This window comes from Sphingobium sp. LSP13-1-1.1 (assembly GCF_040676415.1).
Classification (GTDB): domain Bacteria; phylum Pseudomonadota; class Alphaproteobacteria; order Sphingomonadales; family Sphingomonadaceae; genus Sphingobium.
The window spans coordinates 1-110845 of the sequence record NZ_JBEGHU010000089.1 but is presented as its reverse complement, the minus strand read 5'-3'; the positions used below and the strand labels follow the sequence as shown (position 1 = coordinate 110845).

Sequence of the window (110845 nt, the reverse complement as noted above, 5' to 3'; positions counted from 1 at the left end):
CGGCTCATGCCCCGAAAGCTCTCTGCCACGACCTTCGCCGCATAATGGTCCCCGTCGCCCGCAAGATCGGTGATCTCCACCTGCGCATCGGGGATGGCGGCGCGGATCATGTCGGCAATGTCATCGGCGGCCATCGGCATGGCGAAAGGTTCCTGACGCTTATTGGGCTTCGATGAACATGCGGCGGGCAATGACCTGCTGCTCGTCCAGCGCGGCGCGAACGCCCGCTTCGTCGATGTCGATGCCGGCCTGGGTCATGTCGCCCAGCAGCTTGCGTATAACATCCTCGTCGCCCGCCTCTTCGAAATCAGCCTGCACGACGGCCTTGGCATAGGCGTCCGTTTCTTCGGGCGTCAGGCCCATCTTCGCCGCCGCCCATTCGCCCAGCAGCCGGTTGCGCCGCGCCTGGATGCGGAACTGCATCTCCTGGTCATGCGCAAACATGTTTTCAAAGGCCTTTTCGCGGTCGTCGAAGGTAGTCATGCCTGTACCCTGTAAGAGGTGAAATGGATCATCGATCCGAAATAGGAAGATCGGGACGCTTACGCAACGGCGGGGACGAGCCAGGGGCGCGTGCCGGCGTCCTTTGCCTCGAATGCGCTGATGGTGTCCGCCTGTCCCAGCGTCAGCCCGATTTCGTCCAGACCGCCAAGCAGGCAGTGTTTGCGAAACGGGTCGATCTCGAACTGGAAGCGATCCTGGAACTGCGTCGTGACCGTCTGATGTTCCAGGTCGACATGGATGGGGTCGGTGCGGGCAACATCCATCAACCGGTCGATTGCCTCCTGCGGCAGGACCACCGTCAAAATGCCGTTCTTGAATGCGTTGCCGGAGAAAATATCGGAGAAGCTGGGCGCGATCACGACCTTGATGCCCAGGTCGGCGAGCGCCCAGGCGGCATGTTCGCGGCTGGACCCGCACCCGAAATTGTCGCCCGCGATCAGGATCGGGCTGCCCGCATATTCAGGATCATCGAAGACATTGCCCGGCTCCTTGCGCAACACCTCGAAAGCGCCCCTGCCCAGGCCCGCCCGCGAAATGGTCTTGAGCCAATGCGCCGGGATGACGATGTCGGTGTCGACATTCTTCATCCCGAACGGATAGGCCCGGCCGTCGACGATATTCAGCTTTTCCATCAATCCGCCTGTTTGCTCGCCGGGCGTGGCGTATCTTCCGCGCGTCCCAGGGTCGCCGCCATGGCAGCACTCGCCAGCGCGCCCAGCGCCAGCAGCCAGAATACCTTCTTCATGCGACCGCCTCTCCCCTTTTTTCACTCATCAGTTCGCGTACGTCCGTGAGATGTCCGGTGACGGCGGCGGCAGCGGCCATGACGGGCGAGACGAGATGCGTCCGCGACCCCGGCCCCTGCCGACCCATGAAATTGCGATTGCTGGTGGAGGCGCAGCGCTCCCCGGCCGGCACCTTGTCCGGGTTCATGCCCAGGCAAGCGGAGCAGCCCGGCTCCCGCCATTCGAACCCGGCCTCGGTGAAAATGCGGTCGAGACCTTCGGCCTCCGCCTGACGCTTGACCAGCCCGGAGCCGGGAACCACCATCGCATGCTTGATGCCGCTGGCGATGCGGCGTCCCTTGAGCAGGTCGGCTGCGGCGCGCAAATCCTCGATACGGCTGTTGGTGCAACTGCCGATGAAGACATGCTCGATCGCCACATCTTCCATCCGCTGTCCGGCAGAAAGGCCCATGTAATCAAGCGATTTCTGCGCGGCCGCCCGCTTGGACGCGTCCGCGAAACTCTCCGGATCGGGTACCACGCCAGTCACCGGCACAACATCCTCCGGGCTGGTGCCCCAGGTGACGTTCGGCACGATGTCGGCGGCATCGATGACGACGCTCTTGTCGAATACGGCGCCTTCATCGGTCGCCAGCGTCTTCCAATAGGCGACGGCAGCATCCCAGTCGGCACCTTTGGGTGCCAGCGGCCTGCCCTTCAGATAGGCAAAGGTCTTTTCATCGGGCGCGAACAGGCCGGACCGCGCGCCGGCCTCGATCGACATGTTGGCGACGGTCAGCCGTCCCTCGATCGACATGTCGCGGAACACCGATCCGCGATATTCCATGACATAGCCGGTGCCGCCGGCAGTGCCGATCCGCCCGCAAATAGCCAGCGCAACGTCCTTGGGCGTGACGCCATAGCCCAACTCGCCCTCGACGACGACTTCCATCGTCTTCGACTGCTTGAGCAGCAGCGTCTGGGTGGCCAGCACATGTTCCACCTCCGACGTGCCGATCCCGAAGGCCAGCGCGCCCAGCGCACCGTGCGAGCTGGTGTGGCTGTCACCGCAGACCAGAGTGGTGCCAGGCAGGGTGAAGCCCTGTTCCGGCCCGACGACATGGACGATGCCCTGTTCGGGATCCGCGTCGCCGATCAGGCGGACGCCGAATTCCGGCGCGTTCCGTTCCAGCGCCGCCAACTGCTGCGCGCTTTCCGGATCGGCAATGGGAATGCGGTGGCCCGCCGCGTCGCGTCGCGCTGTGGTGGGCAGATTGTGATCCGGCACCGCCAGCGTCAGGTCAGGCCGCCGCACCTTGCGACCGGCAAGCCGAAGCCCCTCGAACGCCTGGGGGCTCGTCACCTCATGCACGAGATGGCGATCGATATAGATCAGGCAGGTTCCATCGGGACGGCGTTCGACGACATGCGCGTCCCAAATCTTCTCGTAAAGGGTGCTGGGCTTGACCATAATGATTTCCCCTAGACCCAGACAGGGGAAGGGAAAAGGGTAAAAGCAGCCAATTTTTGCTGTTGTGGGAGATAATCGGCCGCACCTAGCGTCCAGCCCGGCTCTCGGCCAGTCGCAGCTCAGGCGGCGCGATGGTCCGCCACGATGCGCCCGGCCGCTCCAAGCTCCGCTTCATGGCTTTCCTCGCGCCATGTTTCGGCAAGCGCCGCGCTTTCCCATTCCCGCATGGCGGGCAGCGCCAGCATATGCCCGACCCAGCCCAGCGCCGTCTGGCCGATGTTGAGGCCATAGGTCCGCACCCGAAAAGCGACCGGCGCATAAAAGGCGTCGACGGCTGTAAAGGCGGGTCCGGCCAGGAATGGTCCGCCGAAACGGGACAGTCCTTCCTCCCACAATTCGGTCAGCCGGGCGATGTTGCGGTTCAGTGCGGGCGAAGGCAAATGCGGCTCCACTCGCACGCCGACATTCATCGGGCAATCATTGCGCAGGGTGGCGAAGCCGCCATGCATTTCCGCCACGGCCGATTGCGCCCAGGCCCTCGCCGCCTCCTGCCTTGGCCAGACCTCCGCATGCCTGTCCGCCAGGTAAAGGGTGATGCCCAGCGAATCCCACACCGTCCTGTCCCCATCGATCAGGACCGGCACCTGGCCCGTGGGAGAAAATTCACGGAAAGCGACGTAGTTTTCGGCAGCGGCAAAAGGCTCCATCCGGTCGCTGAAGGGAATGGCCAGCGCCTTCATCAGCACCCAGGGGCGCAGCGACCAGCTCGAATAATTCCGGTTGGCGGTGATGAGGGTGTAGGGCATCGGCTCCTCCGGTGAACGCGGAACCGCAATAGCCCCGCCCGCCCGAATGCGAAACCCGGAACCGGCGAGGGTTTCACAAGCTGGCCTTATAAAAAAACGACCCGGAGCACGAAGCTCCGGGTCGTCAAGTCCTTCCACCCTGATCGCGGGAACTGCACCCCCGCGACCCGGATCGTTCAGCAGCCTTCAGGGCCGCAAACTGATTCCCTCCGCAGCCTTTAGGCTGCAAACTGATTCATCGTGTTGTGGGTGCCGCCCGCCTTCAGCGCCGCTTCACCCGCGAAATATTCCTTATGGTCGTCGCCAATGTCCGAACCGGCCATGTTCTGGTGCTTGACGCAGGCGATACCCTGGCGGATTTCCTTGCGCTGGACGCCTTCGACATAGCCCAGCATTCCTGCCTCACCGAAATATTCCCTGGCAAGATTGTCGGTCGACAGAGCGGCAGTGTGATAGGTTGGCAGGGTGATGAGGTGATGGAAGATGCCGGCCCGCGCCGCCGCATCCCTCTGGAAGGTGCGGATCTTCTCATCAGCCTCACGGCCCAGCTCCGTCGCGTCATAATCGGCGCTCATCAGCTTCGCCCGATCATAGGCGCTGACATCCTTGTCCTGCGCGGTCCATGCGTCGAACACCTGCTGGCGGAAGTTCAGCGTCCAGTTGAACGACGGCGAGTTGTTGTAGACCAGCTTCGCATTCGGCACGACCTGGCGGATGCGGTCGACCATACCCGCGATCTGTTCGACATGCGGCTTTTCCGTCTCGATCCACAGCAGGTCCGCGCCGTTCTGGAGCGAGGTGATGCAGTCGAGGACGACGCGATCCTCTCCGGTGCCGGAGCGGAACTGGAACAGGTTGGACGGCAGCCGCTTCGGACGGAACAGCTTGCCGCCGCGGGCCAGGACGACATCGCCGCGCAGCGTGTTGATGTCCGTGACCTCCTCGACATCGAGGAAGCTGTTATACTGGTCGCCCAGGTCGCCATCTTCCTTGCTGTAGGCGATCTGCTTGGTGAGACCGGCGCCCAGCGAGTCGGTGCGGGCGACGATGATGCCGTCGTCGATCCCCAGCTCCAGGAAGGCGTAGCGGACCGCGCGGATCTTCGCGAGGAAGTCCTCATGCGGCACCGTGACCTTGCCGTCCTGGTGGCCGCACTGCTTTTCGTCCGAGACCTGGTTCTCGATCTGGATGCAGCATGCGCCCGCCTCGATGAACTTCCTGGCCAGCAGATAGGTCGCCTCGGCATTGCCGAAGCCGGCGTCTATGTCCGCGATGATCGGGACGATGTGGGTCTCGTAATTGTCGATGTCGTGGCTGATCTTCTGCGCCCTCACTTCGTCGCCGGCTTCGCGGGCGGCATCGAGGTCGCGGAACATCATGCCCAGTTCGCGGGCATCGGCCTGGCGCAGGAAGGTGTAGAGTTCCTCGATCAGCGCGGGGACGCTGGTTTTCTCATGCATCGACTGGTCGGGCAGCGGGCCGAATTCGCTGCGCAGCGCCGCGACCATCCAGCCGGAAAGATAGAGATATCTGCCCTTGGTCGTGCCGAAATGCTTCTTGATGCTGATCATCTTCTGCTGACCGATGAACCCGTGCCAGCAGCCAAGCGACTGGGTGTAGTTCGCCGGATCGGCATCATAGGCGGCCATGTCGCGGCGCATGATGCCGGCGGTGTAGCGGGCGATGTCGAGGCCGGTGTGGAAGCGGTTCTGGAGACGCATCCGGGCGACCGATTCGGCCGCGATGCCGTCCCAATGGCCCTGACCCCCGATGATGGTGCCTGCCTTCGTGATTTCCTGCTGATAGGTCATGACTGCTCGATCCCATGAATGTGGCGGTGAATTGATGGCGTTTTCCTAGAAGCGATTTTGCGGGTGCGGCAGGGGGCGCGAAGTTCAGTTGTAGAACTTTACAAGATTTGCGTGTAAAGTTGTAAGGTCTGTACAGGAGCGCTTCACCAATGGCCAAGGATCGTCCGGTTTACATGGGCCCGCGCCTGCGCAGGTTGCGGCGCGAGCTGGGCCTGACGCAGGCCGACATGGCCGAGGATCTGGAGATTTCCGCCAGCTATGTGGCCTTGCTGGAGCGTAACCAGCGGCCGCTGACCGCCGACATGCTGCTGCGCCTCGCCCGCACCTACAAGATGGACATGAGCGAGCTGGCGGGCGACGGCGGCGCGGAGCAGACGGCGCGGTTGCAGGCCGTATTGAAGGATCCGATGTTCGCGGACATCGACCTGCCGGTGCTGGCGACCGGGGATGTCGCGGTCAACTATCCTGGGATCACGGAGGCTTTGCTGCGGCTGCACACGGCCTATCGCGAGGAGCAACTGGCCCTGGCCGATCGAGGCCTGGAAGGCGGCATGGAGCGGGAAGAGGCGACGGAAGCGGCCGATCCGGTGGCCGAATCGCGACGCTTCCTGGGCGCGCGGCGGAACAGCTTTCCCCTGCTGGACGATGCGGGGGAAAAGCTGGCGCAGGAAATCGAGGCGGCGGGCAGCCTCTCGGCATGGCTGAAGGCGAAGCACAACCTGCGCGTCCGGCGGCTGCCGCCCGATGTCATGGCGGGGTCGATGCGGCGGCTGGACCGGCATCGCGACGCGGTGCTGCTGGACGACGCGCTGGACGGAGCGAGCACCCAGTTCCAACTGGCGCTGCAGGTCGCCTATCTGGAAATGCGCCGCGATTTCGACGCGCTGCTGAAGGACGGCCAGTTCGCCGGCGAAAGCGGGCGGCGGCTGACGCGACGGGCGCTCGCCAGCTATGGCGCGGCGGCGATCCTGATGCCCTATACCGCCTTTGCGCGGGCGGTGGAGGCGCGGCGTTATGATGTCGAGGCGTTGGCCCGGCAGTTCGGCACCAGCTTCGAACAGACGGCCCATCGCCTGACGACCTTGCAAAAGCCGGGTCAGGAACGCGTCCCCTTCTTCTTCCTGCGCGTCGATCATGCGGGCAATGTCAGCAAAAGGCTGGACGGCGCGGGCTTTCCCTTCGCCCGCCATGGCGGCTCCTGCCCGCTCTGGTCGGTGCACCACGCGTTCGAGCGTCCTCGCGAAGTGCTCACCCAATGGCTGGAACTGCCGGACGGGCAACGTTTCTTTTCGATCGCGCGCACGGTGACGGCGGGCGGCGGCGGCTGGGGCGCGCCGAAGATCGAGCGGGCGATCGCGCTATGCTGTGCGGCGGAGCACGCGCATCGGCTGATCTACGCCGCGGGCGAGGCCGCAGCCGAACCCACGCCGATCGGCGTCACCTGCCGCCTGTGCCATCGCAGCCAGTGCATGGCCCGATCCGCGCCGCCGATCGGGCGCGACATGCTGCCGGAGGATTTCCGGCGGACCCATGCGCCCTTCGGCTTCGCGGCAGGGTGAGGCGGGAGGAAATCAGCCCTCCAGAAGATCGAGATAGGCGACGACATCATTGTCGGTGGCCAGGAACAGGCCGTCCTGCACGTCCTCCGGCTGCTGCCCGGCTATGCGCATGGCTTCGTTCAGCGGGCCGTAGAATAGGGTCGTCGCCCCGCCCCCGCCATCGGCATCGCTGAGATGATAGAGTCGAACGGTGGCTGAACCATAGGTGCTGCGCATGGGGCGGTTATCGGCGCGGGCGCGCCCGCTTGCAAGCCCGGTGCAGGAGGGATCACGCCATCCTGCCCCCCCCATGCCGACGGCCGGCGGCCGGTTCCTTCAGCGCCGATCCGTCACCTTGATCCCGTTCGCCAGGCGGTTCGCGCCGATTTTCACTGCATCGTCGGTGAAATTGGCGACGAAGCTGCTGTTGCGCTGCAATCCGGGCACGAAGGAGGCGCTGTTGTTGGCGATGGAAAGGTTGCTGCTGTCCTGTTCCCGTCCCTCCGGCGCGACGGTGATGAAGGCGCTGTAATTGTCCTTGTCGCGGCCCTGCACCATCGCATTGCCGCTGATCGTGCCGCTGGCCCCGTTGGAGAGGTCGATCATATAGTTGGTGAGGCGCCCGCCGCTGTCGTCGAAGCTGTTGTCGGTGATGGTGACCCGCGGCGTGCGGGTTTTCAGATAATGGCCGCCATCGCCCTGGTCGAACCGGGAATGGGTGACCGACAGGCTGCCATAGCGCCCCGCATAAATGCCGTGAGCGCAGGCGAGGTCGCGGTCGCAGCGCCCCAGATGACGGAAGGTCGACCTGTCGATGCTGATCCTGTTGCCGGGCGCGTCGCCGGTCAAAATACCTTCCTCGCTGTTGCGGAACAGGCTGTTGGTGACGGTCAGGTCGCCGCTTTCCAGCCGGATGCCCGCCCCATTGCCGTCCGGGACGCGCAGATTCTGGAAGATGAGGCCGTCGATGCTGCTCGACCGGCCGCGCAGGACCAGGGCCGCCTTCTGTTCGCAGGCGACGCCGTCGAATATGGCGGTGCCGGGCTTCTGCGCGCGGATGGTGACGTCGCCGCCCTGCTGCACCGCGCATTGCGCATAGCTGCCCGGCGCCACCAGAACCGTGCCGCGGCCATCGCCGATCGCCCTGATCGCGTCGCCCAGTGACGCATAGCTTCGCCCGCTTTCCGCCACGGTGAAGGGCGAAGTGACGCCCTGGGCCAGCGCCGTGGCCGTGACGGCAGCGGAGATGAGCAGGATTATCGAGAAGAGGCGCATATCCGAGGATATAGAATGATGCGCGCGCCGGGCCAATGCGAAGTCATGGTTAACAAAATCCTGTACCGCTATGGGACAGGGGCAAACCTGGCTGCATCAGAGCGATTTCCAAGCGATCGGAACCGATCGCTGGTTAAGAAATCGCGGCAAACAAAGAAACCAGAGCGGCGATCTGGTTCAATCAGATCGAAACCCGCTCTAAGGCAGCGGCGGCAAAATCACGCCTGGCCGGAGCTGAAGCAGCGGGTCGCGTGATGGTGGTTGGCGCGGGCGCCGTTGCGGGTTAAGCCCTGTCTGTACATGTTGTCCCTCCTTCCTCACCGGCTTCTTGCCCGATCACCGCTTGGCGGGCTGGTCATGATGGCCATGATGTTGGGAAGCTGTTCGGACGAGGGCAGCGGTCCGGTGACGGTCAGCGTGATCGGCGACCCTGCGGATTTCGCCAAGCCGCTGGAAAATCTGCCCGATCCCGGATCGAAGCTGTTCCTGGAAACCACCGCGCAGGGGCTGGTGGCATTCGACGCCGACGGGGAAATATTGCCCGCCCTGGCCCAGCGCTGGATCGTCGAGGACGATGGCCGCAGCTACATCTTCCGCCTGCGCCGGGCGTTCTGGCCGGACGGGCGCAAGGTGCTGGCGAAGGATGTCGGACGGCTGCTGATGGCGCGGATAGAGGCGCTGCGGCGGCTGGACCCCGCCGGGCCGCTGGATGCGGTGAGGGACGTCGTCGCCATGACGGGCGAGGTGATCGAGATCAGGCTGGCCGCGCCGCGCCCCTATGTGCTGCAGATGCTGGCCCAGCCCCAGATGGCGATCCTGTCGCGGGAGGGCGGGACCGGCCCCTATCGTCGTGAGGAGCGGGATGGTGTCCACGCCGGGGCGCTGGTGCTGACCCCGGTGGAACGGGTCACGAATGAATCCGGCGATGAATTGCCCATACCCCCCTGGCAGACCCGGATCGTGCGGGCCGAACGCGCGGCGCTCGCCATCACCCGATTTCAGCAGGACAAGGCCGATCTGGTCCTGGGCGGCCGTTTTTCCGACCTGCCGCTGCTGGTGCCCGCCGGTGTCGACCGCGACGATGTGCGGATCGACCCGGTGCAGGGCTTGCTGGGGCTGGCGATGATGAAACGGGGCGGCGCCAACGGCAAACTGCTGGAGGACGACGGCGTGCGGCGGGCGATCAGCATGGCGATCGACCGCAGCCGCCTGCCGGTGCTGTTCCCCGTGGGCGGCTGGGCGACGACGGAGCAGATCGTGCCCGGTCAGTTCGACCTGCCCGGACCGCCGGCCGTGCCGGATTGGTCCGGCCTGTCGATGGAGGATCGCTGGGCGCAGGGACAGGCCATCATGAAACGATGGCGCAGCGATAATGGCGACCCCCCGACGCTGCGCGTGGCGCTGCCCGCCGGGCCGGGCTCCACCCTTCTCTTCGGCTTGGTGCGGCATGATCTGGGCATGATCGGGCTGGCGGTCGAGCGGGTCGACATGGCGGCCGATGCCGATCTGCGGCTGGTCGATGAAGTTGCCGCCTATGACAGCGCGATCTGGTATCTGGGCCGCATCGGCTGCGCGCGGAAGGTGCATTGTTCGGCAGAGGCGGAGGCGCAATTGCAGGCGGCAAGCCTTGCCAGCAGCCTGGACGAGCGCATGGCGCGGGTGGCGCAGGCGGAGGCGCTGATGCAGGCGCATAACGGCTTCATCGCCCTGGGCGCGCCGGTGCGCTGGTCGCTGGTGGCGCAGCGGCTGACCGGCTTCATGCCGTCCCCTCGCGCGCGGCACCCATTGAACCATCTGTTCAGGAGCACCAACTAGGACTTCAGGAAGCCGGATGCCTGGAGGACAGAGGATGGCGATTTCGCAGGAGCAGTTCGATCGGATCGTGCGCGACATGCCCGGATTCGGCCGTGATCCGGCGTCCGTGCGGCGGCGGATCGAAATGATGGAGGCGGTGCTGGAGGGGCTGTTCGTGCTGCCCGGCACCAACCGCAGGGTCGGGCTGGACAGCCTGGTCGGGCTGATCCCCGTGGTGGGCGATCTGGCGACGGCGGCGATGGGCGCATGGATCGTGTGGGAAGCCCGGAACCTGGGCATGTCGAAATGGCAGCTTACGCGCATGGCTGCCAATGTCGGCTTCGACACGGTGATCGGCGCCATTCCCTTCGCCGGGGATATTTTCGATTTCTTCTACAAATCCAACAGCAAGAACCTGCGGATCATCCGCAGGCATCTGGACCGGCATCATCCATCGACGGTGATCGTCGAAGGCTAATCCTTATGTACCTCGGCCTGGGGGTCGAGGTCGAGGATCAGGCCGGGGCGCCGCGCCGGAACGGGCGGAGTGCGCCGGGGATTGGGGATGTTCGGTCCGGGCGCGATGCGCAGCGCCGCCCGGTCGTCCGCCCCGCCCTGATGAGCCGGGCAGCGCGCGAATTCCAGCGTCCGGTCCAGGCACAGCCACAGCTCGTTCAGGCCATTGTCCCGCGTGATCGTGACGCGCATCATGTCGGCGCGCATCCCCTTGTTGGCGGCGGCGAAGGCCTGGGCGAACTGCGCGACCGTCAGCGTCTTGCGACGGGCAAGCGCGGCCATGTCGGGATAGCGGATCGACTGGTAGAGGGCGCGGGAGAGATTGAAATAGAGCTCCGGCTTCGTCGTCATGCAGGTGCCGTGCTTGGCCCATTCATGCTGGAGCAGCTGGGCGGACGGCGTGGAGCAGAGATTTTGCCGGATGACCGGGCGCGGCAGCAGATCGGTGGCGCGGCAATATTGCGGCCAGTCCTTGCCGATGCCGTCCGGCCAGAGACCGTGCAGGGTGAAGCCGAAACGGCCGTTGCGGCCGCCGCACTGAAAGGCGTCGTCGCTGCCCTTCGCGCCCTTGCAATATTGCGGCGACCAGGTGAGCGCCAGCGTGTAGCCGCCGATGGGCAGCAGGCGGCGCGGCTGGTCGGCATTCGGCAGGTCGGGGCGCGGCCGGGGCATCTGGGCGGGCAGGCTGCACTGCGCCGACTGCGCCAGGGCGCCGGCCGGGGCCGCGAGCAGGAGCAATGGCAGCACCAGCCGCAGCAAGGGCGCGAACTCAGGCAAAGGCGAAATCCAGTCCGATGTCGGCGGCCGGGGCCGACTGCGTCAGGCGGCCGACGCTGATATAGGTGACGCCGGTTTCCGCCCGGGCGCGGATGGTGTCGAGCGTGACGCCGCCCGACGCTTCGGTGGGGACGCGCCCGCCGACCAGCGTGACGGCCCCGCGCAGGGTGGGCGCGTCCATATTGTCGAGCAGGAGGTGCGTGGCGCCCGCCGCGAGCGCCGGTTCGATCTGGTCGACACGGTCGACCTCCACGATGATGCTGGCGATCCCGGCGGCGGCGGCGCGGCGGACTGCTTCCTCGACCGATCCGGCGACCGCGACATGATTGTCCTTGATCATCGCCGCATCCCAAAGGCCCATGCGGTGATTGGTGGCGCCGCCCATGCGCGTCGCATATTTTTCCAGCACGCGCAGGCCGGGAATGGTCTTGCGCGTGTCGAGCAGGGTCGCGCCCGTGCCCAGGATCGCGTCGACATAGGCGCGGGTCATCGTGGCGATGCCGGTCAGATGCTGCACGGTGTTGAGCGCGGACCGCTCGGCCGTGAGCATGGCGCGGGCCCGGCCGCGGATGCGCATGATGTCAGTGCCCGCCGCCACGCGGTCGCCGTCCTGCCGAAGCAGTTCGATCTCCGCATCGGGATCGAGCGCGCGGAAGAAGGCGGCGGCGATGGGCAGGCCGGCCAGCGTCACGGCATCGCGGCTGTCCATCACCCCGTCGAAGATCGCGTCGGCGGGGATCACCGCCTCGCTCGTGACGTCGCGGCCCTGCGGGCCAAGATCCTCCGCCAGGGTGGAGACGACGAAGGCGTCGAGATCGAAGCCGGGAAGGGAAAAGCCGATGCTCTCCCCCAGCCCTTTCGCGATCATGTCCATCAGCGCGCGCCCAGGTCGCCCTGCCCGACCGTCCCGCTTGCCATTTCCAGCATCCGGTCGAGGCTCTTCCTGGCGGCGAGGCGCAGCCCCTCCTCCATCTCGATCCGCGGCTGCAGGTCGCGCAGCGCGAGATAGAGTTTTTCCATCGTGTTGAGCGCCATATAGGGGCAGATGTTGCAGTTGCAGTTGCCGTCGGCGCCGGGCGCGCCGATGAAGGTCTTTTCCGGCACCGCCTTCTGCATCTGGTGGATGATATGCGGTTCGGTGGCGACGATCAGCGTGTCGCCGGGCATGGTCCTGGAGAATTCCAATATGCCGCTGGTCGACCCGATATAATCGGCATGGTCGACGATATGCGGCGGGCATTCCGGATGCGCCGCCACGGGCGCGCCGGGATGCTGGGCCTTCAGCTTCAGCAGTTCCGTCTCGCTGAACGCCTCATGCACGATGCAGACGCCCGGCCAGAGCAGCATGTCGCGGCCGAGCTTGCGCTTCAGATAGCCGCCCAGATGCTTGTCGGGGCCGAAGATGATCTTCTGCTCCCGTGGGATCTGCGCCAGGATCTTTTCCGCCGAAGAGGAGGTGACGATGATGTCGGAAAGCGCCTTCACCTCTGCCGAGCAGTTGATGTAGCTCAGGGCGATATGGTCGGGATGCGCCTCGCGGAACGCCTTGAACTGGGCGGGCGGGCAACTGTCCTCCAGGCTGCATCCCGCGTCCATGTCGGGCAGCACGACGATCTTTTCGGGCGAAAGGATCTTCGCCGTTTCCGCCATGAAGCGCACGCCGCAAAAGGCGATGACGTCCGCGTCCGTTTCCGCCGCCTTGCGCGAGAGTTCCAGGGAATCGCCCACGAAATCGGACAGGTCCTGGATTTCCGGCTTCTGATAATAATGGCCGAGGATGACGGCATTGCGTTCCTTGCGCAGCCGGTCGATCTCCGCGCGCAGGTCGATCCCTTGCGGGATTCCGGTGATGGCGTTCATGTCCCTACCCTGCTCCTTGAAGGGCCTTCATGCAGCGCCCCCTAACGGGCGTTGCGCCTGTTGGCCAGTACCTCGTTGATCGGCGTGGTCACGTCCCACCGTTCCCGGTCGCGGTTCGCGCGTTCCGGCGGAAAGGTCACGATCACCCGCGCATCGCCATAACCCAGCGCCCCCAGCGGTGCGCCGAGCAGCCTGCCGAGCGCGGCACGGCCATAATCGCGGGCCTGCGCCATGCGTTCGGGCGAGCGCGCCTCGCCTTGCGCGCGGGCCTGCGCATGGAGCGAGGTGCGGCGGCCGAGTTCCTCGCCCGCCTGCCGCGTCACGAACAGGCCGCTGGTTTCAACCAGCGTCCGGCGGCTTTCGTCGATATTGGGCCGCCCAGGCCTGACATCCGGCGCGTTGACGATGAGCGTCCGGCTGTTTGCGTTCCATTCCAGATCAGCGGCGTCGATGCCGCCCACGTCGATGAAATAATCGACCGAGAAGGGCATTTTCACCAGCTGATCGGACTTCAGCAGGCCGAAGCCGCGCACATCCTGCGCCGTGCTCTGGATCGTGCCGGACAGTTCCGACACCTTCAGGCTGGCGGCGCCGGCAAGCCGCCCGGCGATGATCCTGGTCACGGCCGAGCCGTCATCCTCCACGCTTACCACATAGTCGCGTTGATAGCGATGCCAGCCGACCAGCATGGCCCCGCCCATGGCGAGCAGGACCAGCGCGGCGAGGACCGGCAAGGCCAGGCGTTTCAGCGCAACTGCCATCGTCCGTCCGCCGTCGCGGCGGCGATGCCGCGCCCGTCAAGGTCGATGAGATGCGCCAGCACCGAACGGCCCGCCGCGCTGTGAAGGCGCGGGTCGACGCCCTTGTACATCTCCAGCACCATGGCGGGGACTTCCGACGCGCCGTTGCGTTCCAGGAAGCGCACTATCTGGCCCTCGCGCTGCTTGCGGTGGCCCATCATGCCGCGCACCAGCCGCTGCGGACTGTCGACCGGATCGCCATGGGCCGGATAATAGACGGCGTCGTCACGGTCGAGCAGCCGCTGCATCGACGCCATATAGGCCGTCATGTCCCCGTCGGGCGGCGACACCACGCTGGTCGACCAGCCCATCACATGGTCGCCGGTGAAAAGAGCGCCTTCCTCCGGCAGGGCGAAGCAGAGATGGTTGGAGGTATGACCCGGCGTGGCGACGGCCATGAGCGTCCAGCCCCTGCCGCCGACCCCCTGCCCATCGGCGAGCACGCGATCGGGCCGATAGGCGGCGTCGAAGGCGGCGTCGGCGCGGGGCCCGTCATCATCCATCGTCAGCGGCGCGCAGCCGATGACCGGGGCGCCGGTCAGCGCGCCGAGCGGCGCGGCGGCGGGACTGTGGTCACGATGGGTGTGGGTGCAGAGGATCGCCCTGACCGGGCGCCCGCCAATCGCATCGACCAGCGCCGCCAGATGCGCCGTATCATCGGGGCCGGGATCGATCACCGCCACATCCTCTGCACCCACGATATAGGTCTGCGTGCCGGTATAGGTGAAGGGCGAGGGATTGGGCGCCAGCACGCGCCCCACCAGCGGGGAAAGCCGCATCAGCGCGCCTGTCGGCAGGTCGGCCAGGTCGAAGGGAGTTGCCATGTCGATTTCCATGTGCCCATTTTGGGGTGGTTTTCAAGGGCGGTCCCCCGCCCTGGAGCGGGTTCGATCTGACTGAAATCAGATCGCCGCTCTAGATTTCCTGTTTTTCGCGATTTCTTAACCAGCGATCGGTTCCGATCGCTTGGAAATCGCTCTAATGTGGACACCATGGCGGCTTGCGACGATCTTTGCGAACAATGGCGGCGGCATCTGGCGCTCGACCGGCGGCGATCGGTGCATACGGTGCGCGCCTATGTGGCGACCGCCGAACGCCTGCTGGCCTTTCTGGAGGAGCATCGCGGCGAAGCGGTCACGGCGGCGATGCTGGCGGGTATCGGGCAGGCCGACCTGCGCGCTTTCCTGACAGTGCGGCGGATGGACGGCATCGGCAATGTCTCGGCCGCGCGGGAATTGTCGGCGGTGCGCGGTTTCCTGCGGTTCGTGGGCGGAGAGGATGCCCGCGTCCCGATGCTGAAGGGGCCGCGGGTGAAGCGCGGCCTGCCCCGCCCCATCTCGCCGGACGAGGCGGTGGCGCTGGCCGGGGACATTGCCGAAACCGCGCGGGAACCGTGGATCGGCGCGCGGGACTGGGCCGTGCTGCTGCTGCTCTATGGCGCGGGGCTGCGCATCGGGGAAGCGATGGGGCTGACCGGCGCTGTGATGCCGCTGGGAGAAACGCTGCGGGTCACGGGGAAGCGGGGGAAGACGCGGATCGTGCCGCTATTGCCGCAGGTGCGCGAGGCGATGGAGGCTTATGTGGCGCTCTGCCCCTTTGCGCAGGAGAAGGATGGGCCGCTCTTTCGCGGTGCGCGGGGCGGGCCGCTTTCGCCGGCGCTGATCCGTCGCGCCGTGCAGGGCGCGAGGGGCCGGCTGGGCCTGTCGGACCGGACCACGCCGCATGCATTGCGCCACAGCTTCGCGACGCATCTGCTGGGGCGCGGCGCGGATCTGCGGTCGTTGCAGGAATTGCTGGGCCATGCCAGCCTGTCCTCGACCCAGATCTATACGCAGGTGGATGCCGCGCACCTGCTGGACATCTACCGCAATGCCCACCCCCGGGCATGAGGCCGCCGCGCCGTGATGGAGACGCGAGTGCTCCTGCGACCTGGTCCCGGATCAGCCCCTGGGCTTCCAGGTCGCCAGCCGCCAGAGATAGAAGAAGACCGCCCCCGCCACGCAGGCCGTCGCCACTGGTCCCACATAGCGGTCGATGTCGCGGAAATTCTGACCCAATATGTAGCCCGCATAGGCAAGGATGATGTTCCAGATCAGCGCACCGCCGCTGGTCCACAGCAGGAAGCGGACATGCCCCATGCGGAACAGGCCCGCCGGCAGCGATATCATCGTGCGGAAGGCGGGCATGAAGCGGAAGACGAACACGACGATCTGCCCATATTTGCCGAAAATATGGTCGAGTGCCTCGACATCCTTCCATTCCAGCGTCGCCCAGCGGCCATAGCGGTCGACGATCGGCTTCAACCGGGCAAAGCCCAGGACATGGCCGACCAGATACCAGAAATAATTGCCGATGGTGGTGCCCACGGTGCCCGCGAAGAGCAGCCATTCCATCGCCATCCGGCCCTGGCCGACGCGGATGCCGCCGATGCCCATGATGAGTTCGGACGGGATCGGCGGGAAGATGTTTTCCAGCACCATCAGGGCGAATATGCCCCAATAGCCGCCCGCGTCGATCAGGCGGAGAACCCAGTCGGTCATGGTGCTGGACGATCGCTCAATCGGCGGCCCGCGCCGCCAGCCGGGCGTCGATGGCGTCCCAGATCATGCCGCCGGTGTCGGTGCCGTTGAAGGCGTCGATGGAAACGATGCCGGTGGGCGAGGTCACGTTGATTTCCGTCAGCCATTCGCCGCCGATCACGTCGATGCCGACGAACAGCAGGCCGCGCCGCTTGAGTTCCGGACCCAGCGCTTCGCAGATTTCCAGTTCCCGATCGGTCAGTTCCGTCTTCGCGGCCGAGCCGCCCACGGCGAGATTGGAGCGGATCTCGCCCGCGCCGGGAATGCGGTTGACCGCGCCCGCGACTTCGCCGTCGACCAGGACGATGCGCTTGTCGCCCTCCGCAACGCCGGGAATGAAGGCCTGGACCATGAAGGGTTCGACCCAGGAGGCGTTGAACAGTTCCACCAGCGCCGACAGATTCGCGCCGGACCGCCCGACATGGAAGACGGCGTTGCCCGCATTGCCGTAGAGCGGCTTCACCACCACCTCGCCATGCTGGGCGAGGAAGGACTTCACCTCCGCCAGGTCGCGGGTGATCATGGTCGGCGGCATGAAGCGGGCATAATCCAGAACGAACAGCTTTTCCGGCGCATTGCGGACGGCGCCGGGGTCGTTCACCACCAGCGTCTCCTGCTGCACCCGCTCCAGAAGGTGCGTGGCGGTGATGTAGCTGAGATCGAAGGGCGGATCCTGCCGCATCAGGACGACGTCGACGTCACGGCCAAGGTCCAGCATCTCCGGCTCCCCGAAGGCGAAATGATCGCCCTGCACCTTCTGCACCCGGACCGGGCGCGCCCGCGCCAGCACGCGGCCCTCGCGATAGGTGAGGTCGGGGGCGAGATAATGATAGAGCCGGTGCCCGCGCGCCTGCCCGGCCAGCATGATGTGGAAGGTCGAATCGCCGCCGATCCTGATCCCCTCCATCGGGTCCATCTGTACGGCGACGGTGAGCGGGTTGAGTGCGGTGGTCATCGACTTGTTTTCCTGCCGTTCGGGCTGAGCATGTCGAGGCCCGGCCCTTTTCCTGAAGAAACTTGAGGCCCCTCGACAAGCTCAGGGCGAACGGAACGGGAGGATCGGATTGCTCACCCCCCGTGCCAGACATTGGCCAGATGGCGCGGCGGACGGCCCGGCGCAAGGAGGATCACGTCGATTCGCATGTCGTCGCCCGGTTTGGCGAGGCCGTGGAACAGGATTTCCGCCGCCGCCGCCACTCGCGAAAGGCGCCGCTCATCTATGGCGAGGTCGAGATCGGCGCCGCGCGCGCGAGCCTTCACCTCGACAAAGGCCAGCATGGCGCCGCGCCGGGCGACCAGGTCCACCTCCCCCGCGGGCGTGCGCATGCGGCGGCCGACGATCTGCCAGCCCTTGAGGCGCAGCCACCAGCCGGCGATGCGTTCCGCCTGCCGCCCGCGCTTTTCGGCGGCCAGCCGGGCGCCCGAAGGCTGCGTCCTCACGCCTTGAGTTCCAGGGCGCGGTCGTAAAGCGCGCGGCGGTCCAGTCCGAGCTTCTTGGCGACCTCGCCTGCCGCCTTGGAAACTGGAAGCCGCTCCATCGCCTCCAGCAAGGCCGCGTCGGCATCCTCGGCGCTGGCGGGCGGTGCCTCGCCCGGCGGGCCGACGATCACGACGATCTCCCCCTTTGGCGGGGCGTCGGCATAGCGGGCGGAAAGTTCCGTGAGCGTGCCGGTCGCCGTCTCCTCGAACGCCTTGCTGATCTCTCGGGAGACGGCTGCGTCCCGGTCGCCCAGATGGGCGGCCATGGCGGCCAGGCTTTCCGACAGGCGCGGCCCGCTTTCATAGAAGACCAGCGTGGCGCGCAGGGCGGCGACTTCGTCCAGCGCGTCGCCGCGTGCCTTCTGCTTCGATGGCAGGAAACCCATGAACAGGAAACGGTCGGTCGGCAGGCCCGACAAGGTCAGTGCGGCAATGACGGCGCTGGGGCCGGGGAGCGTCGTGATCCGGCGGCCCGCCGCCCGCGCATCGCGCACCAGCTTGTAACCGGGATCCGAGATCAGCGGCGTTCCCGCGTCGGAGAGCAGCGCCACCGATTCGCGCGCCATCCGATCGACCAGGCGCGCGCGCACCGCTTCGGCGCTGTGGTCGTGATAGGGGACCATCGGCCGGTCGGACCCGGCATGGCGCAGCAGGCGTGCGCTGACCCGTGTATCTTCCACGGCGATCACATCGGCCCGGCGCAGGACTTCCGCGGCGCGGGGGGTAAGGTCTCCGAGGTTGCCGATCGGCCCCGCAACGATGTAAAGCCCCGGTTCAAGCCCAGAAGCAAGATCAACAATATCAGTTTCCATAAGGACGCCAGATGACAGAGACGGATGCCCCCCGGCAAGCGGACTTGTTCGCCGTGATGAAAGGGGTGGGGATGAAAAGGGCCTGGCGGATCATGTTCGCCACGGCCGCGCTGCTGGTCGCCGCCTGTCAGTCGATCGTGCCCAAGGGCCCCGGCCCCGCCCAGCCCGGCGGCCCGGCGCAGACCGGCCCCGACGTCACCGAGGGCCTGCCCACCGACACGCTGCGCCACCGCATCGCGCTGCTGGTGCCGATGAGCGGCCCCAATGCCGGTGTCGGCCAGTCGATCGCCAATGCGACCACTCTGGCGCTGCTGGACACAAAGGCGGACAAGGTTCGCATCACCACCTACGACACCGCCGCGGGCGCTGCGGCGGCGGTGAACAAGGCGCTGGCTGACGGCAACAGGCTGATCCTGGGACCCTTGCTGGCGGAGGATGCGCGGATCGTCGGTCCGCTCGCGGCGCGGGCCAATGTGCCGGTGATCAGCTTTTCCAACGACACCAGCGTCGCCGGGAACGGCGTCTATATCATGGGCTACAATCCCAATCAGTCGATCGAGCGGGTGGTCGACTTCGCCAAGGGCAAGGGCCTGTCGAAATTCGCCGCGCTGGTGCCCAAGGGAACCTATGGCGAGCGGTCGGGCACAGCGCTGCTGCGCGCGGTCGAGAGCGCGGGCGGGACGGTCGTGTCGATGCAGACCTTCGACCGCAGCCCCGCCTCCATCACGGCGGCGGTCAGGAAATTGCAGGCTTCGTCCAGCTATGACGCGCTGCTGATCGCGGACAGCGGGCGGGTGGCGATGCAGGTCGCGCCGATCGTGCGGAAGAATGGCGGCGCGACGGCGCGGCTGCTGGGCACCGAATTGTGGAACACCGACAGCGGCCTGGCGTCCAGCCCGGTGCTGCGCGGCGCATGGTTCGCCAGCGTGTCGGATGGCCTCTACCGGCAGCTCGCGACCAAATATCGCGCGCGCTACGGCAATGCGCCGTTCCGGCTGTCGGCGCTCGGCTATGATGCGGTGCTGCTGACCGTGCGGATCGCGCGCGACTGGAAGCCGGGAACGCCCTTCCCGGCGGCGCGGCTGCGCGATGCGGGGGGCTTTGCCGGGATCGACGGCGCGTTCCGCTTCGGCCGCGACGGCATTGCGGAGCGGGCGCTGGAAGTGTCCGAAATCGGTGCGGGAACCTTCACGGTGGTCGCGCCCGCACCCCGGACCTTTGGGGAATAGGGCACGCCCTGTTCCCGCCGTCGCGGGAACAGGCGGCGAATAGCAGTCAGGATCTGGTCCGCCCCGTCGGCAGGACCAGCGGCCAGTCGCCGTTCGTTTCTATGCGAGCGGAAATGCCATACACCCTGGCGAGATTCCCCTCCGTCAGCACGTCCAGCGGCGCGCCGTCGGCCACCGGCGACCCGCGCTCCATCAGCACGAGCCGATCACAATAGCGCGCCGCCATGCTGAGGTCGTGCAGCACGGCGACGACCAGCGACCCGGCCCGCGCCTCCGCCCGGAGCAGATCCATGACGTCGATCTGATGCCCCGGATCGAGCGCGGCCAGGGGTTCATCGGCAATCAGGGCAGGCGCGCCCACCGCCAGCGCGCGGGCCAGCAGCACGCGGGCGCGCTCGCCACCCGATAATTCGGTCGCCACCCTGCCTTTCAGATGCAGCACATCGGCCCGCGTCAAGGCGGCGTCGACATGCGCCTCATCCTGCGCGGAAAGGCGCGACAGCGGCCCCAGATGCGGCAATCGACCCAGCGCCACCAGCCGCTCCACCGCCAGCGGCCAGTGCAGCGTCTGTCCTTGCGGCAGATAGGCGATGCGCCGGGCGATCTCCCGCCGGCTGAGCCGCGCGCTGTCGTCGCCGTCGATCAGGACTGTCCCGCCCGACCGCCCGACCAGCCCCAGCAGCGCCCGGATCAGGGTGGATTTGCCAGCGCCATTGGGCCCGATGATGCCCACCAGCTCCCCCGGCTCCAGCAGGAGGTCGGCGCCGTTCACCGCCGGATGCCGGCCCAGCCTGACGGAAAGTCCCTGCGCGCGGATCGTCACCATAGCCGCCGCTCCCGCATCAGGTGCATCAGGAACACGGGAACGCCCAGCAACGCCGTCAGCACCCCCAGCTTGAGTTCGCTGCTGGTAGGGATCAGCCGCACGCCGATGTCCGCCAGCGTCAGCAGCACCGCGCCGCCCAGCATCGAGGGCAGCAGAATGGCGGAGGGCGAGCGGTCGGTCAGCGGTCGGACCAGATGCGGCACGATCAGGCCGACAAAGCCTATCGCCCCCGACACCGCCACGGCGCCGCCGACGCCTATGGCGACGCCCAGCATCAGGCGGATGCGCGCCCAGCGAAGATCGATGCCAAGCGCCTGCGCCCCATCCTCGCCCAGCGTCAGCGCGTCCAGCGTCCGCCCGTCGCCAAGCAGCAGCGCCGCGCCCATGGCGACGCAGGGCAGCGCGATCCAGACATGGCCATAGGCACGGTTTTCCAGGCTGCCCATCAGCCAGCTCATGATCTCCATCGCGGCGAAGGGGTTGGGCGACAGGTTGAGCGACAGGCTGATCCCCGCCCCCGCGAGCGTCGCGATGGCGATGCCGGCGAGGATGAGCGTGAGCGGACTTTCCGCCGGGCCGGCGAGCAGGAACAGCGCGCCAATGCCGATCAGGCCGGTCATGATGGCGAGCGCGGGAAGCGCCAGCGGATGCGCCTGCGCCAGCCCGAAATAGAGCGCGCCGACAGCGCCGAGCGCGGCGCAGTTGGACGCCCCCAAGACCGAGGGTTCGGCCAGCGGGTTGCGCAGATAACCCTGGAGCGCAGCACCCGCGAGGCCGAGCATCGCGCCGACGATCAGGCCCAGCAGCATGCGGGGCAGGCGCAGGTCGAGAAGGATGGCGCGGGCGACGTCGTCGCCGCCACCGCCGAGGACAGCAAGGACGCGGGCCGGAGAAAGCGGAACGGCGCCAAGAGCGAGGGAAGCCAGCGCGGCAAGCAGGGCCGATACGATCAGCGCGGGGATGAGCAACGGGTGGCGGCGGGCGCTCATGGCTTGCGCGTTCCTCCCTGCTTGCTACAGCATCTGTCCAGGCGCTCCCTATTCCCGCGAGGGAGTGTGTCGAGGCACGATTTGTTGGGGCGCAGCACAGGGGCCACAGGGTGCGCAGAAGAATGATCCTTGCCGCATTTTGCGCCCTTTCGCTGACCGGCGCCGCGCCGGTTCCGCCGAAACGCATCGTGTCGCTCAACACCTGCGCCGACCAATATGTGCTCGCGCTGGCCGATCCGGCGCAGATCGCAGCGCTCAGCCCCTATGGACATGACCCAGAACTGTCGGCGGCGGTCGGCAAGGCCCGCGCCTTCCGTACCCTCAAGCGCCCTTCCGAGGAAGTGTTGGCGCTTCGCCCGGACCTGCTGATCGGCTTTCCGGCGGGCGACAACGTGGTCGGCGCGCCACCGGGCCGATGGCGGACCCTGGCACTGGCGAGCGCGGACAGCTATGCGATGATCCTGGCGCAGATCCGGCAGGTGGCGGCGGCGGTCGGCCATCCCGAACGGGGCGAGGCGATGATCGCCCGCATGGACCGGGCTCTTGCCGCCCTGCCCCATCCGAAGCATCGCGGCGTCGCCGCCTATTATCAGCGGCGCGGCTATATGACCGGCACCGGCACGCTGGTCGACGACCTGATGCGGCGCGTGGGCCTGGTCAACCTGGCGACCAGGCTGGGCAAGCCGGCACTGTCGCAGCTTTCGCTGGAGGAGATGATCGCCGCCCACCCGGACTGGCTGATCGTCGAGGCGGGGAGCGAGAAGGTGGTCGATCAGGGGACGGAGATGCTGCACCATCCGATATTGCGCGCCATTCCGCGCATCCGCGTGCCGCAGGCGTGGACGGTGTGCGGCGGCCCCGCCTATGTCGACGCCGCAAGGAGCATCACGGCGCAGCTTGACGGCGCAGCGCGCAGGGGCGCGGCGCAGATCAACGCCGCGCCACGCCCATAAGCCGTCAGAAGCGCACACGCACGCCGCCGAAGGCCGATCGCCCATAGGTGCCATAGCCATAGACCGTGGCGTATTTCGCATCGGTGACATTGTCGATGCGGCCATAGATTTCCAGCTTCTCCATGATCGGGAAAGACGCCCGGATGTTCGCTATCGCATAGCCGTCCAGCCGTACCAGATTGGTCGCGTCGTTGAAGCTGTCGCCCACCATCGTCACGGTGGCGCCGGTCGACAGGCCGAAGGGCCAGACATAATCCGCCGAAACGCTGACCGCGTCGGGGGCGCGGCGGGGCAGCCGGGCGCCGCTACTGCGGTCGCGCGCATCGACATGGCTGTAGGCGGCCGTGACGGTCAGCGCATCGACCGGCCTCAGCGTCAGCATCGCCTCCACCCCCTTGGCGCGGGTGCGGTCGAGATTATTATACCCGCCATAGAGGCCGATCGAATAATCATAGTTGATCTGGTTTCTGGTATCGCGGCGGAACGCCGTGACGGAGAGGATCGCCCGGTCGCCGTCGAGCCTCTGGTCAAAACCGATATCGTAGCTTTTCGACCGCTCGGGACGCAGGCCGGCATTGCCGACATCGGCGCCGTAAAGCTGGTAGAGCGACGGCGCCTTGAACCCCTCGCCATAGCTCATGCGGATATTGGTCGCGCCGGCATTGGGCGTGTAGTTGGCGTTGGCGCCGAAGGTCGTCGCGCCGCCGAACTGGCTGTGATCGTCATGCCGCACGCCGCCGGTCAGCGACAGGCCGGCAAGGGGCTTGACGACGGCCAGCGCATAGACGCTGTCGATATCGGCCTTGTGGCGTTCGGTGGAACCGAAGCCGGAAAAATCATAGTCGGGCCGCTCATGTTCATAGCCGAAGACCAGCTTCGCCTGATCCACCGGCTGGTAGATCCCTTCATATTCGAAGCGCAAATTGGTGCCGGAATAGGCATAAGGCCCGAAAGCGGACGTATAGTCGCGGTCGATGCGGAACCAGGTGACGGCCGCCCGATTGGTGAGCCTGCCGTCGAGCAACGCAAGGTTGAGGCCCGCATAGCCGACATATTGATCCGATTTCGAGGAGTCCGTGGTGCTGTCCACCACGCCATTGTCGGTATCCAGGTCGGCATGGATATAATAGCCGCGCAGGTCGAGGTTGAGGGTATCGGTGAAGGACAGCTTCAGCCTGGCATTGGCGGCGATATTCTCATAGCCGTCCCTTTCGGTGCCGCTGGCGGCGGAGGAAATGCCGTCGGTGTTGAAATAGGCGATGCCGACGCCGCCCGACGCGATGCCGCTGCCGCCCGAAACGTCCGCCTTCGCGTTCAGCGTATTGCTGTAGCCGTAATCGACGGAGGCATTGCCGGCAAAGCCGGTGCCGGGCGTTCCGGTCATGACGTTGACGACGCCGCCGATCGCCTGGCTGCCGTAGACGATCGAGTTGGAGCCGCGCAAAATCTCGATCCGCTGGATATTGCCGGTCAGCAGATTGCCGAAATCGTACATGTCGCCGATGCCGCTGGGGTCGTTGACCTTGACCCCGTCGATCAGCACCAGCGTCTGCGTCGTTTCCGCGCCGCGCAGCGAAACCCCGGTCACGCCGCCCAGGCTGCCGCTGCGGTTGAAGCGCACCCCCGGCGTGGTAGCCAGCAGGTCGACCACGCTGACGCTCTGGCGGGTCCGGATGGTGTCGGCGTCGATCACGGTGACGGCCTGGCCGACCTCGTCGCGCGGCTGTTCGATGCCCAGCGCGGTGACGATGATCTCATCCTCCGCCAGCGCAGGTGCGGCCGCGAGCAAGGCGGCGATGGAAACGGAAATCCTCAACATGTCTGTCTTCCCCCTGAGCGCGATGCAACATGGCGCAGGGCATCCGCTCATGCGGCCGGACAGGGGAAAATGGCTGGCGCCCGCGCCCTCCCCCACACCGATGCGGCCCCGCGCCGCTTCGTCGCTCAGACGGAGAACACCGTGCCGTGGCCATACCCTGGACCAAGGCAAGAGCGACCATGCGCCGGCAGGTCTCCTGGCTCGCGGGTCAATGCGGCGATGCACGCCTTCCCGGACTTGCGTCCAGTGGCCGGCCCTGGGGGCCGAAGTGCATCGCGCTCACCGCTTACAGTTGCAGGGACAGCCGCGGATTGGGACGGCTTCCCGTCCGCACCGCATTCCCGTTTTCAGCCCTTCCGGGCACCGGCGCGATCTTCCTTGCGCGCAGGGGCTTTGCCCTGCCCGCGCCGGGCGCCATAAGGGAAAGCGGCGGCCATGCCAAGGGGCAGCCGCAGAAGGAGATTGCATGTCGTTCGCCATCAACGCCGCCGATGTCGAGGATGCGGCGCGGGTCATCGCCCCCGCCGCCATCCGCACCCCCCTGCTGGAAAATGCGGCGCTCAACGCCCGCTGCGGCCGGCGGGTGCTGGTGAAGTTCGAGGGCGCGCAGCACAGCGGATCGTTCAAGTTCCGCGGTGCCTACAACCGGCTGGCCCGGCTGGACGCCGGGGAGCGAAAGGCAGGCGTCGTCGCCTGGTCATCGGGCAATCATGCCCAGGGCGTCGCCTTTGCGGCGCGCTTGCTGGGGATCGCGGCGACGATCGTGATGCCGGCCGACGCGCCCGCGATCAAGACGGCGAACACGCGGGCACTGGGCGCCGAAGTCGTTGCCTATGACCGCTTCACCGATAACCGGGAGGAGATCGCCACGCGGCTGGCGACCGAGAGGGGCGCGGTGCTGGTGCCGTCCTTCGACGATCCCTTCATCATGGCGGGCCAGGGCACGATCGGGCTGGAGATCATGGAGCAGGCCGCCGAAGCTGGCGCGAAGATCGGCCAGATCCTGGTCAATTGCGGCGGCGGCGGCATGGTGTCGGGGATCGCGACGGCGGTGAAGGCGCGCATGCCCGAGGTCAACATCCATGCGGTGGAACCGGAAGCGTTCGACGATACGGCGCGGTCCCTGGCCAGCGGCAAGCGGGAAAGCGTGTCGCCCGATGCGCGGTCGATCTGCGACGCACTGCTGTCTCCCACGCCGGGAGCGCTGACCTTTCCCATCAACCAGGCGCTGTTGTCCGGGGGCCTGGCGGTGAGCGACGATCAGGTGCGCGACGCGATGCGCTTTGCCTTTTCCGTGCTCAAGCTGGTGGTCGAGCCGGGCGGAGCCGCATCGCTGGCGGCCATGCTGGCCGGAATTGCTCCGCCTGCCGAAGGGGCCGGCGTCGTGGTGCTTTCAGGCAGCAATGTCGATCCCGACAGCTATGCCCGGATCATAGGCGGCGGCGCATGATGCGGCTGATGGGGGCGGTGCTGGCTGGCGGGCGGTCCAGCCGGTTCGGCAGCGACAAGGCGCAGGCGATGCTGGAGGGGCGCACCCTGCTGGAGCATGCGGTGGAGGCTCTCGGCCGCCATGTCGAAACCGTCGTGGTATGCGGCCGGCAGGTGGAGGGCATGATCGGGCTGGCGGATCGGCCCGCCGCGGACATGGGGCCGTTGGGCGGCCTCAACGCGGCGCTGCATCATGCCCTGGCGCAGGGTTATGACGCCGTGCTGACGACCGGGTGCGACGTGCCCGCCTATCCGGACGGCCTGGCGCTGGCCCTGATCGGCCCTGAACCCGCCATCCTCAAGGGGCAGCAACTGGCCGGATTCTGGCCCGCTTCGCTGGCGGGCGAACTGGATGCCCATCTGGCGGAGGACAATAACAGATCGATCCGGGGCTGGCTGGAGCGGGTCGGCGCCCGGATCGTCGACCGGCCCGAATTCGTGCTGCCCAACATCAACCGGCCGGAGGATCTGCAGGCTCTGGCAAAGGACAGTCGATGAATGGAGTGCTTCCGCCAAGGCACCTGAACGAGGCAAGCCGCGAAAGCATCCCGTTCCGGCTTTGAACGGGAATCCCGGCTTCGCGGGTCATTATTTGGTCAGCATTATTTGGTCAGGGCTACAGCCGCCATGGTCTCCACCGGCGCATGCGTCCCGGCCACCGCCTCCCCGATCAGCAGAAGCGTCGGGTCTTCGTCGCTGATCGTCCGCACCAGGAAGGCCAGAGCCGACAGCTTGCCCCGGATCAGCCGTTCCGTCGGCAGGGAGACATTGACCGCCACCATCACCGGCGTTTCGGGATCGCGCCCGGCGGCGATCAGGCAATGGCTGATCTCGCCCGCCGCGGCCCGGCCCATATAGATGCCGATCGTGCCGCCCGGACGGGCCAGCGCTTCCCAATCCAGCTTCAGCGGTTCGCCCGCCTTCAGATGCGCGGTGACCAGCGTCAGCCCCCGCGCCACGCCGCGCAGGGTGAGCGAGGCATGGCCGCTCGCCGCCGCAGCGCTGGCCGTGGTGATGCCGGGGCAGATGCGCACGGAAACGCCCGCCTCCGCCAGATGCGCCATCTCTTCCGCCGATCGGCCAAAGACCGAGGGGTCGCCGCCCTTCAGGCGCACGACGCGCCTGCCCGCCCTGGCGGCCGCGAGCAGCAGGTCGTTGATGCTGTCCTGCGCCCTGGAATGGCGGCCCGAACGCTTGCCGACGCTGACGCGCTCCACCCCCGGGGGAATGAGGTCGATCACGCCCGGCCCGACCAGCGCGTCGTAGAAGACGACCTCTGCCGCGGCGATCAGCCTTTCCGCCTTGCGCGTGAGCAGGTCCGGATCGCCCGGCCCCGCGCCGACCAGCCATACCTGTCCGGGCGCGATCAGGTCCTGGGGCAGTTCATTCGGCTGCATGAAGCGTCTCCTGCATGCTTTGGGCAAGGATATTGGCGAGCGCGGGGCGGCATGACCCGCAATTGGTGCCCGCGCCCAGCGCCTTGCCGATGGCGGGCACATCGACCAGTTGCTGTTCGCGGATCGCGGCGACGATCTGGTTGAGGCCGATGTCGAAGCAGACGCAGATGGTCGCCCCCTTGTCCGGCTGGCTGCCGGGTCCGCGCGCCGCAAGGACGGAACCGCCGACCCCCTCGACCAGCAACTGGCCGATCAGCCAGTCGCGCGAGGGCAGCAGGCCGGTGCGCGTCACGAACAGCACCCCGTTCAGTCGGCCTTCGCCGATGGTCGCGATGCGCCGCGTTCCGCGTGAGGCGTCCATCGCCTCCACCCGGTCGCCCTTTGGAAGAAAGGCGTCGAGCCGGGCAGGATCGCCATTGCCGGCAATTTCATAGAGCGCGCCGCCCGGCACGGCGATCCTGGTCGACCAGAGACAGGGCAGCTTCACGGGCTGCCCGGTCGCAGCCTGATCGCGCAGGATGAGAAAGCCCTTCCATTCGGCGGCCACCTTCTCGACACTGGCCGGGGTCGATTTGAAGCCCGGCTGGCCCGAATGGGGATCGACCAGCGGACGGGGCAGCAGGCCGGTGCGGCCCCCGCTCGACATCTGGTCCGTCCAGTGGATCGGCGTGAAGATTTCGCCGGGCCGCTGGCCCTCGCTCAGGCTGACGCGAAAGATGCTGTTGCCCTGCGCTGTCGCGACGCGGGCCAGGTCGCCGTCGACGATCCCGAGCGCCCCGGCATCGCGGGGATGGATTTCCACCAGCGGCTCCTCACGATGGCGGGCGAGTTTCGGGGACAGGCCGGTTCGGCTCATCGTGTGCCACTGGTCGCGATAGCGCCCGGTGTTGAGCGTCATCGGCCATTGCCCCAGCGGCTCCTGAACCTCCATCTGCTTCGTCAGCACCAGCCGCGCCCTGCCGTCCGGCGTGGGGAAACGGCCGTCAGCGAAGGCTGTACCGCCCCAGCGGAACGGCTCCATGGCGTCATAGGCATCATTGCCGATCGCCGCCCAGGCGCGCAGGTTCAGCATCCGCTGCCCATCATTTCCATAGGCGGTAAGGCGCGCATGTTCGCGCCAGATGTCGGCGGGCCGGTCATAGGCGAAGGCGTTGCGCCAACCCATGCGGCGCGCGACTTCCTTGACGATCCACCAGTCCGGCCTGGCCTCTCCGGGCAGCGGCAGGAAGGGGCGCTGGCGGCTGATCGTTCGGTCCGAATTGGTGACGGTGCCGTCCTTTTCCCCCCAGCCGGCGGCGGGCAGGCGGACATGGGCATGGGTGCTGCTGTCGGTGTCGGCCATGATGTCCGACACGACAAGGAACGGGACGGCTTCCAGCGCTTCGCGCACGCGGCCCGCATCGGGCAACGAGACGGCGGGATTGGTCGCCATCACCCAGAGCGCCTTGATCCGGCCTTCGTTGATGGCGCGGAACAGGTCGACGGCTTTCAGGCCGGGCTTCGTCGCCATCTTCGGCGCGGCCCAGAAGCGGCCGACGCGCTCCACATTGTCCGGGGCGAAGTCCATATGGGCGGCGAGGGTCGAGGCAAGCCCGCCGACCTCGCGCCCGCCCATCGCATTGGGCTGGCCGGTGATCGAGAAGGGCGCCGCGCCCGGCTTGCCGATGCGTCGGCAAGCGAGGTGGACGTTGATGATCGCGTTGACCTGATCGGTGCCGCGGATCGACTGGTTGATGCCCTGGCTGAACATCGTGACCGTGCGCGGCGTGGCGGCGAACAGCGCGTAGAATTGCTCCAGCAAAGCGGGCGCGATGTCGCAGGTCCTGGCGGTCGTCCAGAGATCGTGGCCGGTGCGGATATGGTCCCAAAAACCTTCGGGTGCGCTGACATGATCGGCGACGAAAGCCGGATCGGTGATGCCCTCGGCGTCGCACCATGCCAGCAGCCCGTTCATCAGCGCGACGTCCGTGCCCGGCTTCACGGGCAGGTGCAGGTCGGCGCCCTCGCAGGTTTCGGTGCGGCGCGGGTCGATGACGACCAGCTTCGTGCCGCGGGCGGCGCGGGCCGCCTGGATCCGCTGATAGACGATCGGATGGCACCAGGCCGTGTTGGAGCCGACCAGCACGATCAGGTCGGCCTGATCCAGATCGTCATAGCTGGCGGGCACCACATCCTCGCCAAATGCGCGATTGTGCCCGGCGACTGCGCTCGACATGCAGAGGCGGCTGTTGGTGTCGATGTTCGCCGAGCCGATAAAGCCCTTCATCAGCTTGTTGGCGACATAATAATCCTCGGTCATGAGCTGGCCGGAGACGTAGAAGGCCACGCTGTCCGGGCCGTAACGATCAATGGTTTCGCGGAATTTCTTCGCGACGAGGTCAAGCGCCTTGTCCCAGTTCGCCTGCCTGTTGCCGATCATCGGGTGCAGCAGGCGACCCGTCAGGCCCACCGTCTCGCCCAGATGCGTGCCCTTCGAACAGAGCCGCCCGCGATTGGCCGGATGCGCCGCGTCGCCCGCGATGGTCGCGGAACGTGCCCCGCCGGGCGTGGCCACGATACCGCAGCCAACACCGCAATAGGCGCAGGTCGTGCGGACCGCGTCCGCCATCAGGCCGCCGCCTTCAGGCCTGTCGGACGGGCGATCAGGATGCGGCCGCCCTCCTGCCTGACCTGGACGGTCGGCGTGCAACCCTCATCCGAGCCCTGCGCCTCGCCCGTCTTCAGCGCGATGTTCCAGTTGTGCAGAGGACAGGCGACGCTGTGGCCATGGACGATGCCCTGGCTCAGCGGCCCCTTCTTGTGCGGGCATTGGTTGACCAGCGCGAAGACATGGTCGTCGCCGGTGCGGAAGACGGCGATTTCCTCTTCGCCGGCAATCTGCACCGTGCGGGCGCCGCGCTGGGGAATGTCGGCCAGCGTTCCGATGTCGATCCAGTCGGTCATGGGTGTTACTCCGCAGCGATGGCGATGGGGGCCAGGGGCTGGTGCAGTTCGGCATGTTGGCCGGCTGCGCGCTCGGCCCAGGGGTCGTCCTGGCTGAAGCTCTGCGAATAGAGGAAGCGGGCACGAAGCGCCTCACGGCCGGCCTCGTCCTCGACGATCCGCTGCTTGACATACTCAACCCCGACGCGCTCGATCCAGGGTGCGGTGCGCTCCAGATAGCGCGCTTCCTCGCGATAGAGCTGGATGAAGGCGGCGCAGTGATCGAGCGCCTCCTGCTCGGTCGAAACCTTGCACAGTAGGTCGGTGGCGCGGACATGGATGCCGCCATTGCCGCCGACATGCAGTTCATAGCCCGAGTCCACGCAGACCACGCCGAAGTCCTTGATCGTCGCCTCCGCGCAGTTGCGGGGGCAGCCGGAGGCCGCGATCTTGAACTTGTGGGGCATCCACGATCCCCAGGTCATCCGCTCGATCTTGACGCCCAGGCCAGTCGAATCCTGCGTGCCGAAACGGCACCATTCGGAGCCCACGCAGGTCTTCACCGTGCGCAGCGACTTGCCATAGGCGTGGCCCGACACCATGCCCGCGGCATTGAGGTCGGCCCAGACGGCGGGCAGGTCTTCCTTCTTGATGCCGAAGATGTCGAGGCGCTGGCCGCCGGTGACCTTCACCATGGGCGCATCATATTTCTCGACCACGTCGGCGATGGCGCGCAACTCGCGCGGGTTGGTGAGGCCGCCCCACATGCGGGGCACGACCGAATAGGTGCCGTCCTTCTGGATGTTGGCGTGCATGCGCTCATTGACGAAGCGGCTCTGCTGATCGTCCTGATATTCGCCCGGCAGCGCGCAAAGCAGATAATAGTTGAGCGCGGGGCGGCAGGAGGAGCAGCCGTCCGGGGTGGACCAGTGCAGCTTCTGCATCACCTCCGGGATCGAGCGCATGTTCTGCGCGACGATCTCGCGACGGACATCGTCATGGCCGAAGCTGGTGCATTTGCACATGGTCTTCGGCCCGGACTGGACGTCGTCGCCCAGCACCACGGCCAGCAGATTCTCGACCAGGCCGGTGCAGCTGCCGCAGCTTGCCGACGCCTTGCAGGTGGCGCGGACGGCATCCAGGCTGCACGCGCCCTTTTCGATGCAGGCGACGACCTGGCCCTTGCTGACGCCGTTGCAGCCGCAGATCTCGGCATCGTCCGAGAGCGCCGCAACGGCCGCCTTAGGGTCCAGCGCGCCCCCTCCCGAGGCGAAGGCCTGGCCGAAGATCAGCAGGTCGCGAATTTCCGCGACATCCTCTTCGCGCTTCAACAGGTCGAAATACCAGCCGCCATCCGCCGTGTCGCCATAGAGGACGGCGCCGATGATCCTGTCATCCTTGACGACGACACGCTTGTACACCCCGCGCGAGGCGTCGCGCAGGACGATGTCCTCGCAGCCTTCGCCGCCCGAGAAATCGCCGGCCGAGAAGACGTCGAGCCCGGCGACCTTGAGCTTGGTCGAGGTGACCGAACCCCTGTAGCCCGTGTGCTGGTCGGTCAGGCCGTCGGCCAGGCTGCGGCACATGTCCCAGAGCGGCGCGACGAGGCCGTAGACATTGCCGTCATGTTCGACGCACTCGCCGACCGCCAGCACATCGGGATCGCTGGTGACCATATGGTCGTCGACCTTGATGCCGCGATTGACCTCCAGCCCGGCTTCGCGGGCCAGCGCGGTGGAGGGGCGGATGCCGACCGCCATGACGACCAGGCTGGCCGGGATTTCGCGGCCATCCTTCAGGCGGACACCCTCGACCTTGCCGTCGCCATAGATGCTGTCCGTGTTGGCGCCGGTCAGGATGGTCTGGCCCCGCGCCTCCAGCGCCGACTTCAGCAGCCAGCCCGCCGCCTCGTCGAGCTGCCGCTCCATCAGCGTGTCCATGAGGTGGATGACGGTCACCTTCATGCCGCGCAGGGAGAGGCCATGCGCGGCTTCCAGGCCCAGCAGGCCGCCACCGATCACCACTGCCCGTCCCTGTTCACCATTTTTGGCGCCCGCGTCCGCGGCGGCCAGCATGGTGTCGACATCCTTCATGTCGCGGAAGCTGATGACGCCGGGCAGATCCTTCCCCGGAACCGGGATGATGAAGGGGTCCGAGCCGGTGGCGATCAGCAGCTTGTCATAGCCCATGGTGCGACCCGATTGGCTCGTGACGGTCTTTCCGGCGCGGTCTATGGCCGTCACCGGATCACCGGCGATCAGTTCGATATTATTTTCCGAATACCAATCGCGGCTGTTGATGATGATGTCGTCGAAGCTCTTTTCCCCGGCCAGGACCGGAGAGAGCATGATGCGGTTGTAATTCACATAGGGCTCTGCGCCGAAGATGGTGACGCGATAACGGTCCTTGTCCCGCGCCAGCAATTCCTCCACCGCGCGGCAACCGGCCATGCCGTTGCCCACCACCACCAGATGCTCGCGAACATCGTCAGAAGGCATGAAGAGATCCTCTTCATTGGCCGTCTCCGGTCCCGCGTTGTTCTGAAAATCCATCCCTCGACTCCAGAAAAGAAAAAAGGCCGCCATCCGGACCCCCGGTTCTGAAACCGAAGGTCTGGATGGCGGCCTTGCCATCATAACGCCTTGATCGTCCGTCCCTGGACCATCGCGGCTATGGAAGAAGAACAACCCTGTCCTTTGCATTGCAGCATAGGCCGAATCGATATGCGGTCAAGCGATTCCTCGTAGCACGATGTATTTTTGGTCGGCCGGGGCGCAAGCGTATCGCAGACGCGAAAAGGGCGGCGGCCTGTCGTGGGCCGCCGCCTCCCTCTCCTGGACGTAAACCGGTCAGATGCGCGCGGCGCTGGTCCAGGTCGCGCGCCAGCGGGCACGGACCAGCGCGATGCCGAGGAACGCGACCAGGGCAAGACCCGCGAAGATCAGGAAGCCGGGCGCGAAGCTGCCGGTGAACTGCTTGGCGATGCCCAGCGACGAGGCGAGATAGAAGCCGCCAATACCGCCCGCCATGCCGACCAGCCCGGTCATGACGCCGATTTCCTGCGCGAAACGCTGCGGCACGAGCTGGAAGACCGAGCCATTGCCAACGCCCAGCGCCAGCATCGCGACGATGAAGAAGCCAAGGGCGGAGAACAGCGTGGGCGCATAGGCGACGCCGGCCAGAGCGAGCGCCGCCGCAACATAGACCATCATCAGCGCCTTGACGCCGCCGATCCGATCCGCCAGCGCGCCGCCGATCGGCCGGACCAGCGATCCGGCGAAGACGCAGCCAGCCGTGCAATAGCCCGCAACCACCGGGGTCAGGCCGAATTGATCGGTGAAATAGATCGGCAGCGAGGCGGCCAGTCCCACGAAACCGCCGAAGGTCACCGAGTAAAAGCCCATCAGCCACCAGGCGTCGGCGCTCTTCAGTGGGTGGAAATAATCGACCAGCTTCTTGGGCGCGGGTGCATTGGGCGCGTTCCTGGCCATGATCATGTAGATGATGAAGACGATGGTGAGCGGAATGCAGGCAAGGCCCAGCACCGCGTTCCAGCCGAACAGCTTGGCCAGTATAGGCGCGAAGAGGGAGGCCAGCACCGTACCCGAATTGCCCATGCCGGCGAGGCCCATGGCCTTGCCCTGATGTTCGGCGGGATACCAGCGGCTGGCGAGCGGCAGCGCGATCGCAAAGCTCGCCCCGGCAAAGCCCAGGATCACGCCCAGCGCCAGCGTACCGCCGAAGCTGTCAACGCCCATGAACCATGCGGTCGCGAGGCCGAGGATCACGATCACCTGGCTGATCGCCCCCGCCTGCTTGCAGCCGATCCGATCGACCAGCAGGCCGTTGACGACCCGCAGCACCGCACCCGCCAAGGTCGGGACAGCGACCATCAGGCCCTTTTCAGCCGGCGTCAGCCCCAGCGTCTTCGAAATGGACGGCGCCAGCGGTCCCAGCAGCACCCACACCATGAAGGCGAGGTCGAAATAGAGGAAAGCAGCGATAAGCGTAGGCGTGTGCCCTGCCTTCCAGAAACTGGTCTGGCCGGCCTCCCCTTCAACCCCCGGAGCCTGTCCTTCCGGGCGCTCCCAATACGCAGTTGCCATGATGACGTCCCTCGAATCTTGTGAAATGGACACGAAAAAAGCCGCGCCCGGACCTCGCATCCTGCGAAATCCGGCCAGCGGCTTTGCTGTAAAATCGGAGGGAGAACGCGATCCCGACCTTGGGAAGGGCTCATCCCGAAAACGCGCCTCGTCGCGCGACTCTCATCTTATCTCGCGATTCGACCTATGTTGCAAGGCACAAAATTTGCGGGTGCCGGATCGCCTTCAAAAGCTGGCCAGGAAGTCCTCGATCCGTTCCGGATCGAACACCCGGCCGTCGAAGAAGCGGTCCGGACCCAGCGTCAGCTCGCCCCGCTTCGATCCCACGGCCAGCGGGGAGCCCACAGCCCCTTCCACCTTCATGCTGGCGCCCGGCATCGCCACATCACTGTCCGCCAGTGCCCGGCGGAATATGTCCGGCCGGAACACCGAGGCGGCCTTGGCCGCATTGTCCGCGCTATGTTCCACCATTTTCCAGCGGACAAGCTGCGAATAGATCCAGAGCGCCTGGCTGCGCCAGGGAAAGGGCGTCGCCTCCCGCGAGAAGAGCATGAAATCAGGCATGGAGAGGGGCGCCATGTCGACGCGCGGCACGATGCCGCCCGACAGCGCGCGCAGGATCACATCGGCAGGCTGGTCCACATATTGGGGGCGCGAGAGAAGATGCGCCAGCGCCTCATGATGCTGCGGATCGTCGCACCAGGCGGCCGCCCGCACCAGCGCCCGCAGCAACCGGTCGACGCTGTCGGGATTCTCCTCCAGCCAGGGCGTGCGGAAAGCCAGTATCTTCTCCACCCCGCGCCGCCAGATGCGTTCGCCGATCGCCACCGCCTCGGCCAGCCCCGCATCCACGGCCGCGCTGCCCCAGGGTTCGCCCGCGATGAAGCCGTCTATCTCCCCGGCCCCGATCGCCTCCACCGTCAGCGAGGGCGGGAGCACGCGCAGGATGACGTCGCGATCCGGGTCGACCCCCGCGCTCGCCAGCCAATAGCGCAGCATCACCGAATGGCTGGAAAAGCGGTGGACGACGCCGATCACCGGCTTGCGCTTCCATAGGCCGATGGCGGCCGCGAAATCATGCGCGGTGCCCAGCGGATCATCCAGCCGCGCCGCTATGTCGGGGTCCAGCGCCTGTGCGAACGCGCTTGCCATCACCAGCATGTTGCCGTTGACGTTGAGCTTATAGGGGGCGGCAAGCGGCGCGGCCTGCTGGCTGAGGCCCAAGGTCACGGCGACGGCGAGCGGCGCCAGCATGTGCGCGGCCTGCACCTGCCCGAACACCAGCCGGTCGCGCAAAGTCGCCCAGCTCGTGGTGCGGACAAGGTCGAGGTGCAGCCCCTCCTCCTCAGCAAAGCCCTTTTCCCGCGCCACCGCCAATACGGCGGCGTCGGTCAGCGGCAGGAAGGCGATGCGCAGGTCGGTCGTCATCACATCCCTCCCAACAAATCGCTGGCCGTGATGAGGGCCTGGGCGACGTCCACGATCTTCTTCCCCTGATTCATCGCGCTCGACCGCAGCAGTGCATAGGCATCCGGTTCCGAAAGGCCACGCTGGCTCATCAGGATCGATTTGGCCCGGTCGATGATCTTGCGGTCGGAAAGCGCGGTGCGCGCCTCGTCCAGTTCGGACTGCAGCTTGGCAAAGGCGTTGAAACGGCGCACCGCCAGTTCCAGCACCGGCTTCACCCTCTCCTTGCGCAGCCCGTCGACGACATAGGCGGATACCCCCGCGTCGATGGCCGCGCCGATCATCGTCTCGTCGGACTGGTCGACGAACATGGCGATGGGGCGGGCGAGCGCCCTGCTGACGGTCAGCATCTCCTCCAGCGTGTCGCGGCTGGGGCTGCCAAGGTCCATCAGCACGACATCCGGGGCCATGCGCTCCAGCCGCGCGACGAAGCCGCCGCGCGGGGGGACGATGTGAATATCGTCATAGCCCGCCTCTCGCAGCCCTTCCTCCAGAACGGTCGCGCGCAGGCCGCTGTCGTCGATGATGACGATTCGCATGAGACCCCAAGCCTTTTTTTGCCACTCAGTGGCCGGGATGTTGCGCCGCGTCAATCATGGGCGAAACGATGCCCGTACTCAAGGGGCCGCCGCCGCCTTCGCGACGCTGGCTTCAGGGATGAATGCCGCGATGGGCAAGTCCTTGATCGCAAGGTTGAAATGCCGAGCGTCCGATGCAACCGGATGCTTCCTCAATGCGCCGCCGACAAGTCCACCTTCGCCGTGGGGCGCGGCGCCAGCCACACCACGGCGGCGGCCAGGAAGAGAACCAGCGAGGCGATGAAGAAGACATGGTCCATCGACACCACCATGGATTGCGCATCGACCATGTTGGCGATCATCTGCCGGGCCTGATCCTGCGTGAAGCCGCGACTCGTCAGGTCGGCCAGGGTTGCGTCCGGATGCAGCGTGCCGACCATCTCGTTGCGCGAAACGCGCTGCCCATTGCCCCAGCCGGTCAGCACGATGGAGGTCGAAATGGCGATGGCGAGGGTGCGCAGGAAATTCTGCATCCCTGCAGCCGAGGCGGTCTCCTCCGGCCGGACCGACCCCAGCGTCAGCGTGGTCAGCGGGATCATGAACAGGGGCATGCCGAACCCCTGAACCAGTTGCGGCAGGGCAATCGTCCAGAAATCGGCATCGGTCGTCCAGTGCGCCCGCCACAATGTCATGATGCCGATCCAGGCGACCGAGCCGGAAATCATGATGCGAACGTCAACCTTGTTGACCAGCCGGCCGGCAATGGGCGCGACCAGAATGGCGGTCATCGCCGTGAAGGCGGTCGCATAGCCCGCCCAGGCGGCGGTATAGCCCATCGAAATCTGCAACCATTGCGGGATGACGACGATGCCCGCGAAATAGGCGCCGAAACACAGCGCCAGCGTGAACACCCCGGACGTGAAGCCGACATGGCGGAACACGCGCAGATCGACGATCGGATGCTCCTCCGTCAGTTCCCATATGATGAACACGCAAAAGCCGATCGCCGCGAACACCGCCAGGATCACGATCAGCGGATCGCCGAACCAGTCACGGTCGCGACCGATATCCAGCATGATCTGAAGGCAGCCAATCCAGAATATCAGCAGGCCCAGGCCCATATAGTCGATCGGCAGCTTCACCCGCGGCGTTTCCACCGGGCGCAGCAGCGCCATGGTGGCAAGCACGCACACGACCGCGATCGGCACGTTGATGAAGAAGATCCAGTGCCAGCTCCAATTGTCGCTGATATAGCCGCCGAAGATCGGACCCAGGGCCGGGCCGAGCAGCGTCGTCATCGCCCAGAGTCCCATGACGCGGGCGCGCTGTTCGGGCGGGAAGACGCGCATCAGCAGTGTCTGCGACATCGGCATCAACGGCCCGCCGCACAGGCCCTGGCCGATACGGCATGCCACGATCATGCCCAGCGTCATGGACAGGCCGCACAGCAGCGAGAACAGGCCGAAGCCGAGCATGCCGAAGGTGAACAGCCGCACCGCGCCGAAACGCTGCGCAAGCCATCCGGTCAGCGGCACGCAGATCGCTTCCGCCACGGCATAGCTGGTGATGATCCACGTCCCCTGATCAGCGGAAATGCCCAGATTCCCGGCGATATGCGGCACCGAGACATTGGCGATGGTAAGGTCGAGCACGACCATGAAATTGCTGAGAGCCAGGACCAGTCCCGCCAGCAGGCGATGACGGGGCGACAGCAGCGTCAATGTTTCGGCCGGGCGGCTCACCACAGGCCTCCTTACCGGCCCGAAAGGTCGATTTCGGCTTCCATGGAAAGCCCGACGCGCAGCGGATGCTCAGCCAGTTCCTTCGGATCGAGCGCAATGCGCACGGGCACGCGCTGCACGACCTTGATCCAGTTGCCGGTGGCGTTCTGCGCCGGGATCAGCGCCATCGACGCGCCGGTGCCGCCGGAGAAGCCAACGACCTTGCCATGATAGACGACATCGCCGCCATAAAGGTCCGACGTGACGGTCGCCGGCATGCCGACCTTCACCCGGCCAAGCTGGCGCTCCTTGAAATTGGCGTCGACATAGACCTGGGCGAGCGGGACGATGCTCATGATCGGGCTGCCCTGCGCCACGCGCTGGCCGATCTGCACCGACCGCCGGGTCACGACGCCGTCGATCGGCGCGCGGATGACGGTGCGGTCCAGATCGAGCCTTGCGCTGTCCAGCTTCGCCTTGGCGGCGAGCACAGCGGGATCGGTGTCGATGGTCGATCCGCGCACCAACGCGTCATTGGCGGCGAGTTGCCCACTGGCGGCGCCGCGCGTCGCTTCGGCCGTCGCCACCCCGGCCTTCGCCAGGTCGAGCGCCGCCTGCGCCGCGGCATAGCCCTTGCGCGCGCTGGTCAGTTCCTCACCGGAAACGGCGCCATTGGGGGCCAGCGCCTCGCGCCGGCGAAGATCGATGCGCGCCTTGTCGAAATCGGCCTGCGCACTTGCGAGCTGTGCCCGCGCCTGGTTGATGTCGGCGCCGCGCGCCTCCACCTGCGCGGCCAGCGAACCGCTGGTCGCGACGGCCTGGCGGAACCGGCGACGGGCCTCGGCCAGGTCGGCCTCCGCCTGGGCGATGGCGATGCGGGCGTTGGTGGGGTCGAGCTTCACCAATATGTCGCCGCGCCGGACGGCCTGCGTATCCGTCACCAGCACGTCGGTCGCCTGGGCGGAGATGAGCGGCGTCACCTGCGCCACGTCCGCATTCACATAGGCATTGTCGGTGCTGACATGGTTGCGCCCGATCAGCAGGTACCAAAGAGCATAGGCCGCGCCGAGGATCAGTACGGCCAGCGCCAGCCGCACCAGCCATTTCTTGCGGATTGCCTTGCGCTGGGCGGCGGCTTCGGCCGCATCGTCGGCCTTGCTCGCATCGGACGTGAATTCGGGCTTGGCGTCAGCCATGGGGCGTATCCTTGGACAACTGGAGCTGTGTCTGCGCGCCGTCCGCGGCAAAGCCGCCGCCCAACGCGCGAATAAGGGCGATGTCGAGCGTGAAGGCGCTCGCCTCCAGCTCCGCGACGGCCTGACGGGCGGCCAGAAGCTGGTCCTCCACGTTCAGCACGTCAAGATAGGTGTTGAGGCCGCCTTCATAGCGCTGGCGGACAATGCCATAGGCTTCCTCCGAAGCCGCCAGCGCCGCGCGCGCATCGGTCAACCGCTGGTCCAGCGCCCGCCGTCCGGTCACCGCATCGGCCACCTGCTGATAAGCGCCAAGCACTGTCCGGTCATAGCTGGCCACCGCCTCGTCATAGACGGCGCGTGCGCCGCGATACTGGCCGCTCAACGCACCACCGTGAAAGATCGGCAGGCTGATCGCGGGACCGGCATTGCCGAACAGCGAATCCTTCTTGAACAGCGTGTCCGCGAAGGAGCTTGGCCCGCCCGCGAAAGCGCCATTCTGGAGCACCGTCTGATAGCCGAGCGATTGCACGCCGATCAGCGCGCTCAGGCGAATGGCCGGGAAGAAGTCGGCCCGCGCCACCTTGACCCGCTTCGCCGCTGCTTCGGTCCGGGCCAGCGCCGCGGCGACATCGGGCCGACGCGCCACCAGATTGGTGGTGACGTCCGCAGGCAGACCGAGCGGGCCCGGCTTGCCGAGCTGCGGCCGGGCAATGGCAAGGCCCCGGTCCGGCCCGGCGCCGATCAGGGCGGCAATCTGATGCTGGCGCACCGCAATCGCCTGGTCCGCGGCGGCAAGCTGCGCCTTGGCGGACGAGACGGTCGCGTCGGCCTGCCGTTCGCTGCCGCGCGTTTCCAGCCCGTTGGCGCGGCGATCCGCCACCAGCTTCTGGCTGGCGGTCCGGATTTCCAGCGCCCGCGCCTGAATATCGCGCTCATCATATAATCGGGCCAGGTCCGCATAGGCGTCGGCCACGCCGGTCGCCAGCGCCAGCCGCGCCTGCCGCGTGTCGATCTCCGCCGCGCGCGCTTGGGACGTTGCCGCCGCCAGCGCCGCCCGGTTCCTGCCCCAGAGGTCGAGGTCGAAACCGAAATTCAGCGCTACGCGGCCCGTGCCCAGCCAACCCTTGGGCACGAATTCCTTCGGCATGCCCATATTATAGCTGGATTTGGTCGCACCGCCGCTGGCGTCGAGGTCGATCGAGGGCAGCAATGGCGCGCCCGCCTGCTGCGCGGCGGCATTGGCCTGGGCGAATCGGGCGGCGGCGGCGCTGACGTCCGGCGACCCCTTCAACCCTTCCTCCACCAGCGCATCCAATTGCGGATCGCCATAGGCCTTCCACCAGCCGTCGGAGGGCCATTGCACGGCATTGTCGGCCTGAAGGCTGCGCTCCGCCGCGATACTGTCGGGCGCCCGCACAACCGGCTGCGGACCAAGCTTTGGCACCGCAGCGCAGCCCGACAGCAGAACCGCGCCAGCAAGAAGCAGGGCGCGGGCGGAAGAAGACAGGAAATCGGGATGACGACTCATGGGCATAAAATCGTACCACTTAGTATGAAATCGGCCTTTGCGCCGGTTGCAAATCCTTGTCAACCAAATTATCGTACTATATGGTACGATATCATGACAGTGCCTGATCCCCTGCCGAATCCCCGGCCCGACCCCCCGTTCAGCCGCAGGGAAGCCCGCCGCCTGGACCGGCGGAAGGCCATATTGGCGGTGGCGTCGCGTTCATTCCTGGAGGACGGCTATGCGGCGACCACCATGTCGGGGATCGCCGCGACGCTTGGCGGTTCAAAGGGTACGCTCTGGAGCTATTTTCCGTCCAAGGAAGCATTGTTCGCCGCCGTCCTGGACGAAGCCACCACCGCCTATAAGGCGCGCCTCGCGGAAATACTCGATCCCGATGGCGACCTGACGGAAACATTGCGGACGCTGGGGCTGGGCATGCTGACGAAGATCACCGCGCCGGAAAGCATCGCGCTCTACCGGCTGGTGGCGTCCGAATCGGGGCGCTTTCCCGAAATGGGAAGGATCTTCTACGAACATGCGCCGGGCGGTGCGCGGCGGCTGGTATCCGCATTTCTGGAAAGGGCGATGGATCGCGGCCTGCTGCGCCGGGCCGACCCCGACCAGGCGGCGCGCACCTTCACCATGCTGATGCTTTCGGGCTGTCATCAATCGCTGGTCTGGGGACAGATCGAACAGGCAGGGGCGGACCAGATCAAGGCCGATGTCGAACATGGGCTGGACTGTTTCCTGCGCGCCTATGCGCCGGACATGCGTTAACCATTTCTTTGCGCGCCGATCCTATGCTGCGCGGTGGCAAGAGGTGGGACGTCATGCAATTCTGGAAACGCGACAGCATCAGCAGGCCGCAACGGGCACAGGCGGTGGAACAAGGCCGAACGCCCCGGCGCCTGCGGCTGCTGATGGTGGATGAAGACGCCACCTCCCGCGCCGTCGTCGCGCGCCGGTTGTCGCACCTTGGCTATGATGTCGCGCTGGCGGAAGACGGCTTTGCTGCATTGACGATGCTGGTCACGCGCCCGGTCGACATCATCCTGATCGACATGGGGCTGACCCTGTTGCCCAGCCTGACGACGATGCGGAAGATCCGCGCGGCGGGGCTTGCCGGCAATGCCTGTTTCGTGATGATCGGCGGAGCGCAGGACGCGATCTCCGCTGTCGAGGCGCTGGATGCAGGTGCCGACGATCATGTAGTGAAGCCCTTTGATTTCGACCTGCTCGACGCCCGGCTGCGCCATCTCTGGGCGCGGGCCGAAGAGATCGGCACCCTGACCCGGCACAATGCGGAGCTGGACGCCCGGATCGCCCGCCGCGCACTGGAACTGGGGGAAACGCGCGATGCGCTGGCGGAGATGCAGGCGGATCGTGCGCGGCTGGTGTCCTCCATCCAGGCACTGCATGACGAAATCGCGCGCCTGAACGCGGTGCGGAATTAAGGATTAATCCTCCCCATCGTCCCTTGGAGGACCGGGCAAGGGCGCTTGCATCTCATTTCAGCCACTGGGTCGCGGCGAACCATCCGCCGATCCCGGCCGCCATGACGACGCACACCCCCACCACCCCCCAAAAGGCCCAGGATTCATGGGCAAAGGGGATCCCGTCGACATTCATGCCCAGCAGCCCGGTCAGGAAGGTGAGCGGCAGGAACACCAGCGCGACGACGGAGATGAGCAGCGCCTGCCGGTTCATCTGTTCTGCGCGCAGGTCGGTCAATTCTTCATGGGCAAGCGCCGACCGCTCACGCACCGCCTCCAGTTCCTCCGCCATGCGGGCGCAACGATCCGCCGCTTCCTGAAGGTGCAGCCGGTCGTCAGGCTCCAGCCATGGCGCATCGGCGGTGGACAATCTTTCCAGCGCCTGCCGCTGCGGGGCGATGAAGCGGCGGTAGCCGATCGCCGTCGCGCGGATTTCCGATACCCGCCGCCGCGCCTCGGCCGGTCCATATTCGGTCAATGCGCTTTCAATGTCGTCCAGGCCGTCGCCCAGTTCGGCGACTTCCGGGTCGAGCGCTTCGGTGATCTGCTGCGCCAGGGCGGCGATCAGGTCGCCAGGGTCGCGAATGAGGCCGCGCAGCATCTGCTGCCGGACCGGCTCGATCGCCGCGAGCGGACGATAGCTGACGGAAATGACCCGCGCCTCTTCCGCCCAGAGGCGGATCGACACCAGCGGATCGCCGATATCATCCTCTCTGGTCCCAAGCCCGCGCAGGTTCACCAGCGCGCCATGGGCCATCAGCGTGCAGCGCGGCCGCGTCTCCTGCGCCAGCAGGGCGGACAGAGCCGCTTCGGGCATATGGTCGCAGCGGGATGCAACCAGCCGGGCATCCTCCTGCCAGCCATCGGCATGAACCCAGCTGAACGGTGCGTCCTGCGTCCGCGCGCAGAAATCGTCGAGCGAGACTTCCTGCGTCCGCGCGCCGTCGAAAAGAAATACCCGGCTTATGGCATCATCTCCAACCAGAGCGACAGCCCCGCCCCGGGCTTTTCGGGCGCGGCGCTGGCCGCGATCCGCACCGCATCGGCCCGCGCCCGGTCCAGGATCGCGTCGGGCACGTCGGGCGCGTGATACAGCCGATCGGCCTCGCCCAGCAGGCGGGCGGCGCGCAGCGTGAGGTCATCGGGATCGCGCGAGAGCAGGCGGACGGTTTCCAGCCGATCGGCCCGTGCATCCCCGGCATCGGCCAGCCAGTCCGGCAGGGCATCCACCACCCCGTCGGAAAGCGGATCGATAAGGCCGCCCTGGGCAAGTCCCGCATCAATCGCCCTTCGCCGCGCCGCCGCGTCGGGCCAACGGCGGCGGATGGCGGTGCGCGCATCGTGAAGTGCCGTCGCCAGCGACCCCAATCGGGCCGGCAGCATGGCTTCGATCCGCTGGCGCAACGCCTTGGCCAGGCCGGCCGATGCGCCCCCGGTCCCAATGGCGACCAGAACCGGCTCGCGGTCGACTATGGCGGGCAGGGTGAAGTCGCAAAGCTCCGGCCTGTCGGTGGCGTTCACCAATATGCCCCGCGCGCGCAGCCGCTGCACCGTCGCCTCATCGCCGTCCGCGACGATCGCCAGCGCGGCATGCTCGCCCTCGTCCACGACGCGGGCGCCCGCCCGTTCCAGCAGGCGTCGCTTGGCGTCCGCCGCCTCGCCCACGCCTGTCAGGATGACGGCCCGCCCTTGCAACCGCAGGAAGACGGGCAGGCTGTGCATTATTCCGTCGCGCCTTCCGCGACCCAGGCCGGAATGCTGTCGCCTTCGATCAGCGCCTCTATGGGCGGGCGGGCGCGGACCACGGCCCATCGGTCCCCCGACACCAGCACTTCGGGGGTCAGCGCGCGGCTATTATAGGTGCTGGCCATGGTCGCGCCATAGGCACCCGCAGTCATGAACGCGACCAGGTCGCCCGCCGCCACCACGTCCATGTCGCGATGCATGGCGAAGGTGTCGCCCGTCTCGCACACCGGGCCCACGACATTGGCGGCGGCGCGATCGCCCTTCGGATGGACGGCGCGGATGTCGTGCCAGGCATCGTAGAGGCTGGGCCGCAGCAGGTCGTTCATCGCCGCGTCGACGATCACGAAGGGCGCCTGCGCGCCCTGCTTCACCCGCACCACCTGCGACAGCAGCACGCCGGCATTGCCGACGATCAGGCGGCCCGGCTCGAACATCAGGCGGACGTCCCAGCCCTGCGTCACCCGCGTCACCATCGCGCCATATTCAGCGGGGCTCGGCGGCAGCGGCTGGGAGGGATCATAGGGCACGCCCAGCCCACCGCCCAGGTCCGCGGTGCGGATGTCGTGGCCTGCCTCACGCAGGCTTGCGATCAGCGCGCCCACCTTGACGAAGGCGGCTTCCAGCGGCTTGAGATCGGTCAACTGGCTGCCGATGTGCACCGCCACGCCCTGCACATCCAGGCCCGGCAGGTCGCGGGCGGCGGCATAGCTGGCGAGGGCGCGGTCATAGGGGATGCCGAACTTGTTTTCCGACTTGCCGGTCGAAATCTTGGCATGGGTTCCCGCGTCGACATCCGGGTTGATGCGATAGGCGACCGGCGCCTTCCGGCCCATGGACAGCGCCACCTGGGACAGCATCTCCGCCTCGGGCTCGCTTTCCAGATTGAACTGGTAGATGCCCTTTTCCAACGCGATGCGCATTTCGTCCGCCGTCTTGCCGACGCCCGAAAAGACGATGCGGTTCGCCGGAATGCCGGCCGCCAGCGCGCGCAGCAATTCGCCCGCCGACACGACGTCCGCGCCCAGACCCAGCTTCGCAAGCGTCGCCAGCACGGCGGCGTTGGGATTGGCCTTCACCGCAAAGGCGATCAACGGATCGGCAAGCTGCGACAGTCCATCGCGGAACACGCCGACATGGCGGCTCAGCGTCGCAGTGGAATAGATATAGACGGGCGTGCCGACCTGCGCCGCGATCTCCGCCATCGACACCTGCTCCACCTGCATGGCGCCGTCGACATAGTTGAAATGGTCCAAGGCTGTTATCCTAGTGAAATCCTGGCGCCGGGATCCAGCGCCCAACGCTATTGCAGTTCGCTTTCGGGCGGCAGGTCGAATTTATCGTCGTCGCGTTCCTTCGACTGGGTCAGCAGTTCGACGTTGCGTTCCGGCCGCGCCTGAATGGAGGGCGCAGTAAGCTGCGCCGCCGTGGGCGCCGTCGCCGCGCCGACCGGCACGGCGGGCAGGCGCTGGCCCTGGATGGGCTTGAGCGGCTGGCGACCGCCGCAGGACGCCAGGACCAGCGCCACGCTGGCCAGGGCCATTCCCGCGGCAATTCGTGCGACCGTCATTGTTTCTGCCCTTTCGCGTTCTGCCGGGCCTGCGCGATCCGCGCGCGCACCTGGTCGGGCGCGGTGCCGCCATGGCTCCTGCGGCTGGCGACCGAGGCATCGACCGTCAGCACCGCATAGATACGCTCATCGATGCGCGCATCAATGGCCTTGAGCGTATCGATGGGCAGGTCGGCAAGCTGCACGCCCGCCGCTTCCGCCGCGGCGACGGCGCGGCCGGTGATATGATGCGCCTCGCGGAAGGGAATGTCGCCTTCGCGCACCAGCCAGTCGGCAAGGTCGGTCGCCGTGGCGAAGCCGCTTTCTGCCAGTCCGCGCATCCGGTCGGTGCGGAAGGTCACCGTCTCGATCATCCCGGTCATCGCGGCGATCGAAAGGCCCAGCAGGTCATGCGCCTCGAACACCGGCGGCTTGTCGTCCTGCATGTCCTTCGAATAAGCGAGCGGCAGGCCCTTCATCGTCACGCAGAGCGCGTTCATGCAGCCCATGATCCGCCCGGAATGGCCGCGCACCAGCTCGGCAGCGTCGGGATTGCGCTTCTGCGGCATGATCGAACTGCCGGTCGAATAGGCATCGGGCAGCTTCACGAAGCCGAAGGGCTGGCTTGCCCAGATGATGAACTCCTCCGCCAGGCGGGAGAGGTGCAGGCTGCACTGCGTCGCCGCCATCAGGTAATCGAGCGCGAAGTCCCGGTCCGACACGCTGTCGAGGCTGTTGTCGGTCGGCTTGGCGAAACCCAGCGCCGCCGCCGTCGCGTGGCGATCGATCGGAAAGCCCGTTCCCGCCAGCGCCGCCGCGCCCAGCGGGCATTCGTTGAGCCGCACCCGTGCATCGGCGAAGCGGCTGCGGTCGCGGCGAACCATCTCATGATAGGCCATCAGGTGATGACCCAGCGTCACCGGCTGGGCGGATTGCAGGTGGGTGAAGCCGGGCATCACCGCATCGGCATGCTCCTCCGCGCGGGCGAGCAGCATGTCGGACAGGCCCTGCAGCCCCATCTCGACCTCATCGATGGCGTCCCGCACCCAGAGGCGGAAGTCGGTCGCCACCTGGTCGTTGCGCGAGCGCGCCGTGTGCAGCCGTCCCGCCGCCGGACCGATCAGTTCGGCAAGGCGCGACTCCGTCACCATGTGGATGTCTTCCAGGTCCAGGTCGACCGGCACGCCGTCGGCTTCATATTCCGCGGCGATGCGGTTCAGCCCCTCGGTGATCGCCTGCGCGTCCTCGCCATCGACGATGCCCTGCTTGGCCAGCATCGCGACATGCGCCTTCGATCCGGCGATGTCCTGCTTCCACAGGCGCTTGTCGAACGGGATCGAGGCATTTATCTCCCGCATGACCGAAGCCGGACCGGCCGCGAAGCGTCCGCCCCACATGCTGTTGGAGCTTTTTCCCGTGCGATCTTCCCCGTCCCGATCTTCCTTGCGCTGCGTAATGACACTGCTCCTGCTGGCTGGCCTTGGCGCGTGCGATAAGCAATCGCCGCCCGCCGGGCAAGGCCCGAACGCCAGCGAGGAGGCGACGGGACCGGGACAAAGCGGCGCTCCGGGCAAGGGAAGCGCGTTCAGCTATACGATCGACCGATCAAAGGCCGGAACCCCCGCACCCGATTTCACCTTCCAGAACCCGGACGGCAGCGACGCCGCGCTCAAGGATTTCGCGGGCAAGCCGATGCTGGTCAACCTGTGGGCCACATGGTGCGCGCCCTGCGTGGCGGAAATGCCGACTTTGGACGCGGTCGCGGCGGAATATGGCAAAAAGGGGCTGGCCGTCCTCACCATCTCCCAGGACAGCCAGGGAGAGACGGTGATCAAGCCCTTCTTCGAAAAACATCCCCTGCCGCATCTGAAGGGCTGGATCGACCCGGAAAACCAGTTCGGCTTTCATTACAATACCGGCATGCTGCCCACCACCGTCATCTATGATGCGCAGGGCAAGGAAATGGCGCGTGTCGTTGGCGCCATGGATTGGAACAGCAAGGAAGGGCGCGCGCTGATCGACGCGGCCATGGCAAGCTGACGCAGGACGCTCCTTCCCCTGCCCGCGCCGCCCGCCTCCTGCAAAATGCGGCTGATCCCACGCACCTTGGCGAACTTTCATTCCGCTCCGCAGCATGGAATTTTGCCGCCACTTCCCTTCAGAAATGAAGCAGAAACGTTTCTTCCCTTATAATTTTTGTGCAGCGCAATAGCGGTTTCCCCGACACAGTCCGTTGAACCCCCTGTCATGAACAAGTGCAAACAGGGGGCATTAGATGACAGGAATATCCGCTCTTCGCCTTTCATTGGTGCTGGCCTCGTCATGGTCGGCCTGCGCGATGGCGCAGGAGGCACAGACAGCGCAGGCCGATGAAGGCGCCGCCATCATAGTGACCGGCACGCGCGCCGTGGGCATGCAGGCCGCCGAAAGCGCCGCGCCGATCCAGGTGCTGAGCGAGGAAGCGATCAGCCATGTCGGCCAGCCCAACCTCAACCAGGTGCTGACCCAGATCGTGCCGAGCTTCACCGCCCAGACGCAGGGCACCGACCTTTCCAGCTTCTCGCTGTCTGCCCGGCTGCGCGGCCTCAGCCCCAACCACACGCTGGTGCTGGTCAACGGCAAGCGCCGCCACGGCAACGGCATCCTCCAGGTGATCTCCGGCGCGTTCCAGGGTTCGGCCGCGCCCAGCATCGACCTGATCCCGCCGGACGCCATCGCCCGCGTCGAGGTGTTCCAGGAAGGCGCGGCGGCCGTCTACGGCACGGACGCGATCGCCGGCGTCATCAACTTCATCCTCAAGGACAACAACGAAGGCGGCAGCTTCAAGGTAACCGGCGGCCAATATTATGACAGCGAGGGCGAGTTGTTCTCCGTTTCCGGCAATATGGGTTTCAAGCTGGGCGAAGACGGCTTCTTCAACCTCAGCCTGTTCCACCGCCGCCAGGATTACACCACCGTCGGCACCGGACAGGTGCAGATCACCCGGCCGGACGGCACGCTGCAATCCAACACGCCCGCCCAATGGTCGAACCTGGCGGGCGACGCGCTGTCGGGGATCAACGGCGGCCAGCCCAAGACCTATCTGACCGAAGCCTTCTACAATATGGGCTATGATTTCGGCGGCGTCGAACTCTACAGCTTCGGCGATTATGCCCGCCGCATCGGCTATGCAAAGCAGGGCTATCGTCATCCCAAGCGCATCTGCTACGAAACCGGCAATCTGGGCGGTGGCATCACGCCCGCGGCCTATGATCCCAGCATCTGCTATGGCGATACCGGCATCTGGGGCATGGTCCCGCTTCAGCATGTGATCGAGGACGAATACAGCTTCACCGTGGGCGCCAAGGGCGAGGTGTCGGGCTGGAACTATGACCTCAGCACCACCTATGGCCACCAGAAGGACGACATCTGGACCGAAGCGTCCGCCCATCGCGAAGTCTGGCAGGAAAGCTATGCCGCATCGCTACAGGGCATCGGCAAGCCGAACACGGTAGACAAGGCCTATGACGGCGGCTTCCGCCTGAGTCAGACCACCGTCACCGCCGACATCCGCAAGGAATATGAGGTCGGGCTGGCCAGCCCCCTCACCTTCGCCTTCGGCGGCGAATATCGCCGGGACACCTATGAGATCGTAGCGGGCGACTATTATTCGACCTACAGGACCGGCGTTCAGTCCTTCCCCGGCTACAAGGCGACCGACGCGGGCAAGTTCCACCGCAGTTCGAAGGCCGGCTATATCAACCTGATCGCGGAGCCGGTCGAACATTGGTCCGTCGACCTTGCCGGCCGTTACGAGGATTATACCGACTTCGGCAACACCACCATCGGCAAGATCACCACGCGCTACGACTTCAGCCCCGCCTTCGCGCTGCGCGGCACCGTCAGCACCGGTTTCCGCGCCCCGACGCTGGCGGAGCAGAAATATTCGACGATCAACGTCGGCCCGACCAGCGCCGTCGCGCAGCTTCCCGCCGGCACGCCCGCCGCGGCGCTGCTGGGCTTCAACGCGCTGAAGCCTGAAAAATCGAAGAACTTCTCGGCAGGCGTCGTGCTGCGGCCGGTGCCCAAGCTCGCCATTACGGTCGACGGCTACATCATCAAGATCAAGGATCGCATCACCGGCACGGCGGCGCGCAACGCCGTCCTGAACGGCGTTGCCCAGCCGGGCGGCGCCGATATCCTGAACGCCCTGAACGCGGCGGGCATCGTCCTCGACAGCGCGCTGTTCACCAGCGGCACGATCGGCGTGTCCAGCTTCACCAACGGCATCGATACCCGCACCTGGGGCATCGACTTCTCCGCCGCCTACCCCGTCGCGCTGGACTTCGGCACGCTGAACCTGTCGCTGACGGCGAACTACAACAAGACGAAGATCACCAACAACAAGGTCGGCTATCCGATCTTCAACGCGGCGTCGGAAAGCAATATCGAACGCTCCAACCCGGACTACAAGATCGTGGCCGGCGCCTTGTTCAAGAGCGGGAAATTCTCGCTCAACCTGCGTGAAACCTTCTACGGCAAGACCAGCGTGCTCGTCCGCCCGGCCTTGTTCATTCCCAGCGGCGGGTTCCTGATCGCGGACGGCGCCATCGTGAACGGGGTCAACGCCAATCAGCTCTACTTCAACGGCGTGGTCAAGGCGACGGCGCTCACCGACCTGGAGGCGAGCTACGACTTCACCGACGCCGTCACTTTCTCGGTCGGCGCGAACAACCTGTTCAACAAGCGGCCAGAGGTGCCCGCGATGATGCAGGGCGTCACGCCGGGTGCGGGCGTTTCGCCCTTCATCAACGGTGCCGGCGCCTATAACGCCTATTTTGGACATGGTCCCTATGGCACGTCGGGCGGCTATTATTACGCGCGGCTCGACTTCAAGTTCTGAAGCGTCACGAAGGGAAGGGCCGGTCTCGAAAGGACCGGCCCTTTTATGCCGTGGGAAACTTTATGCCGGCGGAAACCGGGGTCTCAGGGTTCGCCCTTCGATTCCTGCATCCGCCGTTCGGCAAACCATTGTTCCAGCATCTTGGCGGTGCAGCCTGTAAAGCCGTTGCTGCCGATGGCGGAGCAACTGCCCGGCAGGGTCTGCCGCTGCACCTCCTCCATCGTGGCGACCTGGCTGCCCCAGCCCGGTCCGCCCGCCGGCTCCGGCTTTTCGCGCAGCTTCTTGGGAATGCGGTATCGTTCGGCTTCCGGCTTGCGAGCGCAGACGATGATCTCGTCGCCCTCGCCCTTGGGACAGGGATCATCGCCATAGACGACCAGGTTGAAGATCTTTTGCGGCGGCTCGGCACGGGCCGCGCCCCCGAAAGTCAGCGGAACCAGCGCGACGGCGGCCAGGGAAAGGGCGGGGAAGAGACGCATCGATCCATATTCCTTCTTCGTCCCCTGTCCCGCCGTCCGGATTGCCCGGTTGCCGACGGCCTTATTTTCAAGACGCCGGCGACCGGCCCTTGCCGTCACTGCTGCGGCGGCGTTCCCTGTTGCGCGCCTGCCGCCCCGCCTTGCTGCTGTTGCTGGGCAGCCTGCGTCCTTTCCTCGGCAACGGCCCGCGCCTCGATCGCCTTGCTGTCCGCGTCGATGGTGGAGAGGCGCCGGGCGCGTTCCGCCGCGACCAGATCCTTCCAGCCTGCGCTGTCCGCCGCCTGCCGTTCCGCCTTGGCAAGCCGCGCCAGTTGCGCGAAGCAGCCCGTGGCGCCGCCGCCGCCCACCGGCGAGCAGCTTTCGGTGCCGCTGCGGCCGACATATTCCATCGATCTCACCCGCTCGCCCCAGGCCTGGTGGCTCGGCTGGTTGGGGTCGCCGCGCAACGGCTCGGGAATGCGGTAGCGCTCTTCCTCGCCCTTGCGGGCGCAGACGACGATGTCGCTGCCCTGGCTTTGCGGGCAGGGGTCATCGCCATAGACGATGACCAGATTGACGCGTTCCGACCCGGTTTGCGCGGCAGGCGCCTCCTCCTTCGGCAAAGTCGGCCCCTGCTGTGCCAGCACGGGGGAGGCGGCGCCCAGCAAAAGCATGGCGGCGATCAGGCTGGTCTTCATCATGCTTCTCCTCAGATGCGCTTCGAAAGGGCGATGGCAGCGCGACAGCCCAGTCTGATGGCGCCGGACAACAAGGGGTAGGCCGGGGCCTGCTCCGCGCCATGGGCGATGGCGGCATCGCGATGCTCGACCTCCTCCGCCTGGAAATCCGCGATGGCAGTGGAGAGTTCCGGATCGTCCTGCCCCAATTGCTCGAGCTGTTCGGCATAATGGCGGTCGATCTCCGTCTCGATCGCCGCGGTGCAGGCCATGGCGGCGCGCGGCCCGATGGCGGCCGTTACCGCGCCCAGCGCGAAGCCCGCCACATTCCAGATCGGCTGGAGCGCCGTCGGCCGCCCACCCCGGCGCGCGATCATCGCGTCGAAATGCTTGCGGTGCCGTTCCTCCTGCGCGGCCATGCCGGCGATCAGGCGGGAATCGGGATGCCGGTCGCCCATGACGGCCAGTTGCCCGGCATAGATGCGCGTCGCGCCAAATTCCCCCGCCTGGTCGACGCGCAGCATGGAGGCGCGCTCCGCATCGGTCACGCGGCGACCGGGGCGTGGAAAGTCCTTTGCGCTCATGCCTTGCTCCCTTTCCCAAGCAGCAATGCCAAGATGAGGAGCGCCGCCGCCCCCGACAAGAGGCCGTTATAGCCCGCCATCGAAATGCCGAACAGGCTCCAGGCCGCCACATCGCATCGGGTGATCGGCGTCGCCATGATCTGGTTGAGGATATCCGCGGGATTGCCGGCAGTCGGGCTGGTCGAACAGGCGGTAAGGCCCTGCCACCAGCCATATTCCACTCCGGCATGGAACAGGCCGATGCCGCCGCTTATGCCGATGGCAAGGCCGGCGAGGCCAGTGAACAGCGCGCTGAAGCAAGCCCGGCCGCGCAGCGCATAGGCGATCAGCGCCAGCGGAATCGCGGCGAAATGGGCGTAACGCTGCCACCAGCACATCTCGCAGGGGTGCAGGCCGCCAAGGAACTGAAAGGCGTAGGCGCCGCCCAGCATGGCCAGGGGAAAGATCAGCGCCAGCGCGCGGGCAAGGGGCAGTGATTTCATATCGCCCGCTTAAACCGTCTCGCGCCTTTCGTCATGCTGAACTTGTGGCGGGGAACCTGTGAGGTGAAGCGGCGTGACGCATCGGCCTCATCCGACCTGCTCCTGCAAAGGCAGGAGCAGGTCGGTTTTCGCTATCAGCGCGTCGCCGGCTTGCGGGCAGGCGCTGCCTGGGCGACGGCCGCCCCCGGCTTTGCCGCCAGCCGTGCCAGCGTCTTCAGCGCATAGTCGAGCTGGAAATCGTCGATCCCCTTCTTCTTCAACTCCTCGGCCGTGGCGGCGAAGCGCGGATCCTCCTTGCCGTCCTCCTCCAGCGCCGCATTGTCGGTCTTGATCTCGTTGATCAGATGGCGGCGCAGGTCGCTTTCGCGGAATTTCGGCCGGTTCTTGTAATCGGGATCGCTCAGCTGCGGCACCTTGACGTCCGGCTCGATCCCGCCTTCCTGCACGGAACGGCCGGATGGCGTGTAATAGCGTGCGGTGGTGAGCTTGAGCGCGGTGGTGCTGCTGAGCGGCAGCATGGTCTGGACGCTGCCCTTGCCGAAGCTGCGCTCGCCCATCACCAGCGCGCGATGCTGGTCCTGAAGGGCGCCCGCGACGATTTCCGATGCGGAGGCGGAGCCCGCGTCCACCAGCACGATCACCGGCAGCCCCTTCGCATCGTCGCCCGGCTTGGCATAATAGCGCTCGACATCGCCCTTGTTGCGGCCGCGCTGCGACACGATCTCGCCCCGTTCCAGGAAGGTGTCGCTGACCGACACCGCTTCGTCCAGCAGCCCGCCCGGATTGGAGCGCAGGTCAAGGATATAGCCGGTGGGCCTATGGCCCAGGCTCTTGTCGATGCTGCGGATCGCCTGGCGAACGTCGGCGCCTGTATTGGCCGAGAAGCTGACGATGTTGATGACGCCGATGCCGTTCTTCACTTCCCATTTCACGGGCTTCAGCTGGATGATCTCACGCGTCAGGGTAAGGTCGATCGGCTTGTCGCGGCCGGGGCGGACGATGGTCAGCTTGATCTGCGTGCCCGGCGCGCCGCGCATCTTGTCGACCGCCTCGTCCAGCGTGCCGCCATAGATGAGCTGCCCGTCGAGATGGGTGATATAGTCGCCCGCCTTGATCCCCGCGCGCCAGGCCGGGGTATCCTGCGTCGGCGCGATCACCTTGACCGCGCCGTCCTCCTGCGTGACGGAAAGGCCAAGGCCGCCATAGCTGCCCTCCGTCTGGGTCTTCAGATTCTGGAAATCGCGCGCGTCGAGGAAACTGGAATGCGGGTCCAGGCTGGCAAGCATGCCGTCGATCGCGCCCTTGATCAGCTTTTCATCGTCGACCTTCTCGACATAATCGCTGCGGACCTTCTGGAACACGTCCATGAACTCGTCGAGCGCCTTGTAGCTGCTTGCCTCCCCATCGGCGAGCGCCGCGGTGGTGGCAGGGATGAGCGCGAGCGCGCCAAGGGCGACGGCGCCCCGGAAGAAATTGGATTTCATGCGTGTCCTGAGTCCTGGCATCGAAGCGGCAGTATAGGGCATTTCCTCGCGGACGCAAAAATCTTGCGCATGCCCATGCTAAGCCGGCCGATGCCCCTTGCGCCATTTGGTGAACAGGTGCCGCGCCAGCATCGCGGGCGGCATCCTGAGCCAGTGGGACCGCAGATAGAAGGCGAAACGCAGCAGCTTTCGCCTTTCCCGGCCCCACCCGTCGCGCGCCAGCAGCCGGGCCATGACGATCCGGTCCCAGAACGTGAGCCGCGCCCCTTCGCCATAGAGCGCCATGGCCATGCGCCGCGCCTGCCGCACATGGGGCAGCAGGCCATGCCGCGCCGCCCGCGCCTCCAGCGCCGCTTCGTCGGCGCCGTCGAGCAGGCAATATATGTCCCAGAGGTTGCGAAGTCCCCCGGCCAGGTCGCCATCGGCCAACAGATGCGCCGCCGCGTGACAGACCCGGTCCTCGGCGGACAGAATGGATAACTCGTTGGTAATGGAAACCGCCTGCGCGATCATCGCCGCCGCGTCGGGCGTCGGCCGCGCCGTCAGGGGCAGGACGGTATGATGCACGTCGATCATCCGGTCCCGCGCCGCATGGATCATCGGCGGCAGTTCATGCATCCATTGCCGGTAATAGGCATCGTCATAGGGGTCGTCCTTGACCCATTCCCATCCCGCGCCGATCAGCGCCTGCTCCACCCGATCCATGGCGTCGCGCGGCACCAATATGTCGAGATCGCCGATGAAGCGCCCCTGCCCGGCGCGCAGCCCAGCCGCCGCATAGGCCGTACCCTTGAGCAGCACGACGGGCACCTCCAGTCCTGCGAGGGCCTCCGCCGCGCGATCCGCCTCCCACAATGCCTGCCGGCCCTCGCGCTCCGCATCCAGCCGGGCGTCCGCCAATATGGCGCGCACCGCCGGGGGCACGGGCCGATCGCCGATCCGCAGGGCAAGCGTGCCGATCAGCCGCTCTGCCCTGGCCATGGCGACCAGGGCGTTCCACCCGGCCGCATCCAGCGCCGTCACCCCGTCAGGGTCGCGCAAGGCCCGCGCCAGCAGCCGGGCGCTCATGCCAGTTCCTCCCAAAGCCGCTCGACCAGGGCGATGGCCTCTTCGCCCGACGGAAAGTCGATGGCGCGCGCGGGGACATTGCGGACGAAACCACTCAATGCCGCGAAACCCGGCTCGCCCAGGGCGACATAGTTGGTCGATGCCTGGGTCAGCCGCATGAAGACCTCCCCCTGGCCGACCGACCGCATATCCGCTTCATGGCCAAAGCGCGGGAACAGCAGCATGGCAGGCTGCGCCCCCTCCCCCATGCGCTCGATCGCGTCGCGGCGAGGAACGAGGTGGCGGATATCCCCCTTGGCCGTTCCGGCCAGCATGGGACCCATCCGCTCCGGCGGCGCTTCCGCCGCGAGGACATCGATCGCGCGGTTCTTGAGCGAGACGAGGCGCGGAAAGGGAAGGATCGCCCCCGTTTCCAGGTCGAGCAGCGCGAATTCGTCGCCCATCAGCCGCCAGCCGCGTTCACCCAGTTGCGCGGCCAGGGTCGATTTGCCCGAGCCGGACTCCCCGGTCATCACCAGTGCCCGCCCGTCCTTTTCCACGCTGGAGGCATGGAGCAGCAGGTGCCGCCGCCATCCCAGCGCCATTTGCAGGTTCATCCCCATTTCCGCCGCCAGCAGCCCATGGCCAAGGCTCATCGGCGCCGCGTCGGCCAGCCCATGGTCGCCGGTGATGAAGATGGAGGGACGGACCCAGCGCCGGAACGGACCCGCCGGTTCCAGCCGCACCGTGAAATCGGCGATCGCATCGGCGGGCCGGGGATAGTCGGCGTAGAGCCGCGCCAACGCGTCCACCGGCTGGCGCCAGGCCGATCCGATCCGGAAGGTCGCCGGGCCGATCTTCAGGGTCAGGCCATGGTTCACGCGATCCGGACCAGTCCGAGCAAGGCCAGCTCCGCCAGATGCATCTCGACCAGCGTCAGCGCCTCTTCCGCCGGGCCCAGATCATAGTGGCGGGCGAGCTGGCCCAGCACCTCCCCCGCCGTCAACGCCGCGCCATCGTCCAGCGTCGCCAATATCTCCGGCACCGGGCTGATCACCATATGCGTCTGGCCCGACGGCCGGTGGTAGAACAGCACCATATCCTCCAGCGCGCAGGATAGGATGGCGTCCGGGCTGTCCTGGCAATAGCGGGCTGGCATGGTCGCGAAACTTGGCCTTCGATGGGAATGGTCACGCCATGCTTACGGCAAAGGCGTAGCCAAGTAGCTAACGCGACACGCTGTTTTACGTGACGCCCGCCATCCCATGCGACCAGATCCCGTCAGCGGGGCATTTGCAGCGATGCGTAGCAGGTGAAGCCGCTCGTCCCCGACTGGAGGCGGCGGATATAGTTCAGATAGGCCTGATTCTGGTCATAGCTGGTGCCCGGCAACCGGCCGCCGCGAAGCGCCTGGCGGACCTGCTCCCCGCTGAAGTTCTTGCCGGCGGGGAAGGCGCCCTGCGTGCCCGCCGGCACCAGTTGGCCGTTGGGCGCGATATAATTGCCGGCCCTGCCCTGGTCGGGAACGGGTATCGTGCAGTTGAGCACCGATGCGGCCGTGTTCGCCAGCGCCGGCCGGATCGATATGATCGCGGAAGCCGCGACCGCCCCGCCCATCAGCAACTGGCGTCGCGACGGCACGGCAAGGCCGTCGTCCTGCGACTCGGCGTCCTTCTGGGGGGGCAACGGCTCGCTCATGTCATCCTGATCCGCTATCGCGCTTGCCAAACTGTAAAAATTGCCGGCTACTGCGACCGTCTTTGCAGCAAATGCGTCAAATTTCCAGCATGGTAACCATGAATCGCCTGACCGCTTCCCAGATCACCGCCTCGCTGGCCGTTCTGCTGCTCGGCACGGGCGGCGCCTTGATGATGGGCGCGGGGCCGATCGACATCCTCCTGCCCGTGCTGGCGGCCCTGCTGGTGCTCGTGATCTGCGCGGCCGGGCCCGGCCGGGCCGAACCCGCCATCTCGCCTGTCCAGGCGGAGATGCCCGACATCATCGCCCATCCCGATGCGCGCGGCCTGCTGGAAGGCATAGCCGATCCGCTGATGCTGATCGAACGGGGCCGCATCGTCGCTGCCAATCGCGCGGCGCAGCGGCTACTGGGCGCGCATATCGAGGGGGAAGACGCCCGCATCGCCATCCGCCATCCCGCCGCCGCCGAACGGCTCGCCAGCCAGGCGCCGCTGGCCGAGCCGGTGATGATCGAGCTGGTCGGCCTGGGCACGCGCGAGCAGCGCTGGCAGATGCGGATTGCCCCGGTGGGGGAGGATGACAATGTCCGGCGGCTCGTCCATCTGGCCGACCATAGCGGCACCCATGCAGCGGAGAAGATGCGCGTCGATTTCGTCGCCAATGCGAGCCACGAACTGCGCACGCCTCTCGCGGGCATATTGGGCTTCATAGAGACGCTGGGCGATCCCGATCTCGGCAAGGACGACGAAACGCGGCAGCGCTTCCTCAAGATCATGGACGGGGAGGCGCGACGCATGCAGCGGCTGATCGACGATCTCATCTCCCTCTCCCGCATCGAGGCGGAGAAATATCGCCTGCCCGACGGCGCGGTCGACCTGTCCGGCTTGGTGGCGGAGGTGGTGGGCGTGTTCCGCACCAGCCATGGGCCGCGCGGGCGGGAGGTGGAGATGGAGATCGCACCCGACCTGCCCGACGCGCAGGGCGACCGGGCGCAGCTCTCGCAACTGCTCCACAATCTGATCGGCAATTCGATCAAATATGGGCGCGCGGGCTCCCCGATCCGGGTGTCGCTGTCGGACGGGCCGAACGGCCTGTTGCGGCTGACCGTCGCGGACGAGGGCGAAGGCATCGGCCCCGATCACCTGCCGCGCCTCACCGAACGTTTCTATCGCGTCGATTCGGGGCGCAGCCGGGCGGTGGGCGGCACCGGCCTTGGCCTTGCCATCGTCAAGCATATCGTGGAGCGGCATCGCGGCCGGCTCGACATAACGAGCGTGCTGGGCAAGGGCACCACCATCTCCATCCTGCTGCCGCGCTTCGCCGTGGAGGAAAAGGCCCTCGCGGCAAAGGCCTGAAAAAAAAGACGGCGACAGCGCCCGCTTCCGCCGCCACTGTCATAAAAGTGCAATCGCTCTGTCACAAAGGCGCGATGTACCGCGGCTACGGCGCATGCCCAGAGGGGGGCGGCGAGAAGCGAATCGCGGCCTTTGACGAAGGAGATTACCCGTGAAGCATTTCGCCATGATGGCCGCGACCTCTGCGGTCGCACTCACTCTTTCCGGCTGCGGCCAGCAGTCCGGCGGCGCCGCCGGCGGCACCCGCGACCAGATCCGGGCGGTCGGTTCCTCCACCGTCTATCCCTTCGCCACCGCGATCGCGGAGATGTTCGTGCAGGGCAATCCCGGCATGAAGTCGCCGATCATCGAATCGACCGGCACCGGCGGCGGCATGAAGTTGTTCTGCGCGGGCGTCGGCGCCCAGCATCCGGACATTGCCGATGCCTCGCGCCGGATGAAGAAGAAGGAATTCGAGGACTGCCAGAAGAATGGCGTCAAGGACATCGTCGAGATCCAGGTCGGCGTAGACGGTCTCGCCTTTGCCGAATCGAAGAACGGCCCGGGCTTCAAGCTGACGCCCAAGATCGTCTATGAGGCGCTGGCCGCCAACCCCTATGGCAAGGGTCCGAACAAGGCGCAGACCTGGAAGGATGTCGACCCCAGCCTGCCCGCCACGCCGATCAGCGTCTTCGGCCCGCCGTCCACCAGCGGCACCCGCGATTCGCTGGCCGAACTGATCCTGACCAAGGGCTGCGAAACCGACCCGGCGATGGAAGCGCTCAAGAAGAAGAGCGAGGACGAGTTCAAGGCCACCTGCACCCGCATCCGCGAGGACGGCAAATATGTGGACTCGGGAGAGAACGACAATCTGATCGTCCAGAAGCTGGCAGCCAACCCCAATGCGCTGGGCGTCTTCGGCTTCAGCTATCTGGAAGAGAATAAGGACAGCCTGAAGGACGTCAGCATCAACGGCGTCGAGGCGACCTATGAGACCGTGTCGACCGGCACCTATCCGGGCGCCCGTCCGCTCTTCATCTATGTGAAGAAGGCGCACATGACCGCGATCCCCGGCCTTCAGGCCTATCTCAACACCTTCGCGGCCAATTGGGACCCCAATGGCGCGCTGACCAAGCGCGGCATGGTCGCGGCGCCCGAAGACGTGCGCAAGGCGAGCGCCCAGGCCGTCAAGTCGCTGCCAGTGCTCGACGGTTCGCAGCTCAAATAAGACAGGTGATATGACAGGTCCTGCAATCCTTCTGCTGCTGGCTGGCCTGGGCGCCATCGCCTGGGTCAGCGCCCGCGCCCGGGCCATGCGGCTGCAAAATGTCGCGCGCGCTTCGGGGCGACGCGACGCCATGCACAGCCTGCCGGGCTATCACGGCTGGTATGTCGCGCTCTGGACGCTGGTGCCCGCCGGCCTGTTCCTGGCAGTCTGGGCAAATATCGCGCCCGGCCTGATCACCCAGGAGGTGCTGAGCAGCCCGGCGGCGCAGAGCCTGCCTGCCGACGATTTCTCGCGCTTCGCCATATTGGGCGAGGCGCGGGCGATCGCCACGGGGATGCAGGCGGGGGCGTTCAATCCGCTCTCGCAGGGCCTTGTCGAACCCTATGCGCAGGCCATCGGCAAATATGGCTTTGCGGGCGCCGCCCTGGCGCTGGTGCTGGCCTTTGCCGGCGGCGCCTATGCCTTCACCCGCGTCCGCCCCGATTTCCGGGCGCGCACGCGGGTCGAACGGCTGGTCATGGCAACCTTGCTGATCGCGTCGCTGCTGGCGATCATCACGACGCTGGGGATCGTGGCCTCCTTGCTGTGGGAAAGCTTCCGCTTCTTCACCATGGTCAGCCCCGTCGATTTCCTGTTCGGCGCCAAATGGAGCCCGCAATCGGCGGCGCTCGGCTATGGCAATGACGACGCCTTCGGCGCCGTGCCGCTCTTCTGGGGAACCATCTTCATCGGCGCGATCATCGCCATGGTCGTCGCGATCCCGCTCGGCCTGATGAGCGCCATCTATCTCACCCAATATGCCAGCCCGACGGTCCGCAAGTGGATGAAGCCCACGCTGGAGATGCTCGCGGGCGTGCCGACGGTGGTCTACGGCTATTTCGCCGCGCTCACCATCGCCCCTGCCCTGCGCGATTTCGCGGTGAAGATCGGCATCCACGGCGCCTCTTCGGAAAGCGCGCTGGCGGCCGGGCTGGTGATGGGCGTGATGATCATTCCCTTCGTCTCCTCCATGGCCGACGACAGCATCGCCGCCGTGCCGCAGTCGATGCGCGATGGCAGCCTGGCGATGGGCGCCACCACCAGCGAGACGATCCGCCGCGTGCTGATCCCCGCCGCCCTGCCCGGCGTGGTCGGCGGCGTGCTGCTGGCCGTCAGCCGCGCCATCGGCGAAACCATGATCGTGGTGATGGCGGCGGGCCTGGCCGCCAACCTCACCCTGAACCCCTTTGCCAGCGTGACGACGGTGACGACGCAGATCGTCCAGCTTCTGACCGGCGACCAGGAATTCGACAGTGCCAAGACGCTGGCGGCTTTCGCCCTGGGGCTGGTGCTGTTCATCGTGACGCTGCTGCTCAACATCGTGGCCCTGCGGGTCGTGAAGAAATATCGCGAGGCTTACGAATAATGACCGCAGAACGCCTCCCCACCGACTGGAAGTCGGACGCGATGCGCAGGCGGATCGCGCGGCGCTATGCGTCGGAACGCCGCTTCAAGGCGGCGGGCCTGCTCGCCGTCGCGCTCTCCGCCGCGTTCCTGGCCTTCCTGCTGTTCAACATGCTGGGCAATGGCCTGCGCGGCTTCACCCGGACGGAGATCGCGGTGAAGGTCGACTTCCCCGCATCCCCGCTGCTGCTCGATCCCAATGCCATCACCGACCAGGCGCTCGCCAATGCGAACCTGCCGATGGTGACGGGAGCGGTCGTGAAGAAGGCGCTGGGCGCGGATGCGGAGGAATGGGTTTCGCCCACCGCCTGGATCGTGCTGCGCGACGCAATCAAGGCCGATCCGAAGATCCTGTCGCAAACGGTGACGCTCAAGCTGCCCGCCGCCACCGCGATCGATCTCGCCGCCAAGAACAAGGGTTCGCCGGAGGCGGAGGCAGCGGTGGCGCGGCTCGACAAGGCGGGCCTGCTGACGACCGGCGTCAACTGGGGCTTCCTGACCGCGAGCGACGGCACCGATCCGACGCAGGTCGGCATCTGGGGGGCGTTCAAGGGATCGCTGCTGACCATGCTGGTGACCCTGGCCTTGAGCTTCCCGGTGGGCGTGGCGACGGCCGTCTATCTGGAGGAATATGCGCGCAAGAACTGGCTGACCGACATCATCGAAGTGTCGATCAACAATCTGGCCGCCGTCCCCTCCATCATCTTCGGCCTGCTGGGCCTGTCGATCTTCCTCAATTTCCTGCACCTGCCGCGCTCTGCGGCGCTCGTCGGCGGCATGACGCTGGCGCTGATGACCATGCCGGTCATCGTCATCGCGGGACGCAACGCCATCAAGTCGGTGCCGCCCAGCATCCGGGACGCCGCGCTCGGCATCGGCGCGTCGCGGGTGCAGGTGGTGTTCCACCATGTGCTGCCGCTCGCCCTGCCCGGCATCCTCACCGGCACCATCATCGGCATGGCCCGCGCTTTGGGCGAGACCGCGCCGCTGCTGATGATCGGCATGCGCGCCTTCATCGCGACGCCGCCCGGCGGGATCACGGACCCCGCCACGGTGCTGCCGGTGCAGATCTTCCTCTGGTCGGACGAAGTCTCCAAGGGCTTTGTCGAAAAGACCTCCGCCGCCATCATCGTCCTGCTGGTCTTCCTGCTCGCGATGAACGGTATCGCCATCTACCTGCGCAACAAGTTCGAAAGGCGGTGGTGACCGCGATGACAGCCATGATGCATGAACAACAGTCGTCGGCCCCCGCCGCCGAAACCAGGATGCCAGGAACCAAAATGCCAGAAACCAAGATGACCGCGCGCGACGTCAAGGTCTTCTACGGCGAAAAGCAGGCGATCAAGGGCGTGTCGATCGACGTCGACATGGACAATGTCACGGCCTTCATCGGGCCGTCGGGCTGCGGCAAGTCGACCTTCCTGCGGACGCTGAACCGCATGAACGATACGGTCGCCTCGGCGCGGGTGGAGGGCACGATCACGCTGGACGGCGAGGATATCTACGCCCCCAGCATGGACGTGGTGCAACTGCGCGCCCGCGTCGGCATGGTGTTCCAGAAGCCCAATCCCTTCCCCAAGTCGATCTATGAGAATATCGCCTATGGCCCGCGCATCCATGGCCTGGCCCATGCGAAGGCGGACCTGGACGTGATCGTCGAGAAATCGCTGCGCCGCGCCGGCCTGTGGGACGAGGTGAAGGATCGCCTGCATGACAGCGGCACCGCGCTGTCGGGCGGGCAGCAGCAGCGTCTCTGCATCGGCCGCGCCATCGCCGTCGAACCGGAAGTCATCCTGATGGACGAGCCCTGCTCGGCGCTGGATCCCATCGCAACGGCGAAGATCGAGGAACTGATCCACGAATTGCGCGGCCGCTACGCCATCGTGATCGTGACGCACAACATGCAACAGGCCGCCCGCGTGTCGCAGCGGACCGCCTTTTTCCACCTGGGCGAACTGGTCGAATATGGCGTGACGTCGGACATATTCACCAATCCCCGCCAGGAACGGACAAAGGATTACATCACCGGGCGCTACGGCTGATCAGGCGGAAAGAGAAGAGACATGGCAGAACATACGATCAAGGCGTTCGATCAGGAAATGGACAAGCTGCGCGGCTTGATCGCCGAAATGGGCGGCCGCGCGGAATCCGCGATCGAAAAGGCGATGCTGGCGCTGCAGCGCCATGACAAGGTGATGGCGGCCGAAGTCGTCGCGGAGGACAAGCGGATCGACGCCATAGAGGCGGAAGTCGAAAAGCTCGCCATCGAAATCATCGCCCTGCGCGCGCCCATGGCCAACGATCTGCGCGACGTGATCGCTGCGCTCAAGATCGTGGGCGTGGTCGAACGGATCGGCGATTATGCCAAGAACATCGCCAAGCGGGTTCCGCTGATTTCCGCCAACCAGCGCACGCAGGAACCGATCGCCCTTCTTCCTTCCATGGGCCAGGTCGCGGGCGAGATGGTGCAGGATGCGTTGAACGCCTTTGCCGCGCGGGACGCGGACCTGGCCGTCGCCGTGGTCGAGCGCGACACGGTGGTGGACGATTTCTACAACAGCGTCTTCCGCACGCTCGTCACCTTCATGGTCGAAAATCCCAAGACGATCAGCGAATGCGCGCATCTGCTGTTCATCGCCAAGAATATCGAGCGGATCGGCGACCATGCCACCAATGTGGCGGAGATGGTCTATTATGCCGCGACCGGCCAGACCCTGCCCGACCGCGAACGCGGCGGCGCGGCGGCGGAGGGCTGACCATGGCGCGCGCAAAGATGCTGCTGGTGGAGGATGACGCGGCGCTGGCCGAACTGCTCATCTGGCATTTCAAGCGCGAGGATTTCGAAGTCGCGCACACCGTCGACGGCGAGGAAGCGCTGCTCCTCGCGCAGGAGAATGTGCCCGACATCGTGCTGCTCGACTGGATGGTGGAAAGCCTGTCGGGGATCGAGGTCTGCCGCCGCCTTCGCCGCATGAACGGCACCGCGAACGTGCCGATCATCATGCTGACGGCACGCGGCGAGGAGGAGGATCGCGTCCGCGGCCTGGAAACCGGCGCCGACGATTATGTGACCAAGCCCTTTTCCCCCCGCGAACTGGTGGCGCGTGTCGGCGCGGTGCTGCGCCGCGTGCGCCCGGCGCTGGCGGGCGAGACGCTGACCTTCTCGGATGTCGAGATGGACACGGTCGGCCACAAGGTCCGCCGCAGCGGGCAGGTGATCCCGCTCGGCCCCACGGAGTTCCGGCTGCTCAAGCATTTCCTGGAGCATCCCGGCTGGGTCTTCTCGCGCGAGCGGCTGCTGGACAGCGTCTGGGGGCAGGACAGCGACATCGAACTGCGCACGGTGGATGTGCACATCCGGCGATTGCGCAAGGCGATCAACGCGGACGGCCGCCATCACGACATCATCCGCACGGTGCGTTCGGCGGGTTATGCGCTGGATACGGACGGAGTGGCATAGAGCGATTTCCAAGCGATCGGAACCGATCTCTGGTCAAGAAATCGCGGAAAACAGGAAAACCAGAGCGGCTGCCTGAAAATCACCCCCTGGCGCATCCGCCACGGCCATCACCCGTTGATGGACCGCGCCTCTCGCACCACCAGCACCGGGACGCCGTCCCGTACCGGAAAGGCGAGCCCGGCCGCCTCGGACAGCAATTCGCTCCGCTCTGCGTCCCAGCGCAGCGGCGTGCGCGTGACGGGGCAGACCAGCTTCGCAAGCAGTGCCGGGTCGAGCACGGCGCTCATTGCATCGTTGCTCCGCCGTCGCGTTCGATCCGCCCGACGATCTGCATCAGCTGGATGATCCGGTCGGCCCGCTCGCCCAGCGTATCGGCCTCCAGCAGGGTCTGCTTGGCCGCGGGATCGAAGGGCACGATCTGCGCGATCCCGTTCACCAGCGCCATGTCGTCCAGCCGCGACACCGCCGTCCAGTCGACCACATAGCCCAGCGTCTCGGCAAAGCGGCGCGATTCCTGCTCCAGCGCCGCCCGCTCCACCGCGGAGAGGATTTCATCCTCTTGCGGAACCAGCTCGACATCCGCCTCGATCTGGCGGAAGGCGGTGGGAACGGCCAGTTCCCGTACGACCCGAAAGCGCGCAATGCCCTTCAGCAGGATATTGTACCGCCCGCCCTCCAGCGCCTCGATATGGGTGATATGGCCCAGGCATCCGACGTCGAAGAGCGCGGGCTTCACCCCCTCCTCCCGCGGCTGGATCATACCGATGCGCCTGTCCCGCGCCATGGCGTCATGGATCATCGCCTGATAGCGCGGCTCGAAAATATGCAGCGGCAAGTCCATGCCCGGCAACAGCAGCGCGCCCGGCAGCGGAAATATAGAGACGCGCGCCATCACGCCGCGCCGGTCAGGAAAAGAGGATCTGGGACAGCTTGCGCCGTTGCGCCGCGACCCACGGATCCTCCAGCCCCGTCGCCTCGAAGAGCGTGAGGAGCTGCGCCCGCGCCGCGCCGTCATTCCATGCCCGGTCGCGCCGCACGATCTCCAGCAGTTCCTCCGCCGCCCGGTCGCGCTCGCCATTGGCCACCAGGCCGTTCGCCAGCTCAAATCGCGCCTCATGATCATCGGGATCAGCAGCGACCTTCGCCTCGACAGCCGAAAGATCGGCCACTGGCTTCGCATCGCGCGCCAAGGCGATGGCGGCGCGTGCCCGCTCCACCGCCTGGTCCTTCGCCGCCTCGGCGGGCAGGGCCGCCAATGCCGCTTCCGCTTCCTCGAACCGGCCCAGCGCCACCAGCGCCCGCGCCGCGCCCGAAGCCACCTCGGCATTGTCCGGCACCATCTGCGCAATCTGCTCGAAAACGGACAGCGCCCGCTCCGCTTCCCCACCGGCCAGCAATTCCTCGCCCATGGCGATCAGCGGGGCGATCTCCTCCAACTGCGCCTTCTCGTCCGATTCGATCGGCAACTGGCCCAGCAACTGGTCAAGATATTGCTTGAGCTGCCCTTCCGTCCGCGCCTGGCTGAGGTCGGCCACGGGCTGGCCCTGGAACACGGCATAGACGGTGGGAATCGACTGGACGCGGAATTGCGCGGCGATGAACTTGTCCTCATCGACATTGATCTTGACCAGCTTGACGCCCTTGGCCGCATAGTCGGCGCAAACCTTCTCGATCACAGGCGCCAACTGCTTGCAGGGCCCACACCATTCGGCCCAGAAATCGACGATCACCAGGCTGGTGCGCGACGGCTCCACCACATCGCGGCGGAAAGTCTCCACCGATGCCTTGTCGGCCTCGCTCAGTCCAAGGGTCGCCACTTCTCTCATCTCCTGCTGCAACGCGGTTGCCAAGCCGCCCTCATACAGCGCCTTATGTGGGGCGTCACCCCATAGGAACAAGGGAGATCAGAAGGTATAGCCGACGCCGACGGCCCCGATCCACTGGTTCCGGGAGCCCGCGACGGACACGATCGGCGAGGCCGCATAGTCGCCCAGGATGCGCGAATAGCTGGCCGCCGCGAAGATCGCCCAGCCATGGCGCAGATCGCCCGACAGCGACTTGCCGCCCGCCAGGCTGAAATTCACCTTCTTGAACCCCGAACCATTGCCCGCCCCGTCATAGGCGGGCAGACCCGATGCGGCGGCCGCCGCCGGATCGATGTCATAATAATAGCGGCCATATTTCCTGCCGACATAGTCGGCCGACACGCCCAGCCCGACAAAGGCCGTCTGCGACAGCGGCGTCATATATTCTATCGCGGGGGTGATGACATAGCTTTCATGCGCGCCCGCCACGTCCCTGGTCACGGCGACGCGCGCGGACAGATTGTCATAGGCGCTGGTGATCACCCCGGTCTTGCCGATGCCGACAAAGCCCCCGACCTCGACCGCCACATCGCGCTTTCCCAGCAGCCGGACGGCGTCATCCTTGATGTTCTTGCGGCTCGACCGGTCGAAGCGGACATTGACCACCGGCCCCAGTTCAACGTCCAGGCCGTCGGTGTCGCGGTTCGGGATCGCGTCGACATAAAGGGCGGACCCGCGCGTCCAGAAGGCGAAATCCTTCACCTTGCCGCGAAATTGCGGGATCGGCAGCACGCGATAATCGTCCGACCCCTCATAGCTTGGCACCGTGGCGACGCCCATGCCGACCGTCAGGCTGCTGTGATCCTCCTCCTGGGCGAAAGCGCCAGGCGCAAGGCAGAGGGCCACGACGGCGAGCGCCGCGGAGAAACGATGGCGATGATGCATGGCGACCCTGTTCGCAGATATAGTCGGTCAGGATAATGTTTTTACGCCATTCCCGTTCCGCCAGCGCGACTTTCAGAGGAAATATTTGACCTTGATGTCCTGCCGCACCGCTGCCTCCGCCATGGCGAACTGCGCCGACCGGAAACTGGGCGCGCCGAAACGGATGGCCGGATTGCGGGAAAAACCCACCCCCTCGCGCGGGATGCCGACCAGCGTGTCCAGCTTTCCATTGCCATTTTCGTCATGGACGATGGCGATGGCGTAGGTGCCCGGCTCCATCCGCCCCAGCGGCACGATGCCCGTGGTTGCGGGGACCGTGAACTGGCGCGCGTCCGGATCGCCCCGGCAATCGGGGAAATGGTCCGCCTGCCGCGTCACGCAGATCAGGAAATTGCCCTTGGAGGAACGCAGGCCCTGCACGTCCATGCTGAGCGGCTGCGCCTGGTCCACAGACGCCGCGCCCATCGCCATCGGGACCGCCGCCATCAATGCTGCCTTGCCCTTCACGCCTGTCTTTCCCTAAAAATGACCCAATCCCCTGTCGGTCCCGCACAGCCGGTCCCATACACGAAAATACAGGCCGTAATTGCACGCATATTGTTCATGATGCCGCTGATGGTGGCTGGCGGTGATCAGCCAGCGCCCCGCCGGACCGTGCACCATCCAGCGCGGAAACATCTCCCACCCCATATGATTGCTGACGCCCATCACCGTCATGATCGTCAGCACGACGCCCAGCGCGCCCACATGGATCGGTATCAGGAAGACCAGCGCGGGAATCACGACCGCGCCGGTCACCGCCTCCCATGGATGGAAACTCATCGCGGCCCAGGCGGTCGGCGGGCGGCTGGCATGATGCACGGCATGGGCGATCCGGAACGGACGGGGCCGGTGCATCCATCGATGCGTCCAGTAGAACCAGCCGTCATGCGCGGCGAGGTAAAGGAGGACCGAGAGCGGCAGATACCAGAGCGGAAAGGCATGGACGTCGACATAGACCTGCGTCCAGCCATGCGCCTGCCAGCCCCAGGCGACGACGCCCGCGGGCACGCCATAGATGAGGGCGGAGGCCAGCGACCAGGCGATTTCCCGCCGGATCTGCCGGTCCAGACCCCGGTAGAGGCCGGGCTTGCGATAGCGCGTCGCCCAGGCGAACGCGCCACTCGTCAACAGATAGCGAATGCCCACGATCAGGCTCATGGCCAGGGCGGACAGAAGGATCGCGACGAGCATGCGGCCGACCATAGGCGGTCCCATGCTGTCAGTCACGCGTCAGGTGCGGGGTCGCGCCTGGCGATAGCTGCCCAATATCCGGACCCATTTGGTGTGGAATTCAAGCTCCGCCAGCGCCCGGTCGACGGCGGGATCGCCGGGCATCCCCTCGATGTCGCAATAAAATTCGGTCGCGGCGAAGCTGGCACCGCGCTGGTAGCTTTCCAGCTTCGTCATATTGACGCCGTTGGTCGCAAAGCCGCCCATCGCCTTGTAGAGCGCGGCCGGTATGTTCTTCACCTCGAACAGGAAAGTGGTCATGACCGGTCCGACGCCAGCCACCGGCATTCCGGGCTCGCGCGCGAGCACCAGGAAGCGGGTCATATTATCGTCGCTGTCCTCGATATTCTCGGCCACCAGCCGCAGGCCATAGAGCTCCGCCGCCAGATAGGGGGCGACCGCCCCCTCGCCCGACACCCTGGCTTCCGCGACCAGCGCCGCCGCGCCCGCGGTATCGGCATAGCTGATCGGCTGAATGCCCCGCTCCCGCAGATAATGGCGGCACTGGCCCAGCGCCTGCGGATGGCTGATGGCGCTTTTGAGGGGCGCGTCGTCGATCGCCATCAGGCAGTGCCGGACGCGCAGGAAATATTCGTCGACGATGTGCAGCCCGGATTCAGGCAGCAGGAAATGCATGTCGGCCACCCGGCCATGCAGGCTGTTCTCGATCGGGATGATCGCCCGCGCGGCATAACCATTGCGGACCGCATCGATCGCATCCTCGAACGCGAAGCAGGGCAAGGGTACGCAATCGGGCGCATAGCCCAGAGCGGCCAGGTGCGAATTGGCGCCCGGCGCACCTTGAAAGGCGACGGCGCGTGCGGGATCGGCGGCTGCCTTCGCGTTCAGTTCCGCGACCAGATCGCGGGCGGGAGCGGGATAGTTTTCCATGGACGCCTGCGCGCTTATTCACTTCGTCCCGCCCGCGCAAGCATCCTCTCCGGCTGCAAAGCCATGAAAAGCGTGCGCGAACCCGTTCAAGCCCGCTTGCGCGTTCGCGCTTGCGCCATTATGGCAGCGCGCTAGAGGGGACGCGTTCCAAGCGGCCAGAACAGAAATCCAGGGGAATCCGAGCGAATGGGCGATCGTTTCAACACCGCTGCCGGTTGGGCTTTGTTCGCGGGTATCATCGCGCTGGGCGGTGCCATCGTCAGTTCCAAATTCTTCCATGAGGAACGGCCCGAGAAAATGGGCTACGCCATCGAAGGCGTGGAAGCGGAAGGCGGAAGCGCCGCGGCCAGCGGACCCGGCCTCAACACCCTGCTCGCCAGCGCCGATGTGGCAGCGGGCGAGAAGGTGTTCGCGAAATGCGCGGCCTGCCATACCGCGAACCAGGGCGGCGCCAACGGCATCGGCCCCAACCTGTATGGCACGGTTGGCGAGGGGATCGGCCAGGGCAAGGGCGGCTTCGCCTTCTCCGACGCGCTCAAGAGCAAGGGCGGCAACTGGACTTTCGAGAATCTCGATCACTGGCTGACCTCTCCGCGTGAATTCGCGCCCGGCACCAAGATGACCTTCGCGGGCCTGGGCAATCCGGTCGACCGCGCGAACCTGATCGCCTGGCTCAACACCCAGGGTTCGAACCTGCCGCTGCCCGCCGCGGATGCGGCCCCGGCGGCCGCCGGCGACAATGCCGCCGAAGGGGACAACGCCGCCGCCAATGCAGCAGAGGCGCCCGCCGCCAACGCGGCGAAGTAAGAACCGGCACTCTTTCCACTGGAGCGATTTCCAAGCGATCGGAACCGAACGCTGGTCAAGAAATCGCGGCAAACAAGGAAACCAGAGCGGCGATCTGATTCAATCAGATCGAAACCCGCTCCAGAATCATGAGGATGAGGGGCGTGGCCGATCGCGGTCGCGCCCCTCGCTGCATCAGAAGCGCGCATTGGTGGTGGATCGATTCGCTTCCTGGCCAACGCGCTGTTCAGGGATACGTCGCGCTCGGCGGGCCTTCCTCCGCCACAATCACATCTTCTGTGTCAGACGATCCCTGCCCTGCGCCCGGTGCAGCCCGATCACCAGCAAGCTATCGCCAAATTCCATCGATACCAGCGCCCTCGGGCGCGCCCAACGTCCAGCGCCGTGCTTATCGCTCCGCGATCAGCAGCTTGTCGATCTTGCGCCCATCCATGTCCACGATCTCGAATCGCCAGCCCTGATCGTCGATGAAATCGCCCACTTCGGGCAGGCGCTTGAGCAGCCACAGCGCATGGCCGGCGACCGTCGCATAATCCCGGTCCTCCGGCAGGTCGATGCCGATCCGATCCGCCAGCAGGTCGACGGGCATCTGGCCCGACACCAGCAGGCTGCCGTCCTCCCGCTCGACCAGGTCCGGCTCGTCCTCGCTGTCCAGGTCCGACACGAAATGGCCGGCAATGGCGGACAGCAGGTCGGCGGGCGTGGCTATCCCCTCGAAATGCCCATATTCGTCATGGACCATGACCATCGGCACCTCGGCCCGGCGCAGCACTTCCAGCGCGTCCATGGCGTCGACCTGATCCGGCACCACTTCCACTTTGCGCATCAGCCTTTCCAGGCTCAGCCCTTCGCCCCGGAACAGCGCCGCCATGATGTCGCGCGCCTGCACGACGCCGATAATGTCTTCCACCGTGCCCCTGCCCACCGGCAGGCGGGTGTGCGGCGTGTCGAGCAGCTTGGCGCGAATCGCCTGCTCGTCCGCCCCGATGTCGATCCAGTCGACATCCATGCGCTGGGTCATCACCTCGCGAACCGGCCGGTCGGCCAGCCGCACCACGCCTGAAATGATCGCCCGCTCGCTTTCCTCGATCACGCCGGACCTGCTCGCCTCGGCCACGATCAGGTGCAGCTCCTCCGCCGTCACCTGGCTCTCCGATTCGCGGGTCAGCCCCAGCATGCGGAAGATGAGCGCGCTCGACCCGTCCAGCACCCAGACGATGGGCGCGGTGATCTTCGCCAGCCAGAGCATCGGTCCGGCGACCAGCACCGCGATCGGCTCCGGCGCGCGCAGGGCGAACTGCTTGGGCACCAGTTCCCCGATGATCAGCGAGGCATAGGTGGTGAGGCCGATCACCAGAACGAAGCCGACATGCTGCGCGGCGTTGGGCGACAGGCCCAGCATCGCCAGCCGCTCGCCGGTCGGGCCGCCCAGGCTGGCCCCGGAATAGGCGCCGGCGATGATGCCGATCAGGGTGATGCCGATCTGCACCGTCGAAAGGAACTTGCCGGGATCACTCGCCGCCGCCAGCGCCGATCGCGCGCCGCGTCGCCCGGCTTTCTCCATCGCCTGGAGGCGCGGCTTGCGGGCGGACACGATCGCCAGTTCCGACATGGCGAACAGCCCGTTCAGCGCGACCAGCGCCAGGATGATGACGAGGTCGACCCAGGGAAAGGGCGTCGGAGCGTGCTGGGGGATATTGGCCATGGTGGTCGGCGGCCACCTATAACCTTGATTCTGTCAATTTCACAACCGTCCCATCATCCGCAGTTCAGTTCGCTTGTGGAACAAAGGCCTTGTCTCAACCATTGGGGGTGCATCCGCTCCGTTCGGACGCACGAGAAAGGGAACCATATACATGCGGAATTCTCATCGCATCATCGGCGTCGCCGGTCTGGCCGCCATGCTGGCCACCACCGCCTGCACCACCGATCCCAACACCGGCAACCGTACCATTTCCAAGGCGGCGATCGGCGGCATCGGCGGCGCGCTGGGCGGTTATCTGCTGGGCGATCTGGTCGGCGGCCGCCATGACCGCACCGAAAAGATATTGGGCGCGGGCATCGGCGCGGTCGCGGGCGCGGGCATCGGCGCCTATATGGACGCGCAGGAACGAAAATTGCGGGAACAGACCGCCGGCAGCGGCGTGGACGTGATCCGCGACGGCGACAATCTGGTGCTCCGCATGCCGTCGGGCATCACCTTCGCCACGGACAGTTCCGCCGTGCAGCCGCAATTCCAGCCGACGCTGAATGACGTCGCTTCCGTACTGGCCCAATATCCCAAGACCTATATCGACGTTTACGGCCACACCGACAGCGACGGCACCGATGCCTATAATCAGGCGTTATCGGAACGGCGGGCCCAGGCGGTGGGCGATTATCTGACGACGCACGGCGTCCAGTCGGCCCGCATCGCCACGCGCGGTTTCGGGGAAACCCAGCCGATCGCCTCCAACGCCACGGCGGAGGGCAAGGCGGCCAACCGCCGCGTCGAAATCAAGATCGCGCCCGTGACGGAGCAGGACGTCCGCAGCTGAGGCTGAACGCCGGATCATGCCCTGCCTGCGTGGGGCATAGCCTTAAACATTGCCCGGAAATGCGCGAAAGGCGCATTTCCGGGCAATCTCCCATGCCGGATCGACATTCAGATGATGACGAGCCGGAAATGCTGATTTTTCGTGACCCGGCGGGCAGCGTACTTCCAGTATGGGAGCACCGGAAGCACGGAAAGCCGCCATTTACAGGCCGTCAGGGCTGAATGTCGATCCGCCCTACCAGACCAGCCGGTATTTCACGCCCATGGCCTGGGCCAGTTGCCGCTGCCGCCGCTCGACCGCTTCGCCGAAAAGATCGGCGTCCACGCTTCGCAACCGCAGTTCAAGCACATTGCCGTCCATCTCCAGGCGGGAGGCCAGCAAAGGCCCCTCCACCCCGCCGGACAGCCGCTGCCCCAGCCTGATCGCCAGGCCCCATAAGGTCGCTCTCTGAAGCGCTTCGGGCGGGGCCAGCCGCTCGATGCCGGGCGGCGTCGACACGCCGCCGCCGAAATTGCTGTGCAACGCCTGCGCCAGCATGGCGCGCTCGGTCGCGTTGATTCCGACCCAATTGCTGTGCAGCGCGATCTCGACGCCCCGGTCCGACCGGAAGTCGGGATTGGCGCGCCAGCCGACATCGGCCAACAGGCAGGCCGCCCGGCGAATCCGCCGCCATGCGCTGCCATCCTCCAGGAACAGCGGGGCGATCCAGCGTTCGATCATGTCGCCATGACCGGTGAAGCGCGCCTGCGCCTCGCCCTCCGCCTCCGCCGCGATCAGCAGTGGATCATCCGCCCGGATATCCGGCGGCAGATCGCTGAACAGCAGGCCTTCGCGCAGGCCATAGGCCGACACGACCAGCCTGCTGGACTTCAACTGGCGCACGATCACCGACAACAGCGCCGCCGCATCCGGCAGGGTCGGCACGCGCGATCCGGTGATCTGGGGAATATCCTTGAACCGCGCCTTTCCGACATGGGACACGATGCGCGTCAATTGTTCGGCGCGCGCGGCGGGCATCTCATATTGGTGGACGACGGGAAGCGGAAACTGGGTCAGTTCCATGTCGAACCGCGCCAGCGCGCGCCAGGATCCGCCGACCAGAAAAAAGGGAAGATCCGCAGGCGCATTCCACCCGGCCCTGGCCAGCATCTTCTTGACCATGCGTTCCAGCACCGCCGGCCCCTTGGCGCGGATTTGCGGCAGGCGCAGCACGCCCAGCGGCAGGGACACCGTCTCATGCACCGCACCATCGCGGATCCGCGCGAGTTCCAGGCTGCCACCACCCAGATCGCCGACAATGCCGTCCGCGCCCGGAATGCCCGACAGCACGCCATAAGCCGCGGCGATCGCCTCCTGCCCGCCGGACAGCAATTCGACCTCCAGCCCCATGGCGCTGGCGCGGCGGATGAAATCGTCGCCATTTTCCGCGTCCCGCACGGCGGCGGTGGCGACGCAGCGCACTTCCTGCACCTCCATCTCGCGGCAAAGATGGGCGAAGCGACCGATCGCACGCAGGCCCCGGTCCATGGCCTCCGCCTCGATCCGGCCAGTCTTGCCCAGGGACGCGCCCAATCCCGCCATCACCTTTTCGTTGAAGAGGATGAAGGGAATGCGGCGCGGCCCATCATAGACGACCAGGCGCACGCTGTTGGAACCGATGTCGATGATCGCGGTCCGCGCCTTGGCCCGATGGGGGGACGTCGCCATGCCGGGGGCAAGCGCCCGGACCTGGCTCAGCATGGAATTCATGCGGTTCAGGCCCGCCCGCGCAGGCGCAGCGTCGGCACCGCCTCGCTGTCCAGCGCGGCGCCGCGGCCCGAAAGGGACGGGTTGGTCATGAAATAGCGATGCAGGTTAAACGGCCGGTCGCCTGCCTCGACCCGGCTGTAATGGCCGTCACTGTCCAGCACCCAACTCTGCTCGCTGTCGATGAGGTTGGCGACCATCACCTGGTCCAGGATCTGGTCGTGCACGGTCGGGTTCTCCACCGGGGCCAGAAATTCCACGCGCCGATCGAAATTGCGCGGCATCCAGTCGGCCGAACTGATGAACACCTTCGCGCCGTTATTGGGCAGCGCCTTGCCATTGCCGAAGACGGTGATCCGGCTATGCTCCAGGAAGCGGCCGACCACCGACTTCACCCGGATATTCTCCGACATGCCCGGCACGCCCGGCCGCAGGCAGCATATGCCGCGCACGATGAGTTCGATCTGCACGCCCGCATTGCTCGCCGCATACAGCTTTTCCATGATCGCCGGGTCCACCAGCGAATTCATCTTCGCCCAGATGGTTCCCGGCCGCCCGGCGCGGACATGCTCTATCTCCGCATCGATCAGGTCGCACAGGCGGTTGCGCAGGTCGCGCGGCGACATGACCAGCTTTTCCAGCCGCTGCGGCTCGACATAGCCGGTGATGTAGTTGAACAGCGCCGCCGCATCCCGGCCATAGGCAGGGTCGGCGGTGAAGAAGCTGAGATCCGTGTAGATGCGCGCCGTCACCGGATGATAGTTGCCGGTGCCGAAATGACAGTAGGTGCGGAACGCCTCCCCTTCCCGCCGGACGACCATCGACACCTTGGCATGGGTCTTCCAGTCGATGAAGCCGTACACCACCTGGACCCCCGCGCGCTCCAGCGCGTCGGCCCACATCAGGTTCTGCTCCTCATCGAAGCGAGCCTTCAGTTCCACCACGGCGGTCACGGACTTGCCCGCCTCGGCCGCGTCGATCAGCGCCCGGATGATCGCGGACTGCTTGCCCGCGCGGTACAGCGTCTGCTTGATCGCCATGACATCGGGGTCGGACGCCGCCTGCTTCAGGAAGGACACCACCACGTCAAAGGCTTCATAGGGATGGTGGACGACAATGTCCTTCGCCCGGATCGCGGCAAAGCAATCACCGCCATATTCGCGGATGCGCTCTGGAAAACGGGGGGCATAGGGCTCGAACTTCAGGTCCGGCCGGTCTTCGTCCACCACGCCGGACAGGTCGCCGATGCCGACAAAGCCCTCCACCTCCGCGATGATCGCGTCATGGCCCTGGAGCATGTCCTGCAACATCTCCTCGACCGGCTCGGGGATGCGTTCCTCTATCTCCATGCGGATCACGCGGCCCCGCCGGCGGCGCTTGATGGCGCTGCGGAAATAGCGGACCAGATCCTCCGCCTCTTCCTCGATTTCGATGTCGCTGTCGCGGATGATGCGGAACACGCCGCTGTTGCGGACGCGATAGCCGGGGAAGAGGTCGGCGGAAAAGCGCCGGACCACCGCCTCCAGCGCCATATAGCGCGCCGTTTCGCCCGGCATCCGCACGAAACGGGCGAGCGAGGACGGGATCATCACCAGTTCGCGAATCGGCTGCTTGTCCGACAGCCGCTCCAGGTCGAAGACGATCGACAGGCCCTGATTGGGGATGAAGGGAAAGGGATGCGCCGGGTCCAGCGCCTGCGGCGTCAGGATCGGGAAGATCTGCGTCAGGAAATGATCCCGCAACCAGTTCCCGCAGCTTTCGTCCAGCGCGGTGGACGGGCCGACCACCTCTATCCCCACCTGCACCAGTTCGCCGTGCAGCGCACCCCATACCTTCTGCTGCGCAGCCATCAGCCGGGCGGTTTCCTCTGTGATGGCGGCCAGTTGCTGCGCCGGGGTCAGCCCGTCGGCGGAGCGCATGTCGACATCCTGCAACTGCTGCCCCTTGAGGCCCGCTACCCGCACGGAGAAGAACTCGTCCAGATTGGCGCCGGAAATCGACAGGAAGCGCAGCCGCTCCAGCAAGGGATGCGCCCGGTTCATCGCCTCCTCCAGCACGCGCTGGTTGAACGCCAGCCAGGACAGTTCCCGGTTGAAATAGCGGTCGCTGGGCAGGGTCAGGCTGGCGGATGGGTCGGCTTCGGCCACATGTCTCTCATCGTTCGGAACCGGAGGATCAGTCCGGGACTATAGGCAAAAATCCTGCACCTTGCAGGACATCTTTCGCCATAGCGGCAGAAATCTTACGTCCCGATGACAAGGCCGCCTCGTCCAGCAGGCGCGTCACGGCGGCGATGGCGGCATAGCTGCGCTCGATCCGGCGCAGCAGCCATTGCGGCAAGTCCGCCGCATAGCTTGCCCCGGCCGATGCCAGGAACCGATCGATCAGGGCATGCGCCAGCGCCTCGTCCGGCTGCTCCAGCGCGACATGGGGTGCCGCCGCCAGCCTCGACCGCAGGTCGGGAAGGGCCACCTGCCATTGCGCCGGCGGCGCGTCCGCGATCAGCAGCAGCGGGCGCCGGGCCGTCTGCGCATCGTTCCAGGCGTTGAACAGCGCCTGCTCATCCTGCCCCTGCGCATCGTCGATCATCGTCCCGCCGCTCTGCGCGACGAAATGGCGGCCCAATGTCGAACGGCCCGACAGGGGCGGCCCGCTCAGCACGCTGATCGACAGCGGCCATTCCCGCCAATTCTCCAGATGGCGGACGGCGATGCGATTGGCGTCGCTGACCAGGAAATCCTCGCCGCTCGCCCGATCAGGCCGGTCGAACGGCAGGCTGATCTGTCGCATGGCGCCGGTCATTGGGCGGCGGGGGCTCCGCTTCCCCCGCCCCGGCGGATGCGCAGCGTGTTGCCTGACACGGCGACATTATATCCCTTGGCGGCCAGCGCGGCGCGCAGCGAATCGACGGTGCCGTCGAAGCTCACCTGCATGACCGACGTGCCGCCGAGCGCGAGGCTGCTGGTCGCGGCCGAACGCACGCCCGGGACGGAACGCACGGCGGCCTCGCCCTGCGCGACCGATCCGACGTCGGGCGTGTCGAACTGGATCGCGTAGCTGCGCGTCGTGGCGGAGACCGCCGGCATGTCCAGCGTTTCCACCGGCAGATCGGCCGCATTTTCGATCTCCAGCGCATTGGGATCGACCGGCTCCTCGATGATCAGCGACGGGTCGGGACGCAGGCGGCCATCATTCAGCGCCTGGGTATAAAGCTGGTCGATCCGCTGCGTCGCCTGGTCCAGCATCTGCGGGATCGCGCTGTCGTTGGAAGCGCGCAGGGAAAAACTGCCGATCAGGAAATTGTCGGGGCCATAGCGCGCGGTGAAGGTGCCGGTCACCGGACCGCCAGGATATTGCCGGTCGAGCCGGGCGATCGGTATCACCACGTCCGCCGCGCCATATTGATCGAGCAGCACGCGCCACCACAGCCGCCCACGCCGCCCGGTCTGCCCCGCATTCAGCAGGATCGGGTCAGCGATGGACCCCGCCACGCGGACATAGTCGATGGCGCTGTCCCCGGTGCGGAAACGCGCCCAGGCCCTCTGCCATTCGTTGATCCGTTCATAGGACACGGCCGACCCGCCGTCCCACAGCACCGGGATCACCAGCAGCGGCGGCGAATGCACGACATTGCTGCCGGTGACGCCCAGCAACTGGCCGGTCCGCGCCCGGTCGAACATCACGCCCAGCGTGGCGACATAGCGGTTCGGCCCGGCCTGCTCATATTCGATCTCTATGCCCGAGATCATGCCTTCAAGCTGCGAATCGGACAGCGCCGGCGCGCCGCTGCCGCCATGGGTCCGGGCCCACAGCATCTGCCAGGCCCGCCGCTGCGCCAGCCGCCAGCCGGCCGTGCGCGCGCTGTCGGCATCCTTGGCGAAGACGTCGACCTTGACATGGCTCACCTGGAAATCGCCGCCGCTGGCGATCGGGGGCACGCCGCGCTCCCCCTCCATCTGCGCGACCAGAGTCGCGGCGGCGAGGCCAAGCACGATCGCGCCCAGAATCTGGAGAGGGCGCGAAGCCGCGCGAAACAGGTTCAGAGGCCGGAGGGACAGGCCGCGAAGGACAGGAGGCACGTTCACGCGCGTCCTTTTGGCGGGATTTGCCTGCGCTGCCAAGCGGCAACCCATTTCCCGTTTCGTTTTCCCCTCCTTTGTGCGTTATTGGGCTTGTCGCATTTTCTTCAGCGGTCAGATGTTTCCATCTGACCTGAAAATGCTTAGGGGCGACGGCCATGAGCGACACCGAATCCTACAGCTACGCCAAGGCTGGCGTCGACATCGCCGCGGGCAATGCGCTGGTCCGCGCCATCGCCCCGCTTGCCAAGGCCACCCGCCGCCCCGGCGCCGACGCGGAACTGGGCGGCTTCGGCGGCTTCTTCGACCTGAAGGCGGCCGGTTATGACGATCCCTTGCTGGTCGCGGCCAATGACGGCGTCGGCACCAAGCTGAAGCTCGCCATCGACCACAATGCCCATGACGGCGTCGGCATCGATCTTGTCGCCATGTGCGCCAACGACCTGATCGTGCAGGGCGCCGAACCGCTCTTCTTCCTGGACTATTATGCCACCGGCAAGCTGGAGAGCGGCGTCGCCGAACGCGTGATCGCGGGAATAGCGGAGGGCTGCAAGCAGGCCGGATGCGCCCTCATCGGCGGCGAAACGGCAGAAATGCCAGGCATGTACGGACCGGGCGACTATGACCTCGCCGGTTTCTGCGTCGGCGCGGTGGAACGGTCCAGGGCGCTGACCGGCAACAAGGTGAAGGCGGGCGACGTGCTGCTCGGCCTCGCCTCTTCGGGCGTGCATTCCAACGGCTTCTCGCTGGTCCGCCGCCTCGCCGCGGACAAGGGCTGGAAGCTCGACCGGCCGGCGATCTTCGACAATGAGGTGCTGCTGATCGACGCGCTGATGGCCCCGACGCGCATCTATGTGAAGTCGCTGCTGCCGCTGGTCCGCTCGGGCAGGATCAATGCGCTGGCCCATATCACGGGCGGCGGCCTGCTGGAAAACATCCCGCGCGTGCTGCCCGACGGCTGCCACGCCGTGGTCGACGCCGATGGCTGGGAACAGCCCCGCCTGATGGCCTTCCTGCAGGCCCAGGGCAATATCGAGCCGGAAGAGATGGCGCACACCTTCAACTGCGGCGTCGGCATGGTGCTGGCGGTGGACGCAGGCGCAGCCGACGCCGTGGCCGCCGATCTTGAGGCGGCGGGCGAAACCGTGCTGCGGGTCGGCATGGTGGAAGCGGGCGAACGGGGCTGCACGGTCAGGGGCTCCCAGGAAACGTGGAGCGCCAAGGCCGAATGGACCGCCACCCATCTGGGGTGAGTCGCGCGAACCGGACGGGGACTGTGCAAGTGAAGGCAAAGGTCGGCGTTCTGATTTCCGGACGTGGCTCGAACATGGCGGCGCTGCTCTATGCCGCCAGGCATCCGTCCTGCCCCTATGAGCTGGTTCTGGTCGCCGCCAACGACCCCGAAGCCCCCGGCCTGAAACTCGCCGCCGCAGAGGGCGTCCCCACCTTCGCGCACAGCCACAAGGGGCTGAAGCGCGCCGAGTTCGACCGGATCGTCGATGCGCAACTGCGCAGCGCCGGCGCGGAATATGTCGCGCTCGCCGGCTATATGCGCCTGCTCTCGCCGGAATTCGTCGCAGGATGGGAGGGCCGGATGCTCAACATCCACCCCAGCCTGCTGCCCAGATACAAGGGCCTCGGCACGCACCAGCAGGCGCTTGACGCCGGCGATTCCCATGCCGGCTGCTCGGTCCACATCGTCACCGCGGAACTGGACGACGGGCCGGTGCTTGGCCAGACCGCGGTCGCGATCCTGCCCGGCGACACCGCCGAGAGCCTGGCCGCGCGCGTCCTGATGGCGGAACATCAGCTCTATCCCCGCACGCTGGCGGAATTCGTCACCCGCGAACGCCAGCCCGAATGGCTGCTGAACAAGGTCAGGGAACACGCCCTTGCCCTGCCGCAGGCGGATGAGGTCACGTCCCATGGCATGCCCTGCTTCGGCATCGAAAAGGGCAAGAAATTCGCCTATTTCTCTCAAGGTAATCACGGCGACGGCGTCATCGCCATCCTCGTCAAGACGACGGCGCCCGAAGAACAGGCCATGCTGATCGAGAGTGACCCCGCCCGCTATTACCGCCCCGCCTATTTCGGCGACGGCTGGGTCGGCATCAGGCTCGACCTCGGCGATACGGACTGGGACCATATCGGGGACCGCCTGGACAAGAGCTGGCGCACGGTAGCGCCGCGAAAGCTGTTGGGATTGAAGGATATCGCCGATCAGTTCTGAGCGGCGCTTCAGGGCGCTTTGATTTTCTCCTGTTTTCCCCCCAGATAGGCAGCCATGACCGACACCGCCCCCCCTCCCGCCCCCGCCCCGCAGGCCGCCATCGAGATCACCAACCTCTCCAAGGTCTACAAGGGCGGGAAGCAGGCGCTCGACAACATCAATCTCACCATTCCGCGTGGGCAGATATATGGCCTGCTCGGCCCCAATGGCGCGGGCAAGTCGACCACGATCAACATCCTCGCGGGCCTGGTGAACAAGACCAGCGGCACCGCGCGGATCTGGGGCTTCGACATCGACCAGAACCCCCGCAACGCCAAGAACAGCATCGGCATCGTCCCGCAGGAGATCGTCTTCGACCCCTTCTTCACGCCATTCGAGACGCTGGAGAACCAGGCGGGCTATTATGGCGTGCCCAGGGACCGCCGCCGATCGATGGAATTGCTGCGCGCCGTGCATCTGGAGGACAAGGCCAACGCCTATGCCCGGACGCTTTCGGGCGGCATGAAACGCCGCCTGCTGGTGGCGAAGGCGATGGTGCATTCGCCGCCGATCCTGGTGCTGGACGAACCGACCGCCGGCGTCGACGTGCAGCTTCGCCAGCAGCTCTGGGCCTATGTGCGGGAATTGAACCGGCAGGGCGTGACCATCGTGCTGACCACCCACTATCTGGAGGAGGCCGAGGAGCTGTGCGACCGCATCGGCATCATCAACCATGGCAGGGTCATCACGGACAAGCCGACCCGCGAACTGATCGCCATGGCGCAGGAGAAAGTGGTGCAGGTGACGGTCGACCGCGACGTGGTGACGCCCCCCGCCGACCCCAGTTTCGAGAAGATAGAATTGTCCGACGAACGCACGCTGACGATCACCTATATGAAGAACCGCGCCAATGCGGGCCAGGTGCTGAGCGCCGTGCAGGCGAGCGGCCTGTCGATCGTGGACGTGGTAACGCGCGACCCGGACCTGGAGGATGTGTTCCTCAACCTGACCGCCGCGGCCTGAGCGAGTAAGTAAATGCCCATCACCACCTATGACGTCGTCATCATCGGTTCCGGCGCGGCGGGGCTGACGGCCGCCATCAATCTGGCGCAGGATCGCAAGGTCGTGGTCCTTGCCAAGGGCGCGCTCGACGGCGGCTCCACCAACTGGGCGCAGGGCGGCATTGCCGCCGTACTCGACGCCGGTGACAGTTTCGAGGCGCATATCGACGACACGATGGTCGCGGGCGCGGGCCTGAACGACCGCAGCACGGTGGAATTCGTCGTCTCGGAGGCCCCCGCCGCCATCGAGCGGCTTGCGGAACTGGGCGTGCCCTTCAATCCCAATGAGGAGGGGAGCGGGGAGGAATTCGGCGAGCGCTGGCACCTGACCCGCGAAGGCGGCCACAGCCACCGCCGCATCGTCCATGTCGACGACGCCACGGGCCACGCCGTTCAGGTCGCGCTGCTGAAGGCCGCCCGCGCCAATCCGAACATCACGCTGCTGGAGGACAGGGTCGCCGTCGACCTCATCACCAGCCGCCATGGGGAGAGATATTCGGGCGACGGCCATGTCTGGGGCGTCTACGCCTTCAACAAGCAGAGCAAGCATGTCGACGCCATAGTGGGCAAGGCGACGATCCTCTGCACCGGCGGCGCGGGCCGCACCTATCTCTTCTCCACCGCGCCCCGTGGGGCGACCGGGGACGGCATCGCCATGGCCTGGCGCGCGGGCTGCCGCGTCTCCAACATGGAGATGAACCAGTTCCACCCCACCTGCCTCTACAATCTGGAGGTCAAGAATTTCCTGATCACCGAAGCGGTGCGCGGCGAAGGCGGTCACCTCAAGCTCCCCCCCGGCGTGCCGGGCGGCGGCGAGCGGTTCATGCCCCGCTTCGACGATCGCGCCGAACTGGCGCCGCGCGACGTGGTTGCCCGCGCCATCGACCATGAGATCAAGCGGCTCGGCCTCGACTATGTCCATCTCGACATCAGCCACAAGCCGCCGGAATTCGTGCGCACCCATTTCCCGACCATCTATGCGCGCCTGCTGGACCTCGACATCGACATCACGAAGGAGCCGATCCCGGTCGTCCCGGCGCAGCATTATACCTGCGGCGGCGTTGTCATCGACCTCGACGGCCGCACCGACCTGCCGGGCCTCTATGCCGCGGGCGAAGTCACCGAAAGCGGCCTGCACGGGGCCAACCGCCTCGCCTCCAACTCGCTGCTGGAATGCTTCGTCTTCGGGGAAGCCGCCGCCCGGCATATCCGCGCCCATTGGCACGAACTGCCCGCGCCCCCGCCAATCCGCCCCTGGGACGAAAGCCGCGTCACCAATTCGGACGAGGAAGTCATCGTCCAGCATAACTGGAAGGAAATCCGCCGCTTCATGTGGGACTATGTCGGCATCGTCCGCACCACCAAGCGGCTGGAGCGCGCCCAGCACCGCATCGACCTGTTGGCCAAGGAAGTGGACGAATATTACGGCTATTTCCGCGTGACCCCCGACCTGATCGAACTGCGCAACCTGCTGGAGGTGGCGCGGCTGGTCGTCCGGTCGGCCCTGCACCGGAAGGAAAGCCGGGGGCTGCATTACACGCTCGATTATCCGGCCATGTTGCCGCAGGCGGTCGATACGGTACTCACCCCCTGAAAAAAATGGCGCAACGCCGGTCGCGTTGCGCCATCAGTCGAGGAGTGACGCGAGGAGGTGCGTCAGCCTGTGTTTAGCGCCGCCGACTCGCCCCGCCCTTGATCGACGTCAAATCGGCTTCAGGAAATCGCCGAGGATCGCGTTGAAGCGGGCCGGCTGATCCACCATGACGACATGGCCGCTGGGGCCGACCGGCACCAGCCGGACGCCACGCTTGGCGGCATAGGCGGCACGGAAGGTACGGCCGATGTCGCTCGCCTGCGCCGCATCGCTGCCGACGGCATAGACGACCTCCATGGGCGGGGCGAGCCGCGCCAGTTGCGGCCCCAGATCGACATTGGCCAGATCGCGCAGCGCATTGGCGATCACGTCCGGATCGCTGCCGCGCGCGCCCGGCATCTCCGCCAGCATCTGCGCCAGATAGGCACGGCCTGCCTTGGTACCCGTGAAATATTGGCCAAGCTGATCGGCGAGGAACCCCATGCCCTGCGCCGTGCCGCCAACCATCGCCGCTCCTTCGGGCAACATGTCGACCACCATCAGCCGCCCCGCCAGCCCCTTGAGGCCCAGCATCATCGCCAGCGTGCCGCCCATGCTGTGACCGACAATGGCGGGCCGTTCCAGCCCGGCCGCCGCGATATAGCGGGCGATCTCATCCGCCACCGGCTGGACCAGCGGCCCGCTGGCATTGGCCTCCGCCGGCAACCCCGCAAAGCCCCTTATGTGCACCAGATGCCAGCGATAGCCCGAAAGCGCGCCGACCACCCCGTTCCACAGTCCCGGCCCGCTCGCCAGGCCCGCGATCAGGACGACGTCCCGCCCCGCCCCGCGCGTCGTGACGGCGATCCGGCGGGAGGCGAAGGGCGCCGCCCAGGCCCCTGGCGCCAGCGCGCCACCCGCCAGCAGCAGCGCCGCGCCCTGCAACATGGTCCGTCTGTTCATTACTGCACGCATGCCCGCCTTCTTGCAGGCCGCCGCCTGAACCTCAACTGAGTTAAGGCGCGCTTTGTTCAGCCTCCTTACATCGCGTTTGTGGAATCGTTCGTCGCATGATTCTTGTCAGCCGCCGCGCGTGCGAACCCTAATGAAACAGGAGAGTGCGGGGATTTTGATGACCAATTTCAAGCGAGGGCGCAAAGGGCGTCCAAATGGCGGCAATGGCGGCTCTGTCCGGCTTGTCCTGTTGATGGCGGCGCTGTCGGCCTGCGTCAGCGCGCCGCAGCAGCCTTATGCGGCTGTCGGGCAAAAGCCCCAGCCCACCACGGCGACCTTCCCGATCAAACCGGTCGCCAATCCGCCCAAATCCTTTGACAGCTTGAATGTCGACCAGCGGGAAACGCCGCCGCCCGCCCTGGTCAGCGTCGTCCGCAATCTCGGCCAGAGCTTCAACGGCAAGGTCGGCATCGCGGTGCGCCGCGTCGGCAGCGACTGGACCGTCGCCTGGAACGGCAATCTGCTCTTCCCGCAGCAGAGCGTGTCGAAGCTGTGGGTGTCGATGACCTTCCTCGACGCGGTGGACCGCGGCAAGATCCGCCTCAGCGACAGCACCACCATCACGAAGAAGGACCTGACCCTCTTCCACCAGCCAACCGCGGCGCTGGTCGGCAATGCGGGCTGGACCACCACCTATTCCGACCTCATGCGCCGCGCCATGACGCAGAGCGACAATACCGCCAACGACACGCTGCTGCGCGCCGTCGGCGGGCCGGACGCGGTGCGCAGTTATCTCGCCCGCCGCTATATCAAGGATATCCGCTTCGGCCCCGGTGAGCGGCTGCTCCAATCCACCACCGCCGGCCTGGAATGGCGGCAGGATTATTCCATCGGCCGCAATTTCTACGCCGCCCGGGCCAAGCTGCCCATGTCGGCGCGGCAGAAGGCGCTGGACAATTATCTCGCCAGCCCGCCTGATGGCGCGGCACCCTCCTCCATCGTGCACGCCCTGGCAAAGCTGAAGCAGAACGACATGCTGTCCCCGGCATCGTCGCAACTGCTGCTCTCGATCATGGGCGAGGCGAAGACCGGGCCGCAACGCATCAAGGGCGGCGTGCCGGCCGGCTGGCACTATCTGCACAAGACCGGCACGGGGCAGGAACTGGGCGCGCGCTCGACCGGCTTCAATGACATCGGCATCATGACCGCGCCCGACGGCACCTGCTATGCGGTCGCGGTGATGATCGGCAGCACCACCGAACCGATCCCGGTACGCTGGCAATTGATGCAGGCCGTTGCGAAGGCGGTCGTGGCGAACCACGAGACGCGGTAGCCCGGAAACGCAACCTGCTCCCGCGCGGGCAGGAGCAGGTTGTTCATAAGGTCAGGCGTCAATCCAGATTCGGCCGCAGCCAGCGCTCCGCCGTTTCCAGATCCACGCCGCGCCGCTGGGCATAATCCTCCAGCTGGTCCCGCCCGACCCGCGCCACGCCGAAATATTCGGCCTGCGGATGCCCGAAATAGAAGCCGCTGACCGCCGCCGTCGGCAACATCGCGAAGCTCTCCGTCAGCGAAATCCCGGTCGCATGATGCGCGTCCAGCATGTCGAACAGCAGCGGCTTCAGGCTATGCTCCGGGCAGGCCGGATAGCCCGGCGCCGGTCGGATGCCGCGATAATGCTCCTTGATGAGCGCTTCGTTGGTCAGCTGCTCGCCCTCGGCATAGCCCCAGAGCGCGGTGCGCACATAATGGTGCAGCCGCTCGGCAAAGGCTTCGGCCAGACGATCCGCCAGCGCCTTGAGCAATATGTCCGAATAATCGTCGATGGCGTTCTTGAACCGCGCCAGATGCGGTTCGATGCCGTGGATCGACACGGCGAAACCGCCCATCCAGTCACCGTCATGGCTGATGAAGTCGGCCAGGCACATATTGGCGCGGCCTTCCCGCTTGGCAATCTGCTGGCGCAGCATCGGTAGGGTCACATGCTTTTCATCCTCGACATGGACAATGATGTCATCGCCCTCGCGACGGCAGGGCCATAGCCCCGCGACGCCCCGCGCGGTCAGCCATTTTTCGTCGATGATGCGGTCCAGCATCGCCTGCGCGTCCTTGAACAGGCTGGTCGCGCTTTCGCCGACGACCTCATCCTCCAGGATCGCCGGATAATTGCCCGCCAGTTCCCAGGCGCGGAAGAAGGGCGTCCAGTCGATATAGTTGCGCAGGTCCTTCAGGTCCCAGTCCGGGAAGCGATGGACGCCGGGCAGGCGCGGCTTGCCGGGCTTCAGGCTCTCGTCGATCTCGAAGCCGTTGGCGCGGGCATCCTCGATGCTGACCAGCGCGCTCTGCCCCTTGTTGGCGCGGGCGACGCGGACATGCTCATAATCATCCTTGGTCTTCTGGACGAAGTCGTTCTTCTGCGTCTCCGAAACCAGAGCGGTCGCCACGCCCACGGCGCGGCTCGCGTCCAGCACATGCACGACCGGCCCCTCAAAGGCCGGATCGATGCGCAGCGCGGTATGCACCTTCGACGTGGTCGCGCCGCCGATCAGCAGCGGCATCGTCATCTGCGCGCGCTGCATCTCCGCCGCCACCGTCACCATCTCGTCCAGCGAAGGGGTGATGAGGCCCGAAAGTCCGATCATGTCGGCATCATGATCGTTGGCCGCCTTGATGATGTCCTGCCAGGGCACCATCACGCCCATGTCGACCACCTCGAATCCGTTACACTGGAGCACGACGCCGACGATGTTCTTGCCGATATCATGGACGTCGCCCTTGACCGTCGCCATGATGATCTTGCCCTTGCCCTTGGCGCCGGGTTCCTTCGCCGCCTCGATGAAGGGCAACAGGTGCGCCACCGCCTTCTTCATGACGCGGGCGGACTTCACCACCTGCGGCAGGAACATCTTGCCCGCGCCGAACAGGTCGCCCACGACATTCATGCCGTCCATCAACGGGCCTTCGATGACCTGAATGGGCTTTTCGGCGGCGAGGCGGGCTTCCTCCGTATCCTCGACCACATACATGTCGATGCCCTTGACCAGCGCATGTTCCAGCCGCTTGGCGACCGGCCAGCCGCGCCATTCCTGCGCGGCCTTTTCGGACGCCGCATCCTTGCCCTTGAAGCTCTCGGCCAAGGCGACGAGGCGATCGCCCGCCTCCGGATCGCTGTTCAGCAGCACATCCTCGCACGCCTTGCGCAGCGCCGGGTCGATGGCGTCATAGACGTCCAACTGCCCCGCATTGACGATCGCCATGTCGAGGCCAGCCGGAATGGCGTGATAGAGGAAGACCGAGTGCATCGCCCGCCGCACCGGCTCATTGCCGCGGAAGGAGAAGGAGAAGTTCGACAACCCGCCCGAAATATGGACATGCGGGCAGCGCTTCTTGATCTCCCGGCACGCCTCGATAAAATCGACGCCGTAATTATTATGTTCCTCGATCCCCGTCGCCACCGCGAAGATATTGGGATCGAAGATGATGTCCTCCGGCGGGAAGCCGATGGTCATCAGCAGCTTGTAGGCGCGCTCGCAAATCTCGACCTTGCGGGCCTGCGTGTCGGCCTGCCCCGTCTCGTCGAAGGCCATGACGACCACCGCCGCGCCATAGGCCATGCACAGCCGCGCATGATGCAGGAAGGCCTCCTCGCCCTCCTTCATGCTGATCGAGTTCACGACCGGCTTGCCCGAAACGCATTTCAGGCCCGCCTCGATCACCTCCCATTTGGAGCTGTCGATCATCACCGGCACGCGGCTGATGTCCGGCTCCGACGTCATGAGCTTGAGGAAGGTCGTCATCGCCTCCACGGCGTCGAGCAGGCCCTCGTCCATGTTGACGTCGACGATCTGCGCGCCGTTCTCCACCTGCTCGCGGGCGATGTCGATGGCTGCGGCATAGTCGCCCGCCATGATCAGCTTCTTGAACTTGGCGGAGCCCGTGACGTTGGTGCGCTCACCGATATTGACGAAAGTGGCGGTCGATTGCTGGGTCATTTTTACATTCGTTACCCCGGCAAAGGCTGGGGTCTCCCAATCTAGAGCGCGCCCCAAGAGGCACGAGATCCCAGCGTTGACCTTCGGTCGCCCTTCGGGTCGCTGGGATGACGGTTATATCTTACGCCGCGATATGCATGGGCTCCAGCCCGGCCAAGCGCGTCACCACCGGCAGTTCCGGCACTTGCCGAGGCTTGTGCCCCGCCAGCGCCTTCGCCACCGCACCGATATGCGCGGGCGTGGTGCCGCAGCAGCCGCCGACCATATTGACCAGCCCCTCATCCACCCACTGGCGGATCAGGCTCGCGGTGGTTTCCGGCAACTCATCATATTGCCCCAGCTCATTGGGCAATCCCGCATTGGGATAGGCCAGGATCAGCGTATCCGCATTCTTCGCCAGTTCGGAAAGATAGGGCCGCAGCAAGTCCGCCCCAAAGGCGCAGTTCACCCCGATGGTCAGCGGCTTCAGATGCCGCAGCGAATACCAGAAGGCATTGATCGTATGCCCCGACAGGTTGCGCCCCGACATGTCGGTGATGGTGAAGCTCAGCATCAGCGGCACGGGCCGCCCCGCCGCCGCCTCGGCCTCCCGCGCCGCCATGCCCGCCGCCTTGGCGTTCAGCGTGTCGAAACAGGTCTCGACCAGCAGGAAGTCCACCCCGCCCTCGATCAGCGCGTCGCACTGCTCGCGATAATCGGCCTTCAGCGTGTCATAATCGACCTCGCGATAGGCCGGATCATTGACGTCCGGCGATATCGACAGCGTTTTGTTCGTCGGCCCGATCGACCCCGCGACAAAGCGCGGCCGCCCATCCTTCGCCGTCGCCGCCTCGCACGCCTTGCGGGCAATCCGGGCGGCGGCGATGTTGATCTCCCGCACCAGATGCTCGCATCCATAGTCGGCCATGGCGATCTTGGTGGAACTGAACGTGTTCGTCTCGATCATGTCCGCCCCGGCATCGAGATAGGCGGTGTGAATGCCCTCCACGATGTCCGGCCGCGTCAGGCACAGAAGGTCGTTATTGCCCTTCTGGTCCTTCGCGAGGTCCAGCGACCCGCGATAATCCGCCTCGGTCAGCCCATGCTTCTGGATCGACGTGCCATAGCCGCCGTCGAAAATCATAATCTTCTCCGCCGCAACGGCGCGGAAGCGTTCCTCGGCGGTCATGCCGTCTTCTCCAATGCAGCCGGCCGAAGCCCGAGCAGATGACAGATCGCATAGCTCAGTTCCGCCCGGTTGAGCGTATAGAAATGAAAGTCGCGCACCCCGCCGGCATAGAGCTTGCGGCACAATTCCGCCGCCAGCGTCGCGGAAACCAGTTGGCGCGCGGCAGGCAGGTCGTCCAGCCCCTCGAACAGCTTGCCCATCCAGCCCGGCACATCGGTGTTGCACATGGCGGACATGCGCTGGACCGCCGCAAAATTGCTGACCGGCATGATGCCGGGGATGATCTCCGCATCAATCCCCGCCGCCGCCACCGTGTCGCGGAAGCGGAAGAAGGTGTCAGGCTCGAAGAAGAATTGCGTGATCGCCCGCGTCGCGCCGGCGTCCAGCTTGCGCTTGAGGTTGTCGATGTCGCCCTGCGCCGACAGCGCGTCAGGATGGGTTTCGGGATAGGCCGCCACCGAAATCTCGAACGGGTGGCGCTTCACCAGACCCTCGACCAGTTCGGCCGCGCCGCTATAACCCTCGGCATGGGGCTGAAACTTCGCTCCTGCTTCGGGCGGATCGCCGCGCAGCGCGACGATATGCCGCACGCCCGCCTCCCAATAGGCGTCCGCCACCTCATCGATCTCGGCCCGGCTCGCCGCCACGCAGGTCAGGTGCGCCGCCGCCGACAAGGGCGTCTCCTTCGCGATCCGCGCCACCGTGCTGTGCGTGCGTTCCCGCGTCGATCCGCCCGCGCCATAGGTCACCGACACGAATTTGGGCGCCAGCGGCGTCAGCGTCTGGATCGCAGACCATAGCTGCTCCTCCATCTTCTCCGTCTTGGGCGGGAAGAATTCGAAGCTCACATTGATGTCGCCCGCCAGATCGGCATAAAGCGGCGCCTGCCAGGATTGCCGGGCCTCGTCGACGGAAGATAAGCTCAAGGTCATGCGGAAAATCGTCCTTCGATAGGCAGGATGCGCGCGCCACGGCGGCGGCCCAGCCATAATTGCACCGTCAACTCCTGGCCGGGCAGCACCTCCGCCCGCTCCAGATCCAGTCCCGCTTGCCCGAACCAGCTTTCGATCTGCTCGTCGGAAAAGCCCAGCCGCGCATGCTGGTCGCGCAGCCTGAGTTCTTCCCGTTCATGCGCCGCGAAGTCGGCTATCAGGACGCGGCCACCTGCCGCCGTCACCCGCGCCGCCTCCTCGATCACCGCCTCGGGCGCCTGCGCATAGTGCAGCACCTGGTGCAGGACCACCGTATCGGCGCTGCCCGGTTCCAGCGGCAGGGCGCCGAAATCGCCCAGCACCAGCGCATATTTGTCGCCCGCATCCTCGGGCAGCTTGGCCCGCGCCAGCCGCAGCATGTCCGGGCTGCGGTCCAGCGCCGTGACCTGCTCGGCCAAGGGACCGAATAATTCGATCATCCGCCCCGTCCCCGTGCCGATGTCGAGCAGATGACCGATCGGTTCCGCCCCCAGCAGCGCGGTCATCGCCGCCTCCACGTCGCCCTCCGGCACATGCAGGGAACGGATCGCATCCCATTCCTCGGCATGTTCGGCAAAATAGCTTTCCGCCGCGCGGGCGCGATCCGCCCGCACCGCCGCCAGCCGGGCCAAGTCGGCCTTCTGCCACAAATCCTCGCGCTCGGAAGGGGCAAGCTGATCGAAAAGCGTCAGGAACGGCCCGATCTCGTCGCCCTTGCCCAGACGCAGAAAAACCCAGTTGCCTTCCTTGCGCCGCTCCACCAGACCGGCTTCGGCCAATATGCGGACATGGCGGGACACGCGGGGCTGGCTTTGCCCCACGACCTGCGCAATTTCGCCCACCGCCAGTTCCATGGCGCGCAACAGATAGATGATGCGCAGCCGCGTCGGGTCGCCCAAGGCCCGGAAAATGTCGAGTGCTGCGCTCATGAACGGATCATATAAAGAAATCTTTATATGCGTCAATGGCCGTTCGAAACTGCGCCATTCATCGCCCCGCACCCCCCAATCACGGGCTTAACGCACGATTGGGATTGCCATGAGTCACGGGATTCATTACGAATCGCGGCGCAGACGCAATGGGGGGTGAACTTTTCTCCGAGAGTGGTCTGCACCGTTTTTATTCTCAGAGAGGGGTTAACCCATGACCAAGTCGATTGCTCTTTCGCTCGTTCTCGCCGCGTCGCTCGGCCTGGCTGCCTGCTCGGGCGGTGCGGAAAATGCCGCCAACGCCTCGGCCAATGCCGCGGAGAACGCTTCGAACGCTGCCGACAACGCCATGAATGCCGCGATGAACGCTGCCGACAACGCTTCGAACGCCGCTTCGAACGCTGCCAACACCGCCAGCAACGCCGCCGGCAACGCGATGTAATTCCCGTCAGGGAATCGTCTGGAATGGGCCGCGCCGGCAACGGTGCGGCCTTTTTCTTTGCCGGAACGAGTGACCGCCAAGAAAAAGGGCCGCCCCAATGGAGCAGCCCTCGTCCTTTTCCGTCTATCGGCGGATCAGCAATCCCGGTCGATCGCCCGACCGGCCAGCGCACCTACGCCCGCGCCGATGATGGCGCCCGTGGTGCCGTCGCCGCGACGGCCATAGCGGCCGCTGCCCTTGCCGACTTCATTGCCCAGCAGGCCACCGGCGATCGCGCCGATGATGGTGCCGCCCGTGCCATTGTCCCTGCAGCGATAACCGCCGCGATAACCCCGATAGCCGCGATAATAGCCATCGCGATAATATCCGCCGCCACGATAATAGCCGTCGCGATAGCCCCGATAACCCCGGTCGCCGCGATAATAGTCGCCGCGCTCATAATGACGCCCCCAACCGTCGCGGGCCATGGCCGGCGTCGCGGTGGCGGCGAGCGAGGCAACGCCCATCGCCAGCGCCGCCCCCATGTTGATCAGAAACTTCGTCTTCATGGCGTTGCTCCTCATTAGCCATAAATCCCGGCAGGCCCTTCCCACGGAGGACTCGCCAATGATTGCAGCCCTTTTGCCCGATTCGCATTGAGCCAAGCCTGAATGGCGATGTCAGCCACCGTTCAGTATTGGAGCGACCGCAACAGGCCTTATCGCGCTTTTCAGGGGTCGACGCCAGCGCCGCGAAAAACCCTGCACGACTGCCGATTATCCCCTATGGCAGGGGGCGATGCGCCGAATCCTGATCGTCCTGCTGCTCGCGATCCTGCTGCTGCCCGCGCCGCACAAGAACAAGCCTGAACCTTTCAGCCCCGGCCCGCTGATGGTAAGCGCCCGCGCCCTGCCCCTGAATGCGGCCGATCCTGCCCAGCGCACCCTGGGACCGCTGCACTATCTGGAAGGATGGCAACTCAGCAGCGCCCATCACGGCTTTGGGGGCATCTCCTCCCTGCTGGCCGAATCCGATGGCCAGATCCTGGCGCTTAGCGATTCCGGCACGCTGATGGGCTTTCATGTCGGCCCCGGCAAGGCGCAACGGCATCCCTTCATCGCCCCTCTTCCCATCCGGCCGCAGGACCGGGATCGCCCCTGGTGGGCATGGGATTCGGAGGCGATGGCCCTCGACCCGACGACCCAGCGCTACTGGGTGGGTTTCGAGCTGCAACAGATGATCTGCCGCTACTCCCCCGGCTTTGCCCGGGTCGAGGCTTGCCGCACCTGGCCGGACATAGAGGCCTGGCCGGAAACGGGGTCGATCGAATCGCTGGCGCGCCTGCCCGACGGGCGCTTCCTCGTCCTCGCGGAAATGGGGATGACCCCCGATGGCAGCCATGACACGCTGCTGTTCGCGGGCGACCCCGCCGAAGCCTCGACGGCCGCCCCCATGCACCTGCGCTATGTGCCGCCGCGCGGTTATCGCCCGACAGATGCCGTCGCGCTGGACGACCGACATGTGCTGGTCCTCAACCGGCGACTGACCCTGCAGGAATTGTTCACGGCAACCCTGGCCGTCATCGAACTGCCGGCAAAGCCGCGTCCCGGCGACCGCCTGAAGGCGCGCGAACTCGCCCGGCTCGCGCCGCCCCTGCTGGCCGACAATTTCGAGGGACTGGCGATAACGCGGCAGGATGGCCGCAGGGTCGTCTGGATCGCATCCGACGACAATCACGAATTCTTCCAGCGCACCCTGCTGCTGAAATTCGCGCTGGACTGGCCGGAATAGGGAGACCGGCGGCCCTTGAGAAACCCGGCCCCACCCAACGCAAAAAAGCGGCCCGTCGCCGGGCCGCTCTTTCAAGCGAACGAATCGAACCGAATCAGGCGGCGACCGCAGCCTTCTTCTTCACGATGTCGCGCTTCAGGCGGCGCGCCTTCAGCGACAGCTTGTCGTCGCTGGTCTTCAGCAGCCAGTTGTCCAGGCCGCCATTATGCTCGACCGAACGCAGGCCATGGGTCGACACGCGCAGCTTCACGGTCGTTTCCAGCGCTTCGGAGATCAGCGACACGTTCTGCAGGTTGGGCAGGAACACACGCTTGGTCTTGTTATTGGCGTGGGAAACATTGTGACCCACCTGGCGGCCCTTGCCGGTCAGCTCGCAAATGCGCGACATAGTCAATCAACCTTGTAATTCGGGTTCGTTCGGAAAGCGGCGCGGATAACGGGATTCCCGACGCTCGTCAACCCGCCCAGCGCCTTTCCGGGCCGCAACCCTTTCCGACTCATGAGCGTTGATGCGCCATAAGCCAAAGGAGGCGGAAATGCGATTCATTGGTGGCCTGTTGCTGATCGTGCTGCTGGTCCTGGCTGGCGGCATCGCCACCGGCTTCATCGACCTGCAGAAAACGCAGGAGGGGCGCCTGCCGGAAATCGCCGTAAAGGGCGGCTCCCTCCCCAAATATGAGGCCAGCGTGGCCAAGGTGGAGGTCGGCAAGCGCAAGGAGACGGTCGAATTGCCGACCGTGGACGTGCAGAAGCCCTGAGAGCCGTCAGGAAACGGGCGGAAGCGCGCATCTCGGCAGCCGCACGGACCCTCTCCCCCAAAGGCCCTTCATCCTGTAAGGGCGAAGCCCATGTCTTCGCCTTTTCCCCTGCCTGATCCGATGCGGCGCGCTCTCGACCTCGCCCATGCCGCGGCCGAAGCGGGCGAAGTGCCCATCGGCGCGGTCGTCACCCTCGACGGCCGCATCATTGCCGAGGGGGAAAATCGCAACCGGCGCGACAATGATCCCACCGCCCATGCCGAAATGGTGGCGATCCGCGCGGCGGCGGCCCATCTGGGCGATTTCCGCCTTACCGGCTGCGACCTCTGGGTGACGCTGGAACCCTGTCCGATGTGCGCCGGTGCGATATCCCACGCCCGCATCGCCCGCCTCTATTATGCCGTGGCGGACCCGAAGGGCGGCGCGATCGAACAGGGGCCGCGCCTCTTTGCCCAGCCGCAATGCCTCCACCGGCCGGAAGTCTATGGCGACCTTGCCACGGCAGAGGCATCAACGCTGCTCAGGGATTTTTTTCTCGCCCGGCGCTGAATAATCGATGCGATAGAGCGTGTAGGGCAGCGTCATCCCCGTCTTCAACGGCACCGGCTTCAGCCAGCCCGGCACCTCGCCCCGCATCAGCCCCGCATAAAAGCCCTGTGGGCTGCGCGCCTGATAGATGGTGCCTTCGGGAAAGCCGGGGCAGACCAGCAGATAGGTGGCATGGTGCTTCGCCGCGATCGGCCGGAACGCGTCGGCGGGGCCGTCATAGGCATGGTGCATGTCCAGGATCGTCGCGCCGTTGCGATGATAGGGGCCCGCCACGGCGCTGTGGTGCGTGGCGACGATCAGGCGCGGCCCCAGGTCGACCATGGTGAAGATGGTGGCGGGCGGCAACTGGTCGAGCACCTGCAGCGCCGGCAGGGTGCGGCACCGGCCATTGGCCTTGTCGATGGCTTTGCGGCGCTGCTGGGCCGTCGGCTTCTGCGGCTTGGGCTGTTCGCCCGTGGCCCTGACCCAAAGCTGGTTCATCTGCGGATAAAGCGGCGTTGCAAAGGCTGCCCCGGCCAGCACGGCCACCCCCAGCGCCGCCGCCAGACGCGCGGCGGGCCTCCCCGTCGCGATCAGGCACAGCAGCCGATAGGCGGCCCAGGCGGCGGGGGGTATGGCCAGCAATTGCGCCGCCGGTCCGGCGCGAAGCTGCCAGAAGAGCAGCGCGGTGGAAAAGAGCATCATCAGCCCCACCGTCGCCCAGGCCCAGAGCCGGTCCGCGTCCCTGCGCGCATCCCACAATGCCCAGAACAGGCCGATCAGGCCAGCCGCCGGAATGGCCATCAACGGCACGACCAGACTGCGAGCCTGCACCGTGATCGGCTTGGCCTCGCGGATATTGGCCAGCCACAGCCTCTCCAGTTCAGGGGAGATCTGATAGGCGCCCGACAGGCATTGCGGCCAGTTGATCCAGGCGAAGGCCGCCACCGCCGCACCCACCAGCACACCCGCGCCCAGCCGCGCGGGCCAGCTTTTGAGCGGAAGCAGCGCCAGCAGCACCATCCCGGCCGACGCCATCGCGAAGATCGCCACCCAGATGGGCGAGATCGCGTCGCACACCATTTCCCGGTTGGCATAGCTCGCGAACAGCACGAACAGCACCGATGTCGCTCCGCCCAGGCTGATGGCATAGGGCAGCATCCGCCGCGCCGCGCCATCCTTGAATACCCAGCGCAGCGCGATCAGCGCGCCCCCTGCCGCCAGATAGACGATCATCTCCATGCCGATGGTGATGGAAAGCGCGCTGCTCACGCCCGCGACAATGCCGCCGCGCAGCCAGTTGCGGTCGACGACGCCCGCCAGCATCAGCACCGTGAACGCCAGTTGCCAGCCATGATGGTCGATCCGCATCGGCAGGAACATGCTGATGCCCATCTGCGCGGCGAAGGGCGCCAGCGCCGCGAGGAACCAGCTGTTTCCGCCCGCCAGCCGCCGCGCGATGAAGCCAAGGCCCAGCATCAGGGGCAGGAGCGGCAGCATCGGCGCGATGCCGCAGGCCAGCCGGTCGGCCAGCCCCTGGTCCAGGAAGGCGCGGAAGAACAGCATCAACCCCGCAAGCGGCAGGTCCACCAGCCGCGACCAGTGGATGTTGAACCCGGCGGGCGGATCGAGCCGATATTGCCGCAGATCGTACCACGCCTGCCCGGCCAGCCAGTCCTTCACCTGCAGATAGCGGATATTGTCGTCCGTATCGCTGAGCGTCAGCCAGTGGATCTGCGGCCAGCGAGTGGCGATCATATAGGCCATGGCGCCGATCCACAGCAGCACGGTCAACCATTTCCAGTTGCGTTCCGCATAATCGGAAAATTTCGCCGCGAGGGAGGCGACATGAGCGCGCAGGACAGGCCAGCTTTGCAGTTTCATGGTGGCTCGCTTAGAGGGATTGCGAGCCAGATGGAACATCTGGCGGCTCGGAAATCCCGGAAAACAAAGATGCTAATGGCTTTCAGGTTCAATCCGAACCGGAAAGCCATTAGAGGCTTCGCATCAAAGCGCAACGGGGCACATAAAAATCCTCCCAATCTTCACTCCGCAAAAGCAGGCCTTGTTCTGGCAGGTCGTCCGTTACGGCATAACCGGCCTGTTCGTCACCGCCTGCCAGGCCGCGATCTACTGGACCCTGGCCGCGCCCGTCGGCCTGCATCCCCAGATCGCGAACGGCGTCGGCTATATGGCGGCGGTGGCGATCGGCTATGTCACGCACAGCAGCTTCACCTTTCGCGGCCATGGCAACCGCGACAACCAGGCAGCCCGCGGCATCCGCTTCTTCGCGGTCTCGCTGGTCAGCTACGCCCTCAACGCATTGTGGGTATGGGCCTGCGTCACCCATATGCACTGGCCGGAATGGTCACCCATCCCGGCCATGCTGTTCATCACCCCCGCCGTGATGTTCGGATTGAACAGGCAGTGGGTGTTTCGGTGATGAAGCCCCGTCCGACTGCGAGACATCTGATCAATGCACGAACCGCGCCACCACGTCGCGATAGGACCGGCTGACCTTCACCTGAGCGCCTGATTCCAGCACCAGGAAGCATTCGCCGTTGGTATGCGGCTTCACCTGGCGGACCTGGCTCAGATTGACGATGGTCGAGCGATGCACGCGCTGGAAATTGCGCGGGTCGAGCCGCTTTTCCAGATCCTTCATCGTCTCGCGCAGGATCAGCGAATTGTCGGCGGTATAGATGCACATATAATCGCCCGCCGCGTCGATCCGCTCGATGGAATCGACATCCACGCGGAAAATCTGCCCGCGATCCTTGATGTTGATCAGCTTCTCGAAGCGATTGGCGGCCGGCGCATCGCCATCGCCGGAAAAATCGTTCATCGCCTCCGGCGCGACCTCGGCCAGCACTTCGCGCAGCTTTTCCACTTCCTGCACCTGGCGCTTTTCCGAAAGCCGCTGCCGCACCCGATCGAGCGCATCGGCCAGCCGTCCTTCCTCGACCGGCTTCATCAGATAGTCGACCGCCTGCGCCTCAAAGGCGCGGATAGCGTGATCGCTATAGGCGGTGCAGAAGATGAAAAGCGGCGGCTCCACCTCCATCAGCCCCTGCACGACGGAAAATCCGTCGAAACCGGGCATCTGGATATCGAGGAACACAAGGTCGGGTTTATGCGTCTTTATGGCGCGGATCGCTTCCCGGCCGTTGGAACAGGTTTCTACGATTTCGACATCCTCATGCGCTTCCAGACGCAGCTTGAGGCCTTGTATAGCCAGGCTTTCGTCGTCGACGAGGATTGTTCTGATGGTCATGCGGCCACTCTCGATGGTTCATCCAGGTTAAGCGGCATTTCGATCAGGACCGAAAAGCCGCCAGGCGTGGAACGCGTTTCGAAGCTCTGTCGTTCCCCGAAGGCCTGAATCAGCCTGTCGCGGATGTTCGCCAGTCCGACGCCCGTTCCTTCGCTGACCGGATTGTTCGGGCGGGTGAACCCCTCATTCAATCCCGGACCCGTATCGGATACGATGATCCGGACGTTTTCACCGGCAGGCTGCGCCGTGACGGAAATCTCCGCCCCTTCTTCCTTGGGCGTCACGGCATATTTGATGGCATTTTCGACCAGCGGCTGGAGCAGGAGCGAGGGCAGGCGCGACTGCGCCACCGCCGGATCGATGTTGAACACCGGCCGTAAGCGGTCCTCGAACCGCATCTTCTCGATCTCGAGGTACAGCTTCAGCGTCTCGATCTCCTGCTCGATCGTCACCTGCGCGGTCGGCTCGTTGATCAGAGTATAGCGCAAAAAGGAGGACAGGCGCGACAGCATGGCATTGGCCCGGTCGGTCTGCTTCAGCAGCACCAGCGTCGAGATGCTGTTGAGCGTGTTGAACAGGAAATGCGGATTGAGCTGATAGCGCAGCATGGCGAGCTGCGCGCTCGACGCCTGATTCTCCAGGCGCAGCAACTGGTCCGCCTGCTCCTCCACCGTCAGGTAGAAGTTGATCGCATAATACAGCGCCGACCACGCCCCCAGCAATGTCATGCTGAGGTAGAAGGCGCCCAGGAACAATTGCAGCCCCGCCGTATCGCTGCCCCGGTTCTGGGTGGAGAACACCCAGGCGTCGATGAACGCGACCAGCCCCGCCGCGACCACCACCGTGACGATCGAAGCGCCCCAGGTGACGATCGGCCGTTGCCGCTGGAGAAAGCGGAATACCACCGCGATCAGCAGCGTCACCGAATAGCCCGACACGGTCGAGATCATCACCGGGATCAGGCTGGAGAGCGGCTGCCCATTGGCGATGGTGGAGGAACCGCGCAGCAGGAAGGCGCCCGCCCATCCCACGGACTGGAGGTTCCAGAAGGCGCGGTTCTTGTCCGCGAAGAAGGGCTGGGGCTGGAAACGATGCACGGACATTATCGCCAGCCTAAAGCATCAGGGGCCATCAGAACAACCGGCATGCTGAAGGGATTTCGCGCGAATCGCGCGCGAAAGCGGCAGCGATCAAGCCGCCGCCGTTTCCTGGACCATGTCCCGCACCAACGGCTTCACCTCGTCCGGGTTCAGCCATATCAGGTCCGCCAGTTCCAGCGCCCGGCCGTCATGCGCCTGGATGGCGATGCGCCGGATCGGCTGCCCGTCGCGACGGTCGGCCAGCACCTGGCAGGAGGACGGCGCGCAGCCCCATCTCTCGCCCCATTGACGCAGCGCCACCATGACAGGCGCCAGTTCCTCGCCCTTTTCGGTCAGGCGATATTCCACCTTGCGCCGGTCGCACTGCATGGGCTGGCGCACCAATATGCCGTTTTCCACCAGCCGCGTGAGCCGATTCGCCAGGATGTTGCGAGCGATGCCGAGGGTCGACTGAAACTCCTCGAAATGCCGGATTCCCGACAGAGCACCCCGCAAGATGAGGAACGACCAGCGTTCTCCCATCGCCTCCAACGCGCTGGGCAGCGCGCATTGCTCCAGATCCTGCGCAAGATTATGTGTCATCGTCTTCATTTGATAGCTCAAAGCCACCCGCGTTGCAAAAGCGCATCGCTATTCGACCAAAATGGGATTTTTTTGTTGCACAGCAAGGGGCATCGCGGACAATCGCAACAGGATGCTACGCCAGTACGAACTTGTTGAACGGGTAAAACGCTACGATCCGGATGCGGACGAAGCGATGATCAACCGCGCCTATGTGTTTTCGGTCCAGAAACATGGCAGCCAGAAGCGCGCCAGCGGCGACCCCTATTTCAGCCATCCCATTGAGGTCGCGGGCATTTTGACCGACTTCAACCTGGACGACCAGACCATCGTGACGGCGCTGCTGCACGATACGATAGAGGATACGCTCGTCACCTATGAGGAGATAGAGCAGGCCTTCGGCAAGGACGTCGCCAAAATGGTCGACGGCGTCACCAAGCTCAGCAAGATCGAGGCCATGTCCGAAAATGAACGGGCGGCGGAGAATCTGCGCAAATTCCTGCTGGCCATGTCGGACGACATCCGCGTCCTGCTGGTGAAGCTGGCCGACCGGCTGCACAACATGCGCACGCTGCACTTCATCAAGAACGAGCAGAAGCGCCGCCGCATCGCGCGCGAGACGATGGATATCTACGCCCCGCTCGCGGAGCGGATCGGCATGTACGACTTCATGCGGGAAATGCAGCTCCTTGCGTTCCGGGAACTGGAACCGGAAGCCTATGACAGCATCACCAAGCGGCTGGAGCAGCTCAAGGAAGGCGGCCATGACAAGGTCGACCGGATCGGCGCGGAGCTGCAACTGCTGCTGGGCGGCAAGGGGCTGCCGGTCACTGTCTCGGGCCGCGAAAAGCACCCCTATTCCATCTGGAAGAAGATGCAGGAACGCCACATCAGCTTTGAACAGCTGACCGACGTCATGGCCTTCCGCGTCATCACGGAAACGACGGAGGATTGCTACCGCGCGCTCGGCGTCATCCACCAGACCTACAAGATGGTGCCGGGCCGCTTCAAGGATTACATCTCCACGCCCAAGCGCAACGGCTACCGTTCGCTGCACACCACCGTCATCCATCAGGAAAATGCCCGGATCGAGGTGCAGATCCGCAGCCGCGACATGCACAATGACGCCGAACTCGGCCTCGCCGCGCACTGGGCCTACAAGCAGAAGGGCGACGCGACCGACCATCATGCCGCCTGGCTGCGCGACCTGGTCGAAATCCTGGAACAGAGCCAGGATGCGGACGAGCTGCTCGAACATACCCGCATGGCGATGTATCAGGACCGCATCTTCGCCTTCTCCCCCAAGGGCGAACTGCACCAGTTGCCCAAGGGGTCGACGCCGGTCGATTTCGCCTATGCGGTGCACACCTCGCTCGGCAACCAGACCGTCGGCGCGAAGGTCAACGGTCGGGTGGTGCCGCTGCGCACCACGCTGGAAAATGGCGATCAGGTCGAAATCCTGAAGTCCGAGGGGCAGGAGCCGCAGCCCGGCTGGCTGACCTTCGCCATCACCGGCAAGGCCCGCGCCGCCATCCGCCGCTATATCCGGCAGAAGCAGCGCGGCGAGGAAGTGGCGCTGGGCGAGAAGCTGTATGAGGAGATCATCGGCCGCTTCTCCCCCGAACTGGCGAGCGAACTGGGGGACAAGGCGCTGAAGGCCGCCTTGAAGCGACTGAAGCTGGACGACCGCGCCTCGCTGATGGTCGCCATCGCCACCCACCGCCTGCTCGATTCGGAGGTGATGGAGGCGCTGATCCCCGGCTCCACCAGCGCCGAAGGCGTGGAGGAAGCCCATCCGCGCCAGCACGCCCCCGTCTCGATCCGCGGCCTGACGCCGGGCATCGCCTATAATCTGGGCGATTGCTGCCACCCCGTCCCCGGCGACCGCATCGTCGGCGTCCGCCGCACCGGCGAACCGATCGAGGTGCACACCATCGACTGCCGCTCGCTCGAGGCCGGACAGGATGACGACTGGGTGGACCTGAGCTGGGACAGCAAGTCCAAGGGCGGCACGGCCCGGCTCCAGGTGATCGTGAAGAACCAGCCGGGCGCGCTGGCCGCCGTCACCAACGTCTTCGGCGCGACCAAGGCGAACATCCTCAACCTGCAACTGGTGAACCGCGAAGGGCCCTTCCACACCGATATCATCGATCTGGAAGTGGCCGACGCGCAACATCTCAACCGCATCCTGTCGGCGCTTCGAGGGCTGGACACGGTGGTGCAGGCGGATCGGGTGTAAGGACAGAGAGGAGCGGGTTTTAAACTACCGGCTTGTGCCGCCCGATAGGGGCTGCGGAGGATCTATTGCCATTCTCGCAGGGCGCAGATCATTCACGCAAAAACTCTCTGGTACATTGTCACCACATCAAAAAATTTGGCAGCGCCGCATTTCCGCATGATACGACACCGATAAGTTTCCACCGATCTGACCGATAAATTCAAATTGGATGCGGCGCGAGAGTTGTCGCCATATAATGCCAGTTCTTTAAGGACATCCATTTCGCGAGAACTTAATTTTCCCAATATGGATTCTGACTCCATTTTTTCTTTTTGAACAATGATTCTATTTTTCAGCAATGACTGGCTGTTTTCGATTGTCGCCAACAGATCCGCTTCGTTGACGGGTTGTTCCAGAAAATCGTCCGCCCCTCTCTTGATCGTTTGCACGGCCGCGCGAATGTCGGCCCTGGCGGATGTCATGACGACAGGGATGTCCCGTCGCTTGAAGAGCAATTCCTGCAGGACCGTCAGACCCGTCATGTCGGGCAGATCCATATCCAGAACCGCAGTGCCCGGGCTGATGAAGCGGGCGGCGTCAAGAAAGTCGGATCCGCTGGCGAAAGGAGTCGGAGCGTAACGATGCGCGCGCAAAACAGCCACCAGATCGCGACGGATCAGTGCCTCCCGCATTACCACGTAGATGGGACCTTTTGTCCTCATTGCGACCTACATGAAATTCCCCGGCGACGAAACGCGCCGTCCCCCGATCGGTTCCACATATGGTTAAAATTTTTTAAACACCCTGTTCAAAGAAAACGCCGGCCATTCCACCGCTTATCCACTGCACCCGCCCCATCCGCGTGCCGTTTCCCCGGCTTTTTATGAGCAGCCTCGTTCCTTCCCTGACATTGCCCACTTCAATCAGCATGCCTTCCACCGAAATATTCCTGATCGTCCCGACCATCACAGGTGCCGATGTGACCAGCGTCGCGGCGATATTTACAGGAACGCGGCCCTCTCGGGGGCGATGGCTGTCAGCCAGGTGCTCGAGCAGGACGTCATTGCCGGTGGTCCAAAGAAGAGGGTCCTCCGCCAGCAGGCCCACCCTGAAGCCATTTGTCCAGCGAACCTCGGCGGTGATGAAGTCCCTGTCATTAAAGCCGACATGCACCTGTTCACGCAGGCTCAGGGTAAGGGCGGTCTCCCCACTCAAACCATGAGCCGAAACGTTGGTCACGGTCAGGCCCGCGTGCTGTAGCACGGGATAGATAAACGCGGACTTGAAAACGGTTTTGCGCGGATGCCGACGTTTTTCGATGATGGATCCGTCGGACTTTATTTCAGATTTGTTCTGTAAAAACATAATCTTGCTCCGTGAATGCGAAGCGGATACTATCCCGTCATAAATAAGGATCCATATGTGGACGGTGTCGTATTTTTACGACGCGGGCGTAGGTCGATCATTCACTTCTCTTTGATAAAAGGGCGTTCTTCGATGGCCCTGCCTTCCCCCGAAGGAAGGGCAAAGGGAAAGGCGAAGCGCACTGATCAGTCCCATCGTGCGTTTCGCCTTTACTCCAATTTTACAGTCGTCATAATGTCGAAATGTTCGACCGATGGCTCTATGTCAGTACCTGTCAGTTGGCTGCGGGCAGGCTTGAAGATGGCGTGCGCGACATCGTTGAGGTTTCAGTGCTGCGCAACCGGACCCTCGACGTAACCGGCGCGCTCCTTTTTACCGGCCAGAAATTCACGCAATATATCGAAGGGCCTCCGGCATCCATCGCCGCCCTGAAGCAAAGCATATGCCAGGACAGCCGGCACAGCAGCATTACGACGCTGACATATGGGCCATTTGATCACCGGCGGTTTCTGGGTTGGTCGCTGGCCTATGCCGGGCCGTCGCGTTTCGTCGCGGCCAAGGTGGAAGATGCGCTGAATGGCGCAATCAGCGGGAGTGAAGACAAGACTGAATCGCTTGCCGAGTTACTGGCGGGGTTTGTGATCGATGGGCATTCCTGATCCAGGCGATGTCAAACCGGGCGAAAACGGAAGAAAAGGGCCGGTTTCGCCCTGGCGGCTTTTTCATCCCGCCCCGCGACTGTGCCATTCCTCATGAATCCAGCCATGTCAGCGCTTCCCGTTCCTCCTCGAAAAACCGGGTCGATACCGGCGTCAGCCTTTTCATCTGGATCCTCAGCAAGGCGGATTCGGGCAGAAGCACGCCATATTCCCTTATCTGGCCCGCATAATTCCCGATGATGCGCGCAAAACCGTCAATGACCCGCTGGGACTGGACAGTGCATGCCTTAATATCCAGCAAGACCCTGTCGATCCGCGGGGCGCCCGCTGACGCCGCAGCAGCACGTTGCTGCAGGGCGGCAAGATAGCCTTGCAGGGCCGCCTCATCCCAGAAGCCTCGAAAGATGATGCGGACCGACCGGGGCGATTGCCCCGCTACAAACTCGAATAGCCCATCTGTCATGCGCCCCCCTTTTCCCACCTCGTCAACTTATCATTTTGGAGGAAGGAGATTAGCCTTTTTTGTTCCGCCAGCTATTCCACGATGCCCATTGTGATCCCCATGCCACGGCGCGCGAAAAAATATCCTATCACCGGCCCGTCCCCCCTTTATCCTGTCCTACATCCCTCGACCCCGGCTATCGCCGCCCCGTCTTTGAACAGTCGATCCGCTTCCCGACACGCCTACGCGCGCCCGCACACGCGCGCGCATATGGTGTGAACTTCGATGCCAGAACGACGCTTTTCCGCCACTTTGCACGGCCAGCGCCAGATTTTGCGTGACAGGACACCTCCTATTCTGTAGGGGCGCGCCCAGCAGACTCCCTGCAGCAATGCCGGGGGTCTTCCGTCCGAGACAGTTGGTGAAGGGAATCTGCCCTTCTTAATTTCCAGCCTAGACGGGGAAAAGTTCTTTACCGGCCGGGCTTTGCCCTGTCCGGGTCTGCCTGTTTCCTTGAGGGATACGGGCCAGTCGATCTCTCCCCTTCGGACCAATGCCCCGCGATTCGTCGCGGGTTTTGCCGTTCATCGGGTCGTCCGATGGACATGAAGTGGAGTAATGGCATGGATCGTAATCAGAAAGCTGAGGTCGTTTCCGCGCTGAACGCACATCTGGCAGAGGTCGGCGTGGTCGTCGTGACCCGCAACCTCGGCATGACGGTCGCCCAGTCGACCCAATTGCGCCAGAAGATGCGCGAAGCCGGTGGCACCTACAAGGTTACGAAGAACCGCCTCGCCAAGATCGCCCTTGAAGGCACCGACTATACCGGCATCAGCGACCTGCTGACCGGCCCGGTCGGCCTCGCCTCCTCGGCCGATCCGGTCGCAGCCGCCAAGGTTGCGGTCGAATTCGCCAAGACCAACGACAAGCTTGAGATCGTTGGCGGCGCGATGGGCGATGTGATGCTGAACGCGGAGGGCGTCAAGGCGCTCGCCTCGATGCCGTCGCTGGATGAACTGCGTGCGAAGATCGTCGGGTTGCTCGTTGCACCCGCGACCAAGCTCGCAACCGTCACCCAGGCACCGGCAGCCCAGCTCGCACGGGTCTTCAACGCCTATGCGGAAAAGAACGCGGCCTAAGGGGCGCGCCTTTCCGAACGGAACGTTTTCAACTCAATTTAAGGGGCATATGCCCCGCCCAGAAGGGAATATAGTAACATGGCAGACATCAACGCACTGGTCGACCAGCTCTCGGCCCTGACCGTCCTCGAAGCCGCTGAACTCTCGAAGGCCCTGGAAGAAAAGTGGGGCGTTTCGGCCGCCGCTGCCGTCGCCGTCGCTGGCCCCGCCGCTGGCGCCCCGGCTGCTGCCGCTGCTGAAGAGCAGACCGAGTTCGACGTGATCCTCACCGGCGACGGTGGCAAGAAGATCAACGTCATCAAGGAAGTCCGCGCCATCACCGGCCTGGGCCTCACCGAAGCCAAGGCGCTCGTCGAAGGCGCGCCGAAGGCCGTCAAGGAAGGCGCCAGCAAGGACGAAGCCGAGAAGATCAAGAAGCAGCTGGAAGAAGCCGGCGCGACCGTCGAACTCAAGTAAGTTCGGTCGAGCCCCGCGCAAGCGGGGCTGCTGTCCGGTCTCGACCGGAGGAATTTGGGGCGGCGCCTTTGGCGCTGCCCTTTTTCTTCGGTGTTGCCCGGCTGGATTCCCGCCGATTCACTCCGCCGCCATGGCGTAGTCCGAACGCGGCAGCTCATGCGCCAATGCGTTCGCAATGGCCGCCACCACCTGCTGCAGGCGGGCAAGGCCCGGCCCCGGCTGATCCAGGGCGGCATCCAGATAAAGGCTGCGGTCGCATTCCAGCTGGATCGCATAAAGCCCGTGCATCGGCCTGCCATGACGCTCCAGCATGTGGTCACCGGCATAAGGATGATTTTGCGCGACGGCGATGCCATGCGCGGCCGCCACATCCGCCGCCAGCGTCATCAACCGGGCCGAAGCGCTGCGGCCGAATCGATCGCCGAGCACCAGCCTGGGGGCAGCCTGGCCCGCGGTCGGCGGGGGAAGCGGCGGCATCGAATGCAGGTCAATCAGGATCGCATGACCATAGGCATCGCGCGCCGCCCGCATCAGCCGCGCAAGGGTCGCATGATAGGGCCGGTGGAACAGTTCGATCCGGCGCACGACCTCCCCCCAGCCCAGCGAGCGGTGCCAGAGTTCATGCGCACCCGGCAGGCGACGCGGGATCAGGCCCAGCCCACCGCGCAGCTTGGCGCTGCTCTGCAAGGGGACATCGCGCGGGATGCCGCTGACCATGCCGGCGTCAATCTCCCGCTCATGCCGGTTGAGATCGATCATCGCGCGCGGCACCTGCGCCACCAGCACCGGAACGCCCCGCTCCACCAGCGGATAGGCAAGCCTGTCGACCCAGCGATCCTCCAGCCTTTGCAGGACATCGCGCCGCACCCGCGCTTGCGCCAGCAGCGCCTCGTCATAGTCCCGGCCCGCATGCGGCACGGAAACCACCACCGGCCCGGCGGGAACGTCGGGTTCGTAGAGATGATAGGCGGGCGTGGTTTCGGTCGGAACCGGCGGCGCGCTATGTCCCAAGCAAGGTCCTTTCACGGGCGGCCGCCCAAAAATGGTTACTCGGCTGGATAATATTTACTCCTTGTCGCATATATAGTCGCTTCACGCCATCCGCGAAGGGGGCGATCAGGGGCGGCCTTCACAGGCCTGGGACGAGACGTACGGGGCAATGATTCGAATTCTGCTGGCGGAAGATGATGACAGCATGCGCGCCTATCTGGCCCGCGCTCTGGAGCGCTCCGGCTATGAAGTCGTTGCAGTCGCTACCGGTGCGCAGGCGGTGCCGCACATCGACAGCGACCGGTTCGACCTGTTGCTGACGGACATCGTCATGCCGGAAATGGACGGGATCGAACTCGCGCAACATGCAGCCGCCATCGCGCCCGAGATGCGAATCATGTTCATCACGGGCTTTGCCGCCGTTACATTGAAAGCGGGCAAGGCCGTGCCGCAGGCGAAGGTCCTGTCCAAGCCCTTCCACCTGCGCGAACTGGTGTTGGAGGTCGAGCGCATGTTCGGCACGGAAAGCCTGACCGGGTTAAGCTGAGGCTTTCAATTTCCGGTCGCTGGCCTTGAACAGTCAAAAACAGTCAAACCTGAAAATGCCCTGGGGCATCAGCCGGAGATGACTTCTTCCATATCGGACGTAAGCGGCAGGGGCTGCCCCGCCATGGCTGCGGCAAACCGCTCCCGGTCCAGCCCCTTTTCCCATGCCGACACGACGACGGTGGCGACCGCGTTGCCGATGAAGTTGGTAAGGCTGCGGCACTCGCTCATGAAACGATCGACGCCCAGAATCAGCGTCATGCCCGCGACCGGTACCGACGGCACGATGGAAAGCGTCGCGGCCAGGGTGATGAACCCCGCCCCCGTCACGCCCGCTGCACCCTTGCTGGAGAGCATGGCGACCAGCAACAGCAATATCTGCTCCTCCAGGCTGAGGTGCACATTGGTCGCCTGCGCGATGAACAGCGCCGCCAGCGTCATGTAGATATTGGTGCCGTCGAGATTGAAGCTGTAGCCGGTCGGCACCACCAGTCCGACCACCGATTTGCGGCACCCTGCCCGCTCCATCTTCTCGATCAGGCTGGGCAACGCCGCTTCGGACGAGGAGGTGCCAAGCACCAGCAACAGCTCCGCCCGAAGATAGCGGATCAGATGCAGGATGTTGAATCCCACAAGCCGCGCCACCAGACCCAGGACCACCAGCACGAACAATAGCGAGGTCAGATAGAAGGTCGCCACCAGCCCCGCCAGATTTGCCAGCGCACCGACGCCATATTTGCCGATGGTGAAGGCCATCGCGCCGAAAGCCCCCAGCGGCGCCGCCTTCATCAGGAGAGACACGAGCTTGAAGATCCCGTGGCTGGCCGATTCGAGGACGGTCATCAAAGGATCGGCCTTCTCACCGATCATGGTGAGCGCGATGCCGAACAGGATCGCGACGAACAGTACCTGAAGGATATTGTGCCCATCGGCCACGGCAGAAACCAGCGTACCGGGGATGATATCCATCAGGAAGCCGGTCAGCGTCCGGTCGTGCGCCTGCTGCTGATATTGGACGACCTTCCCGGCGTCCAACGTCGTCGGATCGATATTGAGGCCCGCACCCGGATGCACCACATTGGCGACGATCAGGCCGATGATCAGCGCCAGCGTCGAAAAGGTCAGGAAATAGGCGAAGGCCTTGGCCGCCACCCGGCCGATCGCGCCCAATTCCTTCATCCCCGCCACCCCGGTGACGATGGTGAGGAAGATGACGGGCGCGATGATCATCTTGACCAGCTTGATAAAGGCCTCTCCCAGCGGCTGAAGCGCTACGCCCGTTGCCGGAAAGAAGTGACCAATCCCGACGCCCAGCGCGATGGCGATCAGCACCTGAACGTAAAGCTGGCGATAGAATGGCGGTGGCGCCAAGGGCTGATCAGACGGCGCAGACGATGGCAACATGATGTTTGGCGTCCCCTTTTCGCACCGCAACATATGTCCTGTCTTGCCGCTGTCCAGAAGAATAGCGGAACTGCTCAATTTCCCGCTTGCGCTACCTGCCACCCCCCGCTATTGGCCCACTCCACCGTGGGCGTGTAGCTCAGTGGTAGAGCACTGTGTTGACATCGCAGGGGTCGCAAGTTCAATCCTTGCCACGCCCACCATGATAAGGCCTTGGAAATCTTCGGGTTTCTGAGGCCTTATTTGTTTCTACCCGACCTGACCAACGCCGTTTCGCCGCTCCTGACACAATTTCAACACAGGAGCCGCCACATGGCGACCATTACAAAGCGTAAATCGGGTTGGTCCGTTCAGATTCGCCGCAAGGGTTATCAGCCCGAATACCGCACCCTCCCCACCAAAGCTGCTGCGGAAAAATGGGCAAGAGAGCGCGAATCTGAAATCGATAAGGGGATGCTCCGGTCGATAGGAAAACCCTTCCCTCGATCACCTTAGGCGACCTGATGCGTCGCTATATGGCTGAGATCAGCCCTACCAAGAAAAGCGCCCATAGCGAAGAATTGCGGATGACCAAGATGCTCTCCGCGCCGATGTGCCAGCTACCCCTGTTGGAACTTTCGTCAGCACCGATATCAGCCTATCGGGACCAAAGGTTGCAGAAGGTCAAGCCTGCTACCGTCGCCCGCGAATTGTCACTCATTCATAACGTCATCGACGTAGCGCGGCGGGATTGGGGATATCAGCTTCCAACCAATCCTATTGCCTTGGTCCGCAAGCCTCGCATTCAAAATGCCCGCGACAGACGCCTGCGTCCGGGCGAACTTCAACGCTTAGGGGCGGCGCTGGCAGAGACCCGCAATCCGCTCGTCCGCCCGCTGGTTCTGCTGGTAGTTGAAACAGCCCGTAGACGTGGTGAGCTACTGAAATTATAGTAGCGGCATATCGACTGCTTTGGCCGAACGGCCCATATCCCCGATACGAAGACCGGTCATGCTTGTGCATCGGTAAGCTCAATGGCCTGATCGGAGACTTCAGCCTGCGCGAGCCCAAGCAGGCCTGGGAGCATTTTCGCCGCGCCTATCTGACCGGCCATGACCCAGCGGGCCAGGATCGCTATCGCGCCGTGTTCCAGGCAGCGATCAACGTGCATCACGAGCTGCACGACCTCTCGCCCCTGCGGATCAAGGCGATCCCCTTCAACAATGAGCGGGTGCACTTCCTCAGCAAGGAAGACCGCGATCGGCTGATCAAGGCCTACTCACCGCATGTGCAGCCGATCATCACCATGCTTGCATTTCACGGCCCTCGCATCCAGACCGCTTTGCAGATGCCGTGGGGCGTTAAATGGCGCTGATATAGTGCGGGAATCAATCCGGCTAAATCATACAAAAATTCGATGATTCGGTCGGTCCCAATGCATCGTCGCCTCACGGGAACACTGTTAGCAATCTGAGCGCGGACGCCCTACTAAAGGCCATGCCTTCCTCAACCGCTTCGGCAAGCCCTATCAGGACACCCGGCTTTCCCTCATTTCTGGGGTAACGCCTTGAAGAACCAGAACAAGACGGCCTGTAGGCGGGCCGGGATCGACGATTTTACCATCCATGACTGGCGCCACCATTGGGCATCGCATTGCGCGATGGCCGGCATCCATCTCATCACAATCATGTACATGGGCTGAGGTGGCCTCGCCTTCTTGGACAGGTTGGCGGCTAAGTTAAGCTCATCGCGGATGTCGTTTTATGCCGCCATTTGGGTGATCAAATCCTGGGGGGCATGCCCCCCAGGATTTGAAGCGCCGATT

The 110845-nt window shown here is 65.4% G+C and carries 111 protein-coding genes, 1 tRNA gene and 1 riboswitch (1 of these 113 cut by a window edge); of the genes, 40 read left to right on the top strand and 72 right to left on the bottom strand.

The features are described 5' to 3' along the window. The 6 genes from MRBLSP13_RS22125 to MRBLSP13_RS22100 all read right to left on the bottom strand — a co-directional run. Positions 1-140, bottom strand: partial view of a BolA/IbaG family iron-sulfur metabolism protein gene (locus tag MRBLSP13_RS22125; protein WP_056683730.1) — the 5' portion only. 94 nt of this gene lie to the left of the window's left edge; only the first 140 of its 234 coding nucleotides appear in the window; its start codon is at positions 138-140; its stop codon lies off the left edge, out of view. A 19-nt stretch (positions 141-159) separates the two neighbouring features. Then, entirely contained in the window at positions 160-483 is a 324-nt protein-coding gene (locus tag MRBLSP13_RS22120; RefSeq protein WP_025546988.1) for a DUF1476 domain-containing protein, read from the bottom strand. A 59-nt stretch (positions 484-542) separates the two neighbouring features. After that, positions 543-1136, bottom strand: a complete 594-nt coding sequence (gene leuD, locus MRBLSP13_RS22115) for a 3-isopropylmalate dehydratase small subunit (protein WP_363739154.1) — start codon at positions 1134-1136, stop codon at positions 543-545. Between the two features lie 109 nt (positions 1137-1245). Further along, positions 1246-2700, bottom strand: a complete 1455-nt coding sequence (gene leuC / locus MRBLSP13_RS22110) for a 3-isopropylmalate dehydratase large subunit (protein ID WP_363739152.1) — start codon at positions 2698-2700, stop codon at positions 1246-1248. Between the two features lie 119 nt (positions 2701-2819). Beyond that, positions 2820-3506, bottom strand: a complete 687-nt coding sequence (locus tag MRBLSP13_RS22105; RefSeq protein ID WP_363739150.1) for a glutathione S-transferase family protein — start codon at positions 3504-3506, stop codon at positions 2820-2822. Between the two features lie 218 nt (positions 3507-3724). Then, entirely contained in the window at positions 3725-5317 is a 1593-nt protein-coding gene (locus tag MRBLSP13_RS22100; RefSeq protein ID WP_363739148.1) for an isocitrate lyase, read from the bottom strand. Between the two features lie 149 nt (positions 5318-5466). Here MRBLSP13_RS22100 and MRBLSP13_RS22095 point away from each other — a divergent pair, with 149 nt between their 5' ends. Beyond that, the gene (locus MRBLSP13_RS22095; RefSeq protein ID WP_363739146.1) at positions 5467-6876 is read left to right on the top strand and encodes a helix-turn-helix domain-containing protein; all 1410 of its coding nucleotides are present in this window, start codon (positions 5467-5469) and stop codon (positions 6874-6876) included. A gap of 12 nt (positions 6877-6888) precedes the next feature. Here MRBLSP13_RS22095 and MRBLSP13_RS22090 read toward each other — a convergent pair whose 3' ends face one another. Together MRBLSP13_RS22090 and MRBLSP13_RS22085 are read right to left on the bottom strand one after the other, a co-directional pair. After that, positions 6889-7092 carry a hypothetical protein gene (locus tag MRBLSP13_RS22090; RefSeq protein WP_133653675.1) on the bottom strand — a complete coding sequence of 68 codons (204 nt, stop codon included), beginning with the start codon at positions 7090-7092 and terminating at the stop codon, positions 6889-6891. A gap of 99 nt (positions 7093-7191) precedes the next feature. Then, positions 7192-8130, bottom strand: coding sequence for a right-handed parallel beta-helix repeat-containing protein (locus tag MRBLSP13_RS22085; RefSeq protein WP_363739144.1), 939 nt, complete (start codon positions 8128-8130; stop codon positions 7192-7194). A gap of 300 nt (positions 8131-8430) precedes the next feature. On the opposite strand from MRBLSP13_RS22085, the gene MRBLSP13_RS22080 reads away from it, so the two are divergent. Both MRBLSP13_RS22080 and MRBLSP13_RS22075 read left to right on the top strand, forming a co-directional pair. Beyond that, positions 8431-9945: an ABC transporter substrate-binding protein gene (locus MRBLSP13_RS22080; protein WP_414714740.1), complete on the top strand. Its 1515-nt coding sequence runs from the start codon at positions 8431-8433 to the stop codon at positions 9943-9945. Positions 9946-9979: 34 nt separating this feature from the next. Then, positions 9980-10402: a DUF4112 domain-containing protein gene (locus MRBLSP13_RS22075; protein ID WP_363739142.1), complete on the top strand. Its 423-nt coding sequence runs from the start codon at positions 9980-9982 to the stop codon at positions 10400-10402. Here the strand turns inward: MRBLSP13_RS22075 and MRBLSP13_RS22070 are convergent. Genes MRBLSP13_RS22070 through MRBLSP13_RS22050 form a run of 5 tightly spaced genes read right to left on the bottom strand, consistent with a single transcriptional unit; the run spans position 10399 to position 14701 of the window. Next, positions 10399-11199: a ribonuclease T2 family protein gene (locus tag MRBLSP13_RS22070; RefSeq protein ID WP_363756703.1), complete on the bottom strand. Its 801-nt coding sequence runs from the start codon at positions 11197-11199 to the stop codon at positions 10399-10401. The genes MRBLSP13_RS22075 and MRBLSP13_RS22070 overlap by 4 nt on opposite strands. A gap of 10 nt (positions 11200-11209) precedes the next feature. After that, on the bottom strand, positions 11210-12058 hold the full coding sequence (gene nadC / locus MRBLSP13_RS22065; protein ID WP_363756701.1) for a carboxylating nicotinate-nucleotide diphosphorylase: 849 nt from the start codon (positions 12056-12058) through the stop codon (positions 11210-11212). Between the two features lie 32 nt (positions 12059-12090). Further along, the gene (gene nadA, locus MRBLSP13_RS22060) at positions 12091-13077 is read right to left on the bottom strand and encodes a quinolinate synthase NadA (protein WP_363756644.1); all 987 of its coding nucleotides are present in this window, start codon (positions 13075-13077) and stop codon (positions 12091-12093) included. 41 nt (positions 13078-13118) lie between these two features. Further along, positions 13119-13838 (bottom strand): DUF4230 domain-containing protein, encoded by a 720-nt coding sequence (locus MRBLSP13_RS22055; RefSeq protein WP_133653669.1) that lies wholly within the window; start codon positions 13836-13838, stop codon positions 13119-13121. Further along, positions 13823-14701, bottom strand: a complete 879-nt coding sequence (locus MRBLSP13_RS22050) for an MBL fold metallo-hydrolase (RefSeq protein ID WP_363756641.1) — start codon at positions 14699-14701, stop codon at positions 13823-13825. The genes MRBLSP13_RS22055 and MRBLSP13_RS22050 overlap by 16 nt, the downstream gene beginning before the upstream one ends. 168 nt (positions 14702-14869) lie before the next feature. Here MRBLSP13_RS22050 and MRBLSP13_RS22045 point away from each other — a divergent pair, with 168 nt between their 5' ends. Next, positions 14870-15766, top strand: a complete 897-nt coding sequence (locus MRBLSP13_RS22045; protein WP_133653772.1) for a tyrosine recombinase XerC — start codon at positions 14870-14872, stop codon at positions 15764-15766. 51 nt (positions 15767-15817) lie between these two features. On the opposite strand, the gene MRBLSP13_RS22040 is transcribed toward MRBLSP13_RS22045, so the two are convergent. The 4 genes from MRBLSP13_RS22040 to rsmI all read right to left on the bottom strand — a co-directional run bounded on the left by MRBLSP13_RS22040 (position 15818) and on the right by rsmI (position 18747). Continuing rightward, positions 15818-16417: a DedA family protein gene (locus tag MRBLSP13_RS22040; RefSeq protein ID WP_363756639.1), complete on the bottom strand. Its 600-nt coding sequence runs from the start codon at positions 16415-16417 to the stop codon at positions 15818-15820. Positions 16418-16433: 16 nt separating this feature from the next. Then, on the bottom strand, positions 16434-17411 hold the full coding sequence (gene gshB / locus MRBLSP13_RS22035) for a glutathione synthase (protein ID WP_363756637.1): 978 nt from the start codon (positions 17409-17411) through the stop codon (positions 16434-16436). A 113-nt stretch (positions 17412-17524) separates the two neighbouring features. Continuing rightward, positions 17525-17896 (bottom strand): YraN family protein, encoded by a 372-nt coding sequence (locus MRBLSP13_RS22030; RefSeq protein WP_363756635.1) that lies wholly within the window; start codon positions 17894-17896, stop codon positions 17525-17527. Further along, entirely contained in the window at positions 17893-18747 is an 855-nt protein-coding gene (gene rsmI / locus MRBLSP13_RS22025) for a 16S rRNA (cytidine(1402)-2'-O)-methyltransferase (protein WP_363756633.1), read from the bottom strand. Before rsmI ends, MRBLSP13_RS22030 begins: the two co-directional genes overlap by 4 nt. Positions 18748-18758: 11 nt before the next feature. On the opposite strand from rsmI, the gene MRBLSP13_RS22020 reads away from it, so the two are divergent. Continuing rightward, positions 18759-19976, top strand: coding sequence for a penicillin-binding protein activator (locus tag MRBLSP13_RS22020; protein ID WP_414714739.1), 1218 nt, complete (start codon positions 18759-18761; stop codon positions 19974-19976). 46 nt (positions 19977-20022) lie between these two features. Here the strand turns inward: MRBLSP13_RS22020 and MRBLSP13_RS22015 are convergent, their stop codons facing one another. Both MRBLSP13_RS22015 and MRBLSP13_RS22010 read right to left on the bottom strand, forming a co-directional pair. Continuing rightward, positions 20023-20802 (bottom strand): ABC transporter ATP-binding protein, encoded by a 780-nt coding sequence (locus tag MRBLSP13_RS22015; protein WP_363756631.1) that lies wholly within the window; start codon positions 20800-20802, stop codon positions 20023-20025. Beyond that, entirely contained in the window at positions 20796-21791 is a 996-nt protein-coding gene (locus tag MRBLSP13_RS22010) for a FecCD family ABC transporter permease (protein WP_363739126.1), read from the bottom strand. The genes MRBLSP13_RS22015 and MRBLSP13_RS22010 overlap by 7 nt, the downstream gene beginning before the upstream one ends. A gap of 122 nt (positions 21792-21913) precedes the next feature. Here MRBLSP13_RS22010 and MRBLSP13_RS22005 point away from each other — a divergent pair, with 122 nt between their 5' ends. After that, the gene (locus MRBLSP13_RS22005) at positions 21914-22744 is read left to right on the top strand and encodes an ABC transporter substrate-binding protein (protein WP_414714738.1); all 831 of its coding nucleotides are present in this window, start codon (positions 21914-21916) and stop codon (positions 22742-22744) included. Between the two features lie 4 nt (positions 22745-22748). On the opposite strand, the gene MRBLSP13_RS22000 is transcribed toward MRBLSP13_RS22005, so the two are convergent. After that, complete coding sequence (locus tag MRBLSP13_RS22000; RefSeq protein WP_363756627.1) at positions 22749-24563, bottom strand: TonB-dependent receptor plug domain-containing protein; 1815 nt, start codon at positions 24561-24563, stop codon at positions 22749-22751. Between the two features lie 169 nt (positions 24564-24732). After that, a riboswitch (cobalamin riboswitch) is annotated at positions 24733-24946 on the bottom strand. 83 nt (positions 24947-25029) lie between these two features. Between MRBLSP13_RS22000 and MRBLSP13_RS21995 the strand changes: the two genes are divergently transcribed. Both MRBLSP13_RS21995 and mobA read left to right on the top strand, forming a co-directional pair. Beyond that, on the top strand, positions 25030-26013 hold the full coding sequence (locus tag MRBLSP13_RS21995) for a threonine ammonia-lyase (protein ID WP_363756625.1): 984 nt from the start codon (positions 25030-25032) through the stop codon (positions 26011-26013). Next, on the top strand, positions 26013-26549 hold the full coding sequence (gene mobA / locus MRBLSP13_RS21990) for a molybdenum cofactor guanylyltransferase (protein WP_363756697.1): 537 nt from the start codon (positions 26013-26015) through the stop codon (positions 26547-26549). Before MRBLSP13_RS21995 ends, mobA begins: the two co-directional genes overlap by 1 nt. Before the next feature lie 104 nt (positions 26550-26653). Here the strand turns inward: mobA and cobA are convergent, their stop codons facing one another. The 10 genes from cobA to MRBLSP13_RS21940 form a co-directional block, all read right to left on the bottom strand. After that, complete coding sequence (gene cobA / locus MRBLSP13_RS21985) at positions 26654-27448, bottom strand: uroporphyrinogen-III C-methyltransferase (protein ID WP_363756623.1); 795 nt, start codon at positions 27446-27448, stop codon at positions 26654-26656. Beyond that, positions 27435-30056, bottom strand: a complete 2622-nt coding sequence (locus tag MRBLSP13_RS21980) for a molybdopterin-dependent oxidoreductase (protein WP_363756621.1) — start codon at positions 30054-30056, stop codon at positions 27435-27437. The genes cobA and MRBLSP13_RS21980 overlap by 14 nt, the downstream gene beginning before the upstream one ends. After that, positions 30056-30391, bottom strand: coding sequence for a nitrite reductase small subunit NirD (gene nirD / locus MRBLSP13_RS21975; protein ID WP_133653656.1), 336 nt, complete (start codon positions 30389-30391; stop codon positions 30056-30058). Before nirD ends, MRBLSP13_RS21980 begins: the two co-directional genes overlap by 1 nt. Before the next feature lie 5 nt (positions 30392-30396). Next, on the bottom strand, positions 30397-32922 hold the full coding sequence (nirB, locus tag MRBLSP13_RS21970) for a nitrite reductase large subunit NirB (protein ID WP_133653655.1): 2526 nt from the start codon (positions 32920-32922) through the stop codon (positions 30397-30399). A 297-nt stretch (positions 32923-33219) separates the two neighbouring features. Next, the gene (locus tag MRBLSP13_RS21965; protein WP_363739113.1) at positions 33220-34476 is read right to left on the bottom strand and encodes a nitrate/nitrite transporter; all 1257 of its coding nucleotides are present in this window, start codon (positions 34474-34476) and stop codon (positions 33220-33222) included. 225 nt (positions 34477-34701) lie between these two features. Next, positions 34702-35904 (bottom strand): ABC transporter substrate-binding protein, encoded by a 1203-nt coding sequence (locus MRBLSP13_RS21960; protein WP_363756619.1) that lies wholly within the window; start codon positions 35902-35904, stop codon positions 34702-34704. Then, positions 35904-36482 carry an ANTAR domain-containing response regulator gene (locus tag MRBLSP13_RS21955; RefSeq protein WP_133653652.1) on the bottom strand — a complete coding sequence of 193 codons (579 nt, stop codon included), beginning with the start codon at positions 36480-36482 and terminating at the stop codon, positions 35904-35906. Before MRBLSP13_RS21955 ends, MRBLSP13_RS21960 begins: the two co-directional genes overlap by 1 nt. Before the next feature lie 191 nt (positions 36483-36673). Beyond that, positions 36674-38203, bottom strand: coding sequence for a DHA2 family efflux MFS transporter permease subunit (locus MRBLSP13_RS21950; RefSeq protein ID WP_363756617.1), 1530 nt, complete (start codon positions 38201-38203; stop codon positions 36674-36676). A gap of 11 nt (positions 38204-38214) precedes the next feature. Continuing rightward, the gene (locus tag MRBLSP13_RS21945) at positions 38215-39378 is read right to left on the bottom strand and encodes an EmrA/EmrK family multidrug efflux transporter periplasmic adaptor subunit (RefSeq protein WP_363739108.1); all 1164 of its coding nucleotides are present in this window, start codon (positions 39376-39378) and stop codon (positions 38215-38217) included. Then, the gene (locus MRBLSP13_RS21940) at positions 39371-40912 is read right to left on the bottom strand and encodes an efflux transporter outer membrane subunit (protein ID WP_363756615.1); all 1542 of its coding nucleotides are present in this window, start codon (positions 40910-40912) and stop codon (positions 39371-39373) included. The genes MRBLSP13_RS21945 and MRBLSP13_RS21940 overlap by 8 nt, the downstream gene beginning before the upstream one ends. Positions 40913-40999: 87 nt before the next feature. Between MRBLSP13_RS21940 and MRBLSP13_RS21935 the strand changes: the two genes are divergently transcribed. Continuing rightward, the gene (locus MRBLSP13_RS21935) at positions 41000-41665 is read left to right on the top strand and encodes a TetR/AcrR family transcriptional regulator (RefSeq protein ID WP_363739104.1); all 666 of its coding nucleotides are present in this window, start codon (positions 41000-41002) and stop codon (positions 41663-41665) included. A 53-nt stretch (positions 41666-41718) separates the two neighbouring features. Beyond that, complete coding sequence (locus MRBLSP13_RS21930) at positions 41719-42342, top strand: response regulator transcription factor (RefSeq protein ID WP_208108089.1); 624 nt, start codon at positions 41719-41721, stop codon at positions 42340-42342. A gap of 52 nt (positions 42343-42394) precedes the next feature. Here MRBLSP13_RS21930 and MRBLSP13_RS21925 read toward each other — a convergent pair whose 3' ends face one another. The 5 genes from MRBLSP13_RS21925 to argH are packed head-to-tail and all read right to left on the bottom strand — an operon-like array spanning position 42395 to position 47070. Beyond that, positions 42395-43348 carry a zinc transporter ZntB gene (locus MRBLSP13_RS21925; protein WP_133653648.1) on the bottom strand — a complete coding sequence of 318 codons (954 nt, stop codon included), beginning with the start codon at positions 43346-43348 and terminating at the stop codon, positions 42395-42397. Continuing rightward, complete coding sequence (locus tag MRBLSP13_RS21920; protein ID WP_363756612.1) at positions 43345-44103, bottom strand: precorrin-2 dehydrogenase/sirohydrochlorin ferrochelatase family protein; 759 nt, start codon at positions 44101-44103, stop codon at positions 43345-43347. Before MRBLSP13_RS21920 ends, MRBLSP13_RS21925 begins: the two co-directional genes overlap by 4 nt. Further along, entirely contained in the window at positions 44103-45380 is a 1278-nt protein-coding gene (gene lysA / locus MRBLSP13_RS21915; RefSeq protein ID WP_363739099.1) for a diaminopimelate decarboxylase, read from the bottom strand. Before lysA ends, MRBLSP13_RS21920 begins: the two co-directional genes overlap by 1 nt. Positions 45381-45427: 47 nt before the next feature. Continuing rightward, the gene (locus MRBLSP13_RS21910) at positions 45428-45694 is read right to left on the bottom strand and encodes a hypothetical protein (protein WP_133653645.1); all 267 of its coding nucleotides are present in this window, start codon (positions 45692-45694) and stop codon (positions 45428-45430) included. Continuing rightward, the gene (gene argH, locus MRBLSP13_RS21905) at positions 45691-47070 is read right to left on the bottom strand and encodes an argininosuccinate lyase (RefSeq protein WP_363756610.1); all 1380 of its coding nucleotides are present in this window, start codon (positions 47068-47070) and stop codon (positions 45691-45693) included. Before argH ends, MRBLSP13_RS21910 begins: the two co-directional genes overlap by 4 nt. A 58-nt stretch (positions 47071-47128) precedes the next feature. Here argH and MRBLSP13_RS21900 point away from each other — a divergent pair, with 58 nt between their 5' ends. Together MRBLSP13_RS21900 and MRBLSP13_RS21895 are read left to right on the top strand one after the other, a co-directional pair. Further along, on the top strand, positions 47129-47713 hold the full coding sequence (locus tag MRBLSP13_RS21900; RefSeq protein WP_363756608.1) for a TlpA family protein disulfide reductase: 585 nt from the start codon (positions 47129-47131) through the stop codon (positions 47711-47713). A 235-nt stretch (positions 47714-47948) separates the two neighbouring features. After that, complete coding sequence (locus MRBLSP13_RS21895; RefSeq protein WP_363756606.1) at positions 47949-50555, top strand: TonB-dependent receptor plug domain-containing protein; 2607 nt, start codon at positions 47949-47951, stop codon at positions 50553-50555. Positions 50556-50638: 83 nt separating this feature from the next. Here MRBLSP13_RS21895 and MRBLSP13_RS21890 read toward each other — a convergent pair whose 3' ends face one another. The 9 genes from MRBLSP13_RS21890 to MRBLSP13_RS21850 form a co-directional block, all read right to left on the bottom strand. After that, a complete protein-coding gene (locus tag MRBLSP13_RS21890; RefSeq protein WP_363739092.1) occupies positions 50639-51034 on the bottom strand; it encodes a hypothetical protein in 396 nt (131 codons plus the stop codon). A gap of 95 nt (positions 51035-51129) precedes the next feature. Beyond that, positions 51130-51714, bottom strand: coding sequence for a hypothetical protein (locus MRBLSP13_RS21885; RefSeq protein ID WP_363739090.1), 585 nt, complete (start codon positions 51712-51714; stop codon positions 51130-51132). Positions 51715-51722: 8 nt separating this feature from the next. Further along, positions 51723-52274, bottom strand: a complete 552-nt coding sequence (locus tag MRBLSP13_RS21880) for a demethoxyubiquinone hydroxylase family protein (protein WP_363739088.1) — start codon at positions 52272-52274, stop codon at positions 51723-51725. After that, positions 52271-52756 (bottom strand): disulfide bond formation protein B, encoded by a 486-nt coding sequence (locus tag MRBLSP13_RS21875; protein ID WP_363739087.1) that lies wholly within the window; start codon positions 52754-52756, stop codon positions 52271-52273. The genes MRBLSP13_RS21880 and MRBLSP13_RS21875 overlap by 4 nt, the downstream gene beginning before the upstream one ends. A 134-nt stretch (positions 52757-52890) precedes the next feature. Beyond that, entirely contained in the window at positions 52891-54240 is a 1350-nt protein-coding gene (locus tag MRBLSP13_RS21870; protein ID WP_363739085.1) for a S41 family peptidase, read from the bottom strand. A gap of 78 nt (positions 54241-54318) precedes the next feature. Beyond that, positions 54319-55308: a nucleotidyltransferase domain-containing protein gene (locus MRBLSP13_RS21865; protein WP_363739083.1), complete on the bottom strand. Its 990-nt coding sequence runs from the start codon at positions 55306-55308 to the stop codon at positions 54319-54321. Next, a complete protein-coding gene (locus MRBLSP13_RS21860; RefSeq protein ID WP_363739081.1) occupies positions 55305-56168 on the bottom strand; it encodes an HprK-related kinase A in 864 nt (287 codons plus the stop codon). Before MRBLSP13_RS21860 ends, MRBLSP13_RS21865 begins: the two co-directional genes overlap by 4 nt. Beyond that, positions 56165-56446, bottom strand: coding sequence for an HPr-rel-A system PqqD family peptide chaperone (locus tag MRBLSP13_RS21855; protein WP_363739079.1), 282 nt, complete (start codon positions 56444-56446; stop codon positions 56165-56167). Before MRBLSP13_RS21855 ends, MRBLSP13_RS21860 begins: the two co-directional genes overlap by 4 nt. Before the next feature lie 122 nt (positions 56447-56568). Then, a complete protein-coding gene (locus tag MRBLSP13_RS21850) occupies positions 56569-56985 on the bottom strand; it encodes a hypothetical protein (RefSeq protein ID WP_133653633.1) in 417 nt (138 codons plus the stop codon). 98 nt (positions 56986-57083) lie between these two features. On the opposite strand from MRBLSP13_RS21850, the gene MRBLSP13_RS21845 reads away from it, so the two are divergent. The 7 genes from MRBLSP13_RS21845 (at position 57084) to phoB (ending at position 64450) form a co-directional block, all read left to right on the top strand. Continuing rightward, the gene (locus MRBLSP13_RS21845) at positions 57084-58340 is read left to right on the top strand and encodes an ATP-binding protein (RefSeq protein ID WP_363756695.1); all 1257 of its coding nucleotides are present in this window, start codon (positions 57084-57086) and stop codon (positions 58338-58340) included. 151 nt (positions 58341-58491) lie between these two features. Further along, positions 58492-59547 carry a substrate-binding domain-containing protein gene (locus tag MRBLSP13_RS21840; RefSeq protein WP_363756604.1) on the top strand — a complete coding sequence of 352 codons (1056 nt, stop codon included), beginning with the start codon at positions 58492-58494 and terminating at the stop codon, positions 59545-59547. Positions 59548-59557: 10 nt separating this feature from the next. Then, positions 59558-60952 (top strand): phosphate ABC transporter permease subunit PstC, encoded by a 1395-nt coding sequence (gene pstC / locus MRBLSP13_RS21835; protein ID WP_363756602.1) that lies wholly within the window; start codon positions 59558-59560, stop codon positions 60950-60952. Beyond that, a complete protein-coding gene (pstA, locus tag MRBLSP13_RS21830; protein WP_363756600.1) occupies positions 60952-62196 on the top strand; it encodes a phosphate ABC transporter permease PstA in 1245 nt (414 codons plus the stop codon). The genes pstC and pstA overlap by 1 nt, the downstream gene beginning before the upstream one ends. A gap of 74 nt (positions 62197-62270) precedes the next feature. Continuing rightward, positions 62271-63032, top strand: coding sequence for a phosphate ABC transporter ATP-binding protein PstB (gene pstB / locus MRBLSP13_RS21825; protein WP_363739069.1), 762 nt, complete (start codon positions 62271-62273; stop codon positions 63030-63032). A 21-nt stretch (positions 63033-63053) separates the two neighbouring features. After that, the gene (phoU, locus tag MRBLSP13_RS21820) at positions 63054-63746 is read left to right on the top strand and encodes a phosphate signaling complex protein PhoU (protein ID WP_363739067.1); all 693 of its coding nucleotides are present in this window, start codon (positions 63054-63056) and stop codon (positions 63744-63746) included. 2 nt (positions 63747-63748) lie between these two features. After that, on the top strand, positions 63749-64450 hold the full coding sequence (gene phoB / locus MRBLSP13_RS21815) for a phosphate regulon transcriptional regulator PhoB (protein ID WP_363739065.1): 702 nt from the start codon (positions 63749-63751) through the stop codon (positions 64448-64450). A gap of 107 nt (positions 64451-64557) precedes the next feature. Here phoB and MRBLSP13_RS21810 read toward each other — a convergent pair whose 3' ends face one another. From MRBLSP13_RS21810 to MRBLSP13_RS21780, 7 genes are all read right to left on the bottom strand, one after another. Beyond that, positions 64558-64737, bottom strand: coding sequence for a Trm112 family protein (locus MRBLSP13_RS21810; protein ID WP_133653626.1), 180 nt, complete (start codon positions 64735-64737; stop codon positions 64558-64560). Beyond that, a complete protein-coding gene (locus MRBLSP13_RS21805; protein ID WP_363756597.1) occupies positions 64734-65342 on the bottom strand; it encodes an LON peptidase substrate-binding domain-containing protein in 609 nt (202 codons plus the stop codon). The genes MRBLSP13_RS21810 and MRBLSP13_RS21805 overlap by 4 nt, the downstream gene beginning before the upstream one ends. Before the next feature lie 13 nt (positions 65343-65355). After that, positions 65356-66267 carry a tetratricopeptide repeat protein gene (locus MRBLSP13_RS21800; RefSeq protein WP_363739263.1) on the bottom strand — a complete coding sequence of 304 codons (912 nt, stop codon included), beginning with the start codon at positions 66265-66267 and terminating at the stop codon, positions 65356-65358. An 87-nt stretch (positions 66268-66354) separates the two neighbouring features. Next, a complete protein-coding gene (locus MRBLSP13_RS21795; protein ID WP_363739059.1) occupies positions 66355-67200 on the bottom strand; it encodes a MipA/OmpV family protein in 846 nt (281 codons plus the stop codon). Between the two features lie 72 nt (positions 67201-67272). Beyond that, on the bottom strand, positions 67273-67686 hold the full coding sequence (locus tag MRBLSP13_RS21790) for a DUF2141 domain-containing protein (RefSeq protein ID WP_414714742.1): 414 nt from the start codon (positions 67684-67686) through the stop codon (positions 67273-67275). Between the two features lie 33 nt (positions 67687-67719). Continuing rightward, entirely contained in the window at positions 67720-68433 is a 714-nt protein-coding gene (locus MRBLSP13_RS21785; protein ID WP_363739261.1) for a sterol desaturase family protein, read from the bottom strand. A 39-nt stretch (positions 68434-68472) separates the two neighbouring features. Then, positions 68473-69363: a prephenate dehydratase gene (locus MRBLSP13_RS21780; RefSeq protein WP_363739055.1), complete on the bottom strand. Its 891-nt coding sequence runs from the start codon at positions 69361-69363 to the stop codon at positions 68473-68475. Positions 69364-69549: 186 nt separating this feature from the next. Between MRBLSP13_RS21780 and MRBLSP13_RS21775 the strand changes: the two genes are divergently transcribed. Then, complete coding sequence (locus MRBLSP13_RS21775) at positions 69550-70170, top strand: c-type cytochrome (protein ID WP_363739053.1); 621 nt, start codon at positions 69550-69552, stop codon at positions 70168-70170. Between the two features lie 388 nt (positions 70171-70558). Here MRBLSP13_RS21775 and MRBLSP13_RS21770 read toward each other — a convergent pair whose 3' ends face one another. After that, positions 70559-71875 (bottom strand): hemolysin family protein, encoded by a 1317-nt coding sequence (locus MRBLSP13_RS21770; RefSeq protein WP_363756595.1) that lies wholly within the window; start codon positions 71873-71875, stop codon positions 70559-70561. Positions 71876-72026: 151 nt separating this feature from the next. On the opposite strand from MRBLSP13_RS21770, the gene MRBLSP13_RS21765 reads away from it, so the two are divergent. After that, positions 72027-72707 (top strand): OmpA family protein, encoded by a 681-nt coding sequence (locus MRBLSP13_RS21765; protein ID WP_133653619.1) that lies wholly within the window; start codon positions 72027-72029, stop codon positions 72705-72707. A gap of 234 nt (positions 72708-72941) precedes the next feature. On the opposite strand, the gene MRBLSP13_RS21760 is transcribed toward MRBLSP13_RS21765, so the two are convergent. From MRBLSP13_RS21760 to MRBLSP13_RS21745, 4 genes are read right to left on the bottom strand one after another with little or no spacing between them, the layout of a single operon-like run. Beyond that, complete coding sequence (locus MRBLSP13_RS21760; RefSeq protein ID WP_363739049.1) at positions 72942-74456, bottom strand: Ppx/GppA family phosphatase; 1515 nt, start codon at positions 74454-74456, stop codon at positions 72942-72944. Positions 74457-74461: 5 nt separating this feature from the next. Beyond that, entirely contained in the window at positions 74462-76600 is a 2139-nt protein-coding gene (locus MRBLSP13_RS21755) for an RNA degradosome polyphosphate kinase (RefSeq protein ID WP_363756593.1), read from the bottom strand. 28 nt (positions 76601-76628) lie between these two features. Further along, complete coding sequence (locus MRBLSP13_RS21750; protein WP_363756693.1) at positions 76629-77243, bottom strand: chromosomal replication initiator DnaA; 615 nt, start codon at positions 77241-77243, stop codon at positions 76629-76631. A gap of 8 nt (positions 77244-77251) precedes the next feature. After that, positions 77252-78538 carry a heavy-metal-associated domain-containing protein gene (locus MRBLSP13_RS21745; RefSeq protein WP_363756591.1) on the bottom strand — a complete coding sequence of 429 codons (1287 nt, stop codon included), beginning with the start codon at positions 78536-78538 and terminating at the stop codon, positions 77252-77254. A gap of 152 nt (positions 78539-78690) precedes the next feature. Here MRBLSP13_RS21745 and purM point away from each other — a divergent pair, with 152 nt between their 5' ends. The 4 genes from purM to nadB are packed head-to-tail and all read left to right on the top strand — an operon-like array spanning position 78691 to position 83396. Continuing rightward, a complete protein-coding gene (gene purM, locus MRBLSP13_RS21740) occupies positions 78691-79785 on the top strand; it encodes a phosphoribosylformylglycinamidine cyclo-ligase (protein WP_363756589.1) in 1095 nt (364 codons plus the stop codon). Further along, the gene (purN, locus tag MRBLSP13_RS21735) at positions 79761-80762 is read left to right on the top strand and encodes a phosphoribosylglycinamide formyltransferase (RefSeq protein ID WP_363756587.1); all 1002 of its coding nucleotides are present in this window, start codon (positions 79761-79763) and stop codon (positions 80760-80762) included. The genes purM and purN overlap by 25 nt, the downstream gene beginning before the upstream one ends. 54 nt (positions 80763-80816) lie before the next feature. Then, positions 80817-81764, top strand: coding sequence for an ABC transporter ATP-binding protein (locus MRBLSP13_RS21730; RefSeq protein ID WP_363739037.1), 948 nt, complete (start codon positions 80817-80819; stop codon positions 81762-81764). Positions 81765-81776: 12 nt separating this feature from the next. After that, positions 81777-83396 carry an L-aspartate oxidase gene (nadB, locus tag MRBLSP13_RS21725; RefSeq protein WP_363739035.1) on the top strand — a complete coding sequence of 540 codons (1620 nt, stop codon included), beginning with the start codon at positions 81777-81779 and terminating at the stop codon, positions 83394-83396. Positions 83397-83504: 108 nt separating this feature from the next. Here the strand turns inward: nadB and MRBLSP13_RS21720 are convergent, their stop codons facing one another. After that, positions 83505-84338: an alpha/beta fold hydrolase gene (locus MRBLSP13_RS21720; RefSeq protein WP_363739033.1), complete on the bottom strand. Its 834-nt coding sequence runs from the start codon at positions 84336-84338 to the stop codon at positions 83505-83507. Positions 84339-84507: 169 nt separating this feature from the next. On the opposite strand from MRBLSP13_RS21720, the gene MRBLSP13_RS21715 reads away from it, so the two are divergent. After that, entirely contained in the window at positions 84508-85662 is a 1155-nt protein-coding gene (locus MRBLSP13_RS21715) for a serine hydrolase (RefSeq protein ID WP_363756585.1), read from the top strand. A 58-nt stretch (positions 85663-85720) separates the two neighbouring features. Here MRBLSP13_RS21715 and metH read toward each other — a convergent pair whose 3' ends face one another. The 4 genes from metH to MRBLSP13_RS21695 form a co-directional block, all read right to left on the bottom strand. Next, positions 85721-88378, bottom strand: a complete 2658-nt coding sequence (metH, locus tag MRBLSP13_RS21710) for a methionine synthase (protein WP_363739030.1) — start codon at positions 88376-88378, stop codon at positions 85721-85723. 64 nt (positions 88379-88442) lie between these two features. Beyond that, positions 88443-89489, bottom strand: coding sequence for a homocysteine S-methyltransferase family protein (locus tag MRBLSP13_RS21705; protein WP_363756583.1), 1047 nt, complete (start codon positions 89487-89489; stop codon positions 88443-88445). Further along, positions 89486-90421 carry a methylenetetrahydrofolate reductase gene (gene metF / locus MRBLSP13_RS21700; RefSeq protein ID WP_363739027.1) on the bottom strand — a complete coding sequence of 312 codons (936 nt, stop codon included), beginning with the start codon at positions 90419-90421 and terminating at the stop codon, positions 89486-89488. The genes MRBLSP13_RS21705 and metF overlap by 4 nt, the downstream gene beginning before the upstream one ends. Further along, a complete protein-coding gene (locus MRBLSP13_RS21695) occupies positions 90418-91389 on the bottom strand; it encodes an ArsR/SmtB family transcription factor (protein WP_363756581.1) in 972 nt (323 codons plus the stop codon). Before MRBLSP13_RS21695 ends, metF begins: the two co-directional genes overlap by 4 nt. A 214-nt stretch (positions 91390-91603) precedes the next feature. Between MRBLSP13_RS21695 and MRBLSP13_RS21690 the strand changes: the two genes are divergently transcribed. Further along, positions 91604-91831, top strand: a complete 228-nt coding sequence (locus MRBLSP13_RS21690) for a circumsporozoite protein (protein WP_133653604.1) — start codon at positions 91604-91606, stop codon at positions 91829-91831. Between the two features lie 134 nt (positions 91832-91965). Here MRBLSP13_RS21690 and MRBLSP13_RS21685 read toward each other — a convergent pair whose 3' ends face one another. Next, on the bottom strand, positions 91966-92379 hold the full coding sequence (locus MRBLSP13_RS21685) for a glycine zipper 2TM domain-containing protein (protein ID WP_133653603.1): 414 nt from the start codon (positions 92377-92379) through the stop codon (positions 91966-91968). Between the two features lie 229 nt (positions 92380-92608). Here MRBLSP13_RS21685 and MRBLSP13_RS21680 point away from each other — a divergent pair, with 229 nt between their 5' ends. Beyond that, the gene (locus MRBLSP13_RS21680; RefSeq protein WP_363756579.1) at positions 92609-93601 is read left to right on the top strand and encodes an esterase-like activity of phytase family protein; all 993 of its coding nucleotides are present in this window, start codon (positions 92609-92611) and stop codon (positions 93599-93601) included. A 94-nt stretch (positions 93602-93695) separates the two neighbouring features. Here MRBLSP13_RS21680 and rpmB read toward each other — a convergent pair whose 3' ends face one another. Continuing rightward, a complete protein-coding gene (rpmB, locus tag MRBLSP13_RS21675) occupies positions 93696-93989 on the bottom strand; it encodes a 50S ribosomal protein L28 (RefSeq protein ID WP_133653601.1) in 294 nt (97 codons plus the stop codon). 148 nt (positions 93990-94137) lie between these two features. Here rpmB and MRBLSP13_RS21670 point away from each other — a divergent pair, with 148 nt between their 5' ends. Further along, on the top strand, positions 94138-94359 hold the full coding sequence (locus MRBLSP13_RS21670) for a hypothetical protein (RefSeq protein WP_363739021.1): 222 nt from the start codon (positions 94138-94140) through the stop codon (positions 94357-94359). Between the two features lie 90 nt (positions 94360-94449). Beyond that, positions 94450-94908 (top strand): nucleoside deaminase, encoded by a 459-nt coding sequence (locus tag MRBLSP13_RS21665; RefSeq protein WP_363756577.1) that lies wholly within the window; start codon positions 94450-94452, stop codon positions 94906-94908. Here MRBLSP13_RS21665 and MRBLSP13_RS21660 read toward each other — a convergent pair. Beyond that, positions 94870-96771, bottom strand: coding sequence for a hypothetical protein (locus MRBLSP13_RS21660; RefSeq protein WP_363756575.1), 1902 nt, complete (start codon positions 96769-96771; stop codon positions 94870-94872). The two genes, MRBLSP13_RS21665 and MRBLSP13_RS21660, sit on opposite strands and share 39 nt — an antisense overlap. 142 nt (positions 96772-96913) lie before the next feature. Between MRBLSP13_RS21660 and MRBLSP13_RS21655 the strand changes: the two genes are divergently transcribed. Beyond that, positions 96914-97330 (top strand): GtrA family protein, encoded by a 417-nt coding sequence (locus MRBLSP13_RS21655; protein ID WP_363756691.1) that lies wholly within the window; start codon positions 96914-96916, stop codon positions 97328-97330. Positions 97331-97360: 30 nt separating this feature from the next. Here MRBLSP13_RS21655 and MRBLSP13_RS21650 read toward each other — a convergent pair whose 3' ends face one another. The 3 genes from MRBLSP13_RS21650 to MRBLSP13_RS21640 form a co-directional block, all read right to left on the bottom strand. Continuing rightward, the gene (locus tag MRBLSP13_RS21650; RefSeq protein WP_363739013.1) at positions 97361-98161 is read right to left on the bottom strand and encodes a LytR/AlgR family response regulator transcription factor; all 801 of its coding nucleotides are present in this window, start codon (positions 98159-98161) and stop codon (positions 97361-97363) included. Continuing rightward, complete coding sequence (locus MRBLSP13_RS21645) at positions 98158-99264, bottom strand: sensor histidine kinase (protein WP_007687467.1); 1107 nt, start codon at positions 99262-99264, stop codon at positions 98158-98160. The genes MRBLSP13_RS21650 and MRBLSP13_RS21645 overlap by 4 nt, the downstream gene beginning before the upstream one ends. A gap of 87 nt (positions 99265-99351) precedes the next feature. Continuing rightward, positions 99352-99843: a winged helix-turn-helix transcriptional regulator gene (locus tag MRBLSP13_RS21640; protein ID WP_133653763.1), complete on the bottom strand. Its 492-nt coding sequence runs from the start codon at positions 99841-99843 to the stop codon at positions 99352-99354. 112 nt (positions 99844-99955) lie between these two features. On the opposite strand from MRBLSP13_RS21640, the gene MRBLSP13_RS21635 reads away from it, so the two are divergent. Then, positions 99956-102061, top strand: coding sequence for a RelA/SpoT family protein (locus MRBLSP13_RS21635; RefSeq protein WP_133653595.1), 2106 nt, complete (start codon positions 99956-99958; stop codon positions 102059-102061). Positions 102062-102153: 92 nt separating this feature from the next. Here the strand turns inward: MRBLSP13_RS21635 and MRBLSP13_RS21630 are convergent, their stop codons facing one another. Beyond that, positions 102154-102732 (bottom strand): response regulator transcription factor, encoded by a 579-nt coding sequence (locus MRBLSP13_RS21630; protein WP_363739011.1) that lies wholly within the window; start codon positions 102730-102732, stop codon positions 102154-102156. A 103-nt stretch (positions 102733-102835) separates the two neighbouring features. After that, complete coding sequence (locus MRBLSP13_RS21625; protein ID WP_363756573.1) at positions 102836-103405, bottom strand: PilZ domain-containing protein; 570 nt, start codon at positions 103403-103405, stop codon at positions 102836-102838. Positions 103406-103647: 242 nt separating this feature from the next. Here MRBLSP13_RS21625 and MRBLSP13_RS21620 point away from each other — a divergent pair, with 242 nt between their 5' ends. Continuing rightward, entirely contained in the window at positions 103648-104064 is a 417-nt protein-coding gene (locus MRBLSP13_RS21620) for a BLUF domain-containing protein (RefSeq protein WP_363756571.1), read from the top strand. 91 nt (positions 104065-104155) lie between these two features. Here the strand turns inward: MRBLSP13_RS21620 and MRBLSP13_RS21615 are convergent, their stop codons facing one another. After that, complete coding sequence (locus tag MRBLSP13_RS21615; RefSeq protein WP_363739005.1) at positions 104156-104527, bottom strand: hypothetical protein; 372 nt, start codon at positions 104525-104527, stop codon at positions 104156-104158. A 602-nt stretch (positions 104528-105129) separates the two neighbouring features. On the opposite strand from MRBLSP13_RS21615, the gene rplJ reads away from it, so the two are divergent. After that, positions 105130-105645, top strand: coding sequence for a 50S ribosomal protein L10 (gene rplJ, locus MRBLSP13_RS21610; RefSeq protein WP_363739003.1), 516 nt, complete (start codon positions 105130-105132; stop codon positions 105643-105645). Positions 105646-105723: 78 nt separating this feature from the next. Next, the gene (gene rplL, locus MRBLSP13_RS21605; RefSeq protein ID WP_176591836.1) at positions 105724-106101 is read left to right on the top strand and encodes a 50S ribosomal protein L7/L12; all 378 of its coding nucleotides are present in this window, start codon (positions 105724-105726) and stop codon (positions 106099-106101) included. Between the two features lie 117 nt (positions 106102-106218). On the opposite strand, the gene MRBLSP13_RS21600 is transcribed toward rplL, so the two are convergent. Continuing rightward, positions 106219-107112, bottom strand: a complete 894-nt coding sequence (locus MRBLSP13_RS21600; protein WP_363756689.1) for an N-formylglutamate amidohydrolase — start codon at positions 107110-107112, stop codon at positions 106219-106221. 148 nt (positions 107113-107260) lie between these two features. Here MRBLSP13_RS21600 and cpdR point away from each other — a divergent pair, with 148 nt between their 5' ends. After that, positions 107261-107638 (top strand): cell cycle two-component system response regulator CpdR, encoded by a 378-nt coding sequence (gene cpdR / locus MRBLSP13_RS21595; protein ID WP_133653587.1) that lies wholly within the window; start codon positions 107261-107263, stop codon positions 107636-107638. 68 nt (positions 107639-107706) lie between these two features. On the opposite strand, the gene MRBLSP13_RS21590 is transcribed toward cpdR, so the two are convergent. Beyond that, positions 107707-109041 (bottom strand): dicarboxylate/amino acid:cation symporter, encoded by a 1335-nt coding sequence (locus MRBLSP13_RS21590; RefSeq protein WP_363738999.1) that lies wholly within the window; start codon positions 109039-109041, stop codon positions 107707-107709. Between the two features lie 128 nt (positions 109042-109169). Here MRBLSP13_RS21590 and MRBLSP13_RS21585 point away from each other — a divergent pair. The 4 genes from MRBLSP13_RS21585 to MRBLSP13_RS21570 all read left to right on the top strand — a co-directional run bounded on the left by MRBLSP13_RS21585 (position 109170) and on the right by MRBLSP13_RS21570 (position 110395). After that, positions 109170-109244: transfer RNA gene (locus tag MRBLSP13_RS21585), tRNA-Val, on the top strand. Between the two features lie 109 nt (positions 109245-109353). Then, complete coding sequence (locus MRBLSP13_RS21580; protein ID WP_363738997.1) at positions 109354-109536, top strand: hypothetical protein; 183 nt, start codon at positions 109354-109356, stop codon at positions 109534-109536. Positions 109537-109544: 8 nt separating this feature from the next. Beyond that, on the top strand, positions 109545-109973 hold the full coding sequence (locus tag MRBLSP13_RS21575) for a hypothetical protein (protein WP_363738995.1): 429 nt from the start codon (positions 109545-109547) through the stop codon (positions 109971-109973). 62 nt (positions 109974-110035) lie between these two features. After that, positions 110036-110395, top strand: a complete 360-nt coding sequence (locus tag MRBLSP13_RS21570) for a hypothetical protein (protein WP_363738993.1) — start codon at positions 110036-110038, stop codon at positions 110393-110395. Positions 110396-110845 lie beyond the last annotated feature (450 nt).

Excerpts from the sequence above, each read along its gene's own strand:
- MRBLSP13_RS22120 (WP_025546988.1), bottom strand. The coding sequence starts at position 483 with ATGACTACCTTCGACGACCGCGAAAAGGCCTTTGAAAACATGTTTGCG.
- leuD (WP_363739154.1), bottom strand. The coding sequence starts at position 1,136 with ATGGAAAAGCTGAATATCGTCGACGGCCGGGCCTATCCGTTCGGGATG.
- leuC (WP_363739152.1), bottom strand. The coding sequence starts at position 2,700 with ATGGTCAAGCCCAGCACCCTTTACGAGAAGATTTGGGACGCGCATGTC.
- MRBLSP13_RS22105 (WP_363739150.1), bottom strand. The coding sequence starts at position 3,506 with ATGCCCTACACCCTCATCACCGCCAACCGGAATTATTCGAGCTGGTCG.
- MRBLSP13_RS22100 (WP_363739148.1), bottom strand. The coding sequence starts at position 5,317 with ATGACCTATCAGCAGGAAATCACGAAGGCAGGCACCATCATCGGGGGT.
- MRBLSP13_RS22095 (WP_363739146.1), top strand. The coding sequence starts at position 5,467 with ATGGCCAAGGATCGTCCGGTTTACATGGGCCCGCGCCTGCGCAGGTTG.
- MRBLSP13_RS22090 (WP_133653675.1), bottom strand. The coding sequence starts at position 7,092 with ATGCGCAGCACCTATGGTTCAGCCACCGTTCGACTCTATCATCTCAGC.
- MRBLSP13_RS22085 (WP_363739144.1), bottom strand. The coding sequence starts at position 8,130 with ATGCGCCTCTTCTCGATAATCCTGCTCATCTCCGCTGCCGTCACGGCC.
- MRBLSP13_RS22080 (WP_414714740.1), top strand. The coding sequence starts at position 8,431 with ATGTTGTCCCTCCTTCCTCACCGGCTTCTTGCCCGATCACCGCTTGGC.
- MRBLSP13_RS22075 (WP_363739142.1), top strand. The coding sequence starts at position 9,980 with ATGGCGATTTCGCAGGAGCAGTTCGATCGGATCGTGCGCGACATGCCC.
- nadA (WP_363756644.1), bottom strand. The coding sequence starts at position 13,077 with ATGAACGCCATCACCGGAATCCCGCAAGGGATCGACCTGCGCGCGGAG.
- MRBLSP13_RS22055 (WP_133653669.1), bottom strand. The coding sequence starts at position 13,838 with ATGGCAGTTGCGCTGAAACGCCTGGCCTTGCCGGTCCTCGCCGCGCTG.
- MRBLSP13_RS22050 (WP_363756641.1), bottom strand. The coding sequence starts at position 14,701 with ATGGCAACTCCCTTCGACCTGGCCGACCTGCCGACAGGCGCGCTGATG.
- MRBLSP13_RS22045 (WP_133653772.1), top strand. The coding sequence starts at position 14,870 with ATGGCGGCTTGCGACGATCTTTGCGAACAATGGCGGCGGCATCTGGCG.
- MRBLSP13_RS22040 (WP_363756639.1), bottom strand. The coding sequence starts at position 16,417 with ATGACCGACTGGGTTCTCCGCCTGATCGACGCGGGCGGCTATTGGGGC.
- gshB (WP_363756637.1), bottom strand. The coding sequence starts at position 17,411 with ATGACCACCGCACTCAACCCGCTCACCGTCGCCGTACAGATGGACCCG.
- rsmI (WP_363756633.1), bottom strand. The coding sequence starts at position 18,747 with ATGGAAACTGATATTGTTGATCTTGCTTCTGGGCTTGAACCGGGGCTT.
- MRBLSP13_RS22020 (WP_414714739.1), top strand. The coding sequence starts at position 18,759 with ATGACAGAGACGGATGCCCCCCGGCAAGCGGACTTGTTCGCCGTGATG.
- MRBLSP13_RS22015 (WP_363756631.1), bottom strand. The coding sequence starts at position 20,802 with ATGGTGACGATCCGCGCGCAGGGACTTTCCGTCAGGCTGGGCCGGCAT.
- MRBLSP13_RS22010 (WP_363739126.1), bottom strand. The coding sequence starts at position 21,791 with ATGAGCGCCCGCCGCCACCCGTTGCTCATCCCCGCGCTGATCGTATCG.
- MRBLSP13_RS22005 (WP_414714738.1), top strand. The coding sequence starts at position 21,914 with ATGATCCTTGCCGCATTTTGCGCCCTTTCGCTGACCGGCGCCGCGCCG.
- MRBLSP13_RS22000 (WP_363756627.1), bottom strand. The coding sequence starts at position 24,563 with ATGTTGAGGATTTCCGTTTCCATCGCCGCCTTGCTCGCGGCCGCACCT.
- MRBLSP13_RS21995 (WP_363756625.1), top strand. The coding sequence starts at position 25,030 with ATGTCGTTCGCCATCAACGCCGCCGATGTCGAGGATGCGGCGCGGGTC.
- mobA (WP_363756697.1), top strand. The coding sequence starts at position 26,013 with ATGCGGCTGATGGGGGCGGTGCTGGCTGGCGGGCGGTCCAGCCGGTTC.
- cobA (WP_363756623.1), bottom strand. The coding sequence starts at position 27,448 with ATGCAGCCGAATGAACTGCCCCAGGACCTGATCGCGCCCGGACAGGTA.
- MRBLSP13_RS21980 (WP_363756621.1), bottom strand. The coding sequence starts at position 30,056 with ATGGCGGACGCGGTCCGCACGACCTGCGCCTATTGCGGTGTTGGCTGC.
- nirD (WP_133653656.1), bottom strand. The coding sequence starts at position 30,391 with ATGACCGACTGGATCGACATCGGAACGCTGGCCGACATTCCCCAGCGC.
- nirB (WP_133653655.1), bottom strand. The coding sequence starts at position 32,922 with ATGGATTTTCAGAACAACGCGGGACCGGAGACGGCCAATGAAGAGGAT.
- MRBLSP13_RS21965 (WP_363739113.1), bottom strand. The coding sequence starts at position 34,476 with ATGGCAACTGCGTATTGGGAGCGCCCGGAAGGACAGGCTCCGGGGGTT.
- MRBLSP13_RS21960 (WP_363756619.1), bottom strand. The coding sequence starts at position 35,904 with ATGACGACCGACCTGCGCATCGCCTTCCTGCCGCTGACCGACGCCGCC.
- MRBLSP13_RS21955 (WP_133653652.1), bottom strand. The coding sequence starts at position 36,482 with ATGCGAATCGTCATCATCGACGACAGCGGCCTGCGCGCGACCGTTCTG.
- MRBLSP13_RS21945 (WP_363739108.1), bottom strand. The coding sequence starts at position 39,378 with ATGGCTGACGCCAAGCCCGAATTCACGTCCGATGCGAGCAAGGCCGAC.
- MRBLSP13_RS21940 (WP_363756615.1), bottom strand. The coding sequence starts at position 40,912 with ATGCCCATGAGTCGTCATCCCGATTTCCTGTCTTCTTCCGCCCGCGCC.
- MRBLSP13_RS21935 (WP_363739104.1), top strand. The coding sequence starts at position 41,000 with ATGACAGTGCCTGATCCCCTGCCGAATCCCCGGCCCGACCCCCCGTTC.
- MRBLSP13_RS21930 (WP_208108089.1), top strand. The coding sequence starts at position 41,719 with ATGCAATTCTGGAAACGCGACAGCATCAGCAGGCCGCAACGGGCACAG.
- MRBLSP13_RS21920 (WP_363756612.1), bottom strand. The coding sequence starts at position 44,103 with ATGCACAGCCTGCCCGTCTTCCTGCGGTTGCAAGGGCGGGCCGTCATC.
- MRBLSP13_RS21910 (WP_133653645.1), bottom strand. The coding sequence starts at position 45,694 with ATGACGGTCGCACGAATTGCCGCGGGAATGGCCCTGGCCAGCGTGGCG.
- argH (WP_363756610.1), bottom strand. The coding sequence starts at position 47,070 with ATGTGGGGCGGACGCTTCGCGGCCGGTCCGGCTTCGGTCATGCGGGAG.
- MRBLSP13_RS21900 (WP_363756608.1), top strand. The coding sequence starts at position 47,129 with ATGACACTGCTCCTGCTGGCTGGCCTTGGCGCGTGCGATAAGCAATCG.
- MRBLSP13_RS21895 (WP_363756606.1), top strand. The coding sequence starts at position 47,949 with ATGACAGGAATATCCGCTCTTCGCCTTTCATTGGTGCTGGCCTCGTCA.
- MRBLSP13_RS21890 (WP_363739092.1), bottom strand. The coding sequence starts at position 51,034 with ATGCGTCTCTTCCCCGCCCTTTCCCTGGCCGCCGTCGCGCTGGTTCCG.
- MRBLSP13_RS21885 (WP_363739090.1), bottom strand. The coding sequence starts at position 51,714 with ATGATGAAGACCAGCCTGATCGCCGCCATGCTTTTGCTGGGCGCCGCC.
- MRBLSP13_RS21880 (WP_363739088.1), bottom strand. The coding sequence starts at position 52,274 with ATGAGCGCAAAGGACTTTCCACGCCCCGGTCGCCGCGTGACCGATGCG.
- MRBLSP13_RS21875 (WP_363739087.1), bottom strand. The coding sequence starts at position 52,756 with ATGAAATCACTGCCCCTTGCCCGCGCGCTGGCGCTGATCTTTCCCCTG.
- MRBLSP13_RS21870 (WP_363739085.1), bottom strand. The coding sequence starts at position 54,240 with ATGAAATCCAATTTCTTCCGGGGCGCCGTCGCCCTTGGCGCGCTCGCG.
- MRBLSP13_RS21865 (WP_363739083.1), bottom strand. The coding sequence starts at position 55,308 with ATGAGCGCCCGGCTGCTGGCGCGGGCCTTGCGCGACCCTGACGGGGTG.
- MRBLSP13_RS21855 (WP_363739079.1), bottom strand. The coding sequence starts at position 56,446 with ATGCCAGCCCGCTATTGCCAGGACAGCCCGGACGCCATCCTATCCTGC.
- MRBLSP13_RS21850 (WP_133653633.1), bottom strand. The coding sequence starts at position 56,985 with ATGAGCGAGCCGTTGCCCCCCCAGAAGGACGCCGAGTCGCAGGACGAC.
- MRBLSP13_RS21845 (WP_363756695.1), top strand. The coding sequence starts at position 57,084 with ATGAATCGCCTGACCGCTTCCCAGATCACCGCCTCGCTGGCCGTTCTG.
- pstC (WP_363756602.1), top strand. The coding sequence starts at position 59,558 with ATGACAGGTCCTGCAATCCTTCTGCTGCTGGCTGGCCTGGGCGCCATC.
- pstA (WP_363756600.1), top strand. The coding sequence starts at position 60,952 with ATGACCGCAGAACGCCTCCCCACCGACTGGAAGTCGGACGCGATGCGC.
- pstB (WP_363739069.1), top strand. The coding sequence starts at position 62,271 with ATGCCAGAAACCAAGATGACCGCGCGCGACGTCAAGGTCTTCTACGGC.
- phoU (WP_363739067.1), top strand. The coding sequence starts at position 63,054 with ATGGCAGAACATACGATCAAGGCGTTCGATCAGGAAATGGACAAGCTG.
- phoB (WP_363739065.1), top strand. The coding sequence starts at position 63,749 with ATGGCGCGCGCAAAGATGCTGCTGGTGGAGGATGACGCGGCGCTGGCC.
- MRBLSP13_RS21810 (WP_133653626.1), bottom strand. The coding sequence starts at position 64,737 with ATGAGCGCCGTGCTCGACCCGGCACTGCTTGCGAAGCTGGTCTGCCCC.
- MRBLSP13_RS21805 (WP_363756597.1), bottom strand. The coding sequence starts at position 65,342 with ATGGCGCGCGTCTCTATATTTCCGCTGCCGGGCGCGCTGCTGTTGCCG.
- MRBLSP13_RS21795 (WP_363739059.1), bottom strand. The coding sequence starts at position 67,200 with ATGCATCATCGCCATCGTTTCTCCGCGGCGCTCGCCGTCGTGGCCCTC.
- MRBLSP13_RS21790 (WP_414714742.1), bottom strand. The coding sequence starts at position 67,686 with ATGGCGGCGGTCCCGATGGCGATGGGCGCGGCGTCTGTGGACCAGGCG.
- MRBLSP13_RS21785 (WP_363739261.1), bottom strand. The coding sequence starts at position 68,433 with ATGCTCGTCGCGATCCTTCTGTCCGCCCTGGCCATGAGCCTGATCGTG.
- MRBLSP13_RS21780 (WP_363739055.1), bottom strand. The coding sequence starts at position 69,363 with ATGGAAAACTATCCCGCTCCCGCCCGCGATCTGGTCGCGGAACTGAAC.
- MRBLSP13_RS21775 (WP_363739053.1), top strand. The coding sequence starts at position 69,550 with ATGGGCGATCGTTTCAACACCGCTGCCGGTTGGGCTTTGTTCGCGGGT.
- MRBLSP13_RS21770 (WP_363756595.1), bottom strand. The coding sequence starts at position 71,875 with ATGGCCAATATCCCCCAGCACGCTCCGACGCCCTTTCCCTGGGTCGAC.
- MRBLSP13_RS21765 (WP_133653619.1), top strand. The coding sequence starts at position 72,027 with ATGCGGAATTCTCATCGCATCATCGGCGTCGCCGGTCTGGCCGCCATG.
- MRBLSP13_RS21760 (WP_363739049.1), bottom strand. The coding sequence starts at position 74,456 with ATGAATTCCATGCTGAGCCAGGTCCGGGCGCTTGCCCCCGGCATGGCG.
- MRBLSP13_RS21750 (WP_363756693.1), bottom strand. The coding sequence starts at position 77,243 with ATGCGACAGATCAGCCTGCCGTTCGACCGGCCTGATCGGGCGAGCGGC.
- purM (WP_363756589.1), top strand. The coding sequence starts at position 78,691 with ATGAGCGACACCGAATCCTACAGCTACGCCAAGGCTGGCGTCGACATC.
- purN (WP_363756587.1), top strand. The coding sequence starts at position 79,761 with ATGGACCGCCACCCATCTGGGGTGAGTCGCGCGAACCGGACGGGGACT.
- MRBLSP13_RS21730 (WP_363739037.1), top strand. The coding sequence starts at position 80,817 with ATGACCGACACCGCCCCCCCTCCCGCCCCCGCCCCGCAGGCCGCCATC.
- nadB (WP_363739035.1), top strand. The coding sequence starts at position 81,777 with ATGCCCATCACCACCTATGACGTCGTCATCATCGGTTCCGGCGCGGCG.
- MRBLSP13_RS21720 (WP_363739033.1), bottom strand. The coding sequence starts at position 84,338 with ATGAACAGACGGACCATGTTGCAGGGCGCGGCGCTGCTGCTGGCGGGT.
- MRBLSP13_RS21715 (WP_363756585.1), top strand. The coding sequence starts at position 84,508 with ATGACCAATTTCAAGCGAGGGCGCAAAGGGCGTCCAAATGGCGGCAAT.
- MRBLSP13_RS21705 (WP_363756583.1), bottom strand. The coding sequence starts at position 89,489 with ATGACCGCCGAGGAACGCTTCCGCGCCGTTGCGGCGGAGAAGATTATG.
- metF (WP_363739027.1), bottom strand. The coding sequence starts at position 90,421 with ATGACCTTGAGCTTATCTTCCGTCGACGAGGCCCGGCAATCCTGGCAG.
- MRBLSP13_RS21695 (WP_363756581.1), bottom strand. The coding sequence starts at position 91,389 with ATGAGCGCAGCACTCGACATTTTCCGGGCCTTGGGCGACCCGACGCGG.
- MRBLSP13_RS21690 (WP_133653604.1), top strand. The coding sequence starts at position 91,604 with ATGACCAAGTCGATTGCTCTTTCGCTCGTTCTCGCCGCGTCGCTCGGC.
- MRBLSP13_RS21685 (WP_133653603.1), bottom strand. The coding sequence starts at position 92,379 with ATGAAGACGAAGTTTCTGATCAACATGGGGGCGGCGCTGGCGATGGGC.
- MRBLSP13_RS21680 (WP_363756579.1), top strand. The coding sequence starts at position 92,609 with ATGCGCCGAATCCTGATCGTCCTGCTGCTCGCGATCCTGCTGCTGCCC.
- rpmB (WP_133653601.1), bottom strand. The coding sequence starts at position 93,989 with ATGTCGCGCATTTGCGAGCTGACCGGCAAGGGCCGCCAGGTGGGTCAC.
- MRBLSP13_RS21670 (WP_363739021.1), top strand. The coding sequence starts at position 94,138 with ATGCGATTCATTGGTGGCCTGTTGCTGATCGTGCTGCTGGTCCTGGCT.
- MRBLSP13_RS21665 (WP_363756577.1), top strand. The coding sequence starts at position 94,450 with ATGTCTTCGCCTTTTCCCCTGCCTGATCCGATGCGGCGCGCTCTCGAC.
- MRBLSP13_RS21660 (WP_363756575.1), bottom strand. The coding sequence starts at position 96,771 with ATGAAACTGCAAAGCTGGCCTGTCCTGCGCGCTCATGTCGCCTCCCTC.
- MRBLSP13_RS21650 (WP_363739013.1), bottom strand. The coding sequence starts at position 98,161 with ATGACCATCAGAACAATCCTCGTCGACGACGAAAGCCTGGCTATACAA.
- MRBLSP13_RS21645 (WP_007687467.1), bottom strand. The coding sequence starts at position 99,264 with ATGTCCGTGCATCGTTTCCAGCCCCAGCCCTTCTTCGCGGACAAGAAC.
- MRBLSP13_RS21640 (WP_133653763.1), bottom strand. The coding sequence starts at position 99,843 with ATGACACATAATCTTGCGCAGGATCTGGAGCAATGCGCGCTGCCCAGC.
- MRBLSP13_RS21635 (WP_133653595.1), top strand. The coding sequence starts at position 99,956 with ATGCTACGCCAGTACGAACTTGTTGAACGGGTAAAACGCTACGATCCG.
- MRBLSP13_RS21630 (WP_363739011.1), bottom strand. The coding sequence starts at position 102,732 with ATGCGGGAGGCACTGATCCGTCGCGATCTGGTGGCTGTTTTGCGCGCG.
- MRBLSP13_RS21625 (WP_363756573.1), bottom strand. The coding sequence starts at position 103,405 with ATGTTTTTACAGAACAAATCTGAAATAAAGTCCGACGGATCCATCATC.
- MRBLSP13_RS21620 (WP_363756571.1), top strand. The coding sequence starts at position 103,648 with ATGTTCGACCGATGGCTCTATGTCAGTACCTGTCAGTTGGCTGCGGGC.
- MRBLSP13_RS21615 (WP_363739005.1), bottom strand. The coding sequence starts at position 104,527 with ATGACAGATGGGCTATTCGAGTTTGTAGCGGGGCAATCGCCCCGGTCG.
- rplJ (WP_363739003.1), top strand. The coding sequence starts at position 105,130 with ATGGATCGTAATCAGAAAGCTGAGGTCGTTTCCGCGCTGAACGCACAT.
- rplL (WP_176591836.1), top strand. The coding sequence starts at position 105,724 with ATGGCAGACATCAACGCACTGGTCGACCAGCTCTCGGCCCTGACCGTC.
- cpdR (WP_133653587.1), top strand. The coding sequence starts at position 107,261 with ATGATTCGAATTCTGCTGGCGGAAGATGATGACAGCATGCGCGCCTAT.
- MRBLSP13_RS21590 (WP_363738999.1), bottom strand. The coding sequence starts at position 109,041 with ATGTTGCCATCGTCTGCGCCGTCTGATCAGCCCTTGGCGCCACCGCCA.
- MRBLSP13_RS21580 (WP_363738997.1), top strand. The coding sequence starts at position 109,354 with ATGGCGACCATTACAAAGCGTAAATCGGGTTGGTCCGTTCAGATTCGC.
- MRBLSP13_RS21575 (WP_363738995.1), top strand. The coding sequence starts at position 109,545 with ATGCGTCGCTATATGGCTGAGATCAGCCCTACCAAGAAAAGCGCCCAT.